Annotated in this window: 111 protein-coding genes and 1 riboswitch (1 of these 112 running past the window's edge); of the genes, 47 read left to right on the top strand and 64 right to left on the bottom strand. The window is 39.5% G+C overall.

Annotated features, from left to right (window positions below):
- Positions 1–986: the 3' portion of an aminopeptidase P family protein gene (locus OC25_RS14350; protein ID WP_039477223.1), read on the top strand. The gene continues 304 nt to the left of window position 1, outside the view; 986 of the gene's 1,290 nt are visible here — the last part of the coding sequence; its start codon lies off the left edge, out of view; it ends in the stop codon at positions 984–986.
- Between the two features lie 64 nt (positions 987–1,050).
- Here OC25_RS14350 and meaB read toward each other — a convergent pair whose 3' ends face one another.
- Entirely contained in the window at positions 1,051–1,947 is an 897-nt protein-coding gene (meaB, locus tag OC25_RS14345) for a methylmalonyl Co-A mutase-associated GTPase MeaB (RefSeq protein WP_039477222.1), read from the bottom strand.
- A 69-nt stretch (positions 1,948–2,016) separates the two neighbouring features.
- Between meaB and OC25_RS14340 the strand changes: the two genes are divergently transcribed.
- The 6 genes from OC25_RS14340 to OC25_RS14315 all read left to right on the top strand — a co-directional run bounded on the left by OC25_RS14340 (position 2,017) and on the right by OC25_RS14315 (position 8,915).
- The gene (locus tag OC25_RS14340; protein WP_039477219.1) at positions 2,017–2,895 is read left to right on the top strand and encodes a glycosyltransferase family protein; all 879 of its coding nucleotides are present in this window, start codon (positions 2,017–2,019) and stop codon (positions 2,893–2,895) included.
- Positions 2,896–2,991: 96 nt separating this feature from the next.
- Positions 2,992–4,023: a glycosyltransferase family 4 protein gene (locus tag OC25_RS14335; protein ID WP_039477274.1), complete on the top strand. Its 1,032-nt coding sequence runs from the start codon at positions 2,992–2,994 to the stop codon at positions 4,021–4,023.
- A gap of 244 nt (positions 4,024–4,267) precedes the next feature.
- The gene (locus OC25_RS14330; RefSeq protein ID WP_039477217.1) at positions 4,268–6,085 is read left to right on the top strand and encodes an ABC transporter ATP-binding protein; all 1,818 of its coding nucleotides are present in this window, start codon (positions 4,268–4,270) and stop codon (positions 6,083–6,085) included.
- A gap of 7 nt (positions 6,086–6,092) precedes the next feature.
- A complete protein-coding gene (locus OC25_RS14325; RefSeq protein WP_039477216.1) occupies positions 6,093–7,259 on the top strand; it encodes a glycosyltransferase in 1,167 nt (388 codons plus the stop codon).
- A 20-nt stretch (positions 7,260–7,279) separates the two neighbouring features.
- Positions 7,280–8,107 carry a glycosyltransferase family 2 protein gene (locus OC25_RS14320; protein ID WP_082018606.1) on the top strand — a complete coding sequence of 276 codons (828 nt, stop codon included), beginning with the start codon at positions 7,280–7,282 and terminating at the stop codon, positions 8,105–8,107.
- 1 nt (position 8,108) lies between these two features.
- Positions 8,109–8,915 (top strand): DUF5672 family protein, encoded by an 807-nt coding sequence (locus OC25_RS14315; protein ID WP_039477213.1) that lies wholly within the window; start codon positions 8,109–8,111, stop codon positions 8,913–8,915.
- On the opposite strand, the gene OC25_RS14310 is transcribed toward OC25_RS14315, so the two are convergent.
- Entirely contained in the window at positions 8,912–9,781 is an 870-nt protein-coding gene (locus OC25_RS14310; RefSeq protein ID WP_052266219.1) for a glycosyltransferase, read from the bottom strand. The genes OC25_RS14315 and OC25_RS14310 overlap by 4 nt on opposite strands.
- 77 nt (positions 9,782–9,858) lie before the next feature.
- Between OC25_RS14310 and OC25_RS14305 the strand changes: the two genes are divergently transcribed.
- The 3 genes from OC25_RS14305 to OC25_RS14295 are packed head-to-tail and all read left to right on the top strand — an operon-like array spanning position 9,859 to position 12,691.
- On the top strand, positions 9,859–10,764 hold the full coding sequence (locus tag OC25_RS14305; RefSeq protein ID WP_039477211.1) for a glycosyl transferase family 90: 906 nt from the start codon (positions 9,859–9,861) through the stop codon (positions 10,762–10,764).
- Positions 10,765–10,767: 3 nt separating this feature from the next.
- Entirely contained in the window at positions 10,768–11,886 is a 1,119-nt protein-coding gene (gene glf / locus OC25_RS14300) for a UDP-galactopyranose mutase (RefSeq protein ID WP_039477209.1), read from the top strand.
- Entirely contained in the window at positions 11,879–12,691 is an 813-nt protein-coding gene (locus tag OC25_RS14295; RefSeq protein ID WP_039477208.1) for a DUF4422 domain-containing protein, read from the top strand. Before glf ends, OC25_RS14295 begins: the two co-directional genes overlap by 8 nt.
- Here the strand turns inward: OC25_RS14295 and OC25_RS14290 are convergent, their stop codons facing one another.
- The 5 genes from OC25_RS14290 to OC25_RS14270 all read right to left on the bottom strand — a co-directional run bounded on the left by OC25_RS14290 (position 12,692) and on the right by OC25_RS14270 (position 19,271).
- Entirely contained in the window at positions 12,692–13,780 is a 1,089-nt protein-coding gene (locus tag OC25_RS14290) for an acyltransferase family protein (protein WP_039477207.1), read from the bottom strand.
- A gap of 94 nt (positions 13,781–13,874) precedes the next feature.
- Complete coding sequence (gene infB / locus OC25_RS14285; protein WP_039477205.1) at positions 13,875–16,946, bottom strand: translation initiation factor IF-2; 3,072 nt, start codon at positions 16,944–16,946, stop codon at positions 13,875–13,877.
- Between the two features lie 60 nt (positions 16,947–17,006).
- Positions 17,007–18,251, bottom strand: coding sequence for a transcription termination factor NusA (nusA, locus tag OC25_RS14280; RefSeq protein ID WP_039477204.1), 1,245 nt, complete (start codon positions 18,249–18,251; stop codon positions 17,007–17,009).
- A 2-nt stretch (positions 18,252–18,253) separates the two neighbouring features.
- Positions 18,254–18,718 carry a ribosome assembly cofactor RimP gene (gene rimP / locus OC25_RS14275; protein ID WP_039477203.1) on the bottom strand — a complete coding sequence of 155 codons (465 nt, stop codon included), beginning with the start codon at positions 18,716–18,718 and terminating at the stop codon, positions 18,254–18,256.
- 121 nt (positions 18,719–18,839) lie between these two features.
- Positions 18,840–19,271: a hypothetical protein gene (locus OC25_RS14270; RefSeq protein ID WP_039477201.1), complete on the bottom strand. Its 432-nt coding sequence runs from the start codon at positions 19,269–19,271 to the stop codon at positions 18,840–18,842.
- Positions 19,272–19,289: 18 nt separating this feature from the next.
- Here OC25_RS14270 and OC25_RS14265 point away from each other — a divergent pair, with 18 nt between their 5' ends.
- Positions 19,290–19,634, top strand: coding sequence for a phage holin family protein (locus tag OC25_RS14265; RefSeq protein ID WP_039477199.1), 345 nt, complete (start codon positions 19,290–19,292; stop codon positions 19,632–19,634).
- Between the two features lie 60 nt (positions 19,635–19,694).
- On the opposite strand, the gene OC25_RS14260 is transcribed toward OC25_RS14265, so the two are convergent.
- The 4 genes from OC25_RS14260 to panC form a co-directional block, all read right to left on the bottom strand.
- On the bottom strand, positions 19,695–20,834 hold the full coding sequence (locus OC25_RS14260; RefSeq protein ID WP_039477197.1) for an acyl-CoA dehydrogenase: 1,140 nt from the start codon (positions 20,832–20,834) through the stop codon (positions 19,695–19,697).
- A gap of 74 nt (positions 20,835–20,908) precedes the next feature.
- Positions 20,909–21,892, bottom strand: a complete 984-nt coding sequence (locus OC25_RS14255; protein ID WP_039477195.1) for a lysylphosphatidylglycerol synthase transmembrane domain-containing protein — start codon at positions 21,890–21,892, stop codon at positions 20,909–20,911.
- A gap of 4 nt (positions 21,893–21,896) precedes the next feature.
- Positions 21,897–22,247 carry an aspartate 1-decarboxylase gene (gene panD, locus OC25_RS14250; protein ID WP_029274491.1) on the bottom strand — a complete coding sequence of 117 codons (351 nt, stop codon included), beginning with the start codon at positions 22,245–22,247 and terminating at the stop codon, positions 21,897–21,899.
- A gap of 98 nt (positions 22,248–22,345) precedes the next feature.
- Positions 22,346–23,191, bottom strand: a complete 846-nt coding sequence (gene panC, locus OC25_RS14245) for a pantoate--beta-alanine ligase (protein WP_039477272.1) — start codon at positions 23,189–23,191, stop codon at positions 22,346–22,348.
- 149 nt (positions 23,192–23,340) lie between these two features.
- Between panC and OC25_RS14240 the strand changes: the two genes are divergently transcribed.
- Together OC25_RS14240 and OC25_RS14235 are read left to right on the top strand one after the other, a co-directional pair.
- The gene (locus OC25_RS14240; protein WP_039477271.1) at positions 23,341–24,165 is read left to right on the top strand and encodes a glycogen/starch synthase; all 825 of its coding nucleotides are present in this window, start codon (positions 23,341–23,343) and stop codon (positions 24,163–24,165) included.
- Between the two features lie 21 nt (positions 24,166–24,186).
- Positions 24,187–25,566, top strand: coding sequence for a DUF4270 domain-containing protein (locus OC25_RS14235; RefSeq protein WP_039477193.1), 1,380 nt, complete (start codon positions 24,187–24,189; stop codon positions 25,564–25,566).
- A 74-nt stretch (positions 25,567–25,640) separates the two neighbouring features.
- Here the strand turns inward: OC25_RS14235 and OC25_RS14230 are convergent, their stop codons facing one another.
- Both OC25_RS14230 and mutY read right to left on the bottom strand, forming a co-directional pair.
- On the bottom strand, positions 25,641–26,084 hold the full coding sequence (locus OC25_RS14230; RefSeq protein ID WP_039477192.1) for a single-stranded DNA-binding protein: 444 nt from the start codon (positions 26,082–26,084) through the stop codon (positions 25,641–25,643).
- Between the two features lie 52 nt (positions 26,085–26,136).
- Positions 26,137–27,198, bottom strand: a complete 1,062-nt coding sequence (mutY, locus tag OC25_RS14225; RefSeq protein ID WP_039477184.1) for an A/G-specific adenine glycosylase — start codon at positions 27,196–27,198, stop codon at positions 26,137–26,139.
- Between the two features lie 170 nt (positions 27,199–27,368).
- Between mutY and OC25_RS14220 the strand changes: the two genes are divergently transcribed.
- From OC25_RS14220 to OC25_RS14200, 5 genes are all read left to right on the top strand, one after another.
- Complete coding sequence (locus tag OC25_RS14220) at positions 27,369–27,671, top strand: HU family DNA-binding protein (protein ID WP_025143406.1); 303 nt, start codon at positions 27,369–27,371, stop codon at positions 27,669–27,671.
- A 12-nt stretch (positions 27,672–27,683) separates the two neighbouring features.
- Entirely contained in the window at positions 27,684–28,562 is an 879-nt protein-coding gene (locus OC25_RS14215; RefSeq protein WP_039477171.1) for a tetratricopeptide repeat protein, read from the top strand.
- 287 nt (positions 28,563–28,849) lie between these two features.
- The gene (locus OC25_RS14210) at positions 28,850–30,400 is read left to right on the top strand and encodes an Rne/Rng family ribonuclease (RefSeq protein WP_039477170.1); all 1,551 of its coding nucleotides are present in this window, start codon (positions 28,850–28,852) and stop codon (positions 30,398–30,400) included.
- 222 nt (positions 30,401–30,622) lie between these two features.
- Entirely contained in the window at positions 30,623–31,999 is a 1,377-nt protein-coding gene (gene radA, locus OC25_RS14205; RefSeq protein WP_039477166.1) for a DNA repair protein RadA, read from the top strand.
- Between the two features lie 344 nt (positions 32,000–32,343).
- Positions 32,344–32,808: a DUF4920 domain-containing protein gene (locus tag OC25_RS14200; protein ID WP_039477164.1), complete on the top strand. Its 465-nt coding sequence runs from the start codon at positions 32,344–32,346 to the stop codon at positions 32,806–32,808.
- Between the two features lie 98 nt (positions 32,809–32,906).
- On the opposite strand, the gene OC25_RS14195 is transcribed toward OC25_RS14200, so the two are convergent.
- Positions 32,907–33,971 (bottom strand): branched-chain amino acid aminotransferase, encoded by a 1,065-nt coding sequence (locus OC25_RS14195; protein WP_039477162.1) that lies wholly within the window; start codon positions 33,969–33,971, stop codon positions 32,907–32,909.
- Between the two features lie 269 nt (positions 33,972–34,240).
- Positions 34,241–34,303: riboswitch (Fluoride riboswitch) on the top strand.
- A 16-nt stretch (positions 34,304–34,319) separates the two neighbouring features.
- Here OC25_RS14195 and OC25_RS14190 point away from each other — a divergent pair.
- Positions 34,320–35,609 (top strand): voltage-gated chloride channel family protein, encoded by a 1,290-nt coding sequence (locus OC25_RS14190; RefSeq protein ID WP_082018604.1) that lies wholly within the window; start codon positions 34,320–34,322, stop codon positions 35,607–35,609.
- Between the two features lie 122 nt (positions 35,610–35,731).
- Here the strand turns inward: OC25_RS14190 and OC25_RS14185 are convergent, their stop codons facing one another.
- The gene (locus OC25_RS14185) at positions 35,732–37,033 is read right to left on the bottom strand and encodes an HAD-IB family phosphatase (RefSeq protein ID WP_039477160.1); all 1,302 of its coding nucleotides are present in this window, start codon (positions 37,031–37,033) and stop codon (positions 35,732–35,734) included.
- The gene (locus OC25_RS14180) at positions 37,033–37,995 is read right to left on the bottom strand and encodes an NAD-dependent epimerase/dehydratase family protein (protein ID WP_039477157.1); all 963 of its coding nucleotides are present in this window, start codon (positions 37,993–37,995) and stop codon (positions 37,033–37,035) included. Before OC25_RS14180 ends, OC25_RS14185 begins: the two co-directional genes overlap by 1 nt.
- A gap of 71 nt (positions 37,996–38,066) precedes the next feature.
- Here OC25_RS14180 and OC25_RS14175 point away from each other — a divergent pair, with 71 nt between their 5' ends.
- Together OC25_RS14175 and OC25_RS14170 are read left to right on the top strand one after the other, a co-directional pair.
- Positions 38,067–39,248, top strand: a complete 1,182-nt coding sequence (locus OC25_RS14175) for a formimidoylglutamase (RefSeq protein ID WP_039477155.1) — start codon at positions 38,067–38,069, stop codon at positions 39,246–39,248.
- Between the two features lie 95 nt (positions 39,249–39,343).
- Positions 39,344–40,498 carry a TlpA disulfide reductase family protein gene (locus OC25_RS14170; RefSeq protein ID WP_039477154.1) on the top strand — a complete coding sequence of 385 codons (1,155 nt, stop codon included), beginning with the start codon at positions 39,344–39,346 and terminating at the stop codon, positions 40,496–40,498.
- Positions 40,499–40,635: 137 nt separating this feature from the next.
- On the opposite strand, the gene OC25_RS14165 is transcribed toward OC25_RS14170, so the two are convergent.
- From OC25_RS14165 to dcd, 6 genes are all read right to left on the bottom strand, one after another.
- On the bottom strand, positions 40,636–42,030 hold the full coding sequence (locus OC25_RS14165) for a S41 family peptidase (RefSeq protein ID WP_082018603.1): 1,395 nt from the start codon (positions 42,028–42,030) through the stop codon (positions 40,636–40,638).
- Positions 42,031–42,698: 668 nt separating this feature from the next.
- Positions 42,699–43,970 carry a phosphoribosylamine--glycine ligase gene (gene purD / locus OC25_RS14160; RefSeq protein WP_039477152.1) on the bottom strand — a complete coding sequence of 424 codons (1,272 nt, stop codon included), beginning with the start codon at positions 43,968–43,970 and terminating at the stop codon, positions 42,699–42,701.
- 182 nt (positions 43,971–44,152) lie between these two features.
- Entirely contained in the window at positions 44,153–45,034 is an 882-nt protein-coding gene (locus OC25_RS14155; RefSeq protein WP_039477150.1) for an SDR family oxidoreductase, read from the bottom strand.
- Positions 45,035–45,236: 202 nt separating this feature from the next.
- On the bottom strand, positions 45,237–45,998 hold the full coding sequence (locus OC25_RS14150; RefSeq protein ID WP_039477148.1) for an enoyl-CoA hydratase/isomerase family protein: 762 nt from the start codon (positions 45,996–45,998) through the stop codon (positions 45,237–45,239).
- A 101-nt stretch (positions 45,999–46,099) separates the two neighbouring features.
- Positions 46,100–48,790, bottom strand: coding sequence for a carboxypeptidase-like regulatory domain-containing protein (locus OC25_RS14145; RefSeq protein WP_039477146.1), 2,691 nt, complete (start codon positions 48,788–48,790; stop codon positions 46,100–46,102).
- A 169-nt stretch (positions 48,791–48,959) separates the two neighbouring features.
- The gene (gene dcd, locus OC25_RS14140) at positions 48,960–49,496 is read right to left on the bottom strand and encodes a dCTP deaminase (RefSeq protein ID WP_039477145.1); all 537 of its coding nucleotides are present in this window, start codon (positions 49,494–49,496) and stop codon (positions 48,960–48,962) included.
- A gap of 71 nt (positions 49,497–49,567) precedes the next feature.
- On the opposite strand from dcd, the gene OC25_RS14135 reads away from it, so the two are divergent.
- The 5 genes from OC25_RS14135 (at position 49,568) to OC25_RS14115 (ending at position 52,567) form a co-directional block, all read left to right on the top strand.
- Positions 49,568–50,215: a 4'-phosphopantetheinyl transferase family protein gene (locus OC25_RS14135; RefSeq protein ID WP_039477143.1), complete on the top strand. Its 648-nt coding sequence runs from the start codon at positions 49,568–49,570 to the stop codon at positions 50,213–50,215.
- Between the two features lie 12 nt (positions 50,216–50,227).
- Positions 50,228–50,956, top strand: a complete 729-nt coding sequence (gene lipB / locus OC25_RS14130) for a lipoyl(octanoyl) transferase LipB (protein WP_052266218.1) — start codon at positions 50,228–50,230, stop codon at positions 50,954–50,956.
- Between the two features lie 65 nt (positions 50,957–51,021).
- A complete protein-coding gene (locus tag OC25_RS14125; RefSeq protein ID WP_082018601.1) occupies positions 51,022–51,744 on the top strand; it encodes an SGNH/GDSL hydrolase family protein in 723 nt (240 codons plus the stop codon).
- Between the two features lie 85 nt (positions 51,745–51,829).
- On the top strand, positions 51,830–52,168 hold the full coding sequence (locus OC25_RS14120; protein ID WP_039477141.1) for a CD225/dispanin family protein: 339 nt from the start codon (positions 51,830–51,832) through the stop codon (positions 52,166–52,168).
- 9 nt (positions 52,169–52,177) lie between these two features.
- Positions 52,178–52,567, top strand: a complete 390-nt coding sequence (locus tag OC25_RS14115; protein WP_167335401.1) for a DUF2752 domain-containing protein — start codon at positions 52,178–52,180, stop codon at positions 52,565–52,567.
- Here the strand turns inward: OC25_RS14115 and OC25_RS14110 are convergent.
- Positions 52,564–53,307 (bottom strand): RDD family protein, encoded by a 744-nt coding sequence (locus tag OC25_RS14110; protein WP_039477137.1) that lies wholly within the window; start codon positions 53,305–53,307, stop codon positions 52,564–52,566. The two genes, OC25_RS14115 and OC25_RS14110, sit on opposite strands and share 4 nt — an antisense overlap.
- A 153-nt stretch (positions 53,308–53,460) precedes the next feature.
- On the opposite strand from OC25_RS14110, the gene OC25_RS14105 reads away from it, so the two are divergent.
- The 6 genes from OC25_RS14105 to OC25_RS14080 all read left to right on the top strand — a co-directional run bounded on the left by OC25_RS14105 (position 53,461) and on the right by OC25_RS14080 (position 59,595).
- The gene (locus OC25_RS14105; protein ID WP_039477135.1) at positions 53,461–54,414 is read left to right on the top strand and encodes a stage II sporulation protein M; all 954 of its coding nucleotides are present in this window, start codon (positions 53,461–53,463) and stop codon (positions 54,412–54,414) included.
- A gap of 1 nt (position 54,415) precedes the next feature.
- Positions 54,416–55,300, top strand: coding sequence for a hypothetical protein (locus OC25_RS14100; RefSeq protein ID WP_039477133.1), 885 nt, complete (start codon positions 54,416–54,418; stop codon positions 55,298–55,300).
- A gap of 3 nt (positions 55,301–55,303) precedes the next feature.
- A complete protein-coding gene (locus OC25_RS26955; RefSeq protein ID WP_052266216.1) occupies positions 55,304–56,035 on the top strand; it encodes a DUF4129 domain-containing protein in 732 nt (243 codons plus the stop codon).
- A complete protein-coding gene (locus tag OC25_RS14090; RefSeq protein WP_039477129.1) occupies positions 56,032–57,222 on the top strand; it encodes a DUF4350 domain-containing protein in 1,191 nt (396 codons plus the stop codon). Before OC25_RS26955 ends, OC25_RS14090 begins: the two co-directional genes overlap by 4 nt.
- Positions 57,203–58,180, top strand: a complete 978-nt coding sequence (locus OC25_RS14085) for an AAA family ATPase (protein WP_156131479.1) — start codon at positions 57,203–57,205, stop codon at positions 58,178–58,180. The genes OC25_RS14090 and OC25_RS14085 overlap by 20 nt, the downstream gene beginning before the upstream one ends.
- A 68-nt stretch (positions 58,181–58,248) precedes the next feature.
- Positions 58,249–59,595: a DUF58 domain-containing protein gene (locus tag OC25_RS14080; RefSeq protein ID WP_039477124.1), complete on the top strand. Its 1,347-nt coding sequence runs from the start codon at positions 58,249–58,251 to the stop codon at positions 59,593–59,595.
- Positions 59,596–59,738: 143 nt separating this feature from the next.
- Here the strand turns inward: OC25_RS14080 and OC25_RS14075 are convergent, their stop codons facing one another.
- From OC25_RS14075 to OC25_RS14060, 4 genes are all read right to left on the bottom strand, one after another.
- Positions 59,739–60,797, bottom strand: a complete 1,059-nt coding sequence (locus OC25_RS14075) for a nucleoid-associated protein (protein WP_039477122.1) — start codon at positions 60,795–60,797, stop codon at positions 59,739–59,741.
- 69 nt (positions 60,798–60,866) lie between these two features.
- Entirely contained in the window at positions 60,867–61,349 is a 483-nt protein-coding gene (locus OC25_RS14070) for a MarR family winged helix-turn-helix transcriptional regulator (RefSeq protein WP_039477120.1), read from the bottom strand.
- Positions 61,350–61,853, bottom strand: coding sequence for a GNAT family N-acetyltransferase (locus tag OC25_RS14065; protein WP_039477119.1), 504 nt, complete (start codon positions 61,851–61,853; stop codon positions 61,350–61,352).
- A 96-nt stretch (positions 61,854–61,949) separates the two neighbouring features.
- Entirely contained in the window at positions 61,950–62,564 is a 615-nt protein-coding gene (locus OC25_RS14060; protein ID WP_052266215.1) for a TlpA family protein disulfide reductase, read from the bottom strand.
- A gap of 130 nt (positions 62,565–62,694) precedes the next feature.
- On the opposite strand from OC25_RS14060, the gene OC25_RS14055 reads away from it, so the two are divergent.
- Positions 62,695–63,027, top strand: coding sequence for a hypothetical protein (locus tag OC25_RS14055; RefSeq protein ID WP_039477117.1), 333 nt, complete (start codon positions 62,695–62,697; stop codon positions 63,025–63,027).
- A gap of 127 nt (positions 63,028–63,154) precedes the next feature.
- The gene (locus OC25_RS14050; protein ID WP_039477114.1) at positions 63,155–65,467 is read left to right on the top strand and encodes a TonB-dependent receptor; all 2,313 of its coding nucleotides are present in this window, start codon (positions 63,155–63,157) and stop codon (positions 65,465–65,467) included.
- A 223-nt stretch (positions 65,468–65,690) separates the two neighbouring features.
- Here OC25_RS14050 and namA read toward each other — a convergent pair whose 3' ends face one another.
- Positions 65,691–66,770, bottom strand: coding sequence for an NADPH dehydrogenase NamA (gene namA / locus OC25_RS14045; RefSeq protein ID WP_039477112.1), 1,080 nt, complete (start codon positions 66,768–66,770; stop codon positions 65,691–65,693).
- A gap of 292 nt (positions 66,771–67,062) precedes the next feature.
- On the opposite strand from namA, the gene OC25_RS14040 reads away from it, so the two are divergent.
- The 5 genes from OC25_RS14040 (at position 67,063) to OC25_RS14020 (ending at position 71,059) form a co-directional block, all read left to right on the top strand.
- Positions 67,063–67,890, top strand: coding sequence for an ABC transporter ATP-binding protein (locus tag OC25_RS14040; protein WP_039477109.1), 828 nt, complete (start codon positions 67,063–67,065; stop codon positions 67,888–67,890).
- Between the two features lie 3 nt (positions 67,891–67,893).
- Entirely contained in the window at positions 67,894–68,706 is an 813-nt protein-coding gene (locus OC25_RS14035) for a hypothetical protein (protein WP_039477108.1), read from the top strand.
- A gap of 18 nt (positions 68,707–68,724) precedes the next feature.
- Positions 68,725–69,099 carry a GntR family transcriptional regulator gene (locus tag OC25_RS14030; protein ID WP_039477107.1) on the top strand — a complete coding sequence of 125 codons (375 nt, stop codon included), beginning with the start codon at positions 68,725–68,727 and terminating at the stop codon, positions 69,097–69,099.
- Between the two features lie 4 nt (positions 69,100–69,103).
- The gene (locus OC25_RS14025; protein ID WP_039477106.1) at positions 69,104–69,946 is read left to right on the top strand and encodes a GIN domain-containing protein; all 843 of its coding nucleotides are present in this window, start codon (positions 69,104–69,106) and stop codon (positions 69,944–69,946) included.
- Between the two features lie 126 nt (positions 69,947–70,072).
- A complete protein-coding gene (locus OC25_RS14020; protein WP_039477105.1) occupies positions 70,073–71,059 on the top strand; it encodes an alpha/beta fold hydrolase in 987 nt (328 codons plus the stop codon).
- A gap of 57 nt (positions 71,060–71,116) precedes the next feature.
- Here the strand turns inward: OC25_RS14020 and OC25_RS14015 are convergent, their stop codons facing one another.
- The 3 genes from OC25_RS14015 to OC25_RS14005 are packed head-to-tail and all read right to left on the bottom strand — an operon-like array spanning position 71,117 to position 73,839.
- Positions 71,117–72,007, bottom strand: coding sequence for a DUF6263 family protein (locus tag OC25_RS14015; RefSeq protein ID WP_039477102.1), 891 nt, complete (start codon positions 72,005–72,007; stop codon positions 71,117–71,119).
- Between the two features lie 18 nt (positions 72,008–72,025).
- Complete coding sequence (locus OC25_RS14010; RefSeq protein WP_039477099.1) at positions 72,026–72,799, bottom strand: M90 family metallopeptidase; 774 nt, start codon at positions 72,797–72,799, stop codon at positions 72,026–72,028.
- A gap of 8 nt (positions 72,800–72,807) precedes the next feature.
- Entirely contained in the window at positions 72,808–73,839 is a 1,032-nt protein-coding gene (locus tag OC25_RS14005; protein ID WP_039477098.1) for a Gfo/Idh/MocA family oxidoreductase, read from the bottom strand.
- 152 nt (positions 73,840–73,991) lie between these two features.
- Here OC25_RS14005 and OC25_RS14000 point away from each other — a divergent pair, with 152 nt between their 5' ends.
- A complete protein-coding gene (locus OC25_RS14000) occupies positions 73,992–74,336 on the top strand; it encodes a hypothetical protein (protein ID WP_039477096.1) in 345 nt (114 codons plus the stop codon).
- Positions 74,337–74,793: 457 nt separating this feature from the next.
- Here OC25_RS14000 and OC25_RS13995 read toward each other — a convergent pair whose 3' ends face one another.
- The 4 genes from OC25_RS13995 to OC25_RS13980 all read right to left on the bottom strand — a co-directional run bounded on the left by OC25_RS13995 (position 74,794) and on the right by OC25_RS13980 (position 79,154).
- A complete protein-coding gene (locus OC25_RS13995) occupies positions 74,794–75,471 on the bottom strand; it encodes a YiaD family glycine zipper/OmpA-like lipoprotein (protein ID WP_175632721.1) in 678 nt (225 codons plus the stop codon).
- A 175-nt stretch (positions 75,472–75,646) separates the two neighbouring features.
- The gene (locus OC25_RS13990) at positions 75,647–76,339 is read right to left on the bottom strand and encodes an ABC transporter ATP-binding protein (protein ID WP_039477092.1); all 693 of its coding nucleotides are present in this window, start codon (positions 76,337–76,339) and stop codon (positions 75,647–75,649) included.
- Positions 76,340–76,341: 2 nt separating this feature from the next.
- The gene (locus tag OC25_RS13985; RefSeq protein ID WP_039477090.1) at positions 76,342–77,814 is read right to left on the bottom strand and encodes a DUF5687 family protein; all 1,473 of its coding nucleotides are present in this window, start codon (positions 77,812–77,814) and stop codon (positions 76,342–76,344) included.
- Between the two features lie 59 nt (positions 77,815–77,873).
- Positions 77,874–79,154, bottom strand: a complete 1,281-nt coding sequence (locus OC25_RS13980; RefSeq protein WP_039477088.1) for a replication-associated recombination protein A — start codon at positions 79,152–79,154, stop codon at positions 77,874–77,876.
- A 128-nt stretch (positions 79,155–79,282) separates the two neighbouring features.
- Between OC25_RS13980 and OC25_RS13975 the strand changes: the two genes are divergently transcribed.
- Positions 79,283–79,663 (top strand): VOC family protein, encoded by a 381-nt coding sequence (locus tag OC25_RS13975; RefSeq protein ID WP_039477086.1) that lies wholly within the window; start codon positions 79,283–79,285, stop codon positions 79,661–79,663.
- Positions 79,664–79,793: 130 nt separating this feature from the next.
- Here the strand turns inward: OC25_RS13975 and OC25_RS13970 are convergent, their stop codons facing one another.
- On the bottom strand, positions 79,794–81,092 hold the full coding sequence (locus OC25_RS13970) for an MFS transporter (RefSeq protein ID WP_039477084.1): 1,299 nt from the start codon (positions 81,090–81,092) through the stop codon (positions 79,794–79,796).
- Positions 81,093–81,254: 162 nt separating this feature from the next.
- Between OC25_RS13970 and OC25_RS13965 the strand changes: the two genes are divergently transcribed.
- Positions 81,255–81,986: a class I SAM-dependent methyltransferase gene (locus OC25_RS13965; protein ID WP_039477081.1), complete on the top strand. Its 732-nt coding sequence runs from the start codon at positions 81,255–81,257 to the stop codon at positions 81,984–81,986.
- A gap of 114 nt (positions 81,987–82,100) precedes the next feature.
- On the opposite strand, the gene hisS is transcribed toward OC25_RS13965, so the two are convergent.
- The 7 genes from hisS to OC25_RS13930 all read right to left on the bottom strand — a co-directional run bounded on the left by hisS (position 82,101) and on the right by OC25_RS13930 (position 88,677).
- Positions 82,101–83,492, bottom strand: a complete 1,392-nt coding sequence (gene hisS / locus OC25_RS13960; RefSeq protein WP_039477078.1) for a histidine--tRNA ligase — start codon at positions 83,490–83,492, stop codon at positions 82,101–82,103.
- A 66-nt stretch (positions 83,493–83,558) separates the two neighbouring features.
- Positions 83,559–84,176, bottom strand: coding sequence for a LytR/AlgR family response regulator transcription factor (locus OC25_RS27350; protein ID WP_082018600.1), 618 nt, complete (start codon positions 84,174–84,176; stop codon positions 83,559–83,561).
- Positions 84,166–84,366, bottom strand: a complete 201-nt coding sequence (locus OC25_RS13950; RefSeq protein ID WP_039477076.1) for a hypothetical protein — start codon at positions 84,364–84,366, stop codon at positions 84,166–84,168. Before OC25_RS13950 ends, OC25_RS27350 begins: the two co-directional genes overlap by 11 nt.
- A gap of 222 nt (positions 84,367–84,588) precedes the next feature.
- A complete protein-coding gene (locus OC25_RS13945; protein WP_039477074.1) occupies positions 84,589–85,332 on the bottom strand; it encodes a LytR/AlgR family response regulator transcription factor in 744 nt (247 codons plus the stop codon).
- Between the two features lies 1 nt (position 85,333).
- Entirely contained in the window at positions 85,334–86,926 is a 1,593-nt protein-coding gene (locus OC25_RS26950) for a sensor histidine kinase (RefSeq protein WP_156131478.1), read from the bottom strand.
- A gap of 239 nt (positions 86,927–87,165) precedes the next feature.
- Positions 87,166–87,516 carry a translation initiation factor gene (locus OC25_RS13935; RefSeq protein WP_052266213.1) on the bottom strand — a complete coding sequence of 117 codons (351 nt, stop codon included), beginning with the start codon at positions 87,514–87,516 and terminating at the stop codon, positions 87,166–87,168.
- A gap of 279 nt (positions 87,517–87,795) precedes the next feature.
- Positions 87,796–88,677 (bottom strand): diacylglycerol/lipid kinase family protein, encoded by an 882-nt coding sequence (locus OC25_RS13930; protein ID WP_039477072.1) that lies wholly within the window; start codon positions 88,675–88,677, stop codon positions 87,796–87,798.
- 225 nt (positions 88,678–88,902) lie between these two features.
- On the opposite strand from OC25_RS13930, the gene metK reads away from it, so the two are divergent.
- Complete coding sequence (metK, locus tag OC25_RS13925; protein WP_039477070.1) at positions 88,903–90,153, top strand: methionine adenosyltransferase; 1,251 nt, start codon at positions 88,903–88,905, stop codon at positions 90,151–90,153.
- Positions 90,154–90,571: 418 nt separating this feature from the next.
- On the opposite strand, the gene OC25_RS28385 is transcribed toward metK, so the two are convergent.
- The 6 genes from OC25_RS28385 to OC25_RS13900 all read right to left on the bottom strand — a co-directional run bounded on the left by OC25_RS28385 (position 90,572) and on the right by OC25_RS13900 (position 95,577).
- Positions 90,572–90,823 carry a hypothetical protein gene (locus tag OC25_RS28385; RefSeq protein ID WP_280740782.1) on the bottom strand — a complete coding sequence of 84 codons (252 nt, stop codon included), beginning with the start codon at positions 90,821–90,823 and terminating at the stop codon, positions 90,572–90,574.
- Positions 90,781–92,682, bottom strand: coding sequence for a peptidase domain-containing ABC transporter (locus OC25_RS13920; RefSeq protein WP_245222012.1), 1,902 nt, complete (start codon positions 92,680–92,682; stop codon positions 90,781–90,783). The genes OC25_RS28385 and OC25_RS13920 overlap by 43 nt, the downstream gene beginning before the upstream one ends.
- A gap of 6 nt (positions 92,683–92,688) precedes the next feature.
- Complete coding sequence (locus OC25_RS13915; RefSeq protein ID WP_245222009.1) at positions 92,689–93,870, bottom strand: HlyD family secretion protein; 1,182 nt, start codon at positions 93,868–93,870, stop codon at positions 92,689–92,691.
- A gap of 42 nt (positions 93,871–93,912) precedes the next feature.
- Positions 93,913–94,119, bottom strand: coding sequence for a hypothetical protein (locus OC25_RS13910; protein WP_039477063.1), 207 nt, complete (start codon positions 94,117–94,119; stop codon positions 93,913–93,915).
- Between the two features lie 287 nt (positions 94,120–94,406).
- The gene (locus OC25_RS13905; protein ID WP_039477060.1) at positions 94,407–94,937 is read right to left on the bottom strand and encodes an ExbD/TolR family protein; all 531 of its coding nucleotides are present in this window, start codon (positions 94,935–94,937) and stop codon (positions 94,407–94,409) included.
- 109 nt (positions 94,938–95,046) lie between these two features.
- Positions 95,047–95,577, bottom strand: coding sequence for a superoxide dismutase family protein (locus OC25_RS13900; RefSeq protein WP_039477058.1), 531 nt, complete (start codon positions 95,575–95,577; stop codon positions 95,047–95,049).
- Between the two features lie 119 nt (positions 95,578–95,696).
- On the opposite strand from OC25_RS13900, the gene OC25_RS13895 reads away from it, so the two are divergent.
- Positions 95,697–96,044 carry a hypothetical protein gene (locus tag OC25_RS13895; RefSeq protein ID WP_039477054.1) on the top strand — a complete coding sequence of 116 codons (348 nt, stop codon included), beginning with the start codon at positions 95,697–95,699 and terminating at the stop codon, positions 96,042–96,044.
- 111 nt (positions 96,045–96,155) lie between these two features.
- Positions 96,156–97,007, top strand: coding sequence for an EamA family transporter (locus tag OC25_RS13890; RefSeq protein WP_039477053.1), 852 nt, complete (start codon positions 96,156–96,158; stop codon positions 97,005–97,007).
- A gap of 1 nt (position 97,008) precedes the next feature.
- On the opposite strand, the gene OC25_RS13885 is transcribed toward OC25_RS13890, so the two are convergent.
- The gene (locus OC25_RS13885; protein ID WP_039477050.1) at positions 97,009–97,293 is read right to left on the bottom strand and encodes a putative quinol monooxygenase; all 285 of its coding nucleotides are present in this window, start codon (positions 97,291–97,293) and stop codon (positions 97,009–97,011) included.
- Positions 97,265–97,894 (bottom strand): NAD(P)H-dependent oxidoreductase, encoded by a 630-nt coding sequence (locus tag OC25_RS13880; protein WP_039477049.1) that lies wholly within the window; start codon positions 97,892–97,894, stop codon positions 97,265–97,267. Before OC25_RS13880 ends, OC25_RS13885 begins: the two co-directional genes overlap by 29 nt.
- A 100-nt stretch (positions 97,895–97,994) precedes the next feature.
- Here OC25_RS13880 and OC25_RS13875 point away from each other — a divergent pair, with 100 nt between their 5' ends.
- Entirely contained in the window at positions 97,995–98,897 is a 903-nt protein-coding gene (locus OC25_RS13875; RefSeq protein WP_039477048.1) for a LysR family transcriptional regulator, read from the top strand.
- 41 nt (positions 98,898–98,938) lie between these two features.
- On the opposite strand, the gene OC25_RS13870 is transcribed toward OC25_RS13875, so the two are convergent.
- Positions 98,939–100,942 carry a urocanate hydratase gene (locus OC25_RS13870; protein WP_039477046.1) on the bottom strand — a complete coding sequence of 668 codons (2,004 nt, stop codon included), beginning with the start codon at positions 100,940–100,942 and terminating at the stop codon, positions 98,939–98,941.
- 19 nt (positions 100,943–100,961) lie between these two features.
- The gene (gene hutH, locus OC25_RS13865) at positions 100,962–102,497 is read right to left on the bottom strand and encodes a histidine ammonia-lyase (protein ID WP_039477044.1); all 1,536 of its coding nucleotides are present in this window, start codon (positions 102,495–102,497) and stop codon (positions 100,962–100,964) included.
- Positions 102,498–102,574: 77 nt separating this feature from the next.
- On the opposite strand from hutH, the gene OC25_RS13860 reads away from it, so the two are divergent.
- Entirely contained in the window at positions 102,575–103,468 is an 894-nt protein-coding gene (locus tag OC25_RS13860) for a LysR family transcriptional regulator (protein WP_039477042.1), read from the top strand.
- A 38-nt stretch (positions 103,469–103,506) separates the two neighbouring features.
- On the opposite strand, the gene OC25_RS13855 is transcribed toward OC25_RS13860, so the two are convergent.
- The 11 genes from OC25_RS13855 to tssD all read right to left on the bottom strand — a co-directional run bounded on the left by OC25_RS13855 (position 103,507) and on the right by tssD (position 115,232).
- Positions 103,507–104,235: a hypothetical protein gene (locus OC25_RS13855; protein WP_039477040.1), complete on the bottom strand. Its 729-nt coding sequence runs from the start codon at positions 104,233–104,235 to the stop codon at positions 103,507–103,509.
- Positions 104,236–104,240: 5 nt separating this feature from the next.
- Positions 104,241–104,729 carry a hypothetical protein gene (locus OC25_RS13850; RefSeq protein WP_039477038.1) on the bottom strand — a complete coding sequence of 163 codons (489 nt, stop codon included), beginning with the start codon at positions 104,727–104,729 and terminating at the stop codon, positions 104,241–104,243.
- A 19-nt stretch (positions 104,730–104,748) separates the two neighbouring features.
- Entirely contained in the window at positions 104,749–105,600 is an 852-nt protein-coding gene (locus OC25_RS13845; RefSeq protein ID WP_156131477.1) for a hypothetical protein, read from the bottom strand.
- 88 nt (positions 105,601–105,688) lie between these two features.
- Positions 105,689–108,538, bottom strand: coding sequence for a hypothetical protein (locus OC25_RS13840; protein ID WP_156131476.1), 2,850 nt, complete (start codon positions 108,536–108,538; stop codon positions 105,689–105,691).
- 1 nt (position 108,539) lies between these two features.
- The gene (locus OC25_RS13835; protein WP_039477031.1) at positions 108,540–109,025 is read right to left on the bottom strand and encodes a DUF4280 domain-containing protein; all 486 of its coding nucleotides are present in this window, start codon (positions 109,023–109,025) and stop codon (positions 108,540–108,542) included.
- 13 nt (positions 109,026–109,038) lie between these two features.
- The gene (locus tag OC25_RS13830; protein WP_039477029.1) at positions 109,039–110,022 is read right to left on the bottom strand and encodes a hypothetical protein; all 984 of its coding nucleotides are present in this window, start codon (positions 110,020–110,022) and stop codon (positions 109,039–109,041) included.
- A gap of 11 nt (positions 110,023–110,033) precedes the next feature.
- Entirely contained in the window at positions 110,034–111,449 is a 1,416-nt protein-coding gene (locus OC25_RS13825) for a T6SS phospholipase effector Tle1-like catalytic domain-containing protein (protein ID WP_039477027.1), read from the bottom strand.
- Position 111,450: 1 nt separating this feature from the next.
- The gene (locus tag OC25_RS13820; RefSeq protein ID WP_245222007.1) at positions 111,451–112,419 is read right to left on the bottom strand and encodes a DUF2931 family protein; all 969 of its coding nucleotides are present in this window, start codon (positions 112,417–112,419) and stop codon (positions 111,451–111,453) included.
- Positions 112,420–112,490: 71 nt separating this feature from the next.
- Positions 112,491–112,664 carry a hypothetical protein gene (locus tag OC25_RS27930; RefSeq protein ID WP_156131475.1) on the bottom strand — a complete coding sequence of 58 codons (174 nt, stop codon included), beginning with the start codon at positions 112,662–112,664 and terminating at the stop codon, positions 112,491–112,493.
- A 2-nt stretch (positions 112,665–112,666) separates the two neighbouring features.
- Positions 112,667–114,505 carry a type VI secretion system Vgr family protein gene (locus OC25_RS13815; protein ID WP_052266211.1) on the bottom strand — a complete coding sequence of 613 codons (1,839 nt, stop codon included), beginning with the start codon at positions 114,503–114,505 and terminating at the stop codon, positions 112,667–112,669.
- Positions 114,506–114,836: 331 nt separating this feature from the next.
- A complete protein-coding gene (gene tssD, locus OC25_RS13810; RefSeq protein WP_039477023.1) occupies positions 114,837–115,232 on the bottom strand; it encodes a type VI secretion system tube protein TssD in 396 nt (131 codons plus the stop codon).
- Positions 115,233–115,343: the final 111 nt, after the last annotated feature.

The following is a 115,343-nucleotide window of genomic DNA, read 5'->3' as shown; positions in this document are numbered from 1 at the left end:
CTAAAGCTGCATCGGGCATTGAGGCGATTTACTGGCTTGAGGATTTTGACAACATTTTACACAGTATTGTTAACTATGCCGATCACATTTATTTAAACACCAATGAAAACGATCGCTATTCGCCTGAGGTGCCCTACCGCGATTTGCGTTTCATCGAAAAAATAAAATCAAAATATCCATTGCATCATTTTGAGCGTTCGGCGCCAATTATGAGGGGCTTAAGGGCGGCAAAATCTGATGTAGAGATTGAATTGACAAAAAAAGCATGTGCCATAACCCGCGATGCCTTTATAAGGGTATTGAAGTTTACCAAACCTGGTGTTAAGGAATATGAAATTGAAGCTGAAATTATTCATGAATTTATTCGCCAGGGCGGCACAGGCCATGCCTATTCACCGATTATCGCCTCTGGCCATAATGCCAATATCCTTCATTATAACGATAATAACCAGACTTGCAAAGATGGCGATGTAATTCTTTTTGATTTTGGTGCAGAATATGCAAATTATAACGCCGATATGAGCCGTTCAATTCCGGTAAACGGAAGATTTACGCCCAGACAAAAAGAGGTTTACAATGCCGTACACCATGTAATGAAAGAATCGATTAAATTAATTGGTGAAGGTGTTTTGTGGAATACTTACCACGAACAGGTTGGAGAAGTGATGACAGAACAACTGATTAAACTGGGTTTAATCACTACTGAAGAAGTAAAAAATCAAAATCCTGCATGGCCTGCATACAAAAAATACTTTATGCATGGCACTTCTCATCATTTGGGCATCGATGTACACGATTTTGCAGGCAGATACACACCATTTGCAACGGGCAATATATTAACGGTAGAACCAGGCATTTATATTCCTGAAGAAGGCTTAGGCATACGTTTAGAAAACAACATCCTCATTACTGCCAATGGCAATGTAGATTTAATGGCCGATATTCCATTAGCTGCAGAGGAGATTGAAGATATTATGAATAGCTAGCTGGGTTTAAGTACACAGTTGGCGGTTTACAGTCCTCAGTTAACTAGTTTAAACAATTAACCAGTTAACCATTGCAAAAGCTATCTGCAAAGCGGTAAATATTAAAATCATCTTGCAATAATGCTGCCTGGATTTTTTCAAGCAGCCTTTTTTTATCTATGTGCTGCATTTTTTGATGTTGAATAATTTTCCATGCTTTTTCCGCAAATAAAAGTGCTCTTTTACTATTATCCAAAGCTTTTGGCTTTTCTATCCAATCGCATAAAACATCAATGCCGGTATTTTTATCGGCAATGGTTTTTAAAACAGGGATGGCTTTAGTGCCCTGATGCACTACTTTTTTCAAGTTGTTCGCAAAAGTATCAGCCCCTGCCCGATCGGCTTTGTTAATTACAAAGCAATCTGCAATTTCCATCAAACCTGATTTGATATTTTGCACCTCATCTCCCGATTCGGGAACCAATACCACAATTGTTTTATCAGCCAGGCCTGCAATCTCTACTTCTGATTGACCTACACCAACTGTTTCAATAATAATTAAATCAAAATTTGAGGCTTTTAAAACATCCACCATTTCGATGGTTTTAGCCGAAATGCCTCCTAAGGCCCCACGGGTAGCCAATGAGCGAATAAAAACATCAGGCTTATTAAACTGACTGGCCATCCGGATGCGGTCGCCGAGTAAAGAGCCGAAATTAAATGGAGAGGTAGGGTCGATCGCCAATATGGCAATGCGTTTTCCTTTGGCCGTAAAATGATTGGTTATGGCGTTCACTAAGGTACTTTTACCTGCGCCCGGAGGGCCCGTAATCCCTAAAACCGGCACATTAACACGACTATCCAAATCTTTTAAAACTGCAACCGATGGCTCAATATCATTCTCAACCAGGGTTAAAGCCCTTGCCAGAATCCGGTAATTGCCAGCTTTTACTTCGTTTAAAATGGATAGATGCGTATTCATCAATAAAACTATCTTTGTACAAATAAACAAAAATTATTAGCCACAAAAGGCCATCAACAACAAAACTGAATGAAAGTAACCGGCTTTACCTTTTTAAGAAATGCAATTGTTAACGATTACCCGGCAAAAGAAGCCATACTTTCAGTGCTCCCTTTATGCGATGATTTTATAGTTGCATTAGGAAATTCGACCGATGGAACTTCTGAAATGGTTAAACAGATCGACCCTGAAAAGATCAGAACGATCGATACCATTTGGGATGATAGCATTCGCGAAGGCGGGCGCGTTTTTGCCGACGAAACCAACAAAGCCCTTGCGCAAATCTCAGCAGATACCGATTGGATGATCTATATCCAGGGAGACGAAGCCATTCACGAAGAATATTTACCATTAATTAAAAAAGAGATGGAACAGGAGCTTAACAATCCAAATGTTGAGGCCCTGCTTTTAAAATATAAACACTTTTACGCTTCATATGATTACCTTGCCGAATCAAGACGCTGGTACAGAAGAGAGGTACGTATCATCAAAAACCTCCCTGGTGTGCATTCCTACCGGGATGCACAAGGTTTCAGGATTAGCGACCGTAAGCTAAAGGTTAAATTGATTGATGCCTATGTTTATCATTATGGCTGGGTAAAGCCCCCAAAAGGCTTACAAGGAAAAGTGCGCAACTTTAACCAATTCTACCAAACAGAAGAATGGATTGAAGCAAATTATCCCGTTCAGGATACTTTTGACATGCACAATGCCGACCGTTTGGTTCATTTTAAGGGAAGTCACCCTAAAATAATGCAACCCAGAATCGCTGCTGCAAACTGGAAATTTGAAAAAGACCTGACCAAAGAAACGCCAAAAATGAATTTCAGAAGAAAGCTACTTCAGAAAATTGAAGATTTAACCGGATTACGGTTGTTTGAATACCGGAATTATAAAATTGTTAAATAGTACAAACATTCGTTTATATCGATTTGCGTAATTTTGCTTAATTAATAAAGAAATAGCTTAATGGGAAAACCTTCGGTTTTAGTAACTTTTGATTCAATGAAAGACGCCAATTGCGGATACTTTTCTTTTGGAAAAGGTTTAGGTGATGCGTTAATTGAGCAGAACAAAGGGAAATTTAAACTTAAATTCTATCTTTTTAAAAAAACGCAGTACTTATTTAACGGCTTGGTTGATATCTTGTATCTTTCACGGTTTGATCGTTTATTTTTCGGACCAAAGAATGATTTCGATGTGGTACATCTTTCTGATCAAACCTGCAGGTTGCGCCCAAATAAGGTAAACGCTAAGAAAATAATGACCATTCATGACATGAATAAGGTGCATTTGAAATTTAGCAAACCGCACAGAATTCAGGTTTATCTAAAAAAGCTAGGCAAGCTTATCTCTCAGTGTGATAAAATTGTATGTATATCACAATTTGTTGCTAATGATGTAAAACACTATTTTCCAGAAGCCACACATAAAGTTAGTGTAATTTACAACGGTGCCGACAAATTGGTTTCTGCTGAAAATCATCAGCCAACACTTAAACCTGCTGGAAAATTTCTATTTACCATTGGTTTGCTGTCTGTGCAAAAGGGTTTTCATTTGTTGCCAGCCCTGCTAAAAGATAACGATTTCGAATTGGTTATAGCTGGCAGGGAAACGCCGCACAAGCAACGCATTTTAGAAGAAGCCGAAAAATATAATTGTTTGGATAGGGTACATATTACCGGACCAATATCTGATGAAGATAAAGCCTGGTATTACAAGAACTGCAGTGCATTTTTATTCCCATCCGTTGCCGAAGGATTTGGTCTACCCATTATTGAGGCCATGCATTTTGGCAAACCCGCATTTCTATCCAAATTTACTTCACTTCCCGAAGTTGGCGGCGATGTTGCCTATTACTTTGACAATTTCGAACCTGAACACATGCAGGAGGTGTTTAAAAACGGAATGATTGATTTTACGGAAAATGGCCGAACGAAAGAAGCAATTGCCCAGGCCGAAAAATTTTCTTGGGAAATAGCCGCGAACCAATATCTGCATTTATATCAGGAATGTCTGAATGATAGAAAAAAATAACATTCCTCATCAATTACTTTGCCAGCGCTTCGGGGCAACAAATTCACTCAGTCTGTTGAATATCCGATGATAACGTATCTTCATTAAATGTCCTATTCCTTTTAAAATTAGAGAATTGTAATTTTAATCAGGCAAGCGCCTCTGGTCTTATTCATATATCTGAAAAACCGTACATTTGCCTGAACTTTATTATACTTTTTTACGGCTAGGCATGCCCTAAGCTCCGTTATATATACCATATTTAATGAAAACTTATTTTCGTTTATTATCATTTGCCAGGCCGATTGAAAAGTTTGCAATACCTTATGTGATCACCACATTATTCGCGATTTTCTTTAATACATTTCTTTTTACATTGCTTGGCCCGCTAATGCAGGCACTTTTTTTAGGAAAATGTGATCCAACCAAAGCTGCAGAACAGAAAGGCAGCTGGGATTTATTGGGTCGCTTTAACGAATATATCAATGGGATTATTGCCGATGATAAAATTCTGGCGCTAAAAGTAATCTGCATTATTATTGTTGGAACTGTATTTCTTGCCAACTTTTTCCGCTATTTTTCTCAGCGTTTTATGGAAGATTTACGCGTACATACCCTCCTAAACATACGTAAAACCGTTTTTAATAATGTAATGAATTTGCATGTTGGTTATTTTAATAACGAGCGAAAAGGCGATATTATCTCAAAAGTAGCTTCAGATGTGCAGGTGGTTCAATTTACAGTTACCAATACTTTGCAGGTTGTATTTAAAGAACCTCTGCAATTATTGTTCTTTATCGGAGTGTTGATTTCCATCTCTGCCAAACTAACCTTATTTTCATTATTGGTTATTCCTGTTTCGGGCTTTATCATCAGTAAAATCGTAAAAAGATTAAAACAACAAGCAACGCAGTCACACGAATCTTTTGCAAAAATGATTGGCTTTTTAGATGAATCACTAAGTGGAATAAAGATTATTAAAGCTTTTAATTCTACGGAAAGGGCTAAGGAAAGATTTGATTCTGAAAACAAGTTTTACTCATTTTTAAATAGGAAAATGGCCAGGAGACAGCAGTTAGCCTCTCCGGTATCACAAACTTTAGGGGTTTTAGTTGTAGTATTTATCCTTCTATATGGTGGTACGCTGATATTGAGTGGAAAAGGCGATTTGGAAGCTGCAGAATTTGTAGTTTACCTAGCTACTTTTTCTCAGGTATTACAACCAGTAAAAGCATTAGCCGATTCGTTTAGTGGCATCCATTCAGGTATTGCTGCCGGCGAACGTGTATTAGATTTAATTGATACTGAACCTGCACTTAAAAATAAAATTGATGCAGAGGTGCTGCCCGATTTCAATAATTCGTTAATCTTAAAGGATGTTTCATTCTATTATGGCGAGAAACAGGTTTTAAAAAATATCAATATAGATATAGAAAAAGGAAAAACAGTAGCACTTGTTGGTCCTTCAGGGGGAGGAAAAAGCACCTTAATGGATTTAATCCCTCGTTTTCACGATCCAAAATCGGGCACACTTAAAATCGATGGTCATGATTACAAAGACCTGACCGTAGAAAGTATCCGTTCGCAAATGGGAATCGTTAATCAGGAATCGTTTCTATTTAATGATAGTATCTTTAATAATATCGCCTTTGCTAAACCTGATGCTACCGAAGAAGAAGTTATTGCAGCCGCAAAAATTGCCAATGCACACGATTTTATTTTGAATACAGAGAATGGCTATCAAACCAATGTGGGCGATCGGGGCAATAAACTCTCTGGTGGACAGAAGCAACGCGTTTGTATTGCCAGGGCAGTTTTAGCAAATCCACCAATCATGCTTTTAGATGAAGCAACTTCGGCACTGGATACCGAATCTGAAAAATTAGTACAGGAAGCTTTAAACAACCTCATGAAAAACCGTACTTCAATCGTTATCGCACACCGCCTAAGTACCATACAACATGCCGATAAAATTGTGGTGATTGATAAAGGTGAAGTTGTGGAAAGCGGAAGCCACAACGAATTGATGAATAAAAATGGACTATATAGGCGTTTAATTGACATGCAGGCCTTTAACGACTAATATTTGAATGAAGAAAGTATTATTTTTTATGCCTGATAACCCGTTGAAAAAAAATGCGGGGAACCGAACCAGGGCTTTAAGCATGTTGAGCTATTTTAAATCAAGAAATTTTGAAATTGATTTTGTAAGCGAATATTACACGGGGCGTTGGGATGAAACAGATATTAAAGTATTTAAGCAATCAGGTCTGGCCGATAATACTTACGTAATTAAAAAAAAACCTTCAAAAAAAAATATACTTTATTACCTGCTTTTTTACAAACTTCCAAATTTCTTCTATTCAAATAAGGCCTGGTTCTTTCCGCTTCAATTCCCTGAATTGGTTACCTTAAGGTTCAAGCGGGCTTTTAAAAAAATCTTAGCAGAAAAAAAATACGATTATATCTTTATTAACTATGCCAGCTGGGCTACTTTGGTAGAACATAATCCTTTAACAAAGGGAGCAGTAACGGTAATTGACACGCATGATTTTATAACGGCACAACTTCAAAGAAAAGTGAACATCGGCCAATCTTTTAAAGAAGAAATCAGAAGAATTTCTTTATTTGATATTGCGTTGGCCATTTCTGTTGAGGAGCAGTATATTTTTAGTCAGTTTTGTAAAAACAAGGTAGCTTTAGCGCCAATGATGCTGAATAAACCTGAAAGCATTGGCGTTATTGCAGAAAAATCGTTCGATTTGATATATGTTGCCAGCGATAATGTACACAATCAAAAATCTGCCAATTGGTTCTTTAAGGAGGTGTATCCATTGTTACCAGCCAATGTACAAATATGTGTTATTGGGCAGATCAATGAGCATCTTACTATTAAAGCACCCAATATTACTTCAGTAAACTTTGTTGAAGATTTAGCCACCTATTACCAAAATGCTAAAGTTGCATTATGCCCTATGCTAACAGGTACCGGAACTAAGATAAAAGTAGTAGAAGCGCTATCTTATGGCATGCCGGTGGTTTGTAATACCAGAGGAATTGATGGATTAATTGACAAAAACAACAATGGTTGTTTGGTGAGTGATGATGCGGTTGAGTTTAAAAACAACATTATGCAACTGTTAACAGATGATTCTGCTTATCAAAAACAGGCAGAAAATGCTTTGGCTACATTTAATCTCAATTACGAAAAAGAACAATGCTACAAGAATCTTGACACCATTTTTGGTATAGTTTAATCGCTCAAAATAAAATTTCTATGATGAGTAAAAAATTATCAATTATAACGATCAATTACAACAATAAGGCAGGGCTGGAAAAAACAGTTCAAAGCGTGGCAAACCAAACCTGGCGAGATTTTGAGTTTATCGTTATTGATGGAAATAGTTCGGATGGAAGCAAAGATGTTCTTAGCGCCTATTCTTCATTTTTTAGCTATGCGGTATCTGAACCTGATAGCGGAATATATAATGCCATGAATAAGGGTATTAAGATTTCAACGGGCGATTATTTGATGTTTTTAAATAGTGGAGATGCTTTAATCGATAATACCATTTTAGCGAAATTGAATGCTGAATTAAATGGTCAATATGATATTTACTATGGAGATATTCTACATATTGATGGGATAAAACAAGAAGTTCGCACTTTTCCTAAAAAGTTAAATTTCGCCTTTTTTTATGAACAAAATATCTCTCATCAGGCCAGTTTTATTAAGGCTAAACTGTTTAAAGATATTTTTTTATATAATGAAAATTTGAAAATCGTATCCGATTGGGAATTCTTTACCTATGCAATTTGTAAACGCGAGGCCACCTATAAACACTTGGATTCTGTAATCGTAACTTATGATGGCACTGGAATATCTTCAAATTCAATAAATACACCAGAAATCACCAAAGAAAGAGATGCTTCTTTGCATAGATATTTTCCTGAATTTGTTAAGGACTATGAATATTTGAAGGAGATAAAGTTTAAAAAGGCAGAACAATTTATGTATATAAGAAAGTATCCGATAGCCTATAAGATTTTGAAAGGCTTTATGAACATTATACTTTTATTTTTGCCAAAATTTAACAGAAACTAAAATGAATAGTTCTTGCGTAATTGTAATACCAATTTATAAGAAAGAGCTTTCAGTTTACGAAAAGATAGCTTTGACTCAATGCGGAAAGTTATTGTCTGATTATGATATTGTAATACTTAAACCAGATGATTTAGAACTATCGGATATGCAGATCCCATTCGCTTATAATGAGGTATCTTTCCCTGATTTCTATTTTAAGAGCGTGTTTGGCTACAATGATTTAATGCTTTCTGAACTCTTTTATGAGAAATTCCTGAATTATAACTATCTGCTTATATATCAATTGGATGCTTTTGTATTTAAAAATGAATTGAAATACTGGTGCAGCTTGGGTTACGATTATATAGGCGCCCCATGGCTGAGGGAAAAAGAATTTCCAACTTCATTTAAAAGGTTTAAAGAGAAAATTAGGTCCTATCTGCACAGAAGGTATAACTTACTTGATAAACAAGGCCGGCCTGATATCGCCCGACAGTTGTACAATTATGTCGGCAATGGAGGCTTTTCGTTGAGAAAAGTTAAATCTTTTTATAATATCTGCATTCAGGAAAAAGAACTCATAGCCAATTATGTTGGCCGGAAGAGCAGCGATTATAACGAAGATATGTTTTGGACGGTAGAAGTGAACCGGAAGAAGAAGAGAATAAAGATTCCTGCTTATAAAGAGGCGTTGAAATTTTCTATTGAGACAGCCCCACACAGGGCAATGGCTTTAATTAATGGAAACATACCTTTTGGATGCCATGCATGGGATAAAAACATCCATTTTTGGCAACCTTACTTTAAAGAAGCAGGTTACCAGATTTAACTGCGCCAGATTTCTTTAGTTAGCATCAAAAACAGACTAAAGCTGGTTTTTCTTAACTTACTCCGCCAAAATATCTTGAATATTTCGGCCTTTTTATATCCAGTTGTTTTCATCTGCTTCAGGAAAAACCTGAATGTGTGTTTTTCGGCAAATAAAATTTCTTTCTTTGATAAACCTTCCAGATCTATAGGCAAATCTGTGGCCCATTTTTCATGCAGTTTCAATGTTTCCTCAATCCAGGTTTTACCGTAGTTCCCCTCTGAAAAATGTTCAAGCAATACTTCAAAAGTTACAACCGCACGATGTGTTTGATGTACCTGAAGTGAAAAATCGAGGTCGTAGCAGTGAAACTGTTTAAATGTTTTCTCATCAAACTGATGCGCTTCGACTATCTCCTTTTTGGTACAGAACCAAACTCCATCTACAGCAATTACGCTAGAGTATTTTTCATTTTTGAGGTTTTCAGAAACATGTTCTGTTTTCTCCTTACTAAATTTATAGCGCTGTAGGATATTGATATAATTAACTTTTTTATCGCCAGAACTACAAAACCATCCAGATGGCACTTTGGTTTTATAACTGCTTCCGGCTACGCCAATTAATCCTATTTTCTGATCTTCATTAAAAATACCGGAAACAATTGTACCCCAGTCATTAGTTTTAATACTGATATCCTCGTGCATATAGCAGAGTAGCTCATATTTGGCGCGCTTTGCCCCCTCATTGTAAATTTCGCATAATCCACGTTTTCCATCAGCATTATCAAAACTGATTATTTCATGTGCTGTTCCTATGGTTGCGGCAATGTTCTGCTTAATATCAGCAAGCTGATTTTTATCTACGGAGGCTATAATAATCGATATCATCTCCTTCAAAAATAAAATAAAAATCAGTACCTATTGTAGAAAATCAGATACCTTTGCATCCAAATTTAGAATTCGGCATGGGTTTAACCTCATTTCTGTATAAGAAGATCAATAAAATAAGTGTTACCAATAAGTTTCTGGAAAAGAAATACAGGAACATATGGCCGCACGTAGAGCTCGTAAAAAAGAATGAGTTTACCGCTGTTAATCTCGTTGGCAAGAGTCAAACCAGGGGGCAAGCCACGGCAAAGATCCTGATCGACTGCCTTAAAGAACTGGCTACGGATAAGGACCTGCATTTTAAGTTTTTCATTAATGATAAACCTGCGGACGGTTATGAAGCGGATTCTTTTTATTATTGCATAGACGACGATCAAAAGCAGGATTTTTTGATTCCTGACTTTGCCTTTGAAAGCTGGAAAGAAGCAGGAATTAACAGTTTTTCAAATACTGTGGCCGAAATTGAGGCAAAAGGAAAAGAAACCTGGAGCGACCCGCGTGTATTTTGGGTCGGAAATGTCAAAACCAATATCATAAGAGAAAAACTGATAGAAATCGGCAATCAGTCTCCAGAAATTTTTGATTTCTATAATACCTATGTGGATGATTATTTTATCCATAAAAAAGATGTTCCATATTTTACATTGCCCGAACACACCCGGTACAAATATCTAATAGATGTGGAAGGCAATAGTTATTCTGCCCGCTTAAAGTTTCTTTTTTACAGCCAGAGGGTTGTATTTTTACAGGAAAGAAAGTGGAAAGAATACTTCCATTACGATTTAAAACCTTACGAGCACTATATCCCGGTAAAGAACGACCTGAGCGATCTGGTAGACCAATACAAGCAAATCGAGAAAGACCCTGTGCTTTATAAACAGATTACGGAGAACGCTTTAAAATTTGCCCATGAAAATCTTACATATCAGTGTGCGGTTGACAAGATGAGATCTACTATTGAAAATAGAATCAATAAGCCATAACAGATGAAAAGTGAAGAAAAATATGATTATTTAATTGTTGGTTCTGGACTTTTTGGTGCCACTTTCGCACATGAGATGACCAAAGCCGGTAAAAAATGCCTCGTTTTAGATAAAAGAGACCATGCTGGTGGAAACATTCACTGTAAAAAAATAGAGGATATAAATGTACACTGGTATGGTGCTCATATTTTTCATACGAACGATAAGTTTTTATGGGATTATGTAAACCAGTTTGCTGAGTTTAACCGCTACACTAATTCACCTATAGCCAATTACAAGGGAGAACTATATAACCTACCCTTCAATATGAATACCTTTTATTCGCTCTGGGGAACAAAAACCCCTAAAGAAGCGAAAGAAGAAATTGCCAGACAGATTAAGCATTTGAATATAGGTGAGCCACAAAACCTGGAAGAACAGGCATTAAAACTTGTGGGCACCGATATTTACGAAAAGCTGATCAAACATTACACCGAAAAACAATGGGGTAAAAAAGCGACAGAGCTCCCTGCTTTTATCATTAAACGTTTGCCGGTTCGGTTCACCTATGATAATAACTATTTTAATGATAAGTACCAGGGAATCCCCATTGGAGGATACAACAAAATAATAGATGGTTTATTAGATGGCTGCGAAGTAAGGTTAAATACCGACTTTTTTGAAGACAGAACCAAATGGCTCAGTTTAGCAGAAAAAATTGTATACACAGGAAAGATAGATGCTTATTTCGATTATCGCTTTGGCGAGCTCGAATATAGAAGTTTAAGGTACGAGCTAGAGGTTCATGATACAGAAAACTACCAGGGCAACGCCGTGATGAATTTTACAGATGCAGAAACCCCGTATACACGTGTTTATGAACATAAGCATTTTGAGTTTGGCACGCAGCCAAAAACGGTAACTACAAAAGAATATCCGGTTAAAGATGCCCAAAATGCAGAACCATATTACCCCGTGAACGACGAGAAAAATATGCATACCTTGAAAAAATACCAGGACCTGGCCTCAAAAGAAGAAAAGGTAATTTTTGGAGGCAGATTGGCCGAATACCGCTATTATGATATGCACCAGGTAATTGCTTCGGCGCTGTTAAAATCAAAAAATGAATTAAAAAATGAGTAGTTCCGAACTAAAAATATTCTCTGTTTTCCATAAGGAATACCCTGTTCCGGTATGCGATTATATTGTACCTATACAGGTTGGTAAAGAGCAATCTGGTATCGACCTGGGTTTTATAGCCGACAATACAGGAGACCATATAGCGGATAAGAACAGTACTTACAGTGAGCTTACTGCTTTGTATTGGATATGGAAAAATCTTGATAGTTTTGATTGTAAATGGGTTGGGTTGAGTCATTACCGCAGATATTTTACCATTCCCGAAACCATTGTTAAAAAGAAACTGCTTCAAAACAAGACAATAATTGATGCGCGGCCGGTTTATGAGCAAGAACTGAGTAAAGAAACAATCGATTTTATCGCTTCGGATAAGGTAAAAAATGCATTATTGGAAAAATTGATGGCCAATAAAATAATTGTGCCTGCCGCATTACCGCTCAGCATTGATCTGACATGCAGATGCTCAATCAAAAACCACTATATCTTTTATCACATTAAAGAAGACTGGTATTTAATGAGGGATGTGGTTACGCAGATGTACCCCGAACAAACGCAGTCTTTCGATGACTTTTTTAACAGTACTGATACGATGTATTGCTGTAATATGTTTATTGCAGATAAGGATACATTTTCAGATTATTGTGCCTGGCTATTTCCCATTCTTTCAGAACTGGAGAAAGTGGTTAAATTAAGCGAATACCCTTATCAACGCCGTATTTTTGGTTTCTTTTCAGAACGTTTATTAAACTTTTACCTTTATCAGAAAAAAGCAGAGTTGGCAGAGTTTCCGTCGCTTTACTTAATATAATTATCCACCAACGGTCCACTTTAGTTTTGTCTTTAACAAAAGCCTTGTCAAAAGAAAACTTAGGCCATAAACCAGTGCGAAACGCAATATGGAGTATAAAATATTCTCCGTTACCGTAAAAGTGGCAACATTCCATTTATCCCATTTAAAAATTTCGGGTATCAGCCTGATAATTAGTATTTGGTGTAAAAGGTAAATACCAAATGTGGTTTTGCGGGGTTCGAGATTTTTGTCGATAAATTTAACACTACCCATCTTTAACAGTAATACGAACATACTTAGGGAATAAAGTATATTTGAGATACGCAGCGTATTATACTCGTCCTTTGACCCATGTTTAGCAAGGTAAATCACCTCCAGGCAGGACAAAATAAAGAACAGTATATTAACAAGGCCAACATATGTCCATTTTATTTTTTTGATATAGTTTATTACCTGCTCATAATATCTGTTGAGGTATACGCCAAGCCATAAGTAGAAAACAAAACCAAACAAGGCTGCTGAATGATGTGTTACAAACCATTCGAAATAAAGGTTAACACTGTATACAAGCGAAACTGCAGCCCATATTAATCCAAACCAAAGCTTATACAGGTATTTTTTAAAAATCAACAAGATACTTATACAAATAAGAAAGTTGAGGATAAACCAAAAGCTGCTTTCAAATAGTATGTACCTAAATTGTTCAGCAAAATAGGCAACAGGGCCATTAATAAAAACAGCATCGCCACCCCTCGATGCAACTATAATCCGCTGTATCAAGGTTGCTATTACAAGGAAAAATATCCAGAACAACCATGGTTTAATCGTATTTTTAAACCTGCGGGCAAGGTATTGCCCCGGTGTGTATTCAGTAAACTTATAATTGATCAGAAAGCCGCCAATCAGGAAAAAGGCAATTGTGGCAAACTTCCAAAACTGCATGGTAATTACCTGTAGAAAGGTATCGCCCATAGTTGAATATTTTGTCCCCCACAATACCGCTGAGTGTTCGAATACGATTCCGAACATAGAGATACACCTGATCGTATCAACAAAATCAAAATTCTTTTTTACAGGCGCAGTTTCTTTCTTGACTTCAATATCCATTAAATATGTTTTGGTAGATGACCGGCAAATATCCGTTAAAAAAAAGAGTCCCGAATTAATCCGGGACTCTTTTAACATTTATGTATGTAAAATATTACAGTTTTCTAGCTACTTCAACCTGTTCGTAAGCTTCTACGATATCGCCAACTTCGATGTTGTTAAAGTTCTGGATATTTAAACCGCACTCGTAACCTTTCGATACTTCTTTTACATCATCTTTAAAGCGTTTTAATGAGGCTAACTCACCGGTGTAAATTACCACACCATCACGTACTACGCGTACTTTACTGTTACGGGTAATTTTACCATCCAATACCATACAACCTGCAATAGTACCCACTTTTGTAATTTTGAAAGTTTCGCGAATCTCTACGTTAGCCACAATTTTCTCTTCAAATTCCGGATCTAACATACCCTCCATTGCCGATTTAATCTCATTGATTGCGTCGTAAATGATAGAATATAAACGGATATCGATCTGCTCAGCTTCGGCCAGTTTACGTGCACCTGTTGACGGACGTACCTGGAAACCAATGATGATTGCATCAGAAGCCGAAGCTAACAACACATCAGACTCTGAAATCTGACCAACACCTTTGCTGATTACATTGATCTGGATCTGCTCGGTAGATAGTTTCAGTAATGAATCTGATAAGGCTTCGATAGAACCATCCACATCACCTTTAACGATGATATTAAGCTCTTTAAAGTTACCGATTGCCAAACGACGACCAATCTCATCCAAAGTAATGTGCTTCTGCGTACGTAAGCCCTGCTCGCGTTGTAACTGCATCCGTTTGTTTGCAATATCACGTGCTTCGGTTTCGCTTTCTAAAGCATTAAACCTATCGCCTGCTGTAGGCGCACCCTGCATACCTAAAACCTGTACTGGTTGTGATGGTCCTGCTGAATCTACCTTAGCGCCACGCTCGTTGGTTAACGCTTTTACACGTCCGCTGTAGCTACCTGCTAAAATTGGATCTCCAACCTTTAAGGTACCACCCTGAACAAGTACTGTAGTTACAATACCACGTCCTTTATCTAATGCCGATTCGATTACCGTACCTGTAGCACGTTTGTTCGGATTGGCTTTCAATTCTAATAACTCGGCTTCTAATAATACTTTATCTAAAAGTAAATCAACATTTAAGCCGCTTTTGCTCGAAATTTCCTGCGATTGGTATTTACCACCCCAGTCTTCAACCAAAATATTCATTACCGATAACTGCTCACGTACTTTATCTGCGTTTGCACCTGGTTTATCTACCTTAGTGAAAGCAAATACCAATGGTACACCTGCTGCCTGTGCGTGGTTAATCGCCTCTTTAGTTTGAGGCATCACCGCATCATCCGCAGCAATTACAATAATGGCAATATCGGCCGCCTTAGCACCACGTGCACGCATCGCGGTAAAGGCTTCGTGACCCGGAGTATCTAAGAAAGTTACTTTTTTACCAGAAGGAGTAGTTACCATGTAGGCACCAATGTGCTGGGTAATACCACCAGCCTCGCCAGCTACCACATTTGCTTTACGGATATAATCCAGCAATGAGGTTTTACCATGATCTACGTGACCCATGATAGTAACAACCGGAGCTCTTTCGATTAAATCTTCTTCGTTATCTTCTTCCTCAATGATATTGTCTTCTTCTTCATCTGGTTTAACGAATTGGATTTCGTAACCAAACTCATCGGCAACAATGGTTAAGGTTTCAGCATCTAAACGCTGGTTAATGGAAACGAACATACCTAAGCTCATACAGGTACCAATAATTTTGGTTACCGGTACATCCATCATATTCGCCAGCTCATTAGCCGTAACAAATTCTGTTACTTTTAATATTTTCGATTGCGATTCAAGCTCATTTGCTGCTTCTTCTGCGTTACTTGCTACATCATCACGTTTCTGACGACGCAATTTAGCACGTTGCGCAAATTTACCAGATTTACCTGCTCCGCTTAAACGGGCAAGTGTTGCTTTAATCTGATCTTGAATTTCTTTCTCTGTAGGCTCTTCTTTAGGTCCGCTTGGTGCAGCATTTCTATTCTGGAAACCTGGTCTGTTGTTATTTCTGTTGCCCTGGTAAGGAGTACCGCCTTGTCCGGCTGGCCTGTTACCCTGGTATGGTGTACCACCACCCGGCCTGTTACCTTGATAAGGCTGACGAGGCTGACCTGGTGCTCCGCCCTGACCTGCAGGATGCTGTCCTTGCTGGCCCTGACCACCATGTTGACCTGGCTGCCCTGGCGCTCCAGGAGTTTTTTTACGTTTACGCTTACGTTTAGCCGCTTCGCTATCGCTGGATGAAGCAACCGGACCGTTTCTGCGATCTGGCGTAGTTGGTAAAACAATTTTACCGATAATATTCGGACCAGTTAATTTAACCGTACGTGCCTTAATTACTTCAGGCTCGCTGCTTGCTGGTTTAGCATCAGCTGGTTTTTCTTCAGCTTTAGGCTGCTCTACTGGTTTTACCGGCTCTGGTGCTTTTGCAACAGGTGCAGCTGCTACAGGAGCAGGCGCCGGAGTTTCTGCTTTCTTAACCTCAACCGGTTTTTCTTCAGCTTTGGGCTGCTCTACCGGTTTTACCGGTTCCGGAGTCTTTTCAACTGGTGCTGGTGCAGGTGTTTCTTCTTTCTTAACCGGACGTGTTTTTGAGTTAAGATCGTTTAAATCGATCTTGCCCACAATTTTAACGCCTGGTAAAGCACTTTCATCAGCCTTTTCTTCAGCTTTTTCTTCAGCTTTTGGTGTTGCAACCGGTGCTGCTGCCGCAGGGGTTGGTGCCGGTGCCGGCGTTTCTACCTTAGGTGTTTCAACAACCTTTGGTTTTTCTACCGGTGGGGTAAATGATTGAGCATTTTTAATTAAAATCTCTTCATTTTTCTCAAAATCGGTATTCTTTTTCGGCGCTTCTACGGGCTTTTCAGTTTCAGGCTCGTCGCGACGTATTTTACCAATCACTATTTGTTTGGCTTCTTCTCTTACGATCTTATCTCCCTGATACTCTTTCAATAAGGCATTATACATCTCACCCGTAAGTTTAAACATAGGGCTCTTCTCGGCAGAGAAGCCCTTTTTGTTTAAAAACTCAACGGCCGTACCCATGCCTATATTAAGTTCTTTAATAGCTTTAATTAAAATGATTGGTTTGTCGTCTGACATTTAGCTCCTGTTATTTTTTATAATAAAACAAAAGTAGTGTTTATTTGGCAATTACACCACTTATTCAAATTCTGACTGTAAAATCTGAACCACTTCCTTAATGGTTTCTTCTTCTAAGTCGGTGCGTTTTACCAAATCTTCTACTGTAAGTGCTAAAACACTCTTAGCAGTATCGCACCCGATAGCCTTTAATTCATCAATAATCCAGCTATCAATCTCATCTGAGAATTCTTCTAAATCCACATCCTCGTCGTTCTCTTCGCCAGCTTCGCGGTAAACATCAATTTCGTAACCGGTTAATTTACCAGCCAGTTTAATGTTATGTCCGCCACGTCCGATTGCCAACGAAACCTGATCTGGTTTTAAGTAAACCGATGCATGTTTGGTTTCATCATCCAATTTAATAGAAGTGATTTTAGCCGGGCTTAAAGCACGGGTAATGTATAATGAGATGTTGTTTGTGAAGTTAATCACATCAATATTTTCGTTTTTCAATTCGCGAACGATACCATGGATACGCGATCCTTTCATACCCACGCACGCTCCTACCGGATCAATACGGTCATCGTATGATTCTACAGCAACTTTAGCACGTTCTCCTGGTTCACGAACAATTTTCTTAACGGTAATTAAACCATCAAAAATTTCAGGAACCTCAAGCTCGAACAAACGCTGTAAAAACTCAGGTGCAGTTCTCGAAATGATAATTTTTGGATTGGCATTGATCATTTCTACTTTAGAGATTACTGCTTTTACAGCATCGCCTTTTTTGAAATAATCTGCAGGAATCTGCTCAGTTTTAGGCATTAAAAGTTCGTTACCTTCATCATCCAGAACCAAAGTTTCTTTTTTCCAAACCTGATAAACCTCGCCGGTTACAATTTCACCAACACGGTCTTTATATTTTTTGAAAATCTCATCTTTCTCTAATTCCAAGACTTTAGAAACGAGTGTTTGGCGTGCTGCTAAAATCGCTCTGCGACCAAAGCTTTCTAAAGTGATTTGCTCAATATAATCGTCGCCAACTTCTAAAGTCGGATCAAGTTTGTGTACATCAGCAAGTTCGATTTCCAGATCATCATCTTCAGAAAAGCCATCTTCCATTACTTTTCTTGTTCTCCAGATCTCCAAATCCCCGTTATCAGGGTTTACAATTACGTCACAGTTTTCGTCTGTTCCGTATTTTTTACGCAACATGCTACGAAAAACCTCTTCCAACACACTGATCACCGTTGGGCGATCTATATTTTTGAAATCTTTGAACTCTTGAAAAGAGTCGATCAAATTAATTGTTGTAGTACTCATTCTTACTTAAATGAAATTAACACACTTGTTTCTAATATATCATTAAACGGAACAGTTGTTTGAACCGCTACCGCCTTTTTCCCTTTTTCTTTTACCGATTCTTCAATCAGCAAATCATTTTCTGTAACTGATAGCAGTTTACCTTCTTTTTTTAAGCCATCTTTTAGCTTAACGCTTAAAGTACGACCTACATTTTTGCTGTATTGGCGAACAAGCTTTAAAGGCTCACCAACTCCCGGCGAAGAAACTTCCAGGTTATAAGCCTGTTCAATTGCATTTTCTTCTTCGAGATGAAAACCAACATGCCTGCTAATGGCCACACAATCCTGGATACTAATACCTTCGTCGCCATCAACATGGATAATTAATTTATTGTTTGGCAACATTTTCACATCAACCAGAAATAACTCCGGCCGATCTGCAATTTTTTCCTCTACGAGGGCTGCAACTCTCTTTTCTACCTGCATATTTTAACCTGATTTCATAGAAAAAGGGGACACTGTCCCCTTCTCTTTTCTTCGATTACGATGCAAATGTAGTAATTTTTTAGACAAAATCAAACACCTGCACCAATTATTATGCTGATTATTACCGCTTAAGTGTTTGTCGCTGTGCTTGTAAGTTCTGTTTTGCTGTTCCCGTGATCAAATTACCTACCGTGGCAAATTTTACGCCGATATAACTTTCTACCACATAGCTTTTACCTTTCACAAACGGGCTATCGGGATTAAAAACCAATGAATCGCCGGCAATGCTAATCTTTCCTGGTACTTCGAGTTCATCTTGTAAACTATCCAGCTCACCGGGTTTAAGCAATACTGTAACCATATTAACCGTATCAGCATTGGCTTTATAGGCATTTTTAACCTGCAAAAGACTGGCCTCATCAATATTTTTAATTATTATTGAGGTACTGTCGCCAGAAAACTGAATAATTGGCCTGTTGTTTGTATTTGAACAGGAAATTGCCAAAAGCACAACAATAAGCAAGGCTGAGTATTTAGAAAAGCATTTTAACATTCACAAAAATAAACAATTATGAGATTTATCATCGAAATCCTTTTAACAGGACTGGCCTTTTTTATCGGCGCCAGATTAGTACCGGGTGTACATATTGATGGCTATGGCAGTGCAATTATTGCTTCCATTTTAATTGCCCTGGCCAACGCTACCATTGGTTTTATATTAAGGCTGCTAACCTTTCCCATTAATTTCCTTACCCTGGGTTTGGTTTCATTTATCATCACCGTGTTAATGGTATTACTGGTTGATAATATGATGACTTCTTTTAGTACCTCAGGATTTATCTCTGCAGCCTTTCTGGCCATTATTGTAGCTTTATTGAAAGCGATTTTTAATGCTATTGCAGGAGAAAAGGAATAGTCCAGCTTTCAGTTGGCAGTTTCCAATTCAAACTGCCAACTGATAACTGCAAACTGTAAACTATCTGATTACCTCTCTTGAGATCACCATCTTCTGTATTTCAGATGTACCTTCGTAAATCTGGGTAATTTTCGCATCGCGCATTAAACGCTCTACATGGTATTCTTTTACAAAACCATAACCACCATGTATCTGCACGGCCTCTATGGTTACATCCATTGCCACTTTCGAAGCATACAATTTGGCCATCGATCCGGCCTGTGTATATGGAAGTCCCTGGCTTTTTAACCAGGCGGCTTTGTACACCAGTAAGCGTGCCGCCTCTATCTGCGTAGCCATATCGGCCAGTTTAAAGGCAATGGCCTGATGTTCTGCAATTGGTTTGCCGAAAGTTTTACGTTCTTTAGCATATTGCGTAGCCAGTTCAAAAGCCCCTTGTGCAATACCTAAAGCCTGGGCTGCAATACCGATACGCCCGCCTTCTAATGTTTTCATGGCAAACTTAAATCCGAATCCATCTTCACCAATCCGGTTTTCTTTAGGCACTTTAACGTCGTTAAACATTAGTGAGTGCGTATCAGAGCCCCTGATGCCCAGTTTATTTTCTTTTGGTCCAACGGTAAAACCTTCCATTCCCTTTTCAACAATAAAGGCATTTATCCCTTTATGCTTTAATTCAGGGTGCGTTTGTGCAATAACCAGATAAGTTGTTGCGGTACTGCCGTTGGTAATCCAGTTTTTGGTACCGTTAAGCAAATAATAATCGCCTTTATCTTCGGCTGTAGTGCGCTGCGAAGTGGCATCAGATCCAGCTTCGGGTTCAGACAAACAGAAAGCCCCGATTTGCTCGCCGGCAGCCAGGGGTTTCAAATATTTCTCCTTTTGCGCCTCACTTCCATAAGCCTCAAGGCCATAACATACCAGCGAGTTGTTTACGGATACGACAACAGAAGCAGAGGCATCTATTTTAGACAGCTCTTCCATTACCAAAACATAAGAAATAGCGTCTAAACCACTACCATTGTACTTCGGATCGACCATCATCCCCAGAAAGCCGAGTTCGCCTAATTGCTTAACCTGCTCGGCCGGAAATTTTTGATGTTCATCTCTTTCAATAACGCCTGGTTTTAGTTCATGCTGGGCAAAATCGCGCGCAGCCTGCTGTATCATGATCTGTTCTTCACTTAATTCAAAATGCATAACAATTATGTATAAAAGGTTAGTAAATCAAATGTATGATTTATAGATTAGAAATACTATGGCTGCATAGCATTTTATTTTCGGTTTGTCCGCTTCGTTAAGATCACAAATAAACTTAAGCTTCCCAGTATCAGAATTATTAACACTTGTGCCGAATGGATAATGGTAGCATAAGCCAATCCATCTTTAAACGAGACGCCATACAGCACAAGCGATTGTGCAACCATCCAATGGAAAACACCAATACCACCCTGAACCGGTGCAGCCATGGCAAAGCCCGAAAAAACAATAGCTGTAAATGCCGCCTGATATGGTAGCTGCGCAGTGGCCGAAATAGCCAAAAAAGCGAGATAAACCGACAAACAATAAAAGAACCAGATAGCAAATGTATAGGTTAGAAACAAGCCTTTTTGCTGCAGTTTACCATAAGAGCCAAAGCCTTCGCGCAGGTTTACAAACACCCGCAGCATCTTTTTACTAAGTTTTTGTTTGAGGTAATAGGCTCCAAGAAAGATTAAAAGCAAAGCAACCAGCCCAAAACTAGCCAGCCAGAAATAATTTAAAGTAGATAGCTTATTAACTACATTGAGGTAAATGGTATGGTAAAGAAAATCAGAAACGATATCATACTGAAAAACAAGCATGGCCAGTCCGGTACTAAAAAGCACCAGTACATCAAAAAGCCTTTCGGTAATTACGGTGCCTATGGCAGCAAACATCGGCACTTTTTCGGCCCTGTTAATTACCGAGCAGCGGCCAATTTCGCCAAAACGGGGTAAAGCCAGATTGGCCAGATACCCAATAATTACGGCGTGATAGGCATTCCAGAAACCAACTTGATAGTGAATAGAACGGTAAAGCATTTGCCAGCGTAATGCCCGCAACACATGGGCAATCCATACAGCTAAGCAAGAAGCGATTACCCAAAAGAAATCAGCTCCTTTTATTTCTTCCCAGATTTTTCCTAAATCCTGCCCCTTGAACGCTAAATATAAAACCCCCACTCCTATTAAAAACAGGATGAGATATTTTAGCGCTGTTTTAAGGTCAAGGGTCACAAAATTATTTTAGCAAATGATTGTTATCGTCAGGGAAAACCAATATCGGGTTATATTTTTTAGCTTCTTCTATGGGCAATGAGCCGTATGACATGATGATAAGAATATCGCCAAGCTGCGCCAAACGTGCTGTTGCACCGTTTAAACAGATGGTTCCGGTACCACGCTCGCCTTTTATAACATAAGTTTCGAAACGGGCACCATTATTATTATTTACAATCTGCACCTTTTCATTAGCAATAATGTTAGCTGCATCCATCAAATCTTCATCTATCGTAATACTGCCTACATAATTTAATTCGGCTTGTGTTACCCTAACACGGTGTATTTTCGATTTTAATATTGTGATAACCATTCGGCAAAGTTAGTAATCAGTTTGGAGTTTTGTGTCATCAGTTTGGAGTTTCAGGAAAGCTTAACTCAAAATCTTTACCTGATACTTTAATCCTGATACTACTTTATAATCATATTATCAATCAACCTGGTTGAACCTACTTTTGCGGCAACTAAAGCCACGAGGTTATCTTCTGCTTTGGTTTTAGCCGGTTCTAATGTATCGCCATTGGCAATGGTAAAATAATCGAGCGCTACACCATCAATCCCATCATACAATGCTTTTGCTTTGGTTTCGAGTTCGGCCAAGGTGTATTCGTCAAAATGATCAACCACAAACTGAAGCGATTTGCTCAACACGAGCGAGTGCTTGCGATCTTCAGGAGTTAGGTGGATATTCCGGCTACTCATGGCGAGACCATCATCCTCTCTGATAATGGGGCAGGTAATAATGGTAATGGGCAGGTTAAAATGGGCAAGCATATTTTTAATCATCAGTACCTGCTGAAAATCTTTCTGCCCGAACATGGCTACGTCAGGCTCAACGGCATCAAAAAGCTTTTTAACAATCTGGGTTACGCCCTGATAGTGTCCTTTCCTGAAAGCACCTTCCAGCAGAAATTCAGCATTACCTAAATCGATATGCCATTTTTCGTCGGCACCTGCCGGATACATCTCTTCTACATTGGGCATAAAAACGCCGTTGCAACCAGCATCCTGGAGCATGGCCAGATCGTGTTCAATTGGTCGCGGGTATTTTTCCAGATCCTTCGGATCGGTAAACTGTGTTGGGTTAACAAAAATGCTGCAGATAATGATATCGGCATTTTGCTGGGCCACTTTGATTAGTGATATATGGCCATTATGCAGCGCGCCCATGGTAGGCACGAGTGCTATTTTTTTGCCTGAAGCCTTTAAAGGTTTTAAGAATGCTTTAAGGGCTGCCTTTGTTTTAAATATTTCCAATTCGGACAATCTAAATTAAAGCCGTAAAGGTGTAAATTAATCTAAACGAAACCAAACAAATGCTTGCGATATTGATAAATAGTATTATTATGCTTACCTTTGCAGCTCATTATCTTTTATTTAACTTAATATTTTCTTAGAATATGGAGATGGCAAAAACGAAGCTGCTGATTGTTACACACGAGATGTCGCCTTTCCTCGAGCTTACTAAAATTTCTGAAATTACACGCCAATTACCTCAAGCAATGCAAGAAAAAGGATTCGAAATCCGCATCTTGATGCCTAAATTCGGTAACATTAATGAAAGAAGAAATCGTTTACACGAAGTAATCCGCTTATCGGGAATGAACATCATCATCGATGACAACGATAACCCGTTAATTATTAAAGTAGCTTCCATCCCAGCTGCGCGTATGCAGGTTTATTTCTTAGACAATGAAGAATATTTTCAACGCAAGCAAGTATTTAGAGATGCGAGCGGAAAATTCTTCGACGACAATGATGAGCGTACCATTTTCTTCTGTAAAGGTGCATTAGAAACGGTAAAAAAATTAGGCTGGGCTCCAGATATCGTTCACTGCCACGGCTGGATGAGCTCGTTGGTACCTGCTTACATTAAAACAACTTACAAAAACGACCCTACTTTTAAAAACTCGAAAGTAGTATATTCTATTTATGAGGATGGCTTTACTGAAAAACTAAACGATAAGTTCGCTAAAAAAGCAGTAATGGCCAACATGACAGAAGATGATACCAAAGCTTTCATTCCGGCAGATTGCAACAGCATGCATGTTGGTGCAGTAACGCATTCAGACGCAGTGGTTTTAGGCGACGAAAACCTGGATGCTGCTTTGTTAAAATTTGTTAAAGATTCAAATAAGCCAACATTAGCATTTAACTTAACCGAGAATTTTGAAAACTTCTATACTTTTTATGAAGAAATTTCAAATGATGAATTGGTTTCACTTGCTTAATTAGGTATTATTATTTTAAATATGAAATTTACAAAACAAGACTTATTAACCCTGTTGATAGGTCTTTTTCTTTTTGCATCGTGCAAAAACCCTGATGGTGTTGGTTTAGATGTTGACCCTGGCACGGCTATTACCGGTACCCTGGTAACCAGCGAGGTTAGATCGGAAACAATAGCCGAACCTGCTGCCAATACCCAAAACTTAACGCGCTATCCACTGGGATATATGGTTGATCCTGTTTTTGGCACCACCAAATCAAGTATAGCCATGACGGTTACACCAAAAGAATTAAGCTATGATTTTGGTACTTCGCCGGTTTTAGACTCTGCCGTTCTGGTTTTAAGAATTGACACTACTGCCAATAAATTTTATGGCGATACCATTTTATCTCAATACAGCGTTGATGTTTATCAGTTAACCAATAAGGTTACCACTTTTAAAAGTTCTGACGTTCAGGCGCACAATGCGCAATTATTGGGTAATGTAAAAAAGAAATTGTATCCAAACACGCCAATTAAAGTTACCAATGTTGTTATTGGTAAAGCCGATACTTTACAAACTGTAAAAGCACAAATCAGAATCCCATTAGATAAAGCGTTTATTCAATCGCAGATCCTGAGCTTACCTACTACAGGTACATCGACCAATGCGAAATTTATTGATTATTTTAAAGGCTTATATGCTGAGGTAAACAAAAATACTTCAACTGGTACCGGAGGTGTTGCGTTTATTAACCTGGGTAATTCTTACCTGCAACTGGTATACAAAAAAACCAGCTCAACAAGTGGAGTAGATACTGTCTCGGTTAACTTCCCTGTTTCTACTACAAGTGCTGCAGCTGCAACAATTGTACACGACTATACAGGTACAGCTGTTGATACACAATTGAAAAATCCGCCGGCAGCCGGCTCTTCTTCGCCTTATACCGTAACTTATACGCAAGGTTTGGCGGGCGTTAAAACAAAGCTCTCTTTTCCTCAGCTAGATGCGTTTACCAGTACATACGGTAAAGTTGTTGTAAATAAGGCTGAGCTAGTAGTTGATTTAAGCGCAGGAACATATACCTATCCGTTTACGCCAATTCAGCGCCTATCGCTATACCGTTGGGATATTGCAAACCAACCTACAACAACTCCTGATTACAGCACAACAAATACTGGAGTAATTGGCGGCTATTACGATTCGCTTAAAAACAGGTATATTTTTATTGTTACCAATTATGTACAAGGCCTGATTGATAAAACTATAGCAAAAGATTACGGTACTTTCATTGCACCAACTGGCTTAGATGCTTTCCAGGTAGTACCAACTGCTATTAACGCAGAAAGGTCGGTACTTGGCGCAACCACCAATACTACGAATAAGGTAAAACTAAATATTTACTATACTAAGATCAATTAATTAGTAATACCCTATAACAACAAAAAACGGCCATCTGATAGCAGATGGCCGTTTTTTGTTAATGAGATTATAGCTTAAAAAGGCAAGTCGCCGTTTTCATCCGATGGACTAATGGTAAACTCATCCTCAATTTTAGTTTCTGTGCTTGGAGTTGTATGTGCGGATATTGCCGGGCTTTGCTCAAAATCGCTCTTTCTGCCCAGCATGGTAAAGTTCTCGGCTACAATTTCGGTCACATATTTTTTAACCTTCTCTTTATCTTCAAAAGATCTTGTTCTTAGCTTGCCCTCAATATAAACCAGCTTACCCTTTTGCAGGTATTTAGATGCCACCTCTGCCAGTCCGCGCCACAGCACTATATTATGCCATTCGGTTTGCTCTACTCTTTTTCCGTCCTTGTTGTATGTTTCTGATGTAGCTAATGGAAAGCTGGCAACAGTTACGCCACCATCTAAATGCCGCACCTCAGGGTCTTTGCCTAAGTGGCCTACTAAAATAACTTTGTTAATCCCAGACATAAATATTTTTGGTTAGTTGTTTGTATAAAATGCGCACCGCTAAGCTGGTTAGTTACTCCATTTCATTTTTATAAAAGTATCCCTGAATAAAATCATGAATCACTTTTGGTTGCGGTAACTCATCTAACTTATTTAAAGAAACCCAATTAAGTTCCTTTTGTTTCTTAAAGTTAAATATATAATTTTTTAATGCAAAAAATTGCACATGGATAATTTGGTGTGTTAACAAGTGTTTTTTTGTTGAAATGAGTGTTACTTCAACTTCCTCACCAAAAACAGCTTTTACCTGTTCTAAAAAGCCAGCATCGTTAATTCCGATGCTTTCTGTTGTCTCCAGGCTCGGAAAATCGTATAAATGCTGCCATATATCGCCTGCCTGCCTTTCCTTAACCAAAACCTGATCATTTTCTGCACATACAAAATAATTAATGTACCGGTGTTTTTGTTTAATCTTACCGGTTTTTACAGGCAATACGTTAACCTTGTCGTGTTTAAAGGCATAACAACTTTGCACCAGTGGACAAACGGCACAATTCGGACTTTTGGGTTTACACTGCATGGCTCCAAATTCCATAATGGCCTGGTTATACAGCGCCGGATCGGCCCGGTAAAGCAATTCGTTAGCCAATGCATAAAACTCTTTTTTACCAGCTGGCGAGTTTATCGGTGTATCAATCCCATAATAACGCGAAAGTACCCTGAACACATTCCCATCAACTACAGCGCGGGCCTCACCTGATGAAAAAGAAGAGATTGCGGCAGCGGTATATTCTCCAATTCCTTTCAATTTTATCAGCTCATCGTGCAGGTTTGGGAAGATTCCGCGGTAATTATTTACCACATTCTGTGCCGTGGCATGCATATTTCTGCCACGCGAATAGTAGCCCAAGCCCTGCCAAAGCTTCAAAACTTTAGCTTCGGTGGCATTGGCAAAATCAGTCACAGTAGGAAAATTCTCTAAAAACTTGTTAAAGTATGGGAGTCCCTGCTCTACTCTTGTTTGTTGTAAGATAACCTCTGATAACCAGATGGTATAAGCATCGTTGGTGTGCCTCCAGGGCAAATCTCTCTTGTTTACCAGGTACCAATTGATGAGTTCATTTTGAAATGTCATTACTGCAAATTACGGCCAATTTATCCGATTAAAAAAAAAGTTGCATTACGCTGATAAGTCTGGAGATAAAAAAATCATCTTTTATTTCCCTATCTCATTAAAAAGCAATACTTTTGCAACCCCAAAACAGTAGTAATATTAAAACATAATAATATAATAAATAATAAAATATGACTAAGGCAGATATTATTTCAGAAATATCAACAAAAACCGGAATTGAGAAGGTTGATGTACAGGAAACAGTTGAGGCATTTTTCAAGGTTATCAAAACCAGCATGATTGGCGGTGAAAATGTATATGTTAGAGGCTTCGGAAGCTTTGTTGTTAAAAAGAGAGCGCAAAAAACTGCGAGAAACATCTCTAAAAACACTGCAATAATTATCCCAGAACACTTCGTTCCAAGCTTTAAACCAGCAAAAGTATTTGTTGATAAAGTAAAAAGTAATTCAAAAAAAATTAACGTAGAAGCCTAATTCTTAAGTCATATGAGTAGCAGCATCAGATCAAAACAAACCATTATTATTGGAGCGATTGTATTGCTTGTTGCATTCTTATTTACAAGAGACATTAAGGGTTTAGTTAAACCAACTGAAGAAAATGGTAAAATGCCTGCAAGTGGCCAAATGGCTGGCGCAGAAACACCGTCTGCTTCAATGGCGCTAAACATTGAGACTTCTTCTACAGCTGCTAAAAATGTCATCAATAAAAATTTAGCGACAGACATTACAGCTTTAGAGAACAGTTACAAAGGCGCAAAGGGTGCAGAAAAAGTAGCATTAGCAAAACAACTTGCCCAGAAATGGGATGATGTTGAGCAGATTACCCCATCAGCACTTTATTTAGAAATTGTTGCCCAGGGAGAACCATCATCAAAAACATGGTTAGCCGCAGGTAATCAGTTTATAAAAGCTTTTGAAAGTACACAAGATAGTTTGGCTCAACCTGCATTATTGCAGAAAGCCAACCTTTCTTACAAAAACGCATTAGAGAAAGACTCTACTAACATTGAAGCCAAAACGGGCTTAGGTGTAACGATAGTAAACGGCCTGGGTGCACCAATGCAAGGTATTGCCATGTTGCTTGAGGTTGTTGCTAAAGATCCTAAAAACGTTAAAGCGAATATGAATTTAGGTTTATTCTCTATAAAATCAGGTCAGTTTGACAAAGCTATTCCGCGTTTTAACACGGTTATTGCTGCTGCACCAACTCCTGAGGCCTACTTTTATTTAGGTACAGCGTTAGAAAACTTAGGCAGAAATAAAGAAGCGGTAGACGCCTATTTAGCAAGCAAAAAATTAGCGGCAAACCCAACCTTATCTTCATTCATTGATAAGAAAGTGGCTGAGCTAAAAAATAAAAATTAATTAACAGATTAATAAAAACATTTAAAACCTTAAAATTATGCCAAGCGGTAAAAAAAGAAAAAGACATAAAATGGCTACCCACAAACGTAAAAAACGTTTAAGAAAAAACAGACATAAGAAAAAATAGTTTCTTATTTTGATAAAGCCCCTTTAAACCTCATAGTTGAACACTGTGAGGTTTAAAGTATTTATACGATTTTTATTTCGTAGCGGAGTGGCTATATCAAATGTTTTCTTGTTTATTACTATCCATTTGTTAATAGGCGAAAGCCTTAAATCTGTAGCTGTTGGTAAAAGAATTAATTATCAATTCGACTCCTGCCGGAGTTACCATAGCGTTGATTGAAGACAAACAACTTGTTGAGCTTCACAAAGAACAAATCAATAATAACTACGCCGTAGGCGATATTTATTTAGGCCGCATTAAAAAAATTATGCCCGGCCTGAATGCTGCTTTCGTGGATGTTGGTTATGAAAAGGATGCATTTCTGCATTATTTTGATTTGGGCCCTCAGGTGCAATCTTTAATTAAGCTAACTAAGATCAAGCGTAATGGCTCGGTTACAGGCACATTATTAGATAATTTAAAGCTCGAAGCCGATATTAATAAGGCAGGCAAAATTTCTGATGTGCTGAGTAAAAACATGCTCCTGCCCGTACAAATTGCAAAAGAACCAATTTCTACCAAAGGACCGCGTTTAAGTTCCGACCTATCTATTGCCGGCAGGTATGTGGTACTGGTGCCATTCTCCAATACCATATCCGTATCAAAAAAAATTAAAAGTAATACCGAACGTAATCGTTTAAAGAAGATTATCGAAAGTATTAAGCCTCAAAATTTTGGGGTTATTATCAGAACCGTTTCTGAAGGCAGAGGGGTTGCCGAAATGCAAAAAGATCTTTTAGACCTGATTGCAAAATGGGAAAACTTCACTAAAAAAATGCCTTCAACCGAGCCCTCAAAAAGAGTTTGGGGAGAAATGGACAGATCATCGACATTAATACGCGATATTCTGAACCCTGATTTTACAAACGTTTACGTAAGTACACCAGAGCTGTACGATGATATCCGTTCTTATGTTCACGACATTTCTCCGGAAATGGAAAAAATTGTGAAACTGTACAAGCAAAAAGAACCGATCTTCGATCATTTTGGTGTTGAAAAGCAGATTAAAAATGCTTTCGGTAAAACCGTAAACTTACCCGGCGGTGCCTACCTGGTTGTAGAGCACACCGAAGCACTCCACGTTATAGACGTGAATAGTGGAAACCGTACTGCCAGTAAAGAAAACCAGGAGGAAAATGCTTTACAGGTAAACAAAGAGGCGGCTAAAGAAATTGCCCGTCAATTGCGCCTGCGCGATATGGGTGGTATTGTGGTAATCGATTTTATCGATATGCACAAACCAACAAACCGTAAATTACTATTCGATTATCTGCGCGAGCTGATGTTATTGGATAGGGCTAAACACACTATTTTGCCACCGAGCAAATTCGGTTTGGTACAGATTACCAGACAACGTGTACGTCCGGAAATGAACATTGTTACGGTAGAAAAATGTCCGGCCTGCGACGGGACCGGAGAAATTAAAGCGAGTATCGTTTTAATGGATGATATTGAAAACAACCTTAATTATATTTTAAGAGAGCAAAATGAAAAAGGTGTAACCCTTTGTGTTCACCCTTACATTGAAGCTTACATTACCAAAGGTATTTTCAACCTTCAGCGCCGCTGGTTCTTTAAATATGGACAGTGGATTAAGGTGAAGGCACAATCATCTTATTATTTAACTGAGTTTCACTTCATCTCCGCAAAGGATGAGGAGATTAAATTATAACTCAAAACATTTAACAGAAAGCCTGGATTTAAACCCCAGGCTTTTTTTGTTAGTAGGGATTTATCATCCCGTCTTCCGTAATGAGGATTTTTAATCCTCCCCGAGGGATCAGACTTTCGGCGTTACAAATCCGACCTAGGGGCTACAGTTCCATCGTACAAACCTCACAGGTTTGTGAAACCTGTGAGGTTTGATTAAATTCGTAGTCTAAATTTTAATCAATTGGCAAAATCAAAAACAGCATATTTCTGTCAGAGTTGTGGTTACGAATCGGCAAAGTGGATGGGCAAATGTCCTTCTTGCAACCAATGGAATACCTTTGTTGAAGAAATCGTAGAAAAAAATTCCACATCGGTACCTACCTGGAAAAACGACAATACCAGTCGCAAGTTAAGCAAACCCAGTAAGGTAGATGAAATTCAATCTTCAACCGAGGTTAGGATATTAACCGGTGATAAAGAGCTGGACCGCGTATTGGGAGGCGGATTGGTAGAAGGTTCGCTGGTTTTAATTGGCGGCGAACCCGGCATCGGTAAATCAACCTTAATGCTGCAACTTGCTCTAAACTTAAAAGGCAAAAAGTTACTTTACGTTTCTGGCGAAGAAAGCGAACAACAGATTAAAATGAGGGCCGAGCGGATTAAAGAAAGTCCATCGTCTGATTGTTATATCTTAACCGAAACGTCGACCCAGAATATTTTTAAGCAGATTGAAATCCTCGAACCGGAAATTTTGGTAGTAGATTCGATTCAAACCCTGCATTCAGCGCATATCGATTCAACACCAGGTAGTGTATCTCAGGTAAGGGAATGTACGGCCGAATTATTGCGTTTTGCAAAGGAAACAGGCGTACCAGTTTTTTTAATTGGCCATATTACCAAAGATGGAGCCATTGCAGGGCCGAAAATACTGGAGCACATGGTTGATACCGTTTTACAGTTTGAAGGCGACAGACATCATGTTTACCGCATTCTGCGCTCAATTAAAAACAGGTTTGGAGCCGCCGCTGAGCTGGGTATTTACGAAATGCAGGGAAGCGGGCTCAGGGAAGTTTCCAATCCATCAGAAATCTTACTCTCGCAACGTGATGAAGAATTAAGCGGAATAGCCATAGCTGCTACGCTTGAAGGTGCACGCCCCATGCTTATTGAAACACAGGCACTGGTTAGCACCGCAGCTTACGGCACCCCACAACGCTCGGCAACGGGTTTTGATACGAAAAGGATGAACATGCTCCTGGCAGTTTTGGAAAAACGTTGCGGTTTTAGATTAAGTACCCAGGATGTTTTCTTAAATATTGCAGGCGGAATAAGGGTTGAGGACCCTGCAATAGATTTGGCTGTGCTGATTGCCATTATCTCGTCCCATCAGGATATTTCCGTTTCCTCAAAAAACTGCTTTGCTGCTGAGGTTGGTTTATCAGGCGAAATCAGGGCGGTTAACCGGATAGAACAACGCATTGCCGAAGCCGATAAACTGGGCTTCGAAACGATTTATATTTCTAAGTATAATTTAAAAGGCATCGACATTTCTAAATATAATCTGGAGATTAAAGCAGTAAGTAAAATAGAAGAGGTTTTCGAAATGATATTTGGTTAAGCATTAAATGTGGGGAAATATTTCAACAACTTTCCCCAGATTGATGAATTAATTCCACGCCTCACTTTTGGACACAACTATGGCATAAACTTAAAAAATAACATAAAATACTGATAAACAACTAATTAAATCAAATAACAAATTAATACCTTAAAATGGAATAACGTTTGCCTTATGCTGTTCATTAGTTAATTGGTTAAACTCATCTTCAGGTTTATTAACTAAGTTCAAAATAGGGATGATTGGCCCCGCTATCAGTTGTAGCGGGGTTTTTTACTTTTTAGTTATTTAGATTTTTTTTAAATAACTTTGAAAAGATAATAACCGGAACTAAATTCATAAAAATGAAAAAAATTATTTTAAGCCTTAGCTTCTGCTTGTTTGGCGCTGTAGCATTTGCGCAAACAGCTTACACCGGACAGAAATTTGGAGAAGAAGTTAAACCAGGCGATGTTAAGCCAGCTGCTAAAATGGAAGCCGCAATGGGCGACAAAAAAACGGCTGAAATGAAAATAGAAGGGAAAGTCGTTGATGTATGCAAGAAAAAGGGCTGCTGGATGACTTTGGAAATGCCAAACGGCGATCCTATGCGCGTAACCTTTAAAGATTATGCCTTCTTTATGCCGAAAGATATTGTAGGTAAAAAAGTGGTTTTAGATGGTTTAGCAAAAAAACAAACCATTTCTGTTGAAACCTTACGCCACTATGCCGAAGACGCTAAAAAAACTCCTGAAGAAGTAGCTAAAATTACCGACCCTAAAAAAGAGCTCGCTTTTGAAGCTAAAGGGGTGGTGATATTAGACAAATAAGTCTGAGAACGGAATTCGGAGATCCGAAAACTAGCGTACAAAATAAAAATGCCCTCGTACAAATTGTATGAGGGCATTTTCTTTATAGCCTTACTAAATTACAAAACCCAGTTCCAGCCAAATGTATCAGGAGCTAAGCCGTAACGGATATCGTTTAACTTTTTAGCAATCCCGTTTGAAATGTGTCTGGTTGCAGGGTCGGTTAATTTATAAATCTGACCATTGTAACCCATTTCGCCTACATGCGTAACAGTAGCAGCAGTTCCCGCGGCAAAAGCCTCGGTTAACGAACCGTTTTCGATACCAGCGATTACCTCTTTAACAGACACCCGGCGCTCTTCAACTTCAACACCTGCTTCTTTAGCCAGTTTAATAATCGTATCTCGTGTAACGCCATCTAAAACTGTACTACGTACAGATGGAGTAATTAGCTTACCATCAATTACAAAAAGTAAATTGGCGGTTCCGGCTTCTTCAATAAACTCATGTGTTACCGAATCTGTCCAGATTAACTGATCGAAACCTTCTTTTTTAGCTTGCTCGAAAGGATACAATGAACGTGCGTAGTTACCTGCAGTTTTGGCAAAACCTACACCACCATCATCGGCACGGGTATATTCTGTTTCAATTTTAACTTTTAAAGCACTGCTGTAATAAGGGCCTGTTGGTGTAGTTAACAGTACAAATTTATAGCTATCAGAAGCTTTAACGCCTAAATAAGGATCCATTGCAAACATCACCGGACGGATATACAGCGCGTAATCTTCCTGAGATGGCACCCATTTCTCATCAACGTTGATTAATGCAGCCAAACCTTGCATAAAAATTTCTTCAGGAATAGTTGGCATCGACATCCTTGCAGCTGATTTATTAAAACGCTCAAAGTTTTTATCAGCACGGAAGACGCTAATTTTTCCGTCTGGCTGACGATAAGCCTTTAGTCCTTCAAAAATGGCTTGTCCGTAATGAAGGGCAGAAATTGCCGGGCTCATCGGAATAGGTCCATAAGGAAGAATCTGTAAATTTTTCCACTCACCGTTTTCGAAATCGGCGGTAAACATGTGATCGGTAAAAACCTTACCGAACGGTAATTGCGAAAAATCAGTAACAGTCAAACGTGTTTGATCTGCTTTGGTGATTTTTATATCCAATGTCTCGGTCATACTATTATTTTTTGGATAGACTGATTTTTGAATGATCGAATGGTATTTCTGAAACAGATTCGCTCATTTTAGCATTCATGAATTCAATCATTATTTTTTTGCGCAAATTAAGAAAAAACAAGCTTCTTTAATAGTTTTTTCTAATATTAATCTTTGTTTTTGAGTGTTTTAAGTACACTAAGCAACTTATTAGCTGACTCCCCACCTGCTCCATCACCGCCACTTAAGCCGCTAAAAATTTTGCAACCCACCGCTAAATTTTATACATTTGAAATCAGGGCGATGGGGTGCCGCCAAAACCGCCAAAACAGGCTGATGACTCCTACGATTTTATTAAAATTGAATTAAATGCCTGTTAAAAAATTAGGTGAGGGATTTGTTTTGTCTTTCAACCATTTCATCAAAAAAGATTTCGGTTTATTATTAACCAGCACCATTAAGTGGTTGCTTATTTCACTTGTTCTCGGCAGTATTATCGGCTCTGCATCTGCATTATTTCTGGCCAGTTTAAACTGGGCTACAAATTATCGCGAAGCGCATTTATGGATCATAGCATTTTTACCGCTAGCGGGCTTAATTATTGGTCTGGCTTACTATTATTGGGGAACCGAAGTGGTAAAAGGGAATAACCTTTTGATAGAAGAGCTGCAATCGCCTAAAAAGATTATCCCGCTAATAATGGCTCCCTTAATTTACGCGGGCACCATTATTACGCATTTGTTTGGTGGTTCTGCTGGCAGAGAAGGAACTGCTGTTCAAATTGGCGGAGCCTTTGCCGATCAGCTCACCAAAATATTTAAACTTAAACCCCGGGACCGGAAAATGATCCTCATTTGTGGAATCAGTGCCGGTTTCGCCTCGGTTTTTGGTACGCCTTTGGCCGGAGCAGTTTTCGGATTAGAGGTTTTTATAGTTGGCTCAGTGATGTACAATGCCATTTTACCTTCCTTTATTACCGCTGTAATTGCCGATTACGCCTGTAAAGCCTGGGGAGTTGGGCATACGCATTATACCATTGGCAGCATACCCGAAATGAACGCTATTAATTTATTGCTATCTCTTGGCGCCGGCATATTATTTGGGTTAACAGCCCGGTTATTCTCTGCCATGAACCATGGGATATCGAAACTTTTTAGCCGGGTTAGCTATCCTCCCCTACGCCCATTTATTGGTGGTTTTATTTTAATTGCGATTATCTACCTCATTGGCAATACCCGCTACATTGGCCTCGGTATTCCGGTTATATCAGAAGCTTTTACACAGCAGGAACCTTATTACACCTTTGCCATTAAATTATTTTTAACCGCACTAACACTCGGAGCTGGCTTTAAAGGTGGCGAAGTTACGCCTCTTTTCTTTATAGGCGCCACATTGGGTAGTTTTCTCAGCCTGTTTATTCCAATGCCTTACGGCTTGTTAGCCGGAATGGGCTTTGTAGCAGTTTTTGCGGGAGCGGCCAATACACCTCTGGCCTGTATTTTTATGGGCGTAGAGCTCTTCGGCACTTCATCCGGAATGTATATTGCCCTGGCTTGTGTTACGGCTTATTTATTTTCGGGCCATACCGGAATCTATAAATCTCAGGCTATTGGTGCACCAAAACATTTATTACTGAAAAGGCATCAGTTTTTGAACTAAACAAAGTATCGTCATCTCGACTGAAGCGCAGCGAAATGGAGAGATCTATCAAGACAGATTTCTCGACTGCGTTACCCCCGATAGCTATCGGGGCCACTCGAAATGACGATAACTCAAGTGGATTAATACAATACCCTGAACTTAATGGTATGTTCGATCTTTTTAAGTGATTTGAACAATTGTTTATCGTATTCGGTATTGATATCGGTAATGGCATAACCAATTTCGGGATTGGTCATTAAAAACTGACCTACAATATTAATATCGTGTTTGGCAAAAACCGTATTGATTTTAGCCATAATACCCGGAACGTTTTTGTGGATGTGAATTAAACGATGCGATTTATCAATTTTAGGCAACTGTAAATTCGGGAAATTACTGCTTAAATAAGTGGCACCGGTATTCATAAAATCGGTTACCCTTTTTGGGATAAAATCGAGGTTGCGCGGGTTGTTCTTCTGGTCGTCAAAAACCACAATCCCTTGTTTAGTGCATAAATCCAGGTCGATTTTATTTTTCGCATTACCTAAATAACCAATGGTTTTAAGTTTAACGGCATTTTTTAATTGCTCTTTGCTCAGTTTTTCGCCATCTGCCAAAAGGATAATGCCCACATCTTTAACGTATTTTTCTTCGAAAGTAGCTTTATGCCTGATAGACAAACCGTCATTTTTCAGAATCGAAATGGTTAAAGGATCTACATCGCCAATTACCAGGCAAAGAATCCGGTTTTTGGGATAAGAAATGGCACGTGGTAAATTATTTACATACAAAAACTCATCAAAACTCGGTGTAACGTGGTCGGCTTTTGCTACAATGCTTTCTCGGGAAATATTCTCGGTAAAAGCAAAAAATTTGTTGATTAAACCACTCTCACGCAGTTGAAAATCTGAATAACCATCGCCAATACCAAATAATTCACCTTCGAGTTTTAAATGCTGAAGCAACTTTACTTTTCCGCCTTCTTCACTTAAAGGGTTGGCATGGTCGTAATCGATAATTTTCCCGTCGCCGGTGGTTACAAAAGTATTGGCATAAATGTTTTCCTTTTTGATGTGATACTGGCTCACAACGGGTGTAATAAACTCTTTAAATCCGCCAGAAACGATTAAAACCTCGTCACTATGCTTTTTAAAGAAAGCCGCATTACGCGAAAAAGAGGTTGATACCTTCTTTTTTAAATGTTTAATCAACTGTTTCAGATGATCTTCATTGGCTTCTAAAAGTTTAACACGCTGGGCTAAACTTTCAGAGAAAGACAGCTTGCCTTCCATGGCAAAATTGGTGTAGTCTTCAATTTTTTGAAAAATGGCCTCTTTGTCTGGGTGGTTCTTTAAAGAGATCCTCGCGAGTTCATCAAGTGCTTCTACCTGCGTAAAAGTACTATCGAAATCGATAATGTAATAAGCTTTTTGTTTGGGCATTATTTTAAGTGTTGGGTAATTTCCTGTATGCTTTGCGCTACCGGTTTAAACGTAATACCAGTTTCCGCTATAATCTTATTATTGCTGTAATAACTTAATGTTACACTGCTTTTGGCCGTGTCTTTAGTGATTGAAGGCTGCTTGCCGGTAAAAAGAGAAACCAGTTTGAGTGCCCGCCAGGCCAATCCCAGCATCCAGGGTTTAGCTTCTTTGGTAGGTGCTTTAACCGAAAAACCTTTGGCTATATCGGTAAAAAGATCTTTGTAGTGATAATCATCAGCCGAAATAATATAACGTTCGCCAGAAACTTCGGCATCCATCAATAAAATCATCGCTTTGGCAACATCTTCCACATCAACAAAACCCGAAGCACCATCGGTATAAAAAGCAAAACCATCTTTTACCAGTTTGAAAATAGCGCCGCTTCCTTCGAAACCTGCGTTTTTACCAATAATAACAGAAGGATTAACGATTACAGCATCAAGCCCTTCGGTAATGCCCCGCCAAACTTCCATTTCGCCTTCGTATTTAGACAGGCCATAGGCATGCGCCTGAGCGTCGTATTCCCAAAAATCCTTTTCGGTTATTTTGCTGTTTTTCTTGGCATTGCCCAGCGCCGCAATGGAGCTTACATGCAACAAGCGACAGTTATTTTCGGCACAAAGGTTTACAATATTTGAAGTGCCATCAATATTGACATGAAAAAGCTGCTTCTTATGCTTTGAATTTAAAGAGACAAATGCAGCACAGTGGTAAACCTGGGTAACCCCGATAAAGGCATCCTCGAGTGCTGCAGTTTCATTAATATCAGCCTCAAACCACTCGATTAACGGATTATTGCTAATTAAAGCCGGTATTTTAGATTGCGCCCGCTTTAATGCCCGAACAGGTAAACCTTTATTGGTTAATTGCTTAATCAGTTCCGATCCTAAAAATCCCGTGCCTCCGGTTACCAGTATCATTTTATTTTTTTCGAGCTATATGTGGAAATACGCATTCAAAAATAGATATTTGAGCCGAGAGTTTTAAATATATGTCATTAACGGATTTCTTTTCGCCCATAAACGCCGATAGTTTTACACCAAAACAAGGATTTTTTACAAGTCAGTTGGGTTTAAAAGCGCAAATTTATACCGAATCGTTCCCCGATTTTGAGGAGAACACCTACGATTTAGCCATTTTTGGCGTGCTCGATGGTCGTGGCGCGGTAAACAACGAAGGTACTGCCCTCGCTCCCGATTATTTCAGGGAGAAATTTTATCGCTTAAACGAAGGAGCTTTTACCAGCCGCATTGTTGATTTAGGCAATATTAAACATGGCGCAACCATTGCCGATACTTACATCGCAATCAAAATGGTGGTTGCTGAACTGATTAAAATGAATATCATTCCGATCATCATCGGTGGTGGACAGGATTTAACCTATGCGCAATATTTAGGCTACGAAGATCTTGAACAAAAGGTAGACCTGGTTATTATCGACAATCAGTTTGACATTGGCGATGATGATACTGAGGGCATTGCCACCCGTTCTGACTGTTACTTAAACAAAATCTTTTTGCATCAGCCTAACTACCTCTTCAACTTTAGCAATGTGGGTTACCAAACCTATTTTGTAAATCAGGAGAGCTTGAGTGTAATGGATAAACTTTATTTTGATGTACACCGCCTGGGCGAATTTGCGCAGGATATTACCTTAACGGAACCGATTATACGCAATGCAAACATGATCAGTTTTGATATGGGTGCGATCCGGTCGGCCGATGCTGCAGCAAATGCCAACACTACCCCAAATGGTTTTGATGGCGAAGAAGCCTGCAGGCTGGCGCGCTATGCGGGTATGAACGATAAATTAACCTCAATTGGTTTTTACGAATTTAATCCTGCTTACGACAACAACGGACAAACTGCTTTTTTACTGGCTCAAATGGTTTGGTATTTTGTTGATGGGTTTTATGCCCGCAAAAAAGATTTTCCGCTTACGCCAAAATCGCAGTTTATTATTTACCGTACGAGTTTGAAAGATGGCTCGGGCGAAATGACCTTTGTTAAAAGTAAAAAATCAGATCGCTGGTGGATGCAGGTGCCTTATCCATCGGGCCAATCTAAAAATGAACGCTACCATTTAGTGCCTTGCCGGTATGATGATTACCAAACTGCGGTTAATGGTGAAATGCCCGATTTGTGGTGGCGTACGTATCAGAAATTAAACTAATTGGCTTTTCCTGAAATTAGCTAATATAATTTTACACAGCCCATTACATTTTAGGCCTACATATAGCTATATTTGAAAAACGATTAACTGACCACATGAAAAAATTAGTATTATCTGCTATGGCTTTATTGCCCCTGGCAGCATTGGCTCAAAAGCCATTTACCATCGAAGGGAATATTAAAGGCCTGAAAGCCGGAGATAAAATTTACCTGGTTTACCGCGCTGGCGACAAATCTGTTACCGACTCTACCACAGTAGCCAACGGAACTTTCGCCTTTAAAGGCACATTAACAGAACCTTCTGCGGGTAACTTATTCCTCAATAAAAATCCATTTGTCAATCGTCCAGCCAAAGGTGAAGTATTGGATTTTACCCCTTTCTTTGTTGAACCAGGAACCATTAAGCTAACCGGTACCGATTCGATTAAAACAGCCGCCATTACCGGTTCGGTAATTAACGACGACAATAAAAAATTAAAAGCCTTAACCAAATCAGTTGATGATGAGATTAACGCAATTAATACAGGATATGCGAAGCTTACGCCTGAGCAACAAAAAGATCCAAAAAACAGAGAGGAAGCCATGAGCCGTTATGAGAAAGCTACTGCGGCTTTAACACCAATCTTACTATCTTATGCAAACAATAACCCAAAATCGTATATCAGCTTAACCGCACTTAGCCAGCTGGCTTCAGATCCTGACCAGGTTCAGGCAGCGGAAAAAGCTTTTACAGGTTTATCTGCCGATTTAAAAGCTACAACAACCGGTAAAAGAATTGCCGGTATTTTTGAAGCAGGCAGAAAAACAGCTATTGGTGCAACAGCTATGGATTTTACCCAAAACGATGCTGACGGTAAACCGGTAAAACTATCTGATTTTAAAGGTAAATACGTATTGGTTGATTTTTGGGCTTCATGGTGCGGTCCTTGCCGTCAGGAAAACCCGAATGTAGTAGTAGCTTACAATAAATTTAAAGATAAAGGCTTTACCGTATTGGGCGTTTCTTTAGATGGCGGAAACACCAGAACCACTAAAGAAGCCTGGTTAAAAGCAGTAGAAGCTGATCAGTTAACCTGGACACATGTATCTGACTTAAAAGGATGGAGCAACGAAGTGGCTAAAATGTACGGTATCCAATCTATCCCGGCTAACTTTTTAATTGATCCGAATGGAAAAATTGTTGCTAAAGGATTAAGAGAGCAGGCATTACAGGATAAACTTCAGGAATTACTGGGAAATAAATCGAAGTAATGCTTCATTTGTTAAATCAGCTTCCGGCAGGCACATTTTTGTGTAGACCAGAAGTATAAAAGATAAAGCCCCAACCGGATGAAGGTTGGGGCTATTTTTTTGAGTGTGACGGCAGCAGCATTAAAACTGTGCCTGGCCTATGGCTGCTTCGCCGAACGGGAGAGACTGCTGCCGGTAACAATTTTATTGTCCTCTTGCCTCAGGTACGTTTTTCGGGTAATCCCTACAATATTGCCCCTGGTATCGCGGTTAATATACAAACGGGCGGCATTGGCGCCCCATTCCGGAAGCAGGTCTTTAATTACCAAAACATCAGGTTTTATCTCCTGCATCTGGTAATAATTAGTGGTTTTATTCTTTTCGGCAATACCATACCACAACAAACCATCTTTTTTACGGATAGATATTTTTTCGGAATATTGGAAAGGCAGCCGATTGTAGCGGGCCCAATCAATAGGCTTGGTGTCACCTATTAAAAAATCTTCTAATCGCCAGGTAAGCATTTCCTTTCTTTGTTCATCCTTTTCATTTTTTAAAAGATCCTGTATAATGATTTTCCGGGTACGGAGCCAGGCATCCTGCTTGCCTGTAGCAGTATCAGGAATTACACCATCTCCTTCCCAACCTTTTGTAGTATGTGGTGCTACAATCATTTTTACGGGTAAAAAAAGCATAAGGTTGCATTGCAGCGGAACATAGCTGCCTGCTATGCCAGCGCCGGCAGTGGTATCGCCAATAACAACGCCCCGTTTCAGCCGCTGCATGGCAAATGCAAAACCTTCGGCAGCAGAACCGGTATTGCGGCCGGTTAGTATATACAGTTTTGCATCGGGTGCAGTTTTGCCTGGTACAAAAGGCAAAGTCCATTCCTGCTCGTCCTGGCTTTTATCCTTATGAAACCCATACAGGTAATATTGCTCATTGCCTGTAGCATAAAAATAAGATGCCAGATAGCGCCCCATAGCGCCCGAACCGCCTCCGTTGCGGCGAATGTCGATAATGATGTGCTTGCTACCGGTAGCCAGGTTCATGGCAGCGGTTGCAGCAGCAAAGGCTTCGGGCACAGCATGCCAGGGCCCCGGTACGCTTATGTAAGCAGTAGAAAGAAAATGATCTATTTCTACTTTATCGAAACCGTAATTACCCTCGTAAGCCGGCTCTTCAGTCGGCTGCTTATCTGGTGATGCCGAAGCTGGCGTTATAGCTGCTCTGTAAGCCAGGCTATCTCTTATAATATTCAGGTGCCTGTCCTTATGCACGGCATTAAGGTCGGTGGTTAGCTGCTTAGCCAGTTGCTCTTCCAAAAGGTTGTGGTACGCCCCTTCTTGCAGGCGGGCCAGCAACTTTTGCTTATAGCGGGCCGAGATTTCGGGAAAAGGATAGTGCGCTTCCAATTGGTCCGACAAGCGGTGTACAATAGTGTCTACATACTGTTTGGTTACTGTTTGCGCAGACAGTAGCAAGGTATTGGCGAGCATAAATACGCAAAAGAGCATTAGGCCTTTACCTTTCTTAATTTCAGGATTAGTCATGATAACACATTTATTTTAGGATTTAAGATAAGCATACAATCTCTTTTTTTATTTCTTTATCAAATCGGGGTGACTTTAGTCAGAAAATGTTCTCAGTATGGAAAAATAACATCGGTAAATGGGCTTTTCAGGCGCTTTTTGCATCTGCTTGTTCTTCGATACTGCACTGAGCACGGTTATTTTGCAACTGGCTAAAAAGCCGTTCAGTACGATTGCCGCATAATTTCTTAACCAATTTTAATTCAATTAAATAACAAAATTACTATCTAACGCCTCAAATGCAACTAAATTGCCTTATCTGTTTTTACAGAAATTTAAAAGATGATTTTTTTGCCACAAAAATGTGAAGATTGAGCAACGAAATAGCCTAAGTGTATGGCATTCAACTATCCCGCTAACTTTTTGATCGATCCGAATGGCAAAATTGTAGCTGCAGGATTAAGAACAGGCATTTCAGGCTAAACTTCAGGAGTTACCGGGAAATAAATCGAAGTAAAGATTATTTGTATCAGAGGTGCTGAAATAAATCCGATAGCTATCGGATCAGCATGACGTAAAATAAAGAAATAAACCCGCAGATAAATTAAAATCTGCGGGTTTATTTTTATATACACCAAAAATATTGGGCTTTCTTTATAGAAAAGACCCTAAATTCAGGGTGACGATCACTAAACTAAATCAAAGCCAATATCTTCTCTGAAATATTTTCCATCAAAGTAAATTCTTCCGGCATCGGCTGTGGCCGATTGTAATGCGGTAAACAAATCTTTTTGCAAGCTGGTAATGGCAATTACGCGGCCGCCATTGGTTTTAACCACATCGTTTTCTAAAAGCGTTCCGGCATGGAAAGCGTTAGAGTGACGCAAATTTTCGATACCGGTAATGGCTTTACCTTTTAAGTATTCGCCCGGATACCCACCAGCAACAATCATTACAGTAGCAGCCGTTTGCTCAGAAATAACCAGATTAACCTGATTTAACTGTTTGTTAGCACTGGCCATAAATAATTCTACCAAATCATTTTCAATACGTGGAATAACACTTTCTGTTTCCGGATCGCCCATACGTGCGTTGTATTCGATTACATAAGGATCTTCGCCAACTTTGATTAAACCAAAGAAAATAAAGCCTGTATAATCGATATTATCTTTTTTCAAGCCCTCTACTGTTGGCTTAATAATGCGTTCTTCTACTTTGGCCAAAAATTCTGGTGTTGCGAAGGGAACCGGAGAAACCGAGCCCATACCGCCAGTATTTAAACCGGTATCGCCCTGACCAATTCTTTTGTAATCTTTCGCTGATGGAAGGGTGATGTAATTTTCGCCATCGGTTAAAATGAATACAGAAAGCTCAATTCCGCTTAAAAATTCTTCGATCACAACCGTTGCCCCTGCTGCACCAAATTTACCGCCCAGCATCAGTTTCAATTCTTCCTGTGCCTCAACGGTTTCGGTACAGATTAATACACCTTTACCTGCAGCTAATCCATCGGCCTTTAAAACAACCGGCAAAGCATGATTTTGCAAATAAGCCAAACCATCTTCTAAGGTTTCGGGGGTGAAAGATTTTGATGCCGCGGTTGGAATACCATGGCGCTCCATAAACTGTTTAGAAAAATCTTTACTTCCCTCTAAAATTGCACCTTCTTTTTTCGGTCCGATAACGGGAATGTGCACAAGCGCCTGATCGGCAAGGAAAAAATCGTGAATACCATTTACCAAAGGTTCTTCGGGGCCTACCACAACCAGTTCAATCTTTTCGGCAAGAACTACTTTTTTAATGGCATCAAAATCGTTTACATTGATGTTGATATTGGTACCATAAGCACCTGTACCACCGTTTCCTGGCGCAATAATTAATTTATCGCAGTGCGAAGACTGGCTCATTTTCCAGGCAAATGCACTTTCTCTGCCGCCTGAACCTAAAAGTAAGATATTCATATAGGGCAAAGATAGGATTTTGTTGGAATTTTGAATGTTCAAAAAGCAGTTGAAAGGTTGCAGGTTAGAATGTTGGCAGGAATCTTAAAACATGCTAAGGTTGGAAAGTTACAAGGTTAAAAAGTTGTAATGTTGGGGTTAAACTTTAAAACATTCCAACTTTTAAACATTACAATAATTACTTAGCTTCCCTTAGCGTTTCTGGTCATTTGCTCGAGCATATCCCACATTTCGTTCGGGATGGCTTCTAAACCATTCATCTGCCCTGCCCCTTGCAGCCATTCACCGCCATCAATGGTAATTACTTCGCCATTAATATAGCCTGAAAAATCGCTCACCAGAAAGGCAGCCAGATTGGCCAGTTCCTGATGATCGCCTACCCTTTTTAGCGGCACACGGTTTTTAAAATCGAATTTTTTAGCCAAATCGCCGGGCAACAAACGCTCCCAGGCACCTTTGGTTGGGAATGGTCCGGGGGCAATGGCGTTGGTACGGATACCGTACTTGCCCCACTCTACCGCTAACGAACGGGTTAAAGCTAAAACCCCACCCTTTGCACAGGCCGATGGCACCACATAGGCCGAGCCTGTAAAAGCATAGGTGGTAACAATATTCAGCACTGTAGCGGGTTGGTTTGCGGCAATCCAATGTTTGCCAAAGGTAAGCGTACAGTTAACTGTTCCTTTTAAAACAATATCGATAATGGAAGAAAAGGCATTGGCCGACAAGCGTTCGGTAGGTGAAATAAAATTACCCGCAGCATTGTTTAGCAACACATCAACCGAACCAAATCTTTCGATTGTTTTGGCCAGTACATTCTCTACCTGAGCAATCTCCCGAACATCGCAAGCTACTGCCAATACTTTGCCTCCTGTTTTCTCCTCCATCTCATCGGCTGTTTTTTGCAACACCTCCTGTTTACGACTGGTGATGACCAAATTAGCCCCTAATTTTAGGAAATAAACGCCCATGGCTTTACCAAGCCCTGTACCGCCACCGGTAATTACAATGGTTTTACCTTTTAAAGCGTCGTCTCTAAGCATGGGTGAATTATAACTGAACATAAGCTATGTGGGTTAATTGGTTAAATCGGTTAATTGTTGAAACTGGTTAATTTCTGAGGAGGTTAAATTGTTTTATTGTTCAATTGTTGATATTTGGTTAACTGTTCGAATTGGTTAATCGGTTAATTGTTCTTGAAAACTGCTAATTGTGAACTGTCAACCGTAAACTGATAACTGCCAACTACGAACTGCGAACTGAAAACTACTTCCTCTGCAGGCTTTCCAAAATGGTTTTTAAAATCTGGCGCGTTGCCGGCGACCACCACTGCTCCAGCATTTTTTCCAGCGTGGCCGATTGATCGGCGCTTACTGCAGCAATCAGTTCTTCGCGGATGTTAAGTTTGCTTTGCGACCAGGTATTGCCCTCCAGCTCCATGTATTTTTTAATCTTGCGTTCGGCAGCCGTTAACAAGCTTTCATTGCGCACCAGTTCATCTACCAAACCTGCTTTTAGTGCTTCTTCAGGGTTATACAATTTACCTGAAAGTAAACTTCGTGAAGCTTCGGCTTTGCCAATCCAGAAAGCATAGAGTTGAAAAATGCTGTTAGGCACAATGATACCAACAGGTACTTCGTTTAAGCCGATAATGTATTGACCTTCGGCCATCACCCGGTAATCGCAAGCTAAAGCCATTACGCAACCACCCGCCGGGCTATGCCCGCTTATGGCGGCTACCATTGGCTTTTTAAAGGAAACCAGATTTGCAGTAAAGCCTAAAAACAGCTCCCAAAAAGATCTGGCTTCGGCTTCGTTGTAGTTATAAAGTTCAACCAGATCCAGTCCAGCCGTAAAGAAAGGAGCTGTACCTGTTAAAATAACGCCACCAATGTTATTATCGGCAGCGATATTTTTCAGCATATCATCCAGTTCGGTAATCAGCTCGCGGTTTAAGGCGTTCGATTTTCCTCTATCTAATGTTATCGTAGCTAAACGATCTTTAACGCTTACTTTTATGGTGTTCATGGTAAAATAGTATCAAGTTTTAGTATCAGGACACGAGTATCAAGATCCGGCCTAACCAACAAGCTATGCTTGCATAACAACTCAAATTTATCTATTTTTCTTTATTTCACATCATAAGTGTAAACTTTTCTCGCTAAATGACCCAGTGCATCGATTCCTTCTATTACAACGCGGTAATTTCCGGGTTCATCGGCATTGTAAAATTCAAATTTGGCTTTACCATCAGCCCCTGCAACCACCTGTGGGTTCCAGTAAATGGTAGTTCGCAAATCGGCACGGCTGCTGGTGCTTGCCGCATCATACTTAGGCGAGTAAAACTCCCTCGATACAGTAAATCCTTTAGGGTTAAACGTAACAATACCTGGTGCGTAACGGTTAGAACTTCTGCCTCCATCGCCACGTTTGGTGGTAATAATAATTACACCACCGCCACCTTGCGAACCATAAATAGCTGTATTACCAATACTTTTTAATAATTCTATCGATTCTACGTCAGATGGCACAACATTATCCAGAAAATCGGCTTCCATTTGCATACCATCAACAATTAGCTGAATAGGTATGTTTTGGCTACGCATTAAATAAGGAATATTTCCCCTGAATATTACGCCCGGCAAACGCCCCTGCAAACACTGCGAAAGGGTAACACAGGTAGATAACTGATCGGCAGTTAATACGAAATCGGCATGACCGGCACCATTGAGGTTGGACGAGTTTTTAGCCGGATTTTTCTTTTCGGTAATGGTTACCTCTTCGAGTTTAATGGTACGTTCTAACAAACCTAAGCGGGTCATTTCGTTAAAATAATTATCACTTTCTTTAATGTATTTCATTAAAGTATTATTCACATTGATATCGATATCGGCACCATTTTTATTTTTAGTTACAATTTGTCCTGGTACGATATCGAGATTTATATCAACAAATTTGCGTTCGGTTTTGGTACGTGCCTGCACCACAAATTTGGTACTATCGCCAAAGCTCAGGTTATCAAAAACGAACTTCCCTTCGGCATTGGTTACCGTATCTAAAATATACATGGTTCCTTTGGTAGCCATTAACATTACCTTGCCGCCAGGTACAGGTTTGTTGCCCTTGGTTACGGTACCACTAATGGTGATAGATTGTTCTGGCTGATAGGTAATATTAGGGCCAATATTGTTGATGATATTTTTCCAGGTAAACCTTCTCCAGCCCTGTGTAAGCATCAGGTTATCGAGCTCTTTTTGGGTTTGCACATCATCCTTTAAAAAATAATGATTGGGCTTTTCTACATAGCCAATCAAATCAGAAGTGAGTAAAAGAGAAGTTAAGATGTTGGTTTCGTTATCTTCATCAGGAACTACCTTGGTTGCATTGGTAACCGCAACGGAGAAACTACCCAATACAGGTTTACCCTCATTGGCCGCATCGAAACTAAAACCGGCTTTCCCCTTTCTGGAGGTGGCTACATCGCTGGTATTTAGCGATACATCGATTAAATCGGCTTTGTTGGTTACAAATACCAATCGTTCGGCAATGGGTTGGTTGGTAGCAGAAAAGAGGGTAAACTGAACAATACCTGCCGGCAGGTTCTTTTTAGGGATATTGGCCATTAATACCTGTTTATCCATTTTGGCTTTCGAAACATAATACACGGTGCCACCATGTTGTGCAACCACTTTTAATTCGTCGCCATTAACCAAATCGGTACTGGCCATTATTTTTAGCGATACTTTAGCGGTATCGGTATTATTTAGTGAAATGGCATAACCACTTTTTGCTGCCACTGGTAGCTTGAATGTTTTTTCGGAACCATCTTTAAATTTAACTTTTGCCGAGTAAACCCTGCCTACCTGACTATTGAACACAAAGTTGCCCATACCAAGATAAGTGGTTGCAAAGCTGGTTACGGTGGTTCCGGTTTCGTCTACAATATCGCCCTGTACGTCTTCGCCTTTACCACTTGGATTAACGGCTTTGATGGCAATTTTTTGAGGTAACTCTTCAATCAATGTACCGCCTTCGGGCATAAACTGCACATCCACATCGTTAGAGGTTGAAGTAATCGGAATCGATTTAATTACTTTCTGCTTATTATCGAGGGTAAGGGTAGCAATAATTTTCCCAGATTTATTTTGGAATGCCTGATTACTGGTAAAACTGATTACGGCATCGCCGGTTAAACTGGTTTTTACCCTGCCTTTGGTTACACTCCGGTAATCGAGCTGTACATCGTAACTTACTTCGTTTTCGCTATAGGCAATGCCATTTTTATCTTCGAAATGAATGGTAGCCGTTACTTTATCGGTATTGTTCTCTTTGCTAAAGTTGTAAGTTGTTTTGGTAAATACCTTATTGGCCCAGCTGTTTCCAATTTTAATGGTTTTATCGAAAAAGAAATCCGTTCCGAAATTACGCATATAATTGGTGTAAGCCCTGATCCGGTAGTTTCCTTCGCTCAGCGAATCGGTCAGCTTAAAATCGCCCCAGGTAATCCCTCCCATTATGGGTAGTTTAACCTGTTTTTTAAGTGAATCTTTTTCGTTAATCAGCTCTACATATAAAATTTTGCTGATGTTGGAGGGAGCCGATGTTTTCGTATTTACCACATAGGCTTTAAACCAGATATCATCGCCAATGGCATAATAAGGCTTATCTAAATGTATATGTACTTTTTCCTGAGGGTACTTGGTGGTATAATCTTCTAATTTTTGTAAAAGCTGGCTAAACGGATCATCGTCCATTTTAAATGCGGTGAAGCCAATTAAGAGCAAAACAAAACTGAGGGCGAGAATAATTCTGGGTTTCATGTGGTTAGGGAAAATAAATACGCCTCAAGGTACAAAACATGAGGCATATTTTTATGAAGAACACATGAAATTTGAAAATAATACTAAGTTTGTAGTTCTCAGCCTACAATCGGCAGTTTGCAATAAATAGTTAACCGATTTAAACAATTAACCGATTAACCTACCTAAACTAAAACTTATTCTTCCACATCATGCTTTCAACCGGCCGTGTGGTTTTATTATTGTATTTGGCGTTTCCTTTAGTGTTGTACATGGTGCCGATATTGCCTTCAACCACAAAATAAATGAGCTGACCAATTGGCATGCCTGCATAAACTTTTACAGGTTGCGCAACAGATATTTCCAATGTCCAGGTATTACAGAAACCAACATCGCCTTTACCGGCAGTGGCATGAATATCAATACCCAAACGACCCGTACTGCTCTTACCTTCCAAAAAAGGCACATGGCCATGTGTTTCGGTATATTCTAAGGTAACACCAAGGTATAGTGTTCCGGGCTGCAGGATATAACCATCTTTCGGAATCTCAAAATGTTCGATCTCATTATGTGCCTTGGCATCCAGCACACGGCTTTTATAGGTAGCCAAATATTTTCCCAAATGTACATCATAAGAGTTTGTTCCTAAACACTCGCGTTTAAAAGGCTCAATGATGATGGTACCCTTCTCTATTTCTTCTAATATCCTGCTATCAGATAATATCATTTTTATGCGTATTTTTGGCCTAAATTATCATTTATTTAAGATAATTTTGCATGTAATCTCCAATTTAATCAATGCCAATAATTTACAACCAAAATATTGATGACCATGCTGTTTTAGCTATCTGGAAAATTGAGGAAACAGAAGGTGAATTGCTGGCAGGGCTGCAACTCAAACAGCACGAGCATGATATCATTTCATCGTTAAATAGTGGCAAAAGACTACTACATTGGTTAAGCACCCGGCTTTTACTCCGCACTATGCTCAATACTACCGAGTATATCGATTGCCAGTTTGATGAGCATGGCAAACCTTACCTGGTTAATTTCGATTATCAGATTTCGTTAAGTCACTCTTACGATTATGCCGCGGTAATGATTAGCAAAGATTATGCAGTTGGCGTAGATATTGAGCTGATTAAACATAAAATAAAAAGCATTAAACATAAGTTTTTAAGCGATGTAGAGCTTGCCCAAAAGCAAATTGGCGATAATACCGACGGCCTGTATGTGGCCTGGTGCGCTAAAGAAGCTATTTACAAATGGCATGGCAAAAAAGGTCTGGAGTTTAAGCAACATATCCACATTAAACCTTTTAAACTTAAAAACGAAGGCTCCTTAAATGCATTGGTAGAACTACCAAACGGCACCCGCGAGCTAACCGTTAATTATTTTAAAACAAAAGATGGCTACATGCTGGGCTATGTAGCCGGCAATTATTAAATACCAATGGAGATGAACGAGACAGCAGAAAAAGTAATTGCCAAAGATTTAGTGCCAACAGTTTTTACCGACTGGGGATTAACCGACTACCAGCAGGCCTGGGATAAACAGGAAGACTTACTAAACCAAACGGTAGCCATTAAAACGGCCAACCGCGTAAACAATACGCACACGCCTACACCTAACCAACTGATTTTTTGCGAGCACCCGCATGTTTATACTTTAGGCAAAAGTGGTCACCCCGAAAACCTGTTGCTTGATGAGCAGGGCTTAAAAGATAAAGGGGCTACCTATTATAAAATTAACCGGGGCGGCGATATTACTTACCATGGCCCGGGCCAGATTGTAGGCTACCCGATATTGGATTTGGATAATTTTTTTACCGATATCCATCTCTACCTGCGTACCCTTGAAGAGGCGGTAATTTTAACCTTAAAAGATTATGGTATCGAGGCGGGCCGCTATCCGGGCTACACCGGGGTATGGCTGGATGCGGATAACGAAAAAGCACGAAAAATTTGTGCCATGGGCGTGCGCTGCAGCAGATGGGTTACCATGCATGGTTTTGCCTTTAACGTAAATGTAGATCTCGGTTATTTTAAAAACATTGTACCCTGCGGTATAGACGATAAAGCTGTTACCTCCCTGCAGCATGAACTGGGCCGTAAACTGGATATGGAAGAAGTGAAAGAAAAACTTAAAAACCACATTGCCAGCCTGTTTAAAATGAAACTGATTTAATAATCTTTAAACAAATTACTCCATACAAATAAAACTGAGGCCGGGCTTACTTCGTAAATTAAGCCATGAAGATTTTATTGAGTGTCCTTTTATTTTCTTTCTTAACTTCGGGCTGTACTAAGCACGAAAACATGCCTGTAAATACCGATACTTCTATTACCCAACCCATTACCGGTGGCAGTACTTTTAGCTACCTGGCCCTGGGCGATTCTTATACCATTGGCGAAGCGGTAAAGCAAGCCGAGTCTTTCCCCTACCAGCTGCAAAGCCAGTTGAAAGATAAAAACATCAGGATAGCCAACCCCAAAATTATTGCGGTAACCGGCTGGACAACCGACGAACTGCTGGCAGGCATTAAACAGGAAAATTTAAGCGGAACTTATGATTTCGTTACCCTGCTCATTGGAGTAAACAATCAATATCGTGGTTATCCGCTTAGTACCTACCGTAAAGAGTTTTCAGAATTGTTACAAAAGGCCATTGCTTTTGCAGGTGGCGATGTGCGCAAAGTTTTTGTAATCTCTATACCCGATTGGGGGGCAACACCTTTCGGCAAAAATTCGGGAAGAGACCCGCAGGTTATTGCCGCAGAAATAGATCGTTTTAATGGAGCAAATCAGGAAATAACAGCCGCAGCAGGCGTAAACTACACCAATATTACACCAGCCTCGAGAAATGCAGCTACCGATGCAGCACTGGTAGCAAGCGATGGATTACATCCAAGCGGAAAGATGTATGGCCAGTGGACCGATGCCTTATTAACAAAAGTAGCCACAGTGTTGAAATAATTTAACTCGTTGATTATTTTGTTTTTAAATTAAAAAAATTACTTTAGTTTAACTATTTAAATTAATAACAAATTAAATCCACACTATGGAAGATCAAAAACCTCAGGATCAAGCTCCATTTGGTCAACAGCCATTTGGCCAGTCTCCATTTGGAGGCGCACCAACCCCTCAACCTAAAAACTGGCTTGTAGAATCGATATTGGTAACGCTGTTTTGCTGTTTACCATTCGGCATTGCAGGTATTGTAAACGCAGCAAATGTAAATAGCAAATACGCAATGGGAGATTATGCCGGTGCACAGGCTGCTTCAGCTGCTGCCGGAAAATGGACCAAAATCGGATTCTTCTGCGGAATTGGCGTAGGTATTTTATATATCTTGTTCTTTGTAGTATTAGGAATGGGTGGCGCATTAATGAACCGCTAATAAATGAAATTGAAGTACATCTTAGGTTTAATCATTGCAGTAGTACTCGCTGTAGTATACTATAAGTTTAATCCTGAGGTGTACCATTTCTTCCCGGAATGTCCTTTCCATAAATTTCTACACCTCGACTGCCCCGGATGTGGCTCGCAACGGGCAATTAATGCTTTACTCCATTTAAATGTTGCAAAAGCCATCGATTATAACCTCCTTTTGGTCATGAGTATCCCACTTCTGCTGATGCAGCTTAGTGTTAAAGTTTATGCTTATTTTACCCAACAAGCTATTGTCCTTAATTTTTGGCATAAACCCATTACCCCCAAAATTATTTTCGCACTTGTTATGTTATTCTGGGTTGCCAGAAATATTCCTTTTAAGCCATTCAATTATCTGGCAGCTTAAACATTCACCATCGAGGTCAGGTGTTTATAATCTTTAAGCACCGTTTCTAAAAATTGCAGTTCATTCATTCCTGCCGGAATATTTACCATGATATGTTCTTTTGTTTTGGCGGCCATGGCGTAAATTAATTCAGCATTACCTGTTTGGTAGTAACTGGTTAATACTTCGTGAATGAGCTCGGCTTCACGATCGTTTAAATGCAGTACGTCTTTAAACTGGGCTTCGTAAGTTTCGGGCAGGCTAAAACTAAATGCGGTGTTGGTAAACTGTGTTCGTGGAGTAGTTTTAATTAAGGTGGTTTTACCCAAAATATCGCCTAAACGCTGGTGATTTTTAGTTGCGATTACTGAAATTACAGCAACCACGCCCCAGCCAAAGGGGATGCCAAAATCAATGGTTCTGAACAGCCATCTTAATAAATACTGGCTAAGCGTTGGCTGGCCGCCATCCAGGCTAATTACTTTTACTTTAAGTACCTTCTTACCTAAACTTTGTCCATCCATGGTGAGCTCGCAAACCAGATCGTAAAAAACAAAAATGGCCAGGAATATAAAAAACACTACCATGGCAGCATTGCTCGACATGCTGTATGAAGCTGCGCCGATCAGAATCATAGCAATAACGCCAAGTACCAGAAAAATGCCCAAATCTATACACCTGGCGGCAATACGTTCGCCCAGGCCGGCAATTTCATAAGAGATATCGATATTTTGAGCAGTGCTAATTTTGATGCTATCCATATTTCAAACATAATTTTTTTTAAGGATAATCGCTGTATTTCAATCGCTAATTTTTTAACTAAACATTCCTTATATTTTTTTACCATTTTATCCGATTGGTTCTTTATCCATAAAAAATTAACTATTTTAACCCAAGATTTGGTAACGCCTTAAATGAGAGAAGCACTATTTGTTAAACAAAATTCGGAGAAGTGGCAGCATTACGATTCCATGCAGCAGGCAAATCCTGATGAAGTGGCCAATCAGTTTATCGAAATTACCAACGATCTGGCTTATGCCAAAACATTTTATCCCAACTCTAAAACAACAGCCTATTTAAATGGGCTGGCGTCTAAATTACACCGGTCGGTTTACAAGAACAAAAAAGAGAAAGCCAACCGTTTTATCCATTTCTGGAAAACCGAACTTCCGCTGGTATTCTTTCAATACAAAAAACAGATCTGGTATGCATTTGCTTTTTTTATCATTTCCTGTGCCATTGGTGCCCTTTCGGCCAAATACGACGATACCTTTGTAAGGTTGATCATGGGCGATGGTTATGTAAATATGACTAACGAGAACATTGCCAAAGGCGATCCTTTCGGGGTGTACAAACGACAGAACGAATTTATGATGTTCTTTCAAATTGGCGCCAATAACATTTACGTGGCCCTGTATACCTTTGTTTTGGGTATTATATTTTCTTTTGGCACTATTGTGTCTCTTTTCCGAAACGGAATAATGCTCGGTTCTTTTCAATATTTCTTTTTTAGCAAGGGCCTTGGTTTTCAATCGGTAATGGTCATCTGGATTCACGGAACGCTCGAAATATCGGCCATTGTGCTGGCTGGTGCTGCCGGCATTATATTAGGCAACAGCTTACTTTTCCCCAAAACTTATTCGCGCATGGCATCGGTATTAAGAGGTGCAAAAGATGGTTTAAAAATCGTTATCGGTTTAATCCCCATCTTCATTGTTGCGGCCTTTTTCGAAAGTTTTGTTACCCGCCATACCGAAATGCCACTGGTATTGAGTGCAAGCATTTTATTATCATCAGCAGCCTTTATCGTTTGGTACGTATTCATTTATCCAGCCAAAATTAAACTCAAACAAACCGAAAGCAATTAACATGGTAAACCAATTAGAATTTAAGAAAAGAAGAGATTTTGGCCAGGTAATTAACGATACCTTCACATTTATGCGGCAAAATTTTAAGCCCTTAATTAAAACTTACTTTACTTTTTGTGGCCTGTTTGTTTTGGCCAGCATGGCTGCCATGTTGATGCAACAGTATAAAATGGTTAATATAATAAATACAGGCATCAGTAACAGATATGGCAAAGGCTTTGGCATCGGATCAGTTTATGGTATTGAATATTTTTTATCGTTACTGTTTTCAATGGCCAGTTACTCGAGTATGACAGTTGCAATACTATCTTATATTGCCGTATATGTACAAAAAGGCAACCAAACACCTACCACCGATGAGGTTTGGGGCTATTTTAAATACTATTTCTTCAGGGTTTTTGGCAATTCACTCCTGCTGATGTTAATGCTGGGCGTTGCCTTTATCTTCTGTTTGGTTCCGGGCTTCTGGCTTTTTCCATTTGTGGCCATGATGTTTCCCATTATGGTAATCGAAAACGGATCGTTAGGCTATTCTTTTAACAGAAGTTTCAAGATTATTAAAGATAATTTCTGGGTTACTTTCGGTACACTGGTTGTAGTATGGATTATTGTTACAGCTTGTATGAGCTTGCTTGTACTACCAACCAGCATCCTGAATATGGTAACCATGTTTACCACCAAAACTCCAAGGATGAATGTAACCTTAACGATGATAACTACAGTACTGCAATCGTTATCTCAGATTTTTACCATCATACCCATTATTACCATTTCACTTGCCTACTTCAGTTTGGTTGAGCAAAAAGAAAATACCGGTTTAATGGAACGCATTTCTAATTTCGGCAGTAACGAAAAACCAGTTGATACCAGACCAGAAGAATACTAGTAGATGCACCGCGCTTTAATCAGACATATTTTCGTACTCCTTTTATTTTTTAGTCCGCTAATTGGTAAAGCACAAACTGGCAAAACCGGCTCTGTGCCTCAGGTTGTGCGTATTGACACCAATAGCCAGGTTACGCCGGCAAAATTTGATAAAGAAGCTATAGGTAACTATAAAGCGCAAAAAGAATTTCAGTACGATGAAATTGGCCAGCAACAGCTCTCGTTATGGGATCGGTTTTGGCTGGAGTTTTGGCGCTTAATTGGCGAGTTGTTTCAGGGCGCAGCGGCTAATCCTTTTTCGCGCTATATCTTTATTGGCCTGGGGGTTGCTGTGGTGATCCTTATTGTACTTAAGTTAATTGGGTCAGAAAATATATTTAGCAAGAAATCAAAAGAAACTATCCTGCCTTATGATGTTTTGACAGAAAACATCCACGAAATTGATTACGAGCAGGAACTGCAACGTCTCGTTGCCGAAGGTAAATTCCGCCTGGCGGTAAGGCTGTTGTATTTAAGGGCATTAAAAAAACTGAGCGATGCTGAATTGATTGAGTGGCAGCCCGAAAAAACCAATTATCATTATTTAACAGAGCTTCGTGAACCGGCACTTAAGAATGATTTTGGTAAACTTACCCTCCAGTTCGATTATATCTGGTATGGCGATTTCCCGGTCGATGCCAACCGCTTCGAACCAATAAACCAATCATTTAATCATTTTAACAATCAGATTAGATGAAAGGATATAAATTATATTTCATTACCGGCTGCATTTTAATATTGGCTTACCTGCTTGCCCAGTATAATAAGCCAACGCCAACCAACTGGGCACCCACTTATGCCGCAAAAGATAAAATACCTTATGGCACCTATATTTTATTTCATCAGTTAAAAGATATTTTACCAGGCGCTGCTGTTAAAACTTCGCCGTTGGCTGTTTACAACACTCTAAAATCGAAGCATTTTAGCCAAACAGTTTATTTTATGGTTGCCCAGCAGGTAGATTTGAGTAAAGATGATTTAGCCCAGCTGATTAAATACATAGAAGCAGGCAATGATGTTTTTATTGCCAGTTACGATTTTGGCGAAATGGAGAAAGCGCTGAAACTAAAAACAGGTACGGCTTTAAATGCTGCAGGCAATACCCTTAATTTTACACACCCCAACCTTAAAACGGAGGCAAGTTATGGATTTGAAAGAGGGATAGGCAGTCAGTATTTTACTAAAATAGATACCGCTAAAGCAACTGTTTTAGGCATAAATGGAAACGGTAAGCCAAACTTTATCCGCTACAACTATGGTAAGGGCTTTCTGTATTTAATTGCGGAGCCAGGTTTTTACACCAACTTTAACCTGCTCAATAAATACGGTGCCGAATATGCAGCCAAAACCCTGGGTTATTTACAGGGCAATAAAACACTCCTTTTCGACGAATATTTTACCGGGCAAAAAAATACAAATACCGATATGTTGGGCGTATTTTTTAAACATCCTGAACTAAAATTCGCCTACTACCTGGCTATTTTCAGTCTGCTCATTTTTGTACTATTTGAAGTTAAGCGCAGGCAAAGGATCATCCCGGTAGCCGATCCCAATACAAACGCGTCGCTGGCATTTACGCATGTTGTGGGCAGTGTGTATTATGAGGAACGCAACAACCACGATATTGCCTTAAAAAAGATCAATTATTTTATGGAGCATCTGCGCAGCAGGTATTACCTTAAAACAAACGAAATTGATAAAGAATTTACACAGTTATTAATCGATAAGACATGCATTAACGAGGCTTTGGCCAAAACATTAACCCGGTATTTTATACAGATCCCCCAAATGGGTTATTTAAATGATGCAGAATTGATCAACTTAAACGATAGCATAGAACAGTTTTATAAAAATACGCATAGCAATGGAACAAGAACAGTTTAACCCACGTACAGATTTAAGCGCATTAAATGAAGCGGTAAACCAGATCAGAAACGTACTGGGACATATCATTATCGGCCAAAAACAGGTTATTGATTTCTTAATTGTCGGTTTGCTTGCCGATGGACATATTTTAATTGAAGGTGTACCAGGTGTAGCTAAAACGCTTAGTGCCAAATTGCTGGCCAAATCTATCGCAGCGCAGTTTTCGCGGGTGCAGTTTACCCCCGATTTAATGCCTTCTGATGTTTTGGGAACCCCGATTTTCAACACCAAAACCGGCGATTTTGAATTCAGGAAAGGCCCCATTTTTGGCAACATTATCCTTGTTGATGAGATTAACCGTGCTCCTGCCAAAACGCAATCGGCCTTATTTGAGGTGATGGAAGAACGCCAGGTTACCATTGATGGGGAAACCTACCTGATGGATGAACCTTTTATGGTATTGGCTACGCAAAATCCAATTGAGCAGGAAGGTACCTACCGTTTACCCGAAGCACAGCTGGATCGTTTTCTGTTTAAAATAGAAGTAAAATACCCTTCACTCGAAGAGGAAACGGCTATATTAACGGCACAACATACACTGGTAAATAAAACACTGCTAAACGAAGTGAAACCTGTGCTCTCCGTAAATCAGATTCAGGCAGCAAGGGCCATTATCCGTAATTTATATGTAGAGCCTAAATTGCTTGAATTTATTGCCAAAATTGTGCACGAAACACGCAATAATTCCGCACTATATTTAGGTGCTTCGCCCCGTGCATCGCTGGCCATTGTGCATAGTGCCAAGGCATTTGCCGCTATTCAAGATCGTGATTTTGTAACCCCTGATGATATTATTGCTGTTGCCGGACCAGTATTGGCACACCGCATCTTGTTATCGCCAGAAAAAGAAATGGAAGGCTTAACCACCAGCGATATTGTAAATCAGATTATTAAAAAAATTGAAGTACCGAGGTAGTCAGTTTTGCAGTTATCAGTTTATAGTTCACAGTTAACCGATTAAACAGTTTAAACAATTAAGCACCATTGAAAAAACTCTTTCAGCAATATTACCTCAATTTGTTCTTAACTGATCGCCTTTTTACGGCGCTTGGGCTTTGTGTTGTGCTTTTCTTGCTGAAATTCTTTTTTGCCTGGCTGGGCGATATACCCGAAATAGCTACAGGAGTATTATTAATTTTCTTTTTGATTGATGTTTTTATCCTCTACCGCGTTAGCGAGGGCGTTGATGCCAAAAGGTTTACTTCGAAACGCCTAAGCAATGGCGATGAAAACCCGGTACAAATCGAAATTAAAAATCGCTATGGCTTTGGGGTTAATGTGCGGGTAATTGACGAAGTTCCATTTCAGTTCCAATTGCGGGATAAAGATTTCAGATTGCATATTAAACCAGCCGAGATTAAATCAATCCACTATAACCTGCGCCCAACCAAGCGTGGTGAATACAATTTTGGTTTTATCAGGGCTTATATTAGTTCGCCCCTGGGCTTAATCAGCCGGCGTTACAATTTTGATGGCGCCAAAACATTACCTGTTTATCCCTCTTTTATAAATCTTGGGCAATACGAACTGATGGCTGTTTCGCATCATTTAACCGCTTTTGGTATTAAAAAGATTAGAAAGGTTGGTCACAGCAGCGAGTTTGATCAGATCAAAAATTACGTAGGTGGCGATGATATCCGCACCATCAACTGGAAAGCTACCGCACGCAAAGGCGGTCTGATGGTAAACACCTATACCGACGAACGCTCGCAGAATATTTATTGCATTATCGATAAATCACGGGTAATGAAAATGCCTTTCGAAGGATTAAGCCTGCTCGATTATGCCATCAATGCATCGGTTGCCTTGGCCAAAGTAGCCATGCTGAAAGAAGATAAAGCCGGTTTAATTACCGTTTCCGAAAACATTGGCGCCGTGGTGCCCGCCGACCGGAAATCAGCACAGCTAGGTAATATCATGAACGTGCTTTACAAAGAAAAGACCCGGTATTTGGAAAGCAATCTCGAAGCCTTGTATGCTGCAGTGCGTTCGGTAGTAAAACAACGCGGGTTATTGGTGTTTTTTACCAATTTCGAAAGCTTGTCGGCTTTGCAAAGACAACTCCCCTATTTAAAGCGGATTTCAAAATATCATTTATTGGTAGTGGTGTTTTTCGAAAATACTGAACTCAAGGCCCTGAGCAGCGATCCGGCCAAAGATGTTGAAGGGATTTACCACAAAACCATTGCAGAAAAGTTTATGTACGAGAAAAAACTGATGGTTAAAGAACTGAATGCACATGGTATTTTGGCCATTCTTACACCCCCGCAAAAATTAACGGTAAACGTTATCAATCAGTACCTGGCGCTTAAGGCGCAACAGAGGATTTAGTTTGATACCTTAACCTAATGGTCTGTGTCCTCACAGACCATGGCTAACGAATCTTAAAACTTATCTTTCTTAATTTCGGTCTGTGGGAACACAGACCGAGGGGATAGATGCCTGACGACTCCAAACGCTCAGCCCAAACCAGCTTACTCCTCTTCCCTGAAATACACCTTATAAAAGTTCATCGATTTATCATCGTCATAACCTTTTTCAATCATATCCTTATTGCCATGGATATAGATATGGAAGTTTTTATCCAATTTTAAAACGCTTTTATAGGTACGGGCCTGCTTTTTAACGGCCGATTCGGCAATTTCAAAGTGGTCAGCAATTGGGCTTTCGTATTCTTCTTCGTAGTTTTTCTTGTAATTTTTAAAAGATTCAATCCCTTCGGCATTGCCAATTACCTCGTTGCCAAACTCTTCAATATCAAAAGTTTCCTTTTCCTTGAAATATTTCATCGAGCGGTTTAACAAGTCAATTTTATCAGCCTTGCTAATTTCGTATTCCTCATCCAGTTTCTGGGTAACAAAGTTCTTGTAAACCCCTAAAACATTGTTCGTTTGGTTATAGCTGTCGTTCCGGATTTTCAGTTTCAGAAATTCATCCTTCCAGTACACTGCAGAATCATTGCTGCTTTTCGATTGGTCTAATACTACTACCTTATAGCCCTCTTCGCGCGCTACATTAAAAATCAGGCAACCTTTATCCAGTTTGTTAATGCTAATGGCCTCCTGCTCATAACTTACATTAAAGCCATCCAGCTCAGGGTAAACTTTCAGGTAAGTATCTTTGGTCTCCGATTTGAATATGCCCACTACATCCAGCTGTTCGCCTTCAATCTGTACTTTTTCGAAATAAGCCACATACAACTCACCTGATTTAATTTTGGGGTGATTGGCTACATCATATAAATGTTTGGCCAGCTGCTGCGAATCTTCGTGAAAGAGTTGGTTGTTTTCGAAAATTTCGTGCACAAAGTGAAATACTTCGTTCAGTTCCAGGTTATCGTTGGGGTGATAAAAATGGTAGACTTCATTTACCTTTTCGAAGGGCTTTAAAAAATACTGCATCAACAAATTGCCCAGTAACTCATCATCAATTTTTAAAGGTGCATCAGAAAGCTTATAATATTCGTCAAGCAGTTTATTGCCGGTGTGATGGATAGAAAGTTGCTTCAGCGAAGCCTCGAAAAATGAAATCATAGGGGCAAAAATAACAAAATCATTGGTTAACCTTCGGGATTGCCTATCATTCTGCCGTTCAAAATTCGATTATTTTTTTAGGTACGCTTCAGCCCTTTGCAAAAAGCTTTTTTCCCTTAAACCTGCCTCTACTTCATTAATGGCAGCCATCAGGTTATTTTGGGTGTTGGTAATTTCGGCGGTGGCTTTAACAATCACTTCCCAAACCGGCTCCATGGTCGAAAGCAATGTTTGTCCTTTCTCTGTAAGCTCTACCAAGCGTTTACGCGTATCTATTTTATCTTTTTTAGAGCGAATGAGTTTTTCTTTCTCCAGCTCTTTTAGCAAACTGATGGTTGATGGATGCGCGTAACCAATTTCTTCGGAAAGCAGCACCACACTCATGCTTGATTTTTTGTATAAGGTATACAAAACCGGAAACCATTTGGGCTGAAAATCGATACCAAAAGCTTTATAAATCAGCAAACCATCTTTACGGATCTGGTCGCTGAGCCGTTGTAAGCGTGTAGAAATGGCCAATAAACCCGAAGCATCAATTACGTTTTGTTCCATTTAAGCAGGTTTTAAATCCAGGCCGTAGAAAACATTATCAACAGCCATTCGCGGGAAATACGAAGGTAGCTTTTCCATTTCAACTTGTAAAAATCCATTGCGTTCGTAAAAACGACAGGCCGCCTGTAAAATATCTTTAGTGCCTAAATATAATGCTTTGAGGTTATTTTCACGACTATAAGCAAGCAGGGTTTCCAATAAGGATTGCGCAAGCCCCAACTCTTTACCGCGGAATTCCTTTTTCACGAACATTTTTCTAATGGCACCAGAATGATATTCGGGTACAGCAATTAGGGCAATCGTACCAACCAGCTCCCCATCTAGCCAGGCTCCCCAAAACGCGCCACCAGTGGCGTCGTAGTTCGTTTCAATATCGAGTAAATCGGGTTGTGCAGCCAAATCGATATCCACATTAAATTCGATTTGCTGAATGGGTAAAATCAAACCAATAATCTGTTCGCAATTTTGATTGTTTAACCGTGCTATTTTAATTTCGTTGTGCATCGTAAAATATTTTCCTCAAAAATATGTAGTCAACTACATATATCAAACGTACAAATATCATTTTACTATCAGAATATCGTTATACCGACCCATTAATTAATTTGAACGACTGAGTTTATTCAGGAAATCGACGATTTTTTTATCGGCATAATCGGCAGCACCTTCGTGGTGTAAAGCAAGGCGACCTTGTTTATCGAAGATCACCGTTGTGGGTAACGAACCAGAAAATATCTGCTCCGGCACATCGCTTTCCACTTTATAAACCGGTAGTTCATATTTACGATCGGTCATAAAACGGGTAGATTTGGCCAGGTCGCCATCGGCATCTGCAAAAATGAAAACTACATTTTGATCAGCTTTAAACTGCTTGTACAATTTATTAACCGATGGCATTTCGGCGCGGCACGGCGGGCACCAGGTAGCCCAAAAGTTGAGAAAAATTACCTTACCTTTTAAATCGCCCAGATCAATCGTATTACCTTTCGCATCTTTAAAGCGGATGCCGCTCAGGTTCATGCCCGAAGCTACCGGAGTTTCGATTTTTGGCTTAAAAAAGCCAATCTCCATCAGCCCCTTAATTAAAAAAGCTTTGGCATCGGGTACTAAGATGATAACCAATAGCAACACCACAAATGCGGTATTTACAATATTTTTCCTGATGAATTTCAAAGTATAACAGTCAATTGCTTTTTGGACAGTAAAGTTACTCATTTCGATAGGCAAAATCGCTAGTAAAGCTTTTCCTTTTAAACTTTAGCTCAAAACACAGTCTAATGTACTATAAAAGCAATGTTACTAATGTATTATACAATAATGAATAGTATTTGTTACTTTTGAAGCGTTGAAAAAGCACAGGCAAAATATCAAAAAATATTTATCGGCATTTATGCTGGTTGTTTTTGCCATTGCTTTAACTCCGTGGAGCGTACTCCATAACCACACCCCTGTTCCGGTTATAGAAAAAGAGGCTAACTGTAAACATGTGAGTCACCTACAAGCACATGGCGATACCTGTTTAATCTGTAAAGCAAGTTTTGAGAAAAACTATGTATCTGCACATCACATTTACAGGATCTTTTTATGTGCCAAAGTATTTAACCGCACAGAACCCACATTAAAAAATGCCTTTACCGAAGTAAGGCGTTCGAGCTTACGTGGCCCTCCTTTGGCTTAATTTTTTCTTCCTCATAGCACCCTTTGTGTGCTTTTTATTAAAATTATTTATACGAAAGACTAAACATTAGCCGCTTTTTGCGCTATGTTTTTGGTTTTTCTATCCAACTTATTTACAATACATTCTCATGAAAAAATTACAGCTCATTGGCTTAGTAATTCTATATACATTATTGGGCAACACAGCCTTTGCTTCGGCACTAAAAGATATAACAGGTCAGGTTATTGATGCCAGTACCAAACAAACATTACCGGGTGCTACTATTTTTATCCCCGATTTAAAAGTTACAGCAGTAACCAATAACGATGGTGCTTTTACACTTAAAAACCTGCCTGTAAAGGGTACTTATTTGGTTGAGGTTCATTACGTGGGTTACAAAACGGCTACCCAAATGGTAAATCTGGCTACAGGTGCAGGTCTTCAGTTTTCTTTGCAACCTACTGCAATCGAAACTAAAGAAATTGTAATTACCGGAAGTTTGATCAGCAGTACCAGTAAAAGAAATAGTGCCTCATCGGCAGTGGTGGGTAAAGACCAGCTTTTGCAACCTTCAACCAATTTAATTGATGCTTTGGCCAAAGTTCCGGGTGTTTCTCAAATTACTACCGGTCCTTCTATTTCCAAACCGGTAATAAGAGGTTTAGGCTACAACCGCATTGTAACACTAGATGACGGGATTAAACAACAGGGCCAGCAATGGGGAGATGAACATGGTATCGAAATCGATCAGTTCAAATCAGACCGTGTAGAGATTTTACGTGGTGCAGCATCGCTAATGTATGGTTCTGATGCACTTGGTGGCGTAATTAATTTATTGGAGCCAAGCACCGCTCCTGAAGGTCAGGTTAAAGGCGAGTTTATTACCAATTACTCGACCAACAATGGCCAGACTGCTAATTCACTAATGTTAAACGGTAACGAAAACGGATTTGTCTGGAGAGCAAGAGGTACTTATAAAAACGCTTATTCTTTTAAAACACCTACGGGATATTTCCCTAATTCGGGTTTTAACGAAACAGATTTAAGCGGAATGATCGGCTTAAACAAAAGCTGGGGTTATACGCATTTAAACGTTTCTAATTTCCGCAACAACATTGGTTTTTATGAGCCAAACCTTGATGATAATGGAAATTTTGTAAAAGAGGATGGCAGTGCATTTACTAACGACGATTATAAAAACCGCACTTTAGATTTTCCACGTCAGGACATCAGGCACTTCAAGATTGCTTTAAACAACAACTTCATTCTGGGGAGCGATAATTTGAAAGTAGATTTAGGTTATCAGCAGAATCAACGCCGCGAATTAGACGGACCTGATCCAGCTTTGTTCTTCGATCTTAAGACATACAATGCCGATCTTAAATACTATATCCATGAAACCAATGGATGGCAGCCTGTTTTTGGATTAAGTGTGGATAATGCGCACAGCCAAAATAAAGGAACAGAATTTTTAATTCCTGCTTACGATACCTTTGGATTAGGTGTTTTTGCTTATGCAAAGAAAAATTGGGAGAATAATACTTTTAGTATCGGTGCACGTTATGATTTTAGAAAAAATAACGGAAAACAACTATTTGACGATGGAGAAGAGCGTTTTGCACCTTTCAAAAACCAGTTTTCTAATGTAAGCGGAGCTTTGGGCTTCACTCACCAATTTAGCGATGAATTAAATTTTAAAGCCAATGCAGGTTCTGCTTTCCGTGCGCCAAACCCAGCTGAGCTAGGATCGAATGGTGTACATGAGGGCACTTTCCGTTATGAAATCGGTAACGCTAATTTAAATCCTGAACGCAGTTATCAGGTAGATGCGGCCCTGGAATATGAAGGGAAAATAATAAGCGCAAGCGCAAGCATTTATAATAACTATATCCACAATTACATTTATGCCTCAAATAATGGAGAGCAAAGGGAAGTTGATGGAACATTGTTCGATGTTTATCATTACGGACAGGTAAATGCAAACCTGTATGGTGCAGAAGCCTCATTAACTATCCACCCGGTTCCATTTATCCATTTCGAGAATACTTTTGGTTATGTGCATGCACAAAATAACACCTTAAACAGACCACTTGCCTTTATTCCGGCAGGTACTTTAAGAAATGAGTTGCGTTTTGAACCAAAGCTTAAAGGCACAAATGATGCTTATCTTTCGGTGGGTATCAATTCGGCATTTAAACAAAGTCGTGTAGACGATACTTTTGAAACTCCAACCAGTGGCTATACTTTATTAAATGCAGGTATTGGTGCTACATTTAACCTGGGCAAACAGCCTGTTAAACTATCTGTTTCGGCAAACAACTTGTTGAACCAGAAATATTACGACGCATTAAGCAGGTTTAAACCAGGTCGTTTTGACCAGGAAAACTTAAACCTGGGTGTTTATAACCCAGGCAGGAATATCACTTTCGGATTGTATATTCCCTTTACTGTAGCTAAGTAATAAATCTTGTCACGTTGAGCCTGTCGAAACGTCTTACGAGATATTTCGACAGGTTATCACAGACAGACCTCAATAAAAAATTCGTCATTGCGAGGCACGAAGCAATCTTAAAGCGAACGCTAGTAGCTATCGTTGTAAGATTGCCTGCCTCCTACAGGCAGGCTTCGACGGCTGAAAAAGCCTTCTCGCAATGACGAATATCAATTGTTATAACTTTATCTAACTATTTCTTAAATGTTTCCCTCTTCGCCCTAACATACTGATTAGGCCATTCAATATCATCGCCAAGCACTTGCGCGGCATGTGTCGGGAAATAAGCATCGCGCAACGATTCGCGGGCAATAAAAATTAAATCGGCCTTTTCATCCTGCAAAATTTCTTCTGCCTGATGCGCATCTACAATCACACCTACTGCACCGGTATAAATGCCTATTTCATTCCTGATTTTATCGGCAAAAGGAACCTGATAATTTGGTCCGGCTGGGATAAAGGCATCAGGTACGTTACCTCCCGAAGAAACATCGATTAAATCTACTCCACGGTCTTTTAAAACCGCTGCCAGTTGCAATGAATCATTTTCGTTCCAACCGCCTTCGCTCCAGTCGGTAGCAGAAATCCGTACAAATAAAGGTAATTCCATTGGCCAAACCGATTGTACCGCCTCTACCACATCAATTACCAAACGGATCCGGTTTTCAAAACTTCCACCGTACACATCGCTGCGTTTATTGCTCAACGGACTAAAAAACTCGTGCAACAAATAACCATGCGCAGCGTGTATTTCTACAACTTTATAACCTGCAGCCAAAGCACGTTTCGCCGCTGCCCTGAAGGCAAAAACAATATCCTGAATTTCTTTAATGCTTAGCTCGTGCGGCAACACCTGACCAGGTTTAAAAGCAATGGGCGACGGAGCCACTGGTTGCCAGCTTTGCTCACCTTCGGCAATTTGCTCGCCACCATTCCACGGTACTTCGCAACTGGCCTTTCTGCCTGCATGCGCCAGCTGAATACCTGCAATTGCACCGTTATCGTGAATAAAAGAAACAATCTTCTTGAGTTTTTCAATGTGCTCATCTTTCCAGATTCCTAAATCGGCGTAGGTTATCCGGCCATCGGCTGTTACTGCCGAAGCTTCCTGAATAATAAGGCCTGCGCCACCAACGGCACGGCTACCCAAATGCACCAGATGCCAGTCGTTGGCAAAACCATCAACTGCAGAATACTGGCACATTGGAGAAATAACAATTCTATTTTTTAAGGTTACATCCTTTAATTTAAAAGGAGAAAATAATTTCGACATGATAATGGGTTATTTTATCGCAAAGCACTAAAAATTTATGCGGATGAAAAATGATCAATGCGTTTGCCTATTCCACAAACATACAATCTACAAGTTAAGGATGTTTTAATGCAGCACTTATTAAATGGAGATTTTACCTTCTCGTGGCGGAGAGCTAAGAGCGTAGGGCGCTAAGCGTTGGTGCATGGAAAGAAAACGCCCTTCGCCAGCCGCTGAAACTTTTTTCCATAAAAATTTGGGGAATTAAAAAATCTATTCTACTTTAGTGTATTATTTAACTAATACAGTAGATATGATCGAAATTAACAATCTGAATTTTGGCTACAGCAAGCATAAGCCATTATTTAAAAATATGAGCATGCGTTTAAGCAATGGCCATATTTACGGTTTGCTTGGAAAAAACGGAGCAGGTAAGTCTACCTTACTCAAAAACCTGGCTGGTTTGGTTTATCCGCAAGGTGGCCAACTGAATGTAATGGGTTTTAATCCAAGCAAAAGACAACCAGCACTGTTATCGCAAATTTGCTTCATCCCCGAAGAATTTTATTTACCACCGGTAAAAATCGATTCGTACCTGAAAGCCAACGCCCCTTTTTACCCCAACTTCGACCACGAGTATCTGGCCACGCTTTTAAAGGAATTTGATATTCCGGCCAGCAATAAACTGATTGATATGAGTTATGGCCAAAAGAAAAAATTCATTATTGCTTTCGGACTGGCTACGCAGGCCAGGCTGGTTATTATGGATGAGCCGACAAATGGATTGGATATTCCATCAAAAGCGCAGTTTAGAAAAATTATGGCTTCTGCCCTAACTGATGAGCGTTGTATCATCATCTCAACCCACCAGGTACGCGATCTGGATAACTTAATCGATACCGTAATTATGCTCGATGAAAACGATGTTGCACTTAAGGCTTCGGTTGAAGAAATTACCACCAAACTCGCTTTTAAAAGGGTGAAAGAAATAGATGAAAGCATTTTTTATGCAGAGCCATCTTTATCGGGCTACAATGCCGTAATGCCAAACTACCACCACGAAGAAAGCAAACTGGATATGGAACTGTTATTTAACGCCATCCTTGCCGAGAAAACCAAATTTAAACCTTTATTCAACTAAACCATGAACAACACTTTTAATATGAATCGATTTGGCTTATTGCTTAAAAGGCAGTGGCTGGAGTTTGGAAAAATTTATTTGATGAGCCTGGTGGTATTAGCCGGCATTTTAATTGGCTTTTATTTTTTTAACATCCCAGATTTCAACCGGTCACTTTACAGATGGGATGATCATGGCCATGTTCAACTCGGTTTCCGCCTACCTACTTTTATGGCTATCGGTTTTCTGTTTATAACTATTGAAGCCAGTGCCTATTTTAGTGCATTTGGCCAGAAACCAAAAGCCATTATGGAGTTAATGACTCCGGCCTCTGCTACCGAAAAATTTATTTGTGCAATTGTTTTTTCTACAATTCTTAGCATCATTAGCTACCTGCTCATTTTTTATGTTATTGATGCGTTTTTTTTAAATTACATTAACGAGTTATGGCATAATAATAAAGCCACCAACTACAATACAGGCCAATTAACCCCAGTTGTGTTTAGCACCTTGTTTGACGATTTAACTTCGGAAAGAGAATTCAAATTTCTATTTGCACTACCCTTTTTCTTCTCGAGCATTTTCTTACTGGGTTCCATCTACTTTAACCGCTTTCATTACATCAAAACCGCTGTATCGGTAACGGCATTATTTGCTTTCATCATTTTCATAACCATCAAGTTTGGAAGCTGGGTAACTGAAGGTAAAAGCCGTGTAAATAGTTCTAATCTTATGGAAAAGGATTTTGTGTTCACTATATTTTTCTGGTCATCTGTTGCGCTTAGTCTGATTATTTGGCTAATCACTTATGTTCGCCTCAAAGAAAAAGAAGTTTAATTTTAAAAAGGTATAGATATGGAATTTAGAGATAACAAGGCGATATACCTTCAAATAGCAGAGTATGTTTGTGAACATATCCTGCTAGGAAAATGGAAAGCTGATGAGAAAGTTCCTTCGGTACGGGAACTGGCTGTAGCCATGGAGGTAAACCCCAATACGGTAATGCGTACCTACGAGTTGCTGCAAAATAAAAACATCATCAACAACAAAAGGGGAATAGGCTTTTTTGTAGATGAAGCAGCCACAGCCAATATAAAGAGCTACCGAAAACAACAGTTTATAGCAGATGAACTCCCTGTAGTGTTCAGGAACATCTATCTGCTTAACATCGGCTTTGATGAACTGGAAAACCAATACAAAACTTTTGTAAAAGAAAATTTTAACGCATAAAACAATGAAAACAAGTAATAAATTACTCATCACGCTTGCAGTCCTGCTCATTATTATCCCAATACTGGTTGTGGCCGTAAATGTTAAAATGAATTACCGCCCCTCAAAAGGCAATGACTTTGTAGAAGAGCAAGAGATAAATGCAGAACCTTTTGAAAAGGTGAGTCAGGATAGAATTGCGATCCCCATCAAAACATCTTTTTCAAGTGTGAATGTTCCCGATGCAAAAAGAATTTACCTGGAATTACACTTGATAAAAAGTGCAAAATCAGGGGTAAAAGTGCCTACGGACATGAAAAACGACATCACTTTTAATATTAACAATGCCGGGGCACTGCAAATCAACTTTAGCGATAAGCTTGACAGATCGGGTAACCACCGAAATGGTGTTGTAATATTGGTATATAGCCCAAATATTGATAAACTTAACCTTAACAATGCTTCTAACGTTGTTTTAACAGCAAAAACTGACAGCCTTGGCGTTAATGTGACCAGAACGGAAATGCTAATATTTGGTTCACCCATCACCTTTAGTTCAAACGGAAAAGTTAACAGGGTAATTAATCAAACTGATATTAAAAAAGTAGACATCCATTTAGATAGTTCAGTTTTTAATTCAGGCAGTATCAATTATCAGAAATTAAAGATTACGGGCAAAAATTCATCAATAAACATTGAGGGAGAACCACAGGAGAATAAAAATATCGAAAATTTAACCATTAACACTTTTGAAAGATCTGATGTTAAAATCGACAAAGTTAAGATCGATAAAATTTCCGGCAGTCTATCAGATGAAACAACCATTGCGATGCCTGTAAAATATTTGAAACAGATGCTCAAAGATTAATTAAATCGTCATCACATTTACATCTAATTAAGGATAATGTAAAAAGGGCATGATTTTTAAGCTAACTAATTGGCAAAAGTATAACTTGGGCCAATTAGTTTAGTTTTTTATATCAATACCCCATGCATGAAGAAGTTTTTCTTTCTTTTTATCCTCTCCCTTTTCGTTTTTAGCCAGCTTAAAGCACAAAAAATCGATACCTTATCGATCACTTTAGAAAACGTTAAATACCCCTACCCCGTAAAATATTTCCCGATTAATACCGAAGGCCAGGATATTAAAATGGCCTATATGGATATTCAGCCTGCACAAGCTGCCAATGGTAAAACCGCTATTCTTTTTCACGGAAAAAACTTTGGTGGCTACTACTGGACAAACGTAATTAAAGCCTTAACCCAAATTGGCTACCGCGTTATTGTACCCGATCAGATTGGCTTTGGTAAATCGTCAAAGCCCTTTATCCACTACAGTTTTCACCAAATGGCTAGCTGGAACAAGAGATTGCTGGATACGCTGGGCGTTCAGAAAACAGTAGTTTTGGGTCACAGCATGGGCGGGATGCTGGCTACGCGCTTTGCTTTAATGTATCCCGAAAAAACTGAAAAACTTTTACTCGAAAACCCTATTGGGCTCGAAGATTACAAAACTTTTGTGCCTTACGTAACTACCGAACAGCAGTATCAAACCGAGCTGAAAACCACGGCAGAAAGTGTACGTAAATACTATCAGAGTTCTTATTTTACGTATTGGAAACCCGAATATGAATACCTGGTGAGTGTTGCCGGAGGAGTTACGCTTAGTGCCGATTATCCGCGCTGGGCAAAGGTGGCTGCCATGACCTTTACCATGATTTACGAACAACCTGTGGTTTACGAATTTCAAAACCTTAAAGTACCAACAGTACTGTTTATTGGCAAAGAAGATAAAACCATTGTGGGTAAGGGGCTATTGTCGCCCGATCAACAAGCAATACATGGCCAGTACCGTTTATTGGGCAAACAAACAGCCGCTAAAATCATTGGGGCTAAAATTATTGAATTTGATGCTTGTGGCCACATCCCGCACATCGAAATACCAACAGAGTTTTTGGTAGCTTTAACAGGTAGTTTGTAAGCTTTTATCAGACCTTATAGGTTTAAAAAACCTATAAGGTCTTAAGATCTAATGAAATTATTTAATCTCTTTTCCTACAATTTTATTAATACCCTGCATTTCAAAATCGATATCCTGTCCCATCGATTTCATTTTGCCATATAGCTCAATGCGCAGGTGACTGTTCAATACGATTCCTGTTTTCAAATCAACAGCCACTTCACCGGAGTTGGTGCCTTTTAAGTCTGTTTCCATGTGGTTATTCATGGCATCAAAATTTCCTTTCGAAATTAAATTACCTTTTACACTCAGAATGGCGGTATTACCGTTCACCTCTTTTAAGGTATATTGCGTAATGGTTTCAATTGGCATACTCATTTGCAGTTTGGTATCCACCGTCCAGCTATCACCAATTTTAATTGGTTTTTCGGGGTAAATCTTAAAAGACGATTCCATGGTTTGCTTAACCGCTTCTGCGTTAAACTGCTTACTCATGGCATTTTTAACAGCCTTTAACTTAGCTGTGTCGCTGGTCATTTTGCCAGCCACATTATCCAGCATCTTATCAATACCGGCTACAGTTTTAACTCCTCCGTTTGAAGCCACTGTCATATAAAAAGACGCGCCTTTTAAACCGGCAAACGGATTTTTCTTAGTGCTGTCTGCCTCGTCCGAATCGAGGTTCATGGTATTACCCATGGCAGTAGATTTCATAAACAACCTGTTGTAGGTTACTTTGATATCTTTATCACCGTTATGCCCTTCGGTAATGTCAAAAGTATAATCGGTACCGATAGTTTGGGTTAAATTAATGCTCTGTCCACTAATTTTCTGGTTGATTATCTGATCTGAAACAAACGAAAAATCATATTTGTTACCAGTCGGATAATTTTGCTTAAGCGAGTATGTTTTTTGTGCCCATACACCAAACGATGCCAAACTGCAGAGTAATGTGATGATTATTTTCATTCTTTTAAATTGTAAAAACTATCCGGCTGGCTGTTGTGCAAAAATCCGGCTTAACTGATGGTACAATTCCGGATGTTTATCTTTCAACTGCTCGGGTTTTTCGAAGAAATATTCGGAAACTACAGCAAAAAATTCGGCCTCGTTAGTAATGGCATAAGGGTTAATATCCGATTTATTGTCTTCAATTTTTTCAATTTCCTCACGCATCATTTTAATCCAGGGCAAAGTATATTCGTGTGCCATTAAATTTTCAGGCACACCATCCGTTGCCCCATCCGATTTATCTAAAAGGTGCACAAATTCGTGGATAGCTGTATTCTCTTTCCCTGCACTTTTAGAAAAACCGTGACGCAGCGCTGAGCGCGATAAAATCATCTGTCCGTTCATGTAACCTGTACCTACCATGCCCATAATATTCCTTTCGCCCCCTTCAAATTGAAAATCTTTGTTAAAGGCATCTGGGTATAATAAAACGCTGGTTAAGTTTTTGTATTGCCAATCGTCGAAACCAAAAATCGGGATTACCGCACTTGAGGCGATCAACAATTCATCAAGCGTAGTCATTTCTAAACCTACCGGCTCAATTTTAACTGTACTGAAAAAAGCAGCTACCTTTTCTTCAAATCTAAGTTTATCTGTCGAATCGAGATTGTGGTAATAGTCCACGTAATCGTCAAGTATTTTTTTGTCAACGTCAGTTAAAGGCTCTATGGCCACTTTCTTTTTCTTCAGGATTAAATAAAGGGCAATCAGAAAAATCGGAATCAGGTATACAAATGGAAGAGAATTCATGATCAGGCTTATGCAGTTACCGGGCTTTCTATAATTTCCATTTGTGTCGTAACATCTTCGCGGCTTACCGGATAAGGCTTATTGTTAACAATGCCCTGATAAACAGCTTCGAAAAGTGGCAGATAACTTCCTCTTTCTGATGGAATGGTTTCTTCGGTTTTATTGCCATCGGCATCAATAGTGGTTAATACACCATCTTTGCTTTCAGATTCGATGCCATAGGCCGGATCGCTTAATTTCATACCGGCCAAAAGCTGTTCTTCCTGAATATCGGTTCTATGCTTAATAAAGCTTCCGTTCATACCATGTAAAACAAAGCCTGCCTGCGGATTTACCACCAGCATACTCGAAGTAACAAAAACATTCAAACTATCCGGATAGCTTAACTGGATAGAAAAGTAATCATCAACCAGGGTACCTGCCCTGTTTTTGCCTAAGATTTTGTGGTAGCTTAAAGGTTTACCGAATAAACCGATTACCTGATCTAAAAGATGAGGCCCTAAATCGTATAATAAACCGCTGGCTTCAACCGGGTTTTCTTTAAACGCCTTTGGTCCGATTACGTTACGGTATCGATCGTAGCGCATGTGCACTTCAACCAGTTTACCTAATTTACCACTTTGAATTACATTACGTACCGAGGTAAAATCGCTATCCCAGCGGCGGTTCTGGTAAAAGAAAATTTGTTTGCCTACACTATCGGCCAGCTCGAAAAGTTCTTTTGCCTGCGTGGTTGTAGCAGTAAAAGGTTTCTCTACCAAAATATGCTTGTGGTTATTTAAAGCTGCTTTTGCGTGTTCGTAATGCAGGTTATTTGGGGTGTTAATTACAACCAGCTCAATTTCATCATCAGCTAAAAGTTCATCAACACTGTTATAACTTAAAATATTGGGGTAATCGTTAACAGCCGTTTTTTTACTGCGCTCTACTATTGCTTTTAAATTGAAACCTGGGTGAGCATCTAAAAATGGGGCATGAAAAACCTTGCCCGACATGCCATAAGCCAATACGCCTGCACTGATTGTTTTGTTTGTATTCATAAGTTATAAATGTAACCAAAAATACAATTAAGAAGGAAGCTTTGGCTGTAAAAGCACCAACCTTTTTACCTGCTGCTTACACGTTTTTACACTATCTTTGCACAAATGTTTGGAATCAAAATCCGAAAAATTAACAATTAACGAAACAACACATGAAACCTTCGGAGATTAATGCCAAGTGGAAAGTTTTACAGGAGAAGATTTCAATAGAATTTGATTCGGAGTTTCCTGATTTGAAAGTAATGCTTTTCTTAATCGGTGTGCAGGAACTGGGCAAAGGTCCAAAGAAATATAGCAAGCGGCAGAAAGAAGAACTGATGCACATTGCTACCTGCCGTTTATTGAGCGAAATGGGCTTTTACGAACTTGAAGGCCTAGATCAGGATGGCTGGCCACACTGGAGACTGGTTAAGGCCATTCCTCCATATACCATGCTGGAGCAGGAAATGTTGATGAAATCGCTCGTGGTGAGTTATTTCGAAGATATTTATTCTTAAATCCTACAACCTCATTCGTGGTTCATTCCAGGTATGGTGGCGCATCAAACGCTACTATTGACAGAACCTGTAGAAGAATCGTCATTTCGACTGTAGCCGGCCGGTTTTTCACCGGTGGCGAAACGGAGAAATCTATCTTACAGATTTCTCGACTGCGTTGCACTCCGCTCGAAATGACGAACTCAGAGAGGCTATCCCTCACATTGATTTTTATACAAATAAATTAACCCTCAAGAAGACACCCTATATGATGAAATTAATCCCCAAATCAGTATTTCTTATAGTTTGGTGGGCCACCAAACTGGGAATTGAAAGGGTTGACTAAGGTCCTTCGACAGGCTCAGGATGACACCATAAATTATAATACCGCGGATACTACAAAGCATAAAAAAACCCCGGTGGATGTACACCAGGGTTGCATATATAATGACCTCATAGGTAGAGGGAAATTGCGATATTATCCTTGTTTTTGCGCAGTAGCTTTTAATGCATCGTTAGCAACAATTACAATCTCTACGCGACGGTTTGCCGCACGACCTGCATCAGTTTCGTTATCGGCAATCGGCTCTGAAAAACCTTTACCAATAGTAACTAAACGGCTTGACGGTACACCTTGAGAAACAGCATAAGCTTTAACCGCAGCAGCTCTTCTTTCAGATAAGCCCTGGTTATATTGCTCGGTACCTTTGCTATCGGTGTGACCAATAATCTTGATATCAGTATCCGGGTATTGATTTAATGATGATGCTAAACTCTGAATATTGGTTTTAGCGGCATCTTTTAACGCAGTTTTATCGAAATCGAATAAAATACCGCTGTCAAATTTTACAATAATACCTTCACCCTCACGAATAACTTCAGCGTTAGGAATTGCTTTTTGGATTTCGGCTGCCTGTCTATCCATTCTACGACCGATAAACGCTCCGGCCGTACCGCCAATAGCACCACCAATTAAAGCACCTACAGCAGTATTACCAGCTTTCTTACCAATTAAGGCACCAATAACACCACCAGCTGCAGCACCAATTCCGGCTCCTTTTTGTGTTTTAGTTAAACTATCACAGCTTTGGAATGCCATCGAACCAACTGCTAACCCTATACTTAATGTCGCTATTCTTACTTTTGAAATACTCATAATAATCTAGATTTATAATTTCTACCCGTCCTGTTCAAACACAATGCCAAAAATTACACCATCGTTATTTTCGGCTAAATTTTAACCAATAGCCCTAAAAAGAATATTTTTCCAAATAAAAAAGCGTCTGCTTTTGGGCAAACGCTTTCGCATTGTATCATTCTTAGTACAAAAACTAGGCAGAGAAATAGCTTTCTAATTCCTGCAAGGTATTTTCGTCTGTTTTAAAATCCTTAATTATCCTTCCTTTTTCAACCAAAATAATCCGGTGGCATACATCGGTAACGTGATTTAAATCGTGACTCGAAATAAAAGTGGTCATGTTACCTGCCTGTGCTTTTAATAAATTCTTCAGGCGGATTTGCGTTGTGGGATCGAGATTGGCAAAAGGTTCGTCCAAAATTAAAATCTCAGGCTTTTGCATTAATGCTGCTGCAATACCTACCTTAACCTGGTTTCCTTTGCTAAAATCGCGGATGTATTTGCCGCTGTTTAAAATTTCGCCATTGAAAAACTCGCTGTACTGCGTCAGGTAGGCAGAAACATCGGCCACACTCATGTTATGCAAACTGCCTATAAATATAAAATACTCTTCGGGCGTTAAATAATCGATCAGAAAGCCTTCATCCAGAAAAGAAGCGGTATAATTTTTCCAATCGCCGTTGTGCATTACATTTTCGCCTTTCGATAGCACCTCACCCTGCGTAGGACGGATCAGATCTAAAAGCATCCTGAAGAAAGTTGTTTTACCTGCACCGTTATTGCCTACCAAACCAACGGTTTCGCCAGCTACGATTTGTAAATCGTCAATGTTTACAACGGTTTTATCGCCATAAACTTTTTGTAAATTCTTAACTTCTAAAATCATAATTATTCTCTAAAGCCTTCGGCTATTTTATAACGTTTTAATTCTAATTTTTTGGTAATGTAGTTTATCCAGTAACTTCTCATGGCCAGCATTACCAGGCCGAAGAAACCAATAGCCATTAAACCCAAGTATGGCCTGTTTAAGTACCCGAATGGCAAATAAATGAGGTAAGGGAGCAAGACGAAAGGAATCATCAGAATCCATTGCGTAGCCCCCATGCCCTGAAAGTTAAAGCTTGCACTGCGGGTAATATCAATCCTTTTGTAGTTGAAAGTGGCCAGGTACAAAACCAGAACCGTACAAAAGCCTATATTGTATAAGTAAGCGGCCAGATGCAGCAACAAAAGTTTCGGACTTAAAAAAGCGTAAAAACTGGCCAAAATGGTTACAATGGTACAAATGATGGTAAAAAGCAGGAATTTACCTTTAATGTAGTCTTTAAAATCAATCTTATTAATGAGCAGCCCATCAAAATGCGAGCTCTGCCAGGCAAACATAAACTGACCGTAGCTCAGGATAGAAAAACCGGTCATAAAAATGGCTGCAAAAATCATTTTGGCAAAGGAATCGCTTGCAATGTAGGGTGCTTTATAAAAGAGAAAGCCATACAACAGGAAAATAGCCCCCATTATTACAGAATATCGCGGGCGTTTATGCCTCAATATTAACTTAAGCTCGAGTGCAGCCAATTCGCCGGCTTTGCCAAAGCGATTTAAGAAAGGGTAATCGGTACTTACTTTTTTCTCCTGTTTGGCGCCCATTTCTTCTACGTACAGGTTACGGCGCAGATAGTTCGAATTGATCACAAACATCGCTGCAGCAATGCCCGGAAAAATAAGCCCCAGGTAAGGTCTGCTTGTCATTTGGCTAAAAACAAAATTCGAAGCAGCCATGATGGAAATGACCTTGTAATACTCTAAAGCGGCAAATGTGCCCACTATAGCCAGACCAATCAGGGTAAAAAGGATGTTTGTAATCGATTTCCGTTTAAGGTACAGCACAAAATAGTTGTTAAACACCATAATCGAAAGAATGGCGATCACATACATCAATGCTACCAGAGGTCCTTCTACTGCTCCAATTTTGAGAAATATGAATGGGAAAAATAAAAACAGCGGCCAAACATTAAATGCTGAAAAAAGTGCTTTTGCATTTAAAAAGTTAATGATTTTACGCTTTGAAATTTTAAGGTGCAGGTACGGGATGATACTCAGCGTTGGGATATCCTGCAACTGCAAACGCATGAGGAAATCGAATGCGAAATAATATAAAATTATTCCGTTAAAGCTCGTCATGACATTCTGGTTAGGAAAAACCTTGGGCAGGAAGATCGTCATACCGAAACCAACCCCTACGGCAATAACGAGGAAATAGAGCATAAAAAAACCAATGATGATTTGTGTTGCAATACTTCCGCCTTTATTTCGTGAACGCCAAAAAGATTTTCTTTGGTGACTTAAAAAAGTACTCAGCATATTTGTTTAGGTTAATTACTAATTTAGTTATTAGTATCAGTTATGAATGAAATGTTACACTAATAATTGTATTTGTCTTTCCAGTTTTGCCTTAGCTTTTCACGCAGCTTTTCTTCGGCTGCATTTTTTCCCGGATCGTATAGTTTAGTTCCGCTCAGCTCTTCAGGGAAATACTCCTGTGGTGAAAAATTACCATCATAGCTGTGCGAATACTGATAATCTTTACCATAACCAATGTTTTTCATCAGCTTGGTTGGTGCATTGCGGATATGCAAAGGCACAGGCAAATTACCGGTTTGTTTCACCAAAGCCTGAGCCTGGTTAATGGCTTCGTAAGCGGCATTGCTTTTAGGCGAACTGGCCAGATAGGTAACGCACTGCGACAAAATAATGCGCGCTTCGGGGTAACCGATAACGTTAACGGCTGTAAAACAATTATTGGCCAGCAACAGGGCATTTGGATTGGCATTGCCAATATCTTCTGAAGATAAAATCAGTAAACGGCGGGCAATAAATAAAGGATCTTCGCCGCCTTCTATCATCCGGGCCAGCCAATATACCGCTGCATTGGGATCGCTACCGCGGATGGATTTGATAAAGGCCGAAATGATATCGTAATGCTGCTCGCCGGCTTTATCGTACAAAGCCAGGTTTTGCTGCGCATGGGCTAAAACATTTTCGTTGGTAAGCACCATTTTATTCCCACCGATGCCATTAATGGCAATTTCGAGTACGTTTAACAGTTTCCGCGCATCGCCACCCGATAAGCGGATCAGCGCTTCATGCTCTTTTATAGTAATTTTCTTTTCTGCTAGTACACTGTCTTTCTTAATGGCCGTTTGCAGTAAACCCACCAGTTCAGTTTCGGTAAGTGATTTTAGAATATACACCTGACAGCGCGAAAGCAATGCAGAAATAACCTCGAACGACGGATTTTCGGTAGTGGCGCCGATTAAAGTAACCAATCCGCGTTCTACCGCACCTAACAAACTATCTTGTTGTGATTTGCTGAAGCGGTGAATCTCATCAATAAACAAAATGGGCAAGCCTAAAAAGCTATCTTTTAACTGTGCCGCGCGATCAATTACCTCACGGATATCTTTCACCCCGCTGTTAATGGCACTTAAATTAAAAAACGGCCGATCCAGTGCCTGTGAAATAATGTAAGCCAGCGTAGTTTTACCCACGCCTGGCGGCCCCCAAAAAATCATAGATGGCAGTTGACCACCCTCAATTGCCTTGCGTAACACGGCTCCCTCTCCTACCAAATGCTGTTGACCAACATATTCATCGAGATTTTGAGGGCGCATACGTTCGGCTAAAGGAGGCAGGTTTTGCATAATGGTAAATATATAAAAATTGATTATTTTGTTGGTCGATAATCTTGATTAACCAAATATCGAAAGCGTAAATCTTTTAATACCTTATTAAAACAAAAAGATGCAGGCTTTAGTTCTAACATACAGTTATGGATATTAAAAATTTAGATCACCTGGTACTTACAGTGTCAAACCTGGAGAGTACCTGCCGCTTTTATAACCTGGCCTTAGGGATGGAAATTGTTGAGTTTGGCGAAAACAGAAAGGCGCTGAAATTTGGCAACCAGAAAATCAATCTCCATCAACACGGAAGCGAAATTGAACCCAAAGCTTTTAAACCTACCCCCGGAACAGCTGATTTATGTTTCATTACCGATTTTCCACTGCGTGTGGTAATGGAAGAACTTAAGGAGAAATGTATCGAAATAGAAGAAGGGCCGGTTGAAAGAACAGGCGCCAATGGTAAAATTATTTCTATCTACCTGCGCGATCCGGACATGAATTTGATTGAGGTGAGTAATTATCTATAAAGATCGTCACCCTGATCCGATAGCTATCGGATTTATTTCAGGGTCTCTTTAAAGTTCAAAATGAATACGCTATCGTCCGCGTTTGTAACGCGGATGTGCGGGAATGGCGATTGCATCGCCACTGTTTAAATTAATCCTCAATTTTAGAGTGATGCTTGGTATCTTTCATGGTGGTATATAAAATGAGCGAGATTAGAATACAGCCCGTAACATACCAATAAAAATAACTTTCGTGCCCGATGTTTTTAAACCAAAGTGCAAAATACTCGGCTGTACCACCAAAAATGGCTACAGTTAAAGCATAGGGTAAACCTACCCCTAAAGCCCTGATTTCTGCCGGAAAAAGCTCAGCTTTTACTACTGCATTGATACTGGTATAGCCGCTAACAATAATCAATGCAGCAATCATCAGGAAGAATATGATGGTGGTATTGGTTTCGTGTGTTAAGCTGGTTAAAATGGGGTAAGTACATAATGTGCCCAGTACACCAAAGCCAATGAGTAAAGGTTTACGTCCAATTTTATCTGATAATAAACCAAACAAGGGCTGCATAAGGGCAAATACCAGTAGCGAAATAAACGAAAGTGTGGTTGAGGTTTCTTTACTCAGGTGCACGGTATTAAACAGAAACTTTTGCATGTAGGTGCTGAAAGTATAAAAAGCAATGGTTCCGCCCAGGGTTAGGCCCACCACAGTAAAAACTTCTTTAGGATATTGCAGCAATACAGCAATCCCGCTTTTTTTATCGGCCGACTGTTTACTTTTAAATGCCGTGGTTTCATCAATATGCCTTCTTAAATACAAAGCAATGAAAGAAAGAATTGCGCCAATAAAAAACGGAATCCGCCAGCCCCACTCGTGCAGCTCGGCAGGGCTTAACAGCCAGTTTTGCAAAATCAGCTGAATACCGAGGGCTAGTAATTGCCCGCCAATTAAAGTTACATATTGAAAGCTCGAATAAAAGCCGCGATGTTTCCGTGTAGCCATTTCGCTCAGATAAGTGGCCGATGTGCCGTACTCACCACCGGTGCTTAATCCCTGAATTAACCGCGCAAAAATCAACAACAAAGGAGCTGCAATACCAATCTGTTTATACCCTGGGGTTAAACCAATAATCAGCGATCCGATGGCCATAATCAATACCGAAAGCGTCATGGAGCGTTTGCGCCCGAATTTATCGGCTATGCTGCCAAATAACCAGCCACCAATTGGACGCATTAAGAAACCGACCGCGAAAATGCCGGCAGTATCTAATAATTGTGCCGTGGGATTGCTATTTGGGAAAAAAGCTGGTGAAAAATATAACGCAAAAGCCGAATAAGTATACCAATCATACCATTCTACCAGATTACCTACAGAACCGCCAAATATTGATTTCAACCGGTATTCTACATCTTTGATTTCGTTCTGAGGAAAGGTTTTTGACATATGGAATGAATGGATTTTGAACGATTGAATTGCAAATGAAACATTAGCCCCAATAATTCGGTTCTTATTCAAAAATATAATAATTTTATAAAGAAAGCGAGGAAGCCTCCTCCGGAACTTCCACTCTGTTACCCCGCACATGCGAAATCCAATCATTAAACGATGAAAGATAACTTTTCTACCCAGGCCGAAGGCTACTCGATATACCGGCCAACCTATCCGCAGGAACTGTATGATTATCTGTTTAAGTTAACGCTGAATAAGCAAGCTGCCTGGGATTGCGCCACAGGAAACGGACAGGTTGCGCGTGTGCTTGCCGGGCATTTTGAGAAGGTTTACGCCACAGATATTAGCGAAAATCAATTGAAAAATGCATTACAGTTACCCAATATCACTTACAAAGTTGAACCTGCAGAGCAAACCACTGCCGGAGATAACAGTTTCGATCTCATTACCGTAGCGCAGGCCATCCATTGGTTTAATTTTGAAGCATTTTATGCCGAGGTAAAAAGAACAATAAAACCCGATGGACTTTTCGCCGTAATTGGCTACGGCATTATGTACATCGATAAAAAAGTAGATAAAGCCGTGCATAAGTTGTACGAGGATATTTTAGGCAAATATTGGGACAACGAACGCCGCTATATCGAAGAAAATTACAAAACCATTCCTTTCCCTTTTGAAGAGCTGGTTGCACCACACTTTCAGATTAAAACCACCTGGAATTTTAACCAGTTAATTGGTTATTTAAATACCTGGTCGGCGCTGCAACATTACAAAAAAGCCAACGAACGCAACCCACTGGAATATATGTTTACCGAGTTAAAAGAAGCCTGGGGCGATGATGCAGAAAAAGATGTGCATTTCCCGGTTCTGTTACGGGTTGGACGCTAAATTAACCACAGAGATAACAGAAGGAAGGCACAGAGCGCACTAAGTATGTTTTGATAAACAAGTAAATATGCTCTGTTTACTCTGTGAAACCTCAGTGAACTCTGTGGTTAAAAACTATTTCATCAAATCCAAAATACCCAAAACGGTCAGTTTTTTCTGCTCGCCGCTTTGCATATCTTTTAAGGTAAGCTCTCCACTCGTCATTTCATCACCACCGATTAAAATTACGTAAGGGATATTCTTGGCATCAGCGTAAGCCATTTGTTTTTTGAGTTTGGCCGAAGTTGGGTAAAGTTCGGTAGCAATACCTGCATTTCTGAATTGTTGTAAAATTGGCAAGGCATATTTTTCAGCTTCAGCATCGAAATTACTGATGAGCACTTTGGTACCTACTTCTGCAGCGGCAGGGAAAAGGTTTAACTCTTCCAGTACATCGTAAATGCGATCGGCACCAAACGAAACACCTACGCCAGTTAAATCTTTTAGCCCGAACATGCCGGTTAAGTCATCGTAACGGCCACCACCACCTATGCTGCCCATGGCTACCTCGTTGGTTTTAACTTCAAAAATACAACCGGTGTAATAGTTTAAGCCGCGAGCCAGGGTAATATCCAGTTCCAGTTTAGCCGTTAATGGCAAACTGTAAGCAATAAGGCTTTCTACGTAGCCAAAAACCTGCTCAATTTCGGCAATACCCTTTAACCCGGTTTCCGAAGTTGCTAAAACCTCTTTCAAACTGGCTAGCTTCTCTTCGTTACTGCCCTCCAACAAAATTACCGGGCGCAGCTTTTCTAGATCCTGTTCGGTAAAGCCACGGTCTAACAGCTCTTTACTTACCCCATCTAAACCAATTTTGTCCAGTTTATCGATGGCAACAGTCATATCGATAATTAAATCCGGTTTACCAATAATTTCGGCAATACCCGATAAAATTTTACGGTTATTAATTTTTATGCTGAAATCTTTAAGGCCTAATTTGCCCAAAGCTTCATTGTAGATTAAGATAAACTCGGCTTCGTTTAGCAAACTTTCTGAACCTACCACATCCACATCACACTGATAAAACTCACGATATCTGCCTTTTTGCGGTCTATCGGCACGCCAAACCGGCTGCACCTGAAAGCGCTTAAAAGGTAAGGTAATATCGTTCTGGTGCATCACTACGTAACGTGCAAAAGGCACAGTTAAATCGTAACGCAAAGCTTTTTCAGAAATTAATGAAATCAGTTTATTGCTATTATCTTCTTCGGCAAAATCGAAAGATTTCTTTTTAGGATCTTTCAAAAATTCGCCGCTGTTTAATATTTTAAAAATCAGTTTATCGCCTTCATCGCCATATTTACCGGTTAGGGTTGATAAATTTTCGAAACTTGGAGTTTGAATTTCGGCATAGCCATACTTTTTGAAAACAGTTTTAATGGTATCGTAAATAAAATTGCGTTTTACCATTTCAACCGGAGAAAAATCGCGCGTACCTTTTGCTAATGAGGGTTTAATAACTGACATAGCCGCAAAAATACAAAAATGTAGGGTTAAACCTCACAGGTTTTAAAAACCTGTGAGGTTTGCAAATTATTTCCCCAATACCTCTTTCACCATCTCACGGTTCGGTTTACTTACCGGGATTTTATCGCCGCTATCCATCAGTAAGGTACCTCCATCTTCCTTAAGCCAGCTTTTTACAAAACGGGGGTTAACCAAATGGCTTTGGTGCGTACGGATAAAACCATGTGGTTTTAGCAAATCGGAATATTCTTTTAGAGATTTAGAAATTAACATCTTATCTCCATCACTAAAAAAGAAATTGGTATAGTTATTATCTGCTTCACATCTGATAATTTCTGTTGCTGCAACGTATCTGATTTCATTCTGTTGCGGCAAAGCAATTCTTGCCGCATTGATCTTAGCATGCGCACTATCATCCACTACCTTTTCCACAACCGGAACAGGAGAAGATGCCGGACTCCCAAAATTAATGGCTACCGTACTTGGAGGCTGGTGGGCAGAAGTATTTCTATTTCTTTTAACCAAAAAATAAATGAGCATGAAAATACCACCAAAGAAACCAAAAAACACAAGTCCAACTATCAAAAGCATTATTAATTCGGCAGCACCCAAAAATCCGGCATGAGCAAACTGAACCCCATAAGCCATTATAAAAACCAATCCGAATATTATTTTATTTTTCATTTTGCGCAGACCTGGACTTTTTAATCAGATATAAACATAAAAAAATAAAACCTGCAATTACTAAAAGTGCAAAAAGTCCTGTTATTAACAGCATAATTATTTCGGCTGACCCCATATTCATAAATGCAGCATGTGCCACTTGAGTGCCGGAAAAAATGATAAAGAAAAGTAAAAAGAGTATTTGTTTCATGTCGATTGATTAAATGTTTAGCGAAAGTAGCAGCAACCACTTTATCAAAAAATCAACATTGAGTATTTTAGGCTATTCAGAGAGAATTAATAACCAGTTTTCTAGTATCCGCTAACCTGACAAGCTTAAACCCCAAAGGCACCTGGTAAACCGGGTAGGTTTTGTGGTCAATTAAATATTGTTTTAGTGCTCTTTGGGCCCTAGTGGTTAAATCGCTGAAAGTTATTTCCCCAACACCTCTTTAACCATTTCACGGTTCGGTTTACTTACCGGAATTTTATCGCCGGTATCCATCAGTAAAGTACCTCCATCTTCCTTAAGCCAGCTTTTTACAAAACGGGGGTTAACCAAATGGCTTTGGTGCGTGCGGATAAAACCATGTGGTTTTAGCAAATCGGAATATTCCTTTAGCGGCTTCGAGATTAATACCTGATCGCCATTAGCCAAAAAGAAAAAGGTATAGGTATTATCGGCCACGCAACGTACAATATCCTCAACCGAAACATAACGGATTTCGTGTTGCTGGGGTAGTGCTATTTTCGGAATACTGGATTCACTTTTCTTAATCTGGCTCAGCAAAAAATTAAGTTGCTCGCCGTGTATCTTATTTTTAATCCTGATTTCGGCTTTGGCAACGGCAATTTTCAGTTCATCGGGATCAACAGGTTTTAACAGGTAATCTAAAGCGGCAAACTTTACTGCCTGAATGCCATAGTTATCATAAGCGGTAACAAAGACCACTTCGAAAGTTTTCAGCGTAAGTTTATTCAGCAAATCGAAACCTGTGGTTTTACCCATCTGGATGTCCAGAAAGAGTAAATCGGGCTGGTGCAGATTAACCTGTGTAAAAGCCTCATCAATGGTGGTGGCACAGGCCACCACTTTAATATCCGGACAATATTTGGCCAGTAAAATCTTTAAATTTTCGAGATTAGCCGCTTCATCATCTACTAAAATTGCCCGCATACTATAACCATTGGGTAAGTGTAATGTTAACCGTTGTTCCGCTATGGCCCGACTGGATATCGAGTACAAACGGTGTTTCCTTATAAATAGAATTGAGTAAAGATACCCGGTTTTTGCTCAGAGCCAACCCCAAACCATCGTAATTTTTGGAGGTATCGAAACCGCTCCCATTATCGGCCATTCGTAATACCAAATCTGTCCCCTGTTTGATAAAGTTGATTTCAATCTGACCGGCATTTCCCTTTTCGGCTACCCCATGTTTAACTGCATTCTCAACAAAGGGCTGCAGCAACATGGCCGGAATTTCGATATTCTCGGTATCCAGATCAGCCGAAGCACTTATTTTGTATTGAAAACCAAAACGCAACTGCTCCATTTGCAGATAGTCATCCAGTAAAGTTTTCTCTGCTGTTAAACTAATCAGTTCTTTATTTTCGAGCACATTACGGGTTAAACGGGCAAATTTACTGAGATACCGGTTGGCCTTATCGGTTTCATTTTTGTTCATTAACATTTGGATGCCAGCCAGCGCATTGAACAAAAAGTGGGGGTTTAGCTGTGAGCGAACTGATGCCAGTTGTATTCTCGCCATTTCTTTATCGCGGTGTTTTAAGGCCAATTTCTGGGCTTCTTTTCTTTTTATATAGGTTACCGCAGCGCCGAAAATTGCGCCGAAAATTGCACATAAGATTAAACCGTAAATGATAAGCTGTTTTTGAGTGAAAAGTGATGTTCTAGGTTTTAAAGTAGTAAAAAGAAAGTCTCGGCTCAGTTTGTTATTGATCCAAGAAGCATATTGGCTAGTTTCGGGATATACTGAAACCCTATACCTGCCCGGCAGTTTAAACTCTGAGACACCAATATCTGCAATTACCATACCGCCTAACTTAATCCGTTTCCATTTGGGATTCAATAATGTTGAAGAATGAGAATCAAGATTTTCAATAACTACTGAATACAAAGCATTGATATCTGTATTTTCCATCGAAACCCTTATACCTTTTACACTTCCATTAACGGCTAAACTGGTATTATTATTAATACTTCGGACGGAGTTTTCGCCTAATAATTTGAACGACAGTGATTTCGATGCAAAAATCGGCTTGTTGTATATTATTACCGAAGTAACACGCGTTTTAAGATCGGTTCTGTAAATTTGGACTTCTATTTTCTTGTTTACAGCGTTAAATATCCCTAAATCAGCCGCTACGTAGTTAGGCAGAATACTTCCACTACCCCATCTATATTTTATTTCTGTTGGGATTGCATCTTTTTTAATAACGATAGAATCGTTCTGTATAATTGAATAGCGATAAAAACTCAAACTATCTTTCTGTATCCTACTTTCAATCTCAATCGATTTTGCGCCTTTCAATAAAACGATATTCCCTGAAGGAAAGTTATTTAGATATTCAAATGGCGTAACATGCTTAGTACCGCTATCTACCACCAAAAAGATGTTGCATTTGGAATATTTTACGCCAACTGAATAATGTTTTGGATTACCATATTCATCAACTAGGTATTTATTGTTCTGTGCATGGGCAACAATTGCAAATAGTAGTAGCAAAAAGGAAAGAATTATTTTTTTCATGCGTTTAATTTTTTCATAAACATCTGGCAAAAAAGCTGCTTAAGAAATATTAAAACAGGATACGGCACGAATAATCTTGTAAAAGGAAGGTTTTAAACAGAATTTATGTTTTAGGTATTATTTATCTAATTTGTAACCATCAGGTTCATCAAAGATGTTTTCGCATCGCCCGATGAGATTCCCGCCTGCGCGGGAATGACGATCCGCTTTAACGAACTCTTCCACATGAGTTGAAAGATTTATCCTCCGGCCTTTTTGGCTTTATAACCCTCTTTTTGTAAAATGCCCATCACTTTATCCCGAACATCGCCCTGGATCATGATTTCGCCATCTTTAACCGAGCCGCCAACGCCACATTTGGTCTTCAGCATTTTACCCAGTACTTCTAAATCTTCTGTACGGCCTTTAAAGCCCGTAATTAAGGTTACAGCCTTGCCCCCACGGTTCTTTTTATCGAGCATTACGCGAAAATCCTGCTGGTTGTTGGCTGGCGTAACGGTATCATCTACTTCTTCTTCATATTCAAAATCCGGATTGGTAGAATACATAATTCCACCTAAATCGCTTAAACTATTTTTCTTTGGTTTCATAATTGTAAATGTTCATTGGTTCAGTAGCTATTAGGTTATTAGTCAATAGCTAATGGTTCATGGTTAGTTTTATCTTCGCCATACGTTTATTGGTCAATGGTTGATAGTTTATGGTTAATAGTCAGATCAGCTCCAAACTGCAAACTGTCAACTCCAAACTTCCTTATGGCACAATTACCTGCAACGCTAATTTTATCTTCGCCATACGTTTATTGGTCAATGATTGATAGTTTATGGTTAATAGCCAGATCAGCTGCAAACTGTCAACTCCAAACTTCCTTATGGTACAATTACCTGTAACGATAAGGGATGTACAAGTGCTTCAATCGCCGTACCCATCTGTAAAGGTTCGCCATCTACATGCACTGCTCCCGCTTTTTCTCTGGTAATTTTAATGTGTTTCCCTTTAATAATTTCAATCATATCCGAACTTTCGGCTGTGCCCCTTAACATTACATAACCCAAAACTGGCAGTTTTATTATCGGGAAAGGTTTAATGATACAAACATCGAGCAAACCATCTTTTACCGAAGCATTGGGAGCAATGTAAACATCGTTACCATACTGCGAAGAATTGGCAATACTGATGGCAAAGGCTTTTCGGGTGTACGAAGTACCATCAATGTCCAGCTGGTAGGTTTGTGGCTGATAATTAAAAACCTCTTTAAAACCCAGTTTTACATAGCCCGATAAGCCACGCTTTTTATCTTTCGAAAAAACCGCACTCAGGTGTGCATCGAAGCCCATACCTGCCAGGTTAAAAAAACATTTCTGGTTAAATTCAGCAGTATCTACGCAATCAGTTTTATAATTATTGATCAGCCCTATAGCGTGCTTTAAATTTTTAGGGATTTTGAGAAACCTGGCCAGGCCATTGCCTGAGCCCAGTGGTAAAATGCCCAGTATTTTATGGTGTTTAAGCACTTTGGTGGCCACTTCGTTAATCGTTCCGTCGCCACCCGCAGCCACAATTACATCAAAGTTTTTGGTAGCCGCTTCGTCGGCCAGCTCGCCGGCATGCCCCACATATTCGCTAAACACAAAGTTGGCATTAAACTTTTCCTTGTCCAGGTATTGATCTATAAAATCGGGGATACGCAGCTTTCCTCTCCCACCCGAGATGGGGTTGATAATAAAGAGGATATTGATCTTTGTGTGCAAAGTGTAAGATTGAATGCACAAAATAATCTATAATTTTTGAAATAAAGAAAATATGCTAATTTTGCAGCAGTAAAAAAGTGGATTGATTTGCTATCCCGACACTTCGGGACCGGATTGCAACCACTTAAAAAAATTGCTAATGCCTCCTTTCAATCATTTTACCACTTGTTTCCAAGGGGTGTGGCAATTATAAAATTGTTTATTTACCATTAATTTATTTAATAAATGTCGTATTTATTTACATCAGAATCTGTTTCTGAAGGTCACCCGGATAAAATTGCCGATCAAATTTCGGATGCATTAATTGATAACTTTTTAGCTTTCGATCCGGAATCAAAGGTAGCCTGCGAAACATTGGTTACTACTGGTCAGGTTATTTTAGCTGGTGAAGTAAAATCTAAAACCTATTTAGACGTACAGCAGATTGCCCGCGATGTGATCAAGAAAATTGGTTATACCAAAAGCGAGTATATGTTTGAGGCTAACTCTTGCGGAATTTTATCTGCTATCCACGAACAGTCGCAGGATATTAACCAAGGTGTAGATAGAAGCAACAAGGAAGAACAAGGTGCAGGCGACCAGGGTATGATGTTTGGTTATGCCACTAACGAAACCGAAGATTATATGCCTTTGGCTTTAAACCTATCGCACAAGCTTTTACAGGAACTTGCTGTGTTAAGACGCGAAAACAACGAAATTAAATACCTGCGTCCGGATGCAAAAAGCCAGGTTACTTTAGAATACGACGATAACAACAAACCTGTTCGTATCGATGCGATTGTAATTTCGACCCAACACGATGATTTTGATGAAGAAGCTGCGATGCTGGCTAAAATCAAAACCGACCTGGTAAATATTTTAATCCCACGTATCATTAAAAGCAATCCGCAATATGCGCACTTGTTTAACGATAAAATTGAATACCACATTAACCCAACCGGTAAATTCGTAATTGGTGGCCCGCATGGCGATACAGGCTTAACCGGTCGTAAAATCATCGTAGATACTTACGGTGGTAAAGGTGCGCACGGTGGTGGTGCATTTTCGGGTAAAGATCCAAGTAAAGTAGATAGAAGTGCGGCTTATGCAACCCGTCATATCGCTAAAAACTTAGTAGCTGCCGGTGTAGCTGATGAGATTTTGGTACAGGTATCATATGCTATCGGTGTAGCTAAACCAATGGGTATCTACATCAACACTTACGGAACTGGTAAAGTAGGCAAAACAGATGGCGAGATTGCTAAAATTGTAGAATCGATTTTTGATATGCGTCCTTACTTTATTGAGCAACGTTTAAAATTGAGAAACCCGATTTATAGCGAAACTGCTGCTTACGGGCACATGGGCCGTACGCCAGAAACTGTAAGCAAAACTTTCAGAACACCAAACGGTGAAGAAAAAACAGTTACTGTTGATTTGTTTACCTGGGAGAAATTAGACTACGTAGATCAGGTTAAAGCTGCATTCGGCATTTAATCCATCAACATAAAATTTAAAAAGGCGTTTTGCAGCAATGCAGAACGCCTTTTTTGTTGCGCATCACTTACGAAGTCTCTACATGACCAAAGGCTTGGTTAGACTTCGTAAGTTTAGCTAATCTTTTTTTGATCCCCTGTTTGGTGGCTCACCAAACAGTAGAAATCATCAATATTTTTTAGAAAAGCAGGCTCCGGCGTATATTGGTTAAAGCAGCCCTGCTCTCTACTTTATTCGTTGCACTCATGCCCGTTCCGATCAGGTTTATTTAACCTGCTGCAGTGCTGATAGGGAAGAAAAATCGCGACGAGAAGCCGGTCCAACTTCCCCAATCCCCTATTTGGCCCACCAAACAGAACCAAGTCAAACTTCCGAAGTTTGACTTGCCCGCATCCTCCGCTCAAACTTCGGAAGGGGCCTAGCTCAGGTTGTATTTTAGCTCATGGTGACTGCCCTGCTCAACCACCTGCCCCTTATCAAGCACAATGATTTTATCGGCGTTATTTAATGTGCTTGAACGGTGGGTAATTACAATCACCGTTTTTTGTTCGGCTTTTAAAAAGGCAATCATCCTTTGTACGTGCTGTTCCGAAACGGCATCGAGTGAAGAAGTTGCTTCATCCAGGATCAGGATTTCGGGCTCGCGGTACAAGGCCCTTGCAATGGCAATCCGCTGGCGCTGACCACCCGATAAACTGGTGCCGTTTTCGCCCAGGTAAGTTTGAAAACCTTTAGGTAGTGCTTCAATAAAGCCATCAGGCCCAGCTTCGTAGCAATATCAATAATCCGTTGCATATCGGGTTCTTCTTCCCCGATAGCAATATTTTCGATTACATTTCCGGCAAACAAATCAATTTGTTGGGGCACAACTGATATCATCCGCCTGAGCGAAGCATTGGTGATATATTTGAGGTCGTAATTGCCAATGCGCACATTGCCCGACTGGATAGGATAAATATTTTGCAGGATGGACATGAGTGTCGATTTCCCTGATCCGCTTTCGCCTACAATTGCCGTAAATTTTCCCTGTGGAATGGTTAAACTGAGCTCTTCAAAAATGGCCAGCCTTTTACCATAACGGAACGATACATTTTCGAAATGAATGTCGCCAATTTTATCCGTACTTAATTCAATCTGATTTTCATCGGTTTCCCTTTCCAGATCCATAATTTCGAATAAACGGTCGGCAGCAATAACCGCATCCTGTACCGTTTTGTTCATCCCAATCAGCGATGAAACCGGACCGGTAAAATAACCAATCAAGGTATAAAATGATAAGAGCTCGCCAGGAGTAATCGAATTGCTCAACACGTAACCAGCCCCCACCCAGAGCAAAATAATGGTAATGATGCGCGAAACAAATTCGGTTGAGGTACCTGAAACTACTGCATTTAAGTTTGATTTAAAGCCGGCCTGCAATAATTTGATAAAACGTGTTTCCGTTTTTTCGTTGGCATGTTCTTCTAAACCGAAACGTTTAATGGTACCCACGGCATTTAAACTTTCTACCAGCTGCGATTCGAGTTCGGCCGCATCTTCCATTAGCCTGCGCTGTGTACGTTTGTTAAATTTATCGGTTATCAAATAAATAACGAGGTATAAAGGAATAACGGTGAGTGTAATCAGTGCCAGTTTCCAGTAATAGGTAAACATCATGATAAACGAAAAGAAAACAATAAAAATGTTTACCAGAAAGTTTACGCATACATCGTTTAAAAAGGTCCGGATTTTTACCGCATCATTAATCCGCGAAATAATTTCGCCCACGCGCATGGTATCGAAAAACTGCTGTGGCAGGCGGAGCAAGTGTTTGTAATAGCCCAAAATAAGCTTCGCATCAATCAGCTGGCCCGTTTTTAAGGTAAAAACAGTTTTAGCCGAACCAATAAACAGTTGCACCACCAAAATCACCATCATCGAAATGCTCATCAGGTTGAGCAAATTATGGTTGCCATCCACCAGCACAAAATCGACCAGTTTCTGCACAAAAATAGAGGTAGATAAACCCAACACAGTATAAACAACTGCACCAAATAAAACTTGTGTCAGAATGCCTTTGTGCGGTTTAATCAAATTCCAAAATCTTCCCTGAATTGATTTTTTTTCATTGCCAATCTGAAAATTTTCTGATGGCAACAACAATACCAATGCACCAGTCCATTCCTTTTTAAATTCATCATGTGTTTTACGATGCACGTTCCCATCTATAGGGTCCATCACCTCTATTAATTTGCTGTTTACTTTATATATCACTACGAAATGTTGCAGCACATCATTCACAATAATATGTGCAATGGCAGGCGTAGGTATTTTAAATAAACTATCAAAAGGTGCTTTTACACCCTTAGCTTCAAATCCTAATTTTTGGGCAGCCTCTACCAGCCCTAAAACGGTGGTTCCTTTTTTATCGGTGCCGGCAAGCTGCCTGATGCGGGCAACTGCCAAATTTAACTTGTAATGGGAGGCCACTGATGCCAGACAAGCTGCACCACAATCGGTAATATCTCTTTGCTTAACCTTGGTACTCATGGCCTGTTATGTTTTTTGGATGAGGTTTGGATTAACCCAGTCGTCCACTTTATCGTAAAGCAACTGGAATAAACTGCGATCGGTAACTTTAAAACGGGCCGTAAAATTCATTCCCTTTTTTAAATAACCTTTATAACCGTTTTTAAGCATCAGGTAATTTTTATCCATCAGGCATTTTACCTTGAAGGCTGGCTGGTTGCCGTTTAAAATCACAATATCGTCAGCAATATCAATTACCTTACCCACGGCCAAACCCCACTGGTTATAGTTGTAAGCATTGATCTGGAAATGTACTTCCTGTCCTTTTCTAATCAGGCCAATATCTGATGGGTTGATGTAGCAATAAGCGGCCAAACCGGCATCGGGCGAAACCTCGCCAATTTTTTGATTAGCAAAAACATAGGCGCCGTTTTGCATGCCCACTAAATTTTGAACCGATCCATCAATTGGGGCACGCAACACATATTGCTTTTTCTGTTCGTTTAATTCGGCTTGCTGCCCCGTAAGCTCGCGCAACTCGTTGCGATAGCCATTAGCTTCGGTTTGCCATTGGGTTTTATATTTGGTACGTACCATGAGGTAAACCGATTCGGCCTGCTCCAGTTCGTATTTGTATTTTTCATATTCAGATTGCGTAAGCACTTTATTCTGGTACAATTTATTGTAACGTGCAAAAGTGCTTGTTGCCTGCCGTTTGGCAATGCCTGCATTTTTTAGTTCCTGCACATATTGCTGCCATGAGGCCACGTACTGCCCCGTTTGAAGGCTGGAGGAGCTGCCATTGAATGATAGCAGGGTACTGATATCCTGTAAAAAGCGTGTAATCTGGTTTTTCCGGGTTTCGACCAGGGCATCTTGTTGTTTAGGTAAACCGGCATCTATGGCCAGCAGGGTATCGCCTTGTTTTAGCCTTTTATTGTCAGCAAGTTTATATTGAATTAACCGGCCATTTACCGGTACAATAAGTTCAGTTTTCTCTATAGTGGATTGTAAAATACCTGTACCGTTTATGCTAATCGGTATTTTAATCAGGGGAAGGGCTACAAGTACCAATAAAATGGCTACCACCGTAACGATGTAAATTAGCTGGCTCGACTTGCTGATTTGAGAACGATAAACGAGTGCGGTATTGGATATTTTTTCGGTTGAGTAGTTGGTTAAAGCCATAGTATTGAGTTGATAAAGCATCCGCTATTCTGATTTTCAGAACAGCGGATACAATAACTTTGCTTATAAGCTCCAAACAAGTTTCAAAACATTGGTTACTGTTTTGTTTAAAAATGTAGAAGTATCGGCACCAACTGAGTTTAAAGCAGTTGAAAGAGAAGCTAAAACTTCATTTAAAGTATTGTTAACAATACCACCACCTTCAACTTGTGACATTTCGGTTTTGTTCATTTCCTGAACACCAAGATTGTTTAATTCTAAACTTTTCATACTAGATTTTTTTGAGTTTTTAAGCTCCCTACTCTTTAAAGGTTTTTCGGGATTGCCACCTCATGCTTGGCCAAACACTGCGACGAAAGTAAACATATTAGCAATACAGATGTAGTATTAAGCATCTAACCTTAAACTAACACTTCCTTAACAAGTTCGCTAAAAGCGCCTAAATACGCTGCATTTGGCCTACTCAACCAAAAATCATTGTATCATTAATCATATTCAATTTATTCATTAGAAAAAAATCAGCTCATATTCGTTTTATTCGCTGATTTTTAGCCTTTTTACATACCTTTCGATTTCATGAATCCCAATTCCTCGCTGGTGATATGGTCATCGTCGATGGCATAAGATTTAATTCCGGCTATTTTCATTTCATCAATCAGATCTACAAAATCCTTGAATTTGGATGTTGCCGTAGGTTTGATAATCACAATCATATATTTTGCCGGATTATTGGCGTGTGTTTTAGCCACTTTACGCTCATTTGCACTAATCTCCTCCTGAATGTTTTTAACGGCCACCACTTTCATATCTGCCCCGGCTATGGTTCCCATGTAACAAACCGACTGACTGTTCTTTCCCAGTAAAATGGTCATGGTTCTGGATGCGGGATAATCGGCAGTAACGTCAATAGTTTCATCGGGTTTTGCAATATCTGCCGCATTGAGCGAGCCCAAAGAGGTGGTGAGCATAAAAAACGTGGTTAGTAAGAACATCAGATCTACCATTGCGGTAAGGTCTACCCGTGGTGCTGTTTTTTTGGTTCTTCCTTTTGCCGCTTTGCGGCCTTGCGATTCGTTTAGCGTTGCCATAATGTTTAGGTTTTTTTATGATGATGACAACAAACCTGAAATTGCATAAAAAAAGCGGCTAAAAATTAACCGCTTAAGAAAGATCGCAATGACGACCATATTAATATAGCTACTTCACAGCTTCAATTACACCACAGCCCACGCGCGGGCCTGAGTTTCCTGTTGGTTGTGTGGTATAATCGTCGGTGCCACCATGTACAATAATCCCACGGCCGATAATATTTTTAATGTCGCCCTCTTTAATGCTCCACCTGTCGGTAGTTACCGATAAAGTGGCGTGTCCCTTATTATCGAGCATAATATTACCGATATCGCCACTATGGTAGGCTGCAGAGCCCCATTTGCCATGTGCTTCTTTGGTAGGGTTCCAGTGCCCGTGGGTATTTTCGCCCATGTTGCCGCAATCGCCATGTTCGTGAAAATGCACAGCTACATTACTATCGGCCCTTGCCGCAAAATTCATTTCAATATCCATTTTAATTTTCCCATCGCTTAGCTCATAAAATTTGGCTGTTCCAATGTTTTTAGCTGGATCGGCGGTTTCGGTAAGATTGGCCTGAGCTACAACTTTATCGGTTTTGGTACAGGCACTTAAACAAGCAGCTCCGATAACAAAAAGACTTAAAAAATATTTTTTCATGGTTCAAAAAATTTAGTTTAATAAGAAACAGCCTGAATGTCATTTGGTTTGTTTTTAAATGATTGGCATTAAAACCATTTCTGAAACCACTTGTTTAAATAGTATAAAATCGTATAACTATGGAACAGCCAATTGCAATGAACACTTTGAGTCAAATTTTGGAGAAATTGAGGCTGAAAGGAAAAGATAACGAATTAAAAATAACTGATCACGGCAAGATGCAAAGCAAAACGCTGGGCACCATTTATAAACCAGAAGATTTAACCATCGTAAAAACGTATCGCTTTGAAGGTGATTCTGACCCAGCAGATAATTCAGTCTTGTACATTGTTGAAGATCAGGAGAAAAACATTGGCTACATACTGGATGCCTATGGCATTTATTCGGATAACGAAGGGCCACTGTTTGATGATTTTTTAAAGAAAATCCCTACCGAAAACAGGGATGAACAGGAACTGTTTTGTTAATAACCTATTGAATAAAAGGAGAATCGGGATAATCTGATTCTCCTTTTTTGATTTAAAAAAATCTGGAAAGCGATAATTCCGTAATTTTGCGCCTCATTTTACGAGCACCAGATGAAAAGCAAACTCAATATACCACCAATCCCCGCAGTTTTACTCTCCATTATCAGCGTACAGTGCGGTGCGGCTATTGCAAAAGGGCTTTTCCCACAAATCGGCGCCGCAGCTACAGCATCGTTAAGAATTGGTTTGTCGGCCATTATTTTAATGCTTGCTTTCAGGCCCAACCTTTCGAAGCTAAATTTTAAACAGTGGAAATATGTAATCCTTTATGGTATCTGTTTAGGTACCATGAACATGGTATTTTACCTGGCCATTGCACGGATACCTGTAGGTTTGGGCGTAACCCTGGAATTTGTTGGCCCGTTATTGCTTGCCATTATAGGCTCTAAAAAGCCGGTTGATTTTTTATGGGTAATATTGGCTGCTGCAGGTATTGCTTTAATTGCACCCTGGACAAACACCGGTTTGGATATAGTTGGTGTATTACTGGCGCTTTTGGCCGGTGTTTTTTGGGCCGGTTATATTATATTGGGTGGACGGATTTCCAAAATCATGAAAGGTGGTGACGCTGTGGCCATCGGGATGATATTCGCTACAATTGTAATCCTTCCTTTCGGCATTTTTGGTGGTGGCTTAGGGCAGTTAAACCCAAAGTTACTGGGTTTAGGCGCAGCACTTGCACTATTATCAAGTGCCATTCCCTTTACCCTCGAAATGCGCGCACTGAAACAACTGCCAGCACGCACTTTTAGTATTTTAATGAGCCTTGAGCCTGCTATGGCTTCTTTGGCTGCCTTGGTATTCTTGCACGAATATCTTTCGTTAAAAGAATGTTTTGCAGTGGCATTTGTGGTAATTGCCTCGGCAGGTTCTTCGCTTACGGCCCGCCGGGCAAAATTGTAATTTAAGCCAGTTTATCGGTTTTGTAGATTGCGATATCTTCAGTCAACTCAGTAGCCCTGGCCACAAAAGCCACAATATAGGGTTGGCCATTGTGAAAATCCAAACTCGCCTGGTCTTTCCATTCTTCCTGAAAAATAAAGGTTTCCTGGTCGGCAGCTTCGTGCAAATCGTACTGAATACACGCTTCTTCTTTGCGCGAATTTGAAACCATATCCAATAACAGGACTCTTAATTCGGCAGTGGTTTCTTTTTTACTTTTAACTATTGCAGTTAGATAGAGACTCATATACTTCGGTATTTAAAAAAGTTTCGGTTAAATGTTCGTTGTATCTTTTAAGATCGTTAATGATGTCGGCGTTTTTTTCTACATCATGAAAATGGAGACCATCAATTCTTTCCATTCCCGTAAAAGCGTTCATCCGGTGGAAACCGAATAGTACACCATCATCTACACTGGTTTCCATAAAAAATTCGCCTGGCAAAGTAAATGCCTCTTTTGGTGCATTCCACGAAGAGGTAACCATATATTTCCGGCCGTGCAGCATTCCGCCGGTTCCGTAATTACGTGTCGGATTGTCCGATTTTCGGCCGTCGCTATGGTAAATACCGTGGTTATGGCCTTCGGTAAATACCACATCAATATATTGTTTAAAAGCATGCGGTACCTGGAACCACCAGATTGGGGTATGGTAAATTACTACATCTGCCCAAACATATTTGGCTACTTCCGCTTTGGGATTGTAAGCCTCATTAATATTAGTAGTTTGCACTTCAAAGTCTGGCAATTGCGAAAAGAAATCGACTGTAGCATTGGTAATGGTTTCGTTAAACTTACCGCCAGAGTGGCCAAATTTCTGGCCGCCGTTTATGATGAATATTTTTGTCATTTCGTTTTTTTTATTTTGATGACACAAAATTACTGCAGCCACATCTATTATTAAAACAAGTTAATTTATAGATTTGTATCAGAATTATAATAACAAGATTATGGTTAATTTAGAATGGTACAGAAGTTTCAAAGCAATTTATAAAACGGGTACTTTAACCGGCGCAGCCGAAAACCTCTTTATCTCGCAACCAGGAGTAAGTTTGCACCTGAGCTCATTAGAGAGTTATGTAGGCTACAAATTATTTGAGCGCACAGGCCGGAAAATGATTCCGACAGAAAAAGGAAAAGTACTTTATAATTTTATTGTAGAACCATTGGCCAAGCTCGAAGATGCGGAAAAGCATTTTCAGAAAAGTACGGAGAAACATACCCCAACCATCAGTGTAGGCATGTGTTTCGAAACCTTCCAGATAACGCTCGAGCAATACATTTCTACACTACCTTTTAATGTGATTATCCGCTTTGGCGAATACCCTGAAATGCTCGATCAATTGGATAAGGGCATTTTAGACCTGATTATTACGCCACAGAAAGGTAATTCGCCCAATGTAGAACATGAAGCTTTTTCATCAGAAACCATTGTATTGGTAGGTGGCATAGAAACCGATGGAGCGGCTTTTAATGCACTGGCTAAAAAGAATGATTTGGAAGGCATGGAAGACTGGCTGAAACAACAGAAATGGTACGGCACCGCTGGTGATATGGAGCATTTGCTCCGTTTCTGGCAGCTTAATTTTGGTAAACATGCCGATTTCCGCCCGAATTATATTGTACCAAACCTAAACTCCATTGTTCGCTGCTTATCAGGCGGCAAGGGTCTCGCCATTATTCCCGATTTTCTGTGTAAAAAAGAAGTTGAAGAACAGAAAATAAAAGTGATTTGGGAAGGCAGCAGTAAACTGAAAAACACTTTATATTTTGGCTGCCGCAAAAACACCCAATATGCCCAGGAAATTGGAGTAATTAAAAAATTGTTTAAAGAGGTAATGGTGAGTTTATAATTAAAAAAGGTTGCCACTTAGCGGCAACCCTTTTTTAGCTTTTATAAATCCAATCCTTCCAACAGCTTATCATCAACCAAATGCGGTAAGGTAATGTTTAAGGAAGGGCTACGTTCCATTTCACGCTCAATGGCAAAACGGGCTTCTTTATTGCGCGCCCAGCTTCTTCTGGCGATGCCGTTATTTACATCGTAAAAAAGCATTTGCTGTAACTTTTCACCTGCTTCGCGGGTGCCGTCGAGTACCATTCCAAAACCGCCGTTTATTACTTCGCCCCAGCCTACGCCCCCACCATTGTGGATGGATACCCAGGTAGCCCCTCTAAAGCTATCGCCAATTACATTATGAATGGCCATATCAGCAGTAAAACGGCTCCCATCGTAAATATTACTCGTTTCCCTGAATGGTGAATCTGTTCCGCTTACATCGTGATGGTCTCTACCCAAAACAACCGGGGCCGATAACTCACCGCTTTTAATGGCTTCGTTAAATCTCAAAGCAATTTTGGCCCTGCCTTCTGCATCAGCATATAAAATCCGGCTTTTCGAACCTACAACTAATCTATTGGCTTTTGCGGCCGTAATCCAGTTGATGTTATCTTGCACTTGCTGTTCAATTTCAACCGGAGCCTGCAGTTTAATCTCCTCCATAACCTCTTTGGCTATCCTGTCGGTAATATCCAGATCGCTCTCGTTACCTGAGGTGCATACCCATCTAAACGGGCCAAAACCGTAATCGAAACACATGGGGCCTAAAATATCTTCCACGTACGACGGATATCTGAAATCAATGCCATTTGGTGCCATAATCTCGGCTCCGGCACGACTACACTCTAAAAGAAAAGCATTACCATAATCAAAAAAGTAAGTACCTTTTGCTGTGTGGCTGTTAATGCTGGCTGCATGGCATTTTAAGGAGTTCTGAACATAATTCTTAAATTCATCTGCCGCGTTGGCCATTAGTGTATTGGCTTCATCAAAAGTTAAGCCAACAGGATAATAACCACCAGAATAAGGATTATGCAGCGAAGTTTGATCGGAGCCAATGGTGACTTCAATATCCTCCTCATCAAAATGTTCCCAAACATCAACCACATTGCCCAGATAAGCGATCGATACAGTTTCTTTTTTATTCTGAGCCAGTTTTACGCGATTTACCAGCTCATCCAGATTTTCAATCAGCTCATCTACCCAGCCTTGCTCTTTTCGTTTAAGCGCGGCATGCGGATTAACTTCGGCGCAAACGGTTATACAACCTACAATATTTCCGGCCTTGGTTTGTGCGCCACTCATACCGCCCAATCCGGCAGTTAAGAAGATTTTTCCGGCGGTGTCTTTACCGTAAAAACCCTTCTTCCTGAAAGCATTCATTAAAGTAATGGCTGTACCATGCACAATGCCCTGCGGACCGATGTACATGTACGATCCTGCTGTCATTTGGCCGTATTGCGTTACTCCCAATGCATTAAATTTTTCAAAATCATGTGTCGAAGAGTAATTGGGCACCATCATCCCATTGGTAACCACCACGCGTGGGGCAGCTTCGCCAGAGGGAAACAAGCCCTGCGGATGACCGCTGTAAATGTTAAGGGTCTGCTTATCGGTCATGGTAGCCAGATATTGCATGGTAAGCAGGTATTGGGCCCAGTTTTGAAAAACACTGCCATTGCCTCCATACGTAATCAATTCTTCTGGATGCTGCGCAATTGCCGGATCGAGATTATTCTGAATCATTAACATGATGGCCGCTGCATGAATAGTTTTGCAGGGATATTCGTTAATTGGTCTGGCATAAATAGCATAATCGGGCATAAAACGATACATGTAAATGTGTCCGTAGTTATCCAGCTCAGCTAAAAATTCGGGAGCCAGCTCACTGTGCCACGCTGCCGGAAAATAACGAAGGGCATTTTTTAAAGCCAGTTTTTTTTCAGCTGTACTTAAAACCGCTCTCCGAACCGGAGCATGACTAAGTTCAGGGTTTCTGTTTTTTTCACCTGGTAATTCAGCCGGGATACCTGCTAATATTTCTGCTGCAAAATTCATATGCTTCAAGCTAAAATTTTTAATGAAGTGTTTTTTCTGCCTCTTTGGCTACCGATACTACTTTACCTGATTTTACCAGGTTTATAACAGTTTCCATACTATTGTACATAATCTGATCTTCTTCAATATGATCAATCTCCGTACGTACAAAGTTGTGTACCGCAGTCAGGATTTTGCCAGGCTTTAAGGGCGCATGATAATCAACGGCCTGTGCCGCGCAGAAAAGCTCAATGCCTAGTATTTTTTCTACGTTTTCGATTACCTGCAAAGCTTTTCGGGCACCGATAGAGCCCATACTTACATGATCTTCCTGGCCTAATGATGTAGGGATGCTATCGGCACTTGCCGGAAAGCAAAGTCCCTTATTCTCGCTGGCCAATGCCGCGGAAGTATACTGCACAATCATAAATCCAGAATTTAAGCCGGTTTCGCGCATCAGCAGCTTGGGTACTCCAGGTGTATTTCCTTCCAATGAAAGGTAAATCCGCCTGTCGCTGATATTGCCAATTTCGGATGCCGCTAAACAGGCATAATCCAGAGGCAGTGCTAAGGGCTGTCCATGAAAATTCCCACCACTAATAGTCAACTCATCGTTAAAAATAACCGGATTATCGGTTACCGAATTTAATTCTATTTCTACTGCTTCTTTTAAATGCAACCAGGCGGTACGCGAAGCACCGTGAACCTGTGGAATGCACCTGAGCGAGTAAGGATCCTGCACTTTTGCGCAATCCTGGTGCGAAGGCATAATTTCAGATCCCTGGAAGAATTTGCTGATTTGAGCTGCCACCGCGATGTTTGCCGGGTAAGGCCTTAACTGATGTAATTTGGGGTGGAAAGGCTTTTCAGAGCCCATCAACCCTTCAATCATCATCGCCGAAATAATATCAGCAGCTTGAAGTACATTTTCAAGTCGGGAAACCACTTTAACGGCGTGCGCAGCTATAAACTGCGTACCATTGATTAGTGCCAGCCCTTCTTTTGGCCCTAATTGCAAGGCATCCAGATCATGATCTTTTAACAATTTTTCTGTTGAGATCATTTCGCCGTTATAATGCACTTTTCCTAAACCAATTAAAGGCAGAAAAAGATGCGATAATGGAGCCAAATCTCCTGAGGCTCCAACCGAACCCTGTTTCGGAACCACTGGTGTAGCACCTATTTCTAAAAACCAGATCATCCGGTCAAGCGTTTCAATCCGGATGCCAGAATAACCCTGTGCCAGCGACTGCAGTTTCAATACCAGCATCAGCCTGGATATTTCGGTATCAATGGGTTCACCCACACCCACAGCGTGACTCTTCAGGATATTTTCCTGAAGTTTACGGGTATCTGCAGCCGAAATCATCGAGGTACATAGCGGACCAAAACCTGTATTAATGCCGTAAACAGGCTTACCAGAAAGTGCAATCCGCTCTACCACTTTACTGCTTTCAATCACTTTATCCCGTACTGCAGGACTCAGCATACCCTTTATTTCCCCCTTGCTGATGGCCAGGGCAATATGGGCTGTTAAATGATCTGTTCCGTAATTAAAAATCTGTTGCTCGCTCATGTTAGAAAAGGTTTTAAACAAAAATAACAGCTATATTTGATACCTATAAATACCAATTACATCATCATGTAATAACCATGAGTTATCAAATAGAGCTTAGGCATTTTAAATATTTCCAGGTATTGGCAGAAGAACTTAAGTTCAGAAAAGCTGCCGACAGGCTTTTTATTTCGCAGCCGGGCCTTAGCCGGCAGATTAAACAGATGGAAGAAATTTTTAATGCCCAGCTGTTCGACCGGACCAAGAAAAAAGTAACGCTTACCGAAGCCGGAATATACCTCAAAACAGAAGTCGATTTTCTGTTTAGCCATATCGATAACATTAAAAAGCAGCTCAACGACATCAATGAAGGCAAACAGGGCGAACTCCGCATTGGTTTTCTGGGTTCAGCAGCGCAAAAAATTGTACCGGAGTTAATTTTCAGGCTAAATAAAGATTTTCCTGAAATCAGGACCAACCTGGATGAGATGACCAACAAGCTGCAGATTGAATTGCTCGAAAAAGATATGCTCGATGTGGGTTTTGTTCGGATAAATCAGTTTAAGGAAGGTATCTCTAAACACATTGTGCATCGCGATACTTTCTCGCTTGTATTGCCCCGAAACCACCCGCTTAAAACAGCAAGCTTTGAAGCGGTTAAAAAACTGGGCGACTCGCCTTTTATCTTTTTCTCGAGCGATGACAGCCCCTTTTATTACGACCTGATTATGAGCATTTGTGAAGACCATGGTTTCAGGCCGAAAACTTTTCATAAATCAGTTAATGCCCTAACCATATACAAACTGGTGGAGGAAGGCCTGGGCATTGCCATTGTACCAACTGCATTAAAATACGGCTACAAGGAAAATGTAAAATTCGTTGAACTTAAACACATCCCGCAGCGCACTGAACTTTATATGATCTGGAAAGACGCAAACCGAAACCCGGCCTTGAAAAATGTGATCAAAATTCTTTTGAAGGGTAAGGTTTAGCAGAAAATATTAAACTGGCTTTACCACCATGAGTTTTTTTAATTCCCGAACTCTTTTAAGTATCCTTTTGTATCCGGATTGATATAGGCTATCTTTAGAGTGAAGGAATTCAACTCATCAGCCTTTGAAAAATATAATTGTATTACTTTCTCTTTAGTGGTCCAAGTGTAACTTGGTATTCCGTTAGATTGTGGATCTTGCTCAATTTTTGCATCCTTATTCTGCTTTTTTAATATCTCTAGTAACGCATAATATTCTTTTTCTCCGGAATTATGTAGATTATCTGTTTCAAGAATTATCCTGATCAATTTATTGGAGGGAGTAGAACTTGCATATAACCGGCTAAACAGAATTTCTTTGGATTCCCAATAACCGAAGCCTCTTAGATCAGGATTTTTCATTCCCAATAGTGGTGCTCTTCTTTCCACAAAATCTATATCACCATACTTTTCTCCGTTTTTTATGGTATAATTCGCAACATCCTTATATTGATACAACAATCTCTTTTCGGTAATATTATATAAAGAGAACCATTTAATGTTTATTGGTTGAGCTTGGGTATTGGTATGCTTATTGGCCCCCATTTTGTTCTCCTTTACGTAGGCCAACTTAGAGAAGAACTTGTCAAGATCAAGTTTTTGAAAATTTACCTTAGCGAGATCAATTGGTTTCCCTCTTTCAAGAACTAAATTACCTTCATCACTTTTGCAACTACTCATGCTAATTAAGAAGAGTATGCAGAAAAGAATTGTTTTAAGCTTAGTCATTATGATTATTTATACTTAAACATTGCTACATAATGAATAATTTCTTCAATAGATTTATCATACCCACCGATATATATTTTCTTCACTTCGCCATGATAGATAAATCTTAAATGTGTAGCAGTAAACATTGCGCGTTCATTATCAAACTCTTCGGAACAAGTAAGATCAAGCATTTCTGCCCATAGATATAGATGATCTTTTTCTTTAAGGCCTACGTTGTTGATAACTATTACCGGTTTCTTTTTAATGGTATATTTATATCTCAAAAGATATCCGACTGCACTAATCATAAGTGTTAAAAAAAACACCATTAACGTAACCTTATCTATAAAAAATAAGATTGCTGAAAGTAACAAAACAAAAACTGCAGTACATCCCAAATTACTATGTAACTCAAATAGTTTTAGGGAATCGTTTATCGTAGTTAAACTAAATTTAGGTGAAGTCTTTATTTCTAATTCGTTTTCCAGATATCCATTACCAGTTTTTTCCAAGATTATTATAATTTTTATCTTATAAAGATTCGAATTCTGTTTTCCCCTTGACCAATATCAAATTTGGACTGAGATACATCTCTTTGCTTTTCTCTCCTTTATAATCGCCTTCAGTATTTATACTGCCATATTCCATTCTAATTATTCCATCTCTAGTAGTTTTGTCTCTTAAAAGAACTTTTTTCCCATCTTTTTCAAAAACCAATTCATAATTTTTAATAGGCAAAACCTCTTTATTTTCGAGGGGAGTTGCATCTTTTGCAATTGACTCTATATACTCTTTAATTTCTTCTTTTGACATATAAAAAGTTTCATATTCCATTTTTTTATGCTTGATCCTGAAATTAAGGTAATTGTTTTGGTCGTTCGTCACAATCATATTCCTTATTTTTTCATACTCTTCTACTACTTTTTTTTCAATATCCGGAACTTTTCTAAGATCAACTAAACTATTATAAAATGAAGAGTAATCCCAAGGCACATTTGCTTCAAATGGAATATTGATTTCAACATATGGCAACCTTTTATCTTTAGTATTTTTTGGCAACTCTACTGTTTTCAATATTTTATAACTATCCATTGGATCTCCTTTTTGTGCAACATAAAAAAGTTCTAGTTTAACATTGGCCAAGTCATCAATAAACAACGAGCCTTCACGTGGGTACACCAATACTTTTAACGTCTGATTTCCAGATTTTATAATATGTCCATTAATAGTTTCGGTAGTTGAGAAACCTCCTTTATCAAAATAATTTCCTAATGTTTCATCATTTACAGAAATTGATACACGACAGCCCATTTTATCTATTTGAAGCCCATACATAGGCTGTTTATTGTGTTTTGGAGTGGTCTCATATGCTTCATTAATCATGGTATTCATATTTTTCGATTTGTTTTGTGCGCAACTATTTAGAACAAACAAAATTATTATACTAATCAACATTCTTATTTTCATATTTCTAATCTGCAAAGGGATGGAATCTTTTCAATTCAATAATATCTGACTTTTTCTCTACGATCCAAATAGGTTTATTAATTCTTTCTTTGGTTTTAGTACTACCGTCTGATTTACCAAGGCTTTTAACAATTATAGTAAGTTTTACGCCACCAAAATTTATTTTAGGTTCAATAAATAGTCCCTTATTATTTCCTTTTTCAATTCCTGCCGCTCCCAATAGCTCTAAATAGCTCTCTCCTTTCGCATCCACTGCAATACCAAAGCCCGATTGCACTTTATCCGCTTCCAAATTTACTCCCTTTTTTACCACTCCAGCTTCCATCTTGAGTTGAGCCCCAATACCTAGTCTACCATCAACTTGCAAGCTAGCGTAATCTTTGGTATTAAATGGGATTTCTACTCGAGCATCAATCTGTGAAAAAGCATATACATTGAACTCTAATTTTTTGCTAACCTCATATCCCCTCCAATTAGCAACAAACTCAACCCCATCTTCCAACAATTCCAACGCCCACAAAACTTGGCTTACAACTGGTACACCTTTCGCGAGCAAAAGTGCAAGAGCAATTAAATCTATTCCTCCTTCTCCTTTGATCAACGGCTCAAATCCCAGCGTTATTTTACCGCTTGATTCTACTGTATTTGGTGTCGGATCAGGCTGTACAGAATATTCCCAAGATCCATCTATTTTAATACTTGGATAATCAAATTTTATGTAAAGTGGCATCCCCTTAGGTTTGGGGATCTTCTTCATTATATTCTGTGCATGTTTTTCATCATTATGGCACAATGTATCAACTGTTTGTTTCACTTTAACAAAAACAGATGCAAATCGATCTATCTTTTCTGCTATATTTTTAGCAAACTCATGTGATTCCCCATTTATATTGCACGATACAGTTAGATCAAAATCATAGGTTTTGCCACCCTTTTTTCTTTTATCCGTTGCATCTTTCGCTTTTTGTACATTTTCTTCGTAAATACTTTTTCGCTTTTCCTCGGGATGATAAGGTGTATTATCACCGGTGGTTCTTTGCCCGTCTGATGGCATTCCGGTGGAAGCAAAACTCTGTGGCGTCTTTTTGTCACTAAAAAGAAATGAAACTTTCCATTTTACATCCGGAAAAACGCGAATTCTGGCCATCTGATTCGGATAACGGCACGTTCCTACAGGTATAAAATATGTTTGGGCATTACCCTCTCTTAAAAAAAGATATCTTAAGGGCCATAACTTATCCAAAGCAGAATTACTGATGTCGTAACCCATTATATCTTCACCTACTGTTTTGTTATAAATATAATGTGGAAGAAATTTTAAACTATCCCCAGTATATTGATAGTCTATATTTTCTTTTAAATTTTGAACAACAGCAACATTTTTAGATCGTTGAACAGGATCTGCTTTGTAATCATAGTCCTTCTTATTCTCCTCCGTTACTTGGGCTCCTGAAGCTTTTAACTGTTTTTGATGGGTAGTATCTTCCTCTACAACATATTTGTTCTGTTCATTTTTAAAAGGCAATATAACATTCTTCATTTGGAACACATTGTGCATATCGCTATGATGTTGTCCTTTTTCCAAAAGCACACCGGTACACATCACTCCTTTATTTTTCAGGTTTATTAGATCTATTTTTAATCCTTTCCTTTTATCTCCTCTAATTACATCATAATACATAGTGGTCTGGTCAATTACCGCCGCATCTTCATCAAATAAATCAAATGGTTTTCGCTTCCCATCGTCTTCTGTAATACTTATTTTTGAATATCCACAAGGATCAAACTCTTTTCTTGTATACTGAATATCACCTATATACTGAATTTGATTGTTTTTACTAATCTCAAAGTTTTTTAAAATTGTATCTGCAGTTTCATACTTAACGAAAATATATCGAGAAACCTTCGTCTCCTCAACATCCTTAGTTGTCGGGTTTATGTTGAGCACCTTTTCAGTATTTAGCTGATGCTTGTATTCAACATTTGTTTTTGTATTACTAATCCTTATAATTACTGAATAGTCTTTCTCCAAATCTCCTTTAAGGTGTATTTTCCCTTTCCAATTTGGATCGATAAAAAAAGGCACCTTAAATTCTGCGTTTGCTGAAGTTCCATTTTCCTGCACATAATATTTGGATAAACTATCTTTAATTATTGGGTCTGGCAACAAAGGGCTACCTCCCATATCTGTTAGGATAATCTCTAAAACAAGATTTTCGAAACTTCTTTCTGTTGCAACATTATATTTATCGTCTAGCTTTGCAGGCAATAAATGTGTGAATATATGTAAATCAATGGTTTGCCCATAATGATATAAACCATCATTAATTCCAAGTGAAGTCACCTCAGGTTCAATTTTTTGTTCATCAAAATATGCAAAACGGATATCAGGTTTATTTACAGGAAAGAAGTTAAAATTGAACCCTTTATTTGGAATGTTGTTAAACACTTCCATTCGGTACGAATTCCCCAACCAAAAATCATTATCGCCAGGAGTAAATTCAATGAATGAACCCAGCTTATATTGTTGACCGATACCACAATATTCTATAAAACTATTATTTGATGCATTGCCTATTTTACCCCATGATGGAAAAACATCTTTACCTTTCATTTCTTTAGCTTTCGACCATAGGTACGACAAAATATAAGCCCATTTTCCTTGATTTGACGTGGCCGTTTTATCTTTTGTACCTTCACCCAAATTACCTTTTTCAAGATTCAGATAAAAGCGGTGTGTCTGTCCCGTTTTTAATAGAATATTCTCTCCATTATTAATCGTTCCTTTATTTATTCCATCTACAGAATATTCACAGGAGACTATACCACTTGGTAATTTAACCTTGTCACTCATATTATATTGCATTTAGATTATCATAAGGAGATGTAATATTAAGCTCCTTCATATTCACCAACGGATTAATCTGTGCCTGCTGTTCTTCATCAGCATTATCGATATTCTGCTGAGATGGTTGCCCTTTCTGCCCAGTTTTAGCAAACAAAATGCAAGGTGAACCGCTAATGGTACAAACGCCTTTGCTATCTTCAACCAAAACCTGCCCATTGTTAATTAAAACCATTTCTTTGTACATCTCTTTCCACTCGGTTAGTGCGGGCACACAGGGCTTAAAACCTCCGGGGGTTGGTTGGAGTTTACATTGGCCGAAAGTGTTTTTTTCAAAGGTCATCCCAATATCTACATGCGAAGCAATTAATTTTTGAGCCCCGTCTTTATCATTAACGTAATGCTTTTGCTGAGTAAGTACTTTTAGTTTATCGGTTGCTGTACCAAACTGGCATTGGCAGGTGGCGCCTTGTACAATAATTTCTTTCTGTGCCATAAATCCTCCTTTATTAACCTAATACCCGGGTCCAAAATCCCTTTTTCTTTTCAACAGGAACAGGATCGCTTCCTACATGTGCATGTAAACCTGGATCGGCTGCCTGAACGCTGCTTTCAATTTCGTAGGCTGTGAACTGTATTCGTTTTACTGCGATTTCGTTTGGGTCTTTCTTTTTGTACAGCTTCCAATCAACCTGGGCATGTTTAAGCAAACCTCCGTCGCGATCCAAATCACAAATCGCATTTAATTTCATTTTAAATGCTCCCTCTTGATTTAAAAGCGCAGCCTGCTCTGCCGTAGTCTCACTTTCTGAATGAAAATTCACTTTAAATGTTCCATAATCTGTATAATAGGGAGCTACTGACTGTACGCCTTCAAATGTGACATTTTTATAAGCAATAACCGGAAAGCTAAAACTTATTTGCTGCGATAAATCAGGTTGATACTTTAGATATTGGGGGTGAAAAAAAATATTCCAGAACATATCAACCCTGAGTGCATTTTGCAGTTCATACCTGTCTGCAATTTTACTCTCCATTTTTGATAAAAACAGTTCGGCATACCGACCTTCATATTTATCACCAATTTTTTCGGCTACCTGCTCCCATCGCTTTAATATCTCGCTGTGGTTTACAATTCCTCTAAACACCTCATTTACTGAGTTCACATCAACTTTAACAGGATAAATTGCTGCCATAGCCATACTGGCAAGCTGCTCACTTACAAAATCGGGTTCATGCCTGTCAATAAAAAGATCGCTCTTATTAAAGCATAACTGCCAGGTTTTATTTTCATCCCGGAATTGGTTAACCAGCAAATGGATCTGATAATCGATCCTTTTTGCCTCATCTCCGCTCCCCTCATTGTAATATTTAATTGTAATACCGTACTTTCTTTGCAACCGTGGTTTTGGTGCAAATTCTATAGCATGATTTACATTAAGTTTAATCTTATCCGCATCTAAAGGCTGTATTGTATCGGTTAATTTTTCCATGTTTGAGCATTCTAGTAAATAACCCTTTTACCATCGGCATTAGGATCCATCCCAATACCTTCCCTACGTGCAGACCAGTGCAGATACTTGTTTCTTAAAATGCGTAAGTCTTCCTGTTGCTGCTTTTCCTTCTGATAATTGGCATAGTTCTGCTCTGGTATTTTTGCGCCGGCATATTTTTTATCCAATTGAGCAAATGTTTTAAAAGCGTAAGGCTGACCATTGCCCATTACATAATCTTTTAAATAACCTTTTACCCTAACCAGTAAGGGGTCGTCCGATATTGTATACTTGCTATCTACCAGTGCTTGCAGATTAACCGGTGCGGTACTCTTTTTTGCATATTCTGCCATATAATGCAACGGGATGTAACTATACTCCTTTTTGATAAGCTTTCTTGAGCCTTTTAAAGCGAAATAGGCAAAGCCTCCTGTAATTTCGAGCTCCTCTTCTTTATACCACGCTTGTTCGATCAGGTTTCTTTTGAAGGGCTCAAGATTATTTCTGTTTGTCCAGGTGGTTTCGAGTTCTTCTTTTACCTCCGGACCGGTATCGTAACTTCCGCCAACATCACTGTGTACGCCCGGAAATGATTTTTCCTTGCCCATATTTACCTTGGTAAGCGAAAAGTTTTGGCGATGCTCATTTTCAGCAATGAAATGGATCACGGTTTGTGCCCTTCCTATTTCATTGAGGTGAAGTTCTTCAACATCGTTAAAATTTGGCATTGCACTAATGTATTTCGAGTAGGAAGAAACCGTATCGAAAATTCCTAAAAACCTAACTTTTATCTGGTTAGCTGTTATTTTAATCCCTGCCTGTTCGCATTTTAATCCTAAATGCCCGCAGGCCGGTAATACTTCTGCATTAGTCGATTCACCATCGGCATCGAATTTGGATACCCTGCCAGATCGCGGTTCTACGATAACACTTGGCTTATAAGCGGATTTTCCAATTTCGTAAACAAAATTTCTTGCAGCTGCCGCTCCTCTGCTGAAACCAAAAACATCAAAAGTTATACTCCGCAGCTTTTTTTTGTTATTAGCTTTTAGGATTTTAGTAAGTTTTTCAGAAACGATTTTCTCGCAACCAATTCTCACTTTACCCCTAATCCCGGTATCGCCCGATCCAAATGCATATCCGATAGTACTATCTTTTTTCTCATCTTCGGTACCGATCCCTTCAATATATAAGCTAAGACTTTTGTCGTAGTGATCCCAAAGCCTCGCTACGTTAGACCAATCGTTATAATAGCTGCTTTCGTCATCATCCTTTCCATATTTTTTAAAGGTTTCTGTATTGTTAAGTCTTGCATTGGTATTGGCTTTACTGTTTTTTGTGCCATCAAAGAAAATACCTAAATTAATATCCAGGTATTCGGTAACATCATTCTTAGGGGTGTAAGCACCCAATTGAACACTTGTCATATCAATCCAAATTTTTACTGCTACTAATTTTACTGCCAACCAGCTTAATTTCTTCCGTTTTGTTTTTGAGTGCCAGCTTGGCCGATGATCCATCGCTACTTAAATCGACGATCAAATCAACAGGACCATTTCCTGCTAACTTTTCAAAAGCCCCGGAAGTTTCTTTTTCATCAAATGGCCTGATTTCTAAGCCGTTTTTCTTACCCGCTTTATCTTTCCAGAGGATAGAAATATATTTCGGCAATGCTCTGTGGCCATATTGATTCGTGGTAAGCTCTTCACCAAAGCGGTTTTCTTCTTCTCCGTTTAGGAAGTTGTAATAGATCAATGTTACTTTACCTCCCTCAGGCACAGTCACCTGTGGTCTCCACTCATAACGCTTGCGGTAAGTTTCATAAACATCCATATCCGGCATGCCCGATTTCGTTATCCGGTCCTTAATTTCGGGTTTAATCACCATTTCATTATTCAATGTTTTAGTGATAAAATCAGGACGGAACATATACTTGGCATTATCGTATGCCTGCTCGGCAGTAATCGTTGTATCGTGTGCCTGAAACGCACCAACCTCTGTTTGAAAACCGGCACCGCTTAGCCAAACCATTACCCGCCCTTTGGGCGCAAGGCCAACTTTAATTAGCTTATAGGTTTCTTTTTTCTGATTTAGATCGTTGATAAAACCATTCTGAAATAACCTACTGATAAGATTTTTATCCAATTTCCATTTTCCGGTATAAAATTTCTTTTCGGTAAGCGAAAGCCAGGTAAAATTTAACGAGTCTGGTGCTTCCATTTGTTTGGTCGATACACTCATAATACCGCCGTCGTTTCCCCAACCGGTATTCTGTGTTCCCCAAATGGCATCAAAACTATAGGTAAAATCGTTGGCAATAATTGCTCCTCTGTAAACTTCCATTGGGTATTCTTCAGGTGCTGAAACAGTACCCGTCCACTCAAATTTTTCTTCCATTTTTTGTCCTTTGCAGCTTGTTATCGCCAATAAAATGAGCGATAAAAACAAGTATCTGTTTCCTTTTAAACTCATGATTTGTTACCGCTTGATACAATTTTTTTACTGCTCGCTAATGATAAATTTTGTGCAGTAGCCTCAACATTCATTACCTGGGCAATCTTTTCCAATTTAATGCCAACACGCAATTCATATTTCTGAATAACTTCTACAGTAATATTTTTAGCCTGTTTAATGATTGCCATGGTTAAAAAAGATTAGATTTTTCTGCACTGTTTAACTCTACAATCTTACCACTTTGGATAGTCATATTTTCTTTGGCACTAAACATGCTAATTTCTGAGGCGATTTCGTTTGAAGTATCAGCTGTCCTTTTAAAATCCTTTGTAGCAAGCTCTGTTCTATTGTTAGATGTTTCTGAAACATCACCAACCGCACTTAACGAATAATTGTTGCCTGCAGTTGTAGCAATGTCCTTACCAGCATTGGTCGATTGGTTTTGCCCCACCTGAACATCCATATTCTCCTGCACATTAATCTGCATGTTCTTACAGTTCAGCGTCATGTTTTCTAAAGCGGTAATGGTAATATTGTTGCCTTTGGTATCAATATGAATAATATTGTTGTGGATATCGGTAATTTTTATCCCCTGGGTATTGGCATCATCATCAAATTCAACCAGGTGACCACTTCTGGTAATGATGCTTTTCAGGTGGTTTTTAATCAGCGGGCTACTATCTACATTAGCGCTGTGGTACATACTTCCCATTACCACCGGACGGGCAATATTTCCTTCCTCAAAGGCAATCATTACCTGATCGTCGATTTCGGGAATGGCGAAATAACCGCGATTATTTCCTCTATCGCCAATACCTGCACTAGGTGTAACGACGCGGAGCCATTCAGTTACATCATTGGTTAAACATTCCCATTTAAATTGTACTTTAATCCGGCCCTGACCTTGGGGGTCGTTATTATCAATCACATTGGCCAGCTGAAGGTCAGGCTGGGGCTTTTGTACTTTTTTTACAAGCAAACGCTCCGTAGTGGATACTTTTCCTTCAAAGGTATTGTGGTATTTTCCGTTCTCATCAATATGGTGATTGATGCTGGTGATCAGAAATTTGCCAAGGCTCTCGGTTGTAAATGCCAGCTCTTTGCGTAAGCTCATCGTAATTTCGGCAATTCCACCAATGCTCAAACCGGCATTATCACCCCTGGCAGTTACTTTTAGCAATTCACTCACATTCGCCTTTTCCTCATTTTCTACCAGGTTTTTAATATCATTGCTATTATCAACACGTATTAAAGTAGGTTGATTGAAAGTTTTGCTATAGGTTAGATTAGAAGCTTTAACAGCATGCGATAAATCAGGCGGACCATCTACTTTCCCTGTACTTTCGCTCAGCAATATTTCATCCTGTTTGGAGTTGTAAGCAAAGCGTTTATTTTTAATTGGCGCTATTTCCATGGCATACTGCATTTCCTGCACATCCCTCCCATAAAACAAAGCAATTTCTTTCTGCGCATCGGGCTTACCAAAATTGAGTTGCTTTCCGTCGTAAAAAAACCACTCATGGTATTCGGCCGACAGCCTGTTGAGAAAAGCAAAATCACTCTCCTTGTATTGTATAATGTAGTCTATTGCTTCTGTACGTGAAGATTTAGCCACAATCTTAAGATCGTTGGCTGGCGTATCCTTCGTAGCCAGTTTTACAATAGTGTTTAAGTCTTTATCTAAATAGGACCCCAAATCGGGGCCGCGGTCGATCAAAATAGTTGGACTATAGCCGCTTACAATGAGTACACCATGATAACCATGGCTTTGAGACAGTTGTACTTTAGCTACGAGCCCAATAAAATTTTGCATGCTTTCCGGCGAATGGCCAAAAGATGCAGTTAAAGTTTTACCAACAAAATCGCGGCTATCGTCTAAACTGATCAACCCGGGGGCCCCCATCTGATCGTGGTTAAAACGCAATTCGAAATAATGGTGATCGTTAAAAGCCTGTTTTAAGCTGAAGGAAGCAAAATGGGTAATTTCTTTTCCTTCTATATTGATTTCTGCAATGAGTTTCTTTTCCATATTGATTATCCATCTGTAGCACAACAATTAATCAAGTCCTGTTCGAATTCTCCCCCAACAAATGGGTTTTAATTTCGCATGCACAGCACTAAAATATCGTGCTAAAGCACCAACAATTCCTGAACTTGTAAACACCAACGAAATAAACAGTTATTGCCTCAATATGTTTAAGATGGTTAGACATAGATAGCGTTTAATTTACGAGGTGATCAAAGTTGATCTATCATAGCCATAAAAGCCTGATCAGAGAAGAGCCTGTAATTCAGATTAAATTTTTGTATTAAGGCGACTGGCCAAAGCCAATCGCCTTTAAAATTTATAACATCGGGAATTAAGCCTTAGGCCAATCGTTTTCGTGCTCGGCATTGCCCAGCTTCAGCTTGCGGGCCGATACCACAAAAGTTAATGTCATTGGGGTATTGTCGTTTACTGCAATACCTTCGCTATATTGAATGATGTAGGCATCTTCGAAAGAAAGTTCTTTCATTTTTGCATCTTCTTCGCCTTTCTTAAATACAAGTGTACCTGAAAGCGGCTTGTACTGGTTGTTAACCATCGATTCGATTACCGAAGTATCTTCTGTCGATTCGATTTCGATGCTGATGGTACCACCATAAACACCTGAAGACGGACGGCCTTTTGCGTCAACATCTCTGTTTAATGAAAAACTGCATTGCAGTACATCAAACTCTTTTGATCCTAAATTTAAACGGGTTTTAAATGCCATTGTAGTAAGTTTAAATGTTTTGAAATAAAGTGATTAGCGGGGAGCGTTTGGCGCTTAGCGGAGGGCATGGAGCGAGGAGCATGGAGCAAAGGGTATGGAGCCACGCGTTTG

It is taken from the genome of Pedobacter kyungheensis, assembly GCF_000812965.1.
Lineage (GTDB): Bacteria > Bacteroidota > Bacteroidia > Sphingobacteriales > Sphingobacteriaceae > Pedobacter > Pedobacter kyungheensis.
Note: the sequence above shows the minus strand (reverse complement) of the source record. Positions and strands in the feature narration are given on the sequence as shown.

Bases quoted from the DNA above. Each gene is read 5' to 3' on its own strand.
- OC25_RS14230 (WP_039477192.1), bottom strand. From the start codon at position 26,084: ATGTCTGGGATTAACAAAGTTATTTTAGTAGGCCACTTAGGCAAAGAC.
- OC25_RS14200 (WP_039477164.1), top strand. From the start codon at position 32,344: ATGAAAAAAATTATTTTAAGCCTTAGCTTCTGCTTGTTTGGCGCTGTA.
- OC25_RS13910 (WP_039477063.1), bottom strand. From the start codon at position 94,119: ATGAAAAGTTTAGAATTAAACAATCTTGGTGTTCAGGAAATGAACAAA.
- OC25_RS14310 (WP_052266219.1), bottom strand. From the start codon at position 9,781: ATGATATCGATTATTATAGCCTCCGTAGATAAAAATCAGCTTGCTGAT.
- OC25_RS14195 (WP_039477162.1), bottom strand. From the start codon at position 33,971: ATGACCGAGACATTGGATATAAAAATCACCAAAGCAGATCAAACACGT.
- OC25_RS13820 (WP_245222007.1), bottom strand. From the start codon at position 112,419: ATGGAAGAAAAATTTGAGTGGACGGGTACTGTTTCAGCACCTGAAGAA.
- infB (WP_039477205.1), bottom strand. From the start codon at position 16,946: ATGTCAGACGACAAACCAATCATTTTAATTAAAGCTATTAAAGAACTT.
- OC25_RS14185 (WP_039477160.1), bottom strand. From the start codon at position 37,033: ATGCCCAAACAAAAAGCTTATTACATTATCGATTTCGATAGTACTTTT.
- OC25_RS14175 (WP_039477155.1), top strand. From the start codon at position 38,067: ATGTCATTAACGGATTTCTTTTCGCCCATAAACGCCGATAGTTTTACA.
- OC25_RS27350 (WP_082018600.1), bottom strand. From the start codon at position 84,176: ATGAAAAATAAAATAATATTCGGATTGGTTTTTATAATGGCTTATGGG.
- OC25_RS13920 (WP_245222012.1), bottom strand. From the start codon at position 92,682: ATGAGTACCAAGGTTAAGCAAAGAGATATTACCGATTGTGGTGCAGCT.
- OC25_RS13935 (WP_052266213.1), bottom strand. From the start codon at position 87,516: ATGAAACCAAAGAAAAATAGTTTAAGCGATTTAGGTGGAATTATGTAT.
- tssD (WP_039477023.1), bottom strand. From the start codon at position 115,232: ATGGCATTTAAAACCCGTTTAAATTTAGGATCAAAAGAGTTTGATGTA.
- OC25_RS14315 (WP_039477213.1), top strand. From the start codon at position 8,109: ATGAATAGTTCTTGCGTAATTGTAATACCAATTTATAAGAAAGAGCTT.
- lipB (WP_052266218.1), top strand. From the start codon at position 50,228: ATGAACGAGACAGCAGAAAAAGTAATTGCCAAAGATTTAGTGCCAACA.
- OC25_RS14165 (WP_082018603.1), bottom strand. From the start codon at position 42,030: ATGACTAATCCTGAAATTAAGAAAGGTAAAGGCCTAATGCTCTTTTGC.
- OC25_RS14235 (WP_039477193.1), top strand. From the start codon at position 24,187: ATGAAATTTACAAAACAAGACTTATTAACCCTGTTGATAGGTCTTTTT.
- OC25_RS13990 (WP_039477092.1), bottom strand. From the start codon at position 76,339: ATGATTTTAGAAGTTAAGAATTTACAAAAAGTTTATGGCGATAAAACC.
- OC25_RS14135 (WP_039477143.1), top strand. From the start codon at position 49,568: ATGCCAATAATTTACAACCAAAATATTGATGACCATGCTGTTTTAGCT.
- OC25_RS13975 (WP_039477086.1), top strand. From the start codon at position 79,283: ATGGATATTAAAAATTTAGATCACCTGGTACTTACAGTGTCAAACCTG.
- OC25_RS13880 (WP_039477049.1), bottom strand. From the start codon at position 97,894: ATGACAAAAATATTCATCATAAACGGCGGCCAGAAATTTGGCCACTCT.
- OC25_RS14155 (WP_039477150.1), bottom strand. From the start codon at position 45,034: ATGTTCAGTTATAATTCACCCATGCTTAGAGACGACGCTTTAAAAGGT.
- OC25_RS13885 (WP_039477050.1), bottom strand. From the start codon at position 97,293: ATGAGTCTCTATCTAACTGCAATAGTTAAAAGTAAAAAAGAAACCACT.
- OC25_RS13845 (WP_156131477.1), bottom strand. From the start codon at position 105,600: ATGATTAATGAAGCATATGAGACCACTCCAAAACACAATAAACAGCCT.
- OC25_RS14335 (WP_039477274.1), top strand. From the start codon at position 2,992: ATGAAAGACGCCAATTGCGGATACTTTTCTTTTGGAAAAGGTTTAGGT.
- OC25_RS13980 (WP_039477088.1), bottom strand. From the start codon at position 79,154: ATGCAAAACCTGCCTCCTTTAGCCGAACGTATGCGCCCTCAAAATCTC.
- meaB (WP_039477222.1), bottom strand. From the start codon at position 1,947: ATGAATACGCATCTATCCATTTTAAACGAAGTAAAAGCTGGCAATTAC.
- OC25_RS14020 (WP_039477105.1), top strand. From the start codon at position 70,073: ATGAAGAAGTTTTTCTTTCTTTTTATCCTCTCCCTTTTCGTTTTTAGC.
- OC25_RS14180 (WP_039477157.1), bottom strand. From the start codon at position 37,995: ATGATACTGGTAACCGGAGGCACGGGATTTTTAGGATCGGAACTGATT.
- OC25_RS14075 (WP_039477122.1), bottom strand. From the start codon at position 60,797: ATGATTTCATTTTTCGAGGCTTCGCTGAAGCAACTTTCTATCCATCAC.
- OC25_RS13895 (WP_039477054.1), top strand. From the start codon at position 95,697: ATGGAACAGCCAATTGCAATGAACACTTTGAGTCAAATTTTGGAGAAA.
- OC25_RS14260 (WP_039477197.1), bottom strand. From the start codon at position 20,834: ATGCATTTTGAATTAAGTGAAGAACAGATCATGATACAGCAGGCTGCG.
- OC25_RS13875 (WP_039477048.1), top strand. From the start codon at position 97,995: ATGGTTAATTTAGAATGGTACAGAAGTTTCAAAGCAATTTATAAAACG.
- OC25_RS14105 (WP_039477135.1), top strand. From the start codon at position 53,461: ATGAGAGAAGCACTATTTGTTAAACAAAATTCGGAGAAGTGGCAGCAT.
- OC25_RS13830 (WP_039477029.1), bottom strand. From the start codon at position 110,022: ATGGAAAAATTAACCGATACAATACAGCCTTTAGATGCGGATAAGATT.
- OC25_RS13870 (WP_039477046.1), bottom strand. From the start codon at position 100,942: ATGAATTTTGCAGCAGAAATATTAGCAGGTATCCCGGCTGAATTACCA.
- OC25_RS14090 (WP_039477129.1), top strand. From the start codon at position 56,032: ATGAAAGGATATAAATTATATTTCATTACCGGCTGCATTTTAATATTG.
- OC25_RS13970 (WP_039477084.1), bottom strand. From the start codon at position 81,092: ATGTCAAAAACCTTTCCTCAGAACGAAATCAAAGATGTAGAATACCGG.
- OC25_RS14295 (WP_039477208.1), top strand. From the start codon at position 11,879: ATGAGTAGTTCCGAACTAAAAATATTCTCTGTTTTCCATAAGGAATAC.
- OC25_RS13890 (WP_039477053.1), top strand. From the start codon at position 96,156: ATGAAAAGCAAACTCAATATACCACCAATCCCCGCAGTTTTACTCTCC.
- rimP (WP_039477203.1), bottom strand. From the start codon at position 18,718: ATGCAGGTAGAAAAGAGAGTTGCAGCCCTCGTAGAGGAAAAAATTGCA.
- OC25_RS14150 (WP_039477148.1), bottom strand. From the start codon at position 45,998: ATGAACACCATAAAAGTAAGCGTTAAAGATCGTTTAGCTACGATAACA.
- OC25_RS14320 (WP_082018606.1), top strand. From the start codon at position 7,280: ATGATGAGTAAAAAATTATCAATTATAACGATCAATTACAACAATAAG.
- purD (WP_039477152.1), bottom strand. From the start codon at position 43,970: ATGAATATCTTACTTTTAGGTTCAGGCGGCAGAGAAAGTGCATTTGCC.
- OC25_RS14060 (WP_052266215.1), bottom strand. From the start codon at position 62,564: ATGAGTAACTTTACTGTCCAAAAAGCAATTGACTGTTATACTTTGAAA.
- OC25_RS14035 (WP_039477108.1), top strand. From the start codon at position 67,894: ATGAACAACACTTTTAATATGAATCGATTTGGCTTATTGCTTAAAAGG.
- OC25_RS14170 (WP_039477154.1), top strand. From the start codon at position 39,344: ATGAAAAAATTAGTATTATCTGCTATGGCTTTATTGCCCCTGGCAGCA.
- OC25_RS14145 (WP_039477146.1), bottom strand. From the start codon at position 48,790: ATGAAACCCAGAATTATTCTCGCCCTCAGTTTTGTTTTGCTCTTAATT.
- OC25_RS14240 (WP_039477271.1), top strand. From the start codon at position 23,341: ATGGCAAAAACGAAGCTGCTGATTGTTACACACGAGATGTCGCCTTTC.
- OC25_RS14340 (WP_039477219.1), top strand. From the start codon at position 2,017: ATGAAAGTAACCGGCTTTACCTTTTTAAGAAATGCAATTGTTAACGAT.
- OC25_RS13840 (WP_156131476.1), bottom strand. From the start codon at position 108,538: ATGAGTGACAAGGTTAAATTACCAAGTGGTATAGTCTCCTGTGAATAT.
- OC25_RS14290 (WP_039477207.1), bottom strand. From the start codon at position 13,780: ATGGATATTGAAGTCAAGAAAGAAACTGCGCCTGTAAAAAAGAATTTT.
- OC25_RS14010 (WP_039477099.1), bottom strand. From the start codon at position 72,799: ATGAATTCTCTTCCATTTGTATACCTGATTCCGATTTTTCTGATTGCC.
- OC25_RS14125 (WP_082018601.1), top strand. From the start codon at position 51,022: ATGAAGATTTTATTGAGTGTCCTTTTATTTTCTTTCTTAACTTCGGGC.
- OC25_RS14215 (WP_039477171.1), top strand. From the start codon at position 27,684: ATGAGTAGCAGCATCAGATCAAAACAAACCATTATTATTGGAGCGATT.
- panD (WP_029274491.1), bottom strand. From the start codon at position 22,247: ATGGTTATCACAATATTAAAATCGAAAATACACCGTGTTAGGGTAACA.
- OC25_RS13815 (WP_052266211.1), bottom strand. From the start codon at position 114,505: ATGGAAAAGAAACTCATTGCAGAAATCAATATAGAAGGAAAAGAAATT.
- OC25_RS14110 (WP_039477137.1), bottom strand. From the start codon at position 53,307: ATGGATAGCATCAAAATTAGCACTGCTCAAAATATCGATATCTCTTAT.
- OC25_RS14070 (WP_039477120.1), bottom strand. From the start codon at position 61,349: ATGGAACAAAACGTAATTGATGCTTCGGGTTTATTGGCCATTTCTACA.
- nusA (WP_039477204.1), bottom strand. From the start codon at position 18,251: ATGAGTACTACAACAATTAATTTGATCGACTCTTTTCAAGAGTTCAAA.
- OC25_RS26950 (WP_156131478.1), bottom strand. From the start codon at position 86,926: ATGAAAAAAATAATTCTTTCCTTTTTGCTACTACTATTTGCAATTGTT.
- OC25_RS13905 (WP_039477060.1), bottom strand. From the start codon at position 94,937: ATGGCAACGCTAAACGAATCGCAAGGCCGCAAAGCGGCAAAAGGAAGA.
- OC25_RS14025 (WP_039477106.1), top strand. From the start codon at position 69,104: ATGAAAACAAGTAATAAATTACTCATCACGCTTGCAGTCCTGCTCATT.
- OC25_RS14330 (WP_039477217.1), top strand. From the start codon at position 4,268: ATGAAAACTTATTTTCGTTTATTATCATTTGCCAGGCCGATTGAAAAG.
- OC25_RS13965 (WP_039477081.1), top strand. From the start codon at position 81,255: ATGAAAGATAACTTTTCTACCCAGGCCGAAGGCTACTCGATATACCGG.
- OC25_RS26955 (WP_052266216.1), top strand. From the start codon at position 55,304: ATGCACCGCGCTTTAATCAGACATATTTTCGTACTCCTTTTATTTTTT.
- OC25_RS13835 (WP_039477031.1), bottom strand. From the start codon at position 109,025: ATGGCACAGAAAGAAATTATTGTACAAGGCGCCACCTGCCAATGCCAG.
- OC25_RS13855 (WP_039477040.1), bottom strand. From the start codon at position 104,235: ATGACTAAGCTTAAAACAATTCTTTTCTGCATACTCTTCTTAATTAGC.
- OC25_RS13825 (WP_039477027.1), bottom strand. From the start codon at position 111,449: ATGACAAGTGTTCAATTGGGTGCTTACACCCCTAAGAATGATGTTACC.
- OC25_RS14120 (WP_039477141.1), top strand. From the start codon at position 51,830: ATGGAAGATCAAAAACCTCAGGATCAAGCTCCATTTGGTCAACAGCCA.
- OC25_RS14325 (WP_039477216.1), top strand. From the start codon at position 6,093: ATGAAGAAAGTATTATTTTTTATGCCTGATAACCCGTTGAAAAAAAAT.
- OC25_RS14050 (WP_039477114.1), top strand. From the start codon at position 63,155: ATGAAAAAATTACAGCTCATTGGCTTAGTAATTCTATATACATTATTG.
- mutY (WP_039477184.1), bottom strand. From the start codon at position 27,198: ATGACATTTCAAAATGAACTCATCAATTGGTACCTGGTAAACAAGAGA.
- OC25_RS14100 (WP_039477133.1), top strand. From the start codon at position 54,416: ATGGTAAACCAATTAGAATTTAAGAAAAGAAGAGATTTTGGCCAGGTA.
- OC25_RS13995 (WP_175632721.1), bottom strand. From the start codon at position 75,471: ATGAGTATTTCAAAAGTAAGAATAGCGACATTAAGTATAGGGTTAGCA.
- OC25_RS14220 (WP_025143406.1), top strand. From the start codon at position 27,369: ATGACTAAGGCAGATATTATTTCAGAAATATCAACAAAAACCGGAATT.
- OC25_RS14030 (WP_039477107.1), top strand. From the start codon at position 68,725: ATGGAATTTAGAGATAACAAGGCGATATACCTTCAAATAGCAGAGTAT.
- OC25_RS14265 (WP_039477199.1), top strand. From the start codon at position 19,290: ATGAGATTTATCATCGAAATCCTTTTAACAGGACTGGCCTTTTTTATC.
- OC25_RS14190 (WP_082018604.1), top strand. From the start codon at position 34,320: ATGCCTGTTAAAAAATTAGGTGAGGGATTTGTTTTGTCTTTCAACCAT.
- dcd (WP_039477145.1), bottom strand. From the start codon at position 49,496: ATGATATTATCTGATAGCAGGATATTAGAAGAAATAGAGAAGGGTACC.
- OC25_RS14085 (WP_156131479.1), top strand. From the start codon at position 57,203: ATGGAACAAGAACAGTTTAACCCACGTACAGATTTAAGCGCATTAAAT.
- OC25_RS27930 (WP_156131475.1), bottom strand. From the start codon at position 112,664: ATGGCAATCATTAAACAGGCTAAAAATATTACTGTAGAAGTTATTCAG.
- metK (WP_039477070.1), top strand. From the start codon at position 88,903: ATGTCGTATTTATTTACATCAGAATCTGTTTCTGAAGGTCACCCGGAT.
- OC25_RS13915 (WP_245222009.1), bottom strand. From the start codon at position 93,870: ATGCTTTATCAACTCAATACTATGGCTTTAACCAACTACTCAACCGAA.
- OC25_RS14065 (WP_039477119.1), bottom strand. From the start codon at position 61,853: ATGCACAACGAAATTAAAATAGCACGGTTAAACAATCAAAATTGCGAA.
- OC25_RS14305 (WP_039477211.1), top strand. From the start codon at position 9,859: ATGGGTTTAACCTCATTTCTGTATAAGAAGATCAATAAAATAAGTGTT.
- hisS (WP_039477078.1), bottom strand. From the start codon at position 83,492: ATGTCAGTTATTAAACCCTCATTAGCAAAAGGTACGCGCGATTTTTCT.
- namA (WP_039477112.1), bottom strand. From the start codon at position 66,770: ATGTCGAAATTATTTTCTCCTTTTAAATTAAAGGATGTAACCTTAAAA.
- OC25_RS13900 (WP_039477058.1), bottom strand. From the start codon at position 95,577: ATGAAAAAATATTTTTTAAGTCTTTTTGTTATCGGAGCTGCTTGTTTA.
- OC25_RS14005 (WP_039477098.1), bottom strand. From the start codon at position 73,839: ATGAATACAAACAAAACAATCAGTGCAGGCGTATTGGCTTATGGCATG.
- glf (WP_039477209.1), top strand. From the start codon at position 10,768: ATGAAAAGTGAAGAAAAATATGATTATTTAATTGTTGGTTCTGGACTT.
- OC25_RS13950 (WP_039477076.1), bottom strand. From the start codon at position 84,366: ATGAAACAAATACTCTTTTTACTTTTCTTTATCATTTTTTCCGGCACT.
- OC25_RS14040 (WP_039477109.1), top strand. From the start codon at position 67,063: ATGATCGAAATTAACAATCTGAATTTTGGCTACAGCAAGCATAAGCCA.
- OC25_RS14270 (WP_039477201.1), bottom strand. From the start codon at position 19,271: ATGTTAAAATGCTTTTCTAAATACTCAGCCTTGCTTATTGTTGTGCTT.
- OC25_RS14000 (WP_039477096.1), top strand. From the start codon at position 73,992: ATGAAACCTTCGGAGATTAATGCCAAGTGGAAAGTTTTACAGGAGAAG.
- hutH (WP_039477044.1), bottom strand. From the start codon at position 102,497: ATGAGCGAGCAACAGATTTTTAATTACGGAACAGATCATTTAACAGCC.
- OC25_RS14015 (WP_039477102.1), bottom strand. From the start codon at position 72,007: ATGAAAATAATCATCACATTACTCTGCAGTTTGGCATCGTTTGGTGTA.
- OC25_RS13985 (WP_039477090.1), bottom strand. From the start codon at position 77,814: ATGCTGAGTACTTTTTTAAGTCACCAAAGAAAATCTTTTTGGCGTTCA.
- OC25_RS13945 (WP_039477074.1), bottom strand. From the start codon at position 85,332: ATGCGGGCAATTTTAGTAGATGATGAAGCGGCTAATCTCGAAAATTTA.
- OC25_RS13860 (WP_039477042.1), top strand. From the start codon at position 102,575: ATGAGTTATCAAATAGAGCTTAGGCATTTTAAATATTTCCAGGTATTG.